This is a genomic window from Sphingopyxis microcysteis (genome assembly GCF_012274265.1).
Taxonomy (GTDB): Bacteria; Pseudomonadota; Alphaproteobacteria; order Sphingomonadales; family Sphingomonadaceae; genus Sphingopyxis; species Sphingopyxis microcysteis.
Genome location: NZ_JAANYY010000003.1, coordinates 1 through 115,343, shown reverse-complemented (window position 1 = coordinate 115,343; position 115,343 = coordinate 1). Strand labels below are relative to the sequence as shown.

Here is a 115,343-nt window from a genome sequence, read left to right as displayed (position 1 = left end):
TATTTCGCATTCGAGTCGAACAAATACCGCCTGCCCGGCATCCTGCAGGACTGGCGCGACCCGGTGCAGCCGAACCAGCCGGTCGCGTGGCAGCAGGGACCGGCGACGCCACCTGCGGGCAAGCGCCCGCCCAACATCATCCTGATCGTCGCCGATGACCTTGGCTATAACGACATCAGCCTGAACGGCGGCGGCGTCGCGGGCGGGATCGTCAAGACGCCGAACATCGACGCCTTGGCGCGCGAGGGGGTGAATTTCACCACCGCCTATGCCGCCAACGCCACCTGCTCGCCCTCGCGCGCCGCGATGATGACGGGGCGCTATCCGACGCGCTTCGGCTTCGAATTTACCGCGGTGCCGGTCCAGTTCGCCGAAAATTTGGCGCATGGCGAAGGCGTCGGGCCGCTAAAGGCGATTTTTCACAAGGATCTGATCGCCCCCGACATCCCCGACTATCCCGATATGGGGGTTCCCGCGAGCGAGGTGACGATTGCCGAAGCGGTGAAGGCGGCGGGGTACCACACGCTGCACATCGGCAAATGGCATCTGGGCGAAGCGCCCGCGTTGCGGCCGGAGGCGCAGGGTTTCGACGAAAGCCTCGCCGTGCTGGCGGGCGGCGCGATGTTCATGCGCGAGGATGATCCCGGGGTCGTCAATGCCAAACTGCCATGGGATCCGATCGACCGCTTCCTGTGGGCCAATCTGCGCCACGCGGTGACCTTCAACAGCAGCAAGCGCTTTTACCCGCGCGGCCATATGACCGACTATTTCGCCGAGGAGGCGATGAAGACGATCGAAGCGAACCGCAATCGACCTTTCTTCCTGTACCTCGCGTTCAACGCGCCGCACACGCCATTGCAGGCGACCAAGGCCGATTATGACCGGTTGTCGCAGATCAAGGATCACAAGACGCGCGTCTATGGCGCCATGATCGCCCAGCTCGATCGGCGGATCGGCGACGTCATGGCCAAGCTGAAGGAACAGGGGATCGATGACGATACGCTCGTCATCTTCACCAGCGACAATGGCGGCGCGTGGTATAACGGGATCGAGCGGCTGAACGCGCCTTTCCGCGGCTGGAAGGCGACCTTTTTCGAAGGCGGCATCCGCACGCCCCTGTTCATGCGCTGGCCGGGCGGCATCGCACCCGGAACACAGCGCGCCGACGTGACCGGCCATCTCGACATCTTTTCGACGATTGCGGCGGCGGCGGGCGCCGCGGTGCCGCGCGACCGGACCATCGACAGCGAGAATATCCTCGCGGGTCCGGCCAGCCGTGCCGCGATGTTCTGGCGGTCGGGCGATTACCGCGCGGTGCGTGCGGGCGACTGGAAATTGCAGGTGACCAAGCGCCCCGAAAAGGCGCGGCTCTACAATCTCGCGACGGATCCGACCGAACAAAAGGATCTCGCCGCGAGCGACCCGCAGCGCGTCGCGGCGCTGCGCGCGCTGATCGAGGCGCAGAACAAGGGCATGGCGAAACCGATCTGGCCGGGCCTGATCGAGGGCCCGGTGCGCATCGACGTGCCGCTGAACGCGCCGTGGCGCGACGGGCAGGACTATATCTACTGGGCCAACTGAGCGGGCTGGCGCGGGCCAAATCGTGAAGGCCAGCGCCGGACTGCAATCCGTCCGTATGGGCTATGCCGACCTTATGCGGGTCGTTTCAACCATGCTCATACTGCTGAAGCGCGGTCGCGCGGTCATAAGGCGTCAGCTCATCGATGCGGCGCTGTTCGACCTTCTCCAACCAATTGGGATCGGCAAGGAGAACGCGGCCAAGCGCGACGAGGTCGAATTCGCCGCGTTCGAACATCGCGACCAGATCCTCCAGGCGCCCGAGCATCGGCGATGAAATGCCCTCGACAAAGTCCTGCATCAGGTCGCGGTCCATCCCGATCGATCCGACGGTGATCACCGGCTTTCCGGTCACTTCCTTGATCCACCCGCCCAGATTCTTGGGATCGCCCGCATATTCGGGCTCCCAGAAGCGGCGCTGCGAAGCGTGGAAGATGTCGACCCCGGCGCGCGCCAGCGGGTCGAGCCAGCGATGCATCTCGTCGGGGTCGCGCGCGAGCTTCACGTCATAATCATAGGTCTTCCACTGCGACACGCGGAAAATGATCGCGAAATCGTCGCCAACCGCGGCGCGGCACGCCGCGATCACCTCGGCGGCGAAGGTGGCGCGGTCGGCGATGTCGGGGCCGCCATAGCGATCGCTGCGCAGGTTGGTCCTGTCCCAGAAAAACTGGTCGAAAATATAGCCATGCGCGCCATGCAGCTCGATCGCATCGCAGCCAATCGCTTTGGCCGCCCGCGCCGATTCGGCAAAGGCGGCGATGGTGTCGGCGATATCGCGGTCGGTCATCGCGCGGCCACCGGGAACGTCGGGACCGGCAAAACCCGACGGGCTGACCAACTCGGCATGTGGTGCGTCGGGATAGTTGAAATCGATGCAGCCACCGACGTGCCACAATTGCGGGACAAACATGCCGCCTTCGGCATGGACGGCATCAACCGCGGCCTGCCAACCCGCAAGTGGTTCGTCGCCCGCGAAAAGCGGCACGGTGTCCGCGGCCACCGTATGGTCGATGGCGACGCCCGTCCCTTCGGTAATGATCGTGCCGATCCCGGCTGCAGCACGGCGGCGGTAATATTCGGCACCGTCGTCGGTCAGCACCCCGCCGGGCGCGAAATAGCGCGACATGGGCGCCATGCAGAAACGGTTCGGTGCCTTCAGCGACTTGCACGTGAAGGGGGCGTGGAGCGGGGCGAGCAGGGCGGCGAGATCATCGAGCGGTGCGGTGGTCATCAGGCAAGCGTCCTCACGAAGTCGAGCAGCGCCTCATTATAGGCGGACGGATTTTCCAGTTGCGGCGAGTGACCGGTGTCCATCGTGAGCAGCGTGCCGTTCGCGGCGCAGTTTGCGGCGAAACCGGCGATCGCCGGATCGGCGATGCTATCCTTGGAGCCGCCGATCGATAGCACGGGAAAGGCGAAGGACGCGAGCAGGTCGCGCTGGTCGAGCGTTGCCAGCCCGGCCAGCGTCTCGCTCGCGCGCGGGCCGGTGGCGAGGAAGCCGCGCTCGACCCAGCCGATCATCGCCTCGCTCGCGCCTTCGCCCGAGGCGCCCTCGGCGAGGGCGCGGAAAAAGCCGGGGCGGTCGGCGGTGATCGCAGCGCCGATGCCGAGCACGTCTTCGGGCAGGCCGCCATGCGGAAAGCCGTCACCCTGCACATAACGCGGCGATGCGCCACAGGTCAGGATCAGGCCTGCGACGCGATCGCCCAGCAATTCGGCCGCGGCGACGGCAACCGCGCCGCCGAGCGACCAGCCGTTGAGCACGACGCGCGATGCGCCGCAGCGCTCGACGATCGCCGCGACATCGCGCGCGATCGCATCGATCGACATGTCGGCAAAGTCGCGATCGGAACGGCCACAGCCGCGGTGATCGACGACCATCGCGCCATGCCCGCCCGCCATCAACGCTTCGACCGCCGATGCCCAATAGTCGCCCGACATGCCCCAGCCGTGGATCAGCACGGTCGGCAATTTGGCCGCGCGGTGATGTTCATAATAGACGCGCCCGCCGTCGTCGGTGTCGAGATAGGCCATAAATGCTCCTATGCGGGGGGCGACAAGGTGACGCCGGGCAGCGGGTTGAAGTGATACATCTTCACCTTGCGGTGCGCGATCTTCCACACCCCGCCACGCCGCTCAAATATGTCGAAATAGCTCGCACTCACCGTTTGCGCCTGTTCGTCGGCAGTCGTGCCGATGCAATCGACATCGCACACGCCGGTCGCGCGGTCATCGCTGTCGAAGGTGATCACAAGATTGGTGGTGAAGTGGCTCGACGCGAGCCAGGCGGGCCAGAGAATATCCTTGGTGACATGCGCGATGCCGTCGCTGCCTTCGAACTTGCCGAAGGGCGGGCCGATGTCCCACACCGCGTCGGGCCACCAGATCGCGCTGAAGCGGTCCCAGTCGCGCTTGTCGAAACCATGGCAATAATCGCTGACCAGATCGTGCATGGCAAAGCGGCTTTCGACACGGTCGAGACGCTGTTCAAGGTCGGTGGCTTCGGTCATCTCGGGCTCCTTGCGCCGCAGCGCATCAGTCAAGGTAGGCGGCAAATTTCGCGCGCGCCGTGGCAAGCCGCGTCGGCACATGATAGCTGGGGAAGGGGCCATCGAACGGGACGACGTCGCGCAGGATGTCCTTGGCGACGCCGACCTTGTGGACCTCGGTCGGGCCGTCGACGATCCCCATTTCGGGGACATATTGCCACATATCCATCAGCGGGGTTTCGTTCGACATGCCGAGCGAGCCGTGAAGATGGAGCGCGCGATAGACGACGTCCTTCAGCACCCCGGGCATCGCTGCCTTGATCGCGCTGATCTCGCGCCGAACGGGTCGGGTATAAGCCTGATCGCGGTCGAGCAGCCAGGCGGCGTAGAGTACGTGCAGCCGGAATTGCAGGATCTGCGTATAGCTGTCGGCGATTTTTTCCTGGACCATCTGCTTGTCGGCCAGCCGTTCGCCCTTGGTGGTGCGGCTAACGACGCGCTCGGTCATATAGTCCATCGCCTTGTTGAGCATGCCGACGGTGCGCATCGCATGATGAATGCGGCCGCCGCCCAAACGTGATTGCGCGACCTTGAATCCCTCGCCGACCGGGCCGAGGCGGCTCGCCTCCGGCACGCGGCAGTCGGTGAAGCGCAGATAGCCGTGGACGCCGCTGCCGATCTCGTCCTTCGGTCCCACCGCGGTGTTGCGCACGATTTCCAACCCCGGCGTGTCGTGCGGGACGATCAGCATGGTCGACCCGTGATGCACCGGAACGTCCGGATCGGTGATGACCATGACGATCAGGAATTCGGCGATGCACGCGTGGCTGGCGAACCATTTTTCGCCGTCGATCACCCATTCGTCGCCGTCGAGCCGCGCCCGGCAGGTGAATTCGCCGGGATCGGCGCCGGCCTGCGGTTCGGTCATCGAATAGCAGGAGACGATTTCGCCATCGAGCAGCGGCTGGAGATATTTCGCCTTCTGCTCTGCCGTGCCGAAGCGGGCAAGGATCTCGGCATTGCCTGTGTCGGGCGCCTGCGTTCCGAACACCACCGGAGCAAACCTGCTTCGTCCGAGGATTTCGTTCATGAGGCCAAGCTTTACCTGGCCGAATCCCGCGCCGCCAAGTTCCGGGCCAAGATGACAGGCCCATAGGCCTCGCTCTTTGACGATTTGCTGGAGCGGACGCATGATCTTGCGCGCCTTGCCAGCCGGATCAAATGGGTCTGCTGGCCCGCGAAATACGAGGTCGAGCGGCTCGACCTCCGCGCGCACGAACGCGGCCATCCAGTCGAGTTGAGCCTGAAATTCGGGGTCGGTCGAAAAATCCCAAGCCATCAGCGGTTCATCCCTTCGCGCGCCGCCACGATCATTGCCCCGCGTACCAGGCGCCATCGACCCACAGTTCGGCACCCGACACATATTTGGCTTCGTCGGAGGCGAGGTACAGGCTGGCGTAGGCGATATCCATCGGGTCGCCGACGACGCCCATCGGGATCGATGCCTTGATGGCGGCGTCCTGTTCGGGGGTGATGTCGCCCAGGATCGGCGTCTTGATCTGGCCGGGGAAGATCGTGTTGACCCGAATACCCTGCTTGGCGAATTCGAGCGCCCCGGCCTTGCCCATAACCCGCACCGCAGCCTTCGAGGCGTGGTAGGAAATCGCGTTCGGACTGCCGATCAGGCCGTAAAGCGAGCTGATGTTGACAATCGCCGCATTGCCCGACGCGAGCAGCGCTGGCGCGGCGGCTTTCATGCCCAGAAAGACCGCGGTCTGGTTGATCGCGATCATGCGGTCCCAGCCTTGCTGTGTTTCGTCGACGATCCCGCCGGGGTGAAAGATGCCGGCGTTGTTGACCAAGGTCGTCAGCTTGCCGAACCGCGCAACGGCATCGGCAACGGCTTTGGCCCAATTTTCGGCATCGCTCACGTCGAGATGGATAAAGGCCGCCGTGCCGCCTTCGCTTTCGATCGCGGCGACGACCGCATGCCCCTTTTCTGCTTGCACGTCGCCGATCAACACCGAAGCGCCTTCGCGCGCATAAAGGATCGCTTGCGCTTCGCCCAGGCCGCTCGCGCCGCCCGAGATCAACGCCGACTTACCGCTCAGCCGGCCTGCCATTCCACACTCTCCCAACTCGTCATTATCGTTGCGAATCTTGTTACACACTTACTAGATGAGAACAAGCAACAATATTCACCCACGAGCTGAATGATATAATTACACTTATAAAACAGATATATATACCTCCAATATCCGATCGGGAAACGCGTCGAGATAAAATTTGCTTGTCGAAAGCAAGCAACTGCGTCAATCTGCTCCCCGGAGCGTGACTCGCGAAATTCGCACACCGCATTCGCGAGAAAATCATACGCCCGTCGATGGGAGAGAAATGATCATGACCGATCGCGTCAAAACCGCGAGCCTGCTCGCTACCGCTGCAATGATAATCTGTCCGGCATCGGCCGCGAGCGCACAGGATGCGAGCGGCGAAGCGTCAGCGGCATCGTCCGGCGGGCTTGAAGAAATCGTCGTCACCGCGCGCAAGCGTGAAGAAAGCATGCAGGACGTGCCTGCTTCGATCAGCGCGCTGTCGGCCGGCGAGCTCGATCGGCGGTTCGATTCCGACGTGCGCGATTTTGCCGACTCATCGCCAAATATTGTGATCGACGATACCCAGCAGGGGCCGGGCGGCGTTGCCGCGGTCTATATTCGCGGCATCGGCGTTGCCGACGTCGAAAAATCGGTCGACCCCGCGGTCGGCGTGGTGTTCGACGATGTCTATATCGGGCAAAGCTCGGGCAGCCTGCTGAAGGCGATCGATATCGACCGGGTCGAGGTTCTCCGCGGACCGCAGGGCACGCTGTTTGGCCGCAATGCCACCGGCGGCGTCATCAATCTCGCCCGCTCGCGACCGACCTATGACCTCACCGGCAAGGCGCGCTTGACCTATGGCCGGTTCGACACCTGGAAAATCGAGGGGGTCGCCAGCACCGGATTGTCCGAGAATGTCGCGGTCAAGGTCAGCGGCGCTTATGAAAAGTCCGACGGCTATATCTTCAACCGCGTCCAGGACCAGCCGGGCCAGCGGTCGAAATTCTATGCGCTGTCCGCAGCGCTGCTTTTTGAGCCGACCGACAATCTCGATATCCAGCTGAGCTATGATCATCAAAAGACCAAGCAGGATCCGCCGCAGCTACTGGCGATCAATCGGCCGACCGATCTGTTCTGCGTCGCGTACGCGCAATGCTCGCCTTCGCCCGGCGTGCCGACGTCGGGCGACCGCTATGTCAGCGTCTCCGACGGACGACTGGAGCGCAATGCGACGTTCAAGCTCGACATGGCGATCGCCAAGGCGACCTACGACGTCGGTTCCGACATGCAGGTCGACTATATTTTCGGCTGGCTGAAAACCGACGAAGAGATCAATCAGGATTTCGACGCAGGCCCGCAAACGCTGTATCACACCGACCGCCCGGCGCGCTGGCGCCAGACGACCAATGAACTGCGGCTGACGAAGGGTGGCAGCGGTCCGCTAACCTTCGTCCTCGGCGCTTATCTTTGGGATTCCCGCTACACGATCAATCTCAAAAACTACATCGGCTTTGCCGGTCCCCCGCTGTTGACCAGTGCGCAAGACGTGACGCAGACCAACAAGTCATGGGCGATTTATGGCGAGGCTGATTATGAGATTTTCGACCGGCTGACGCTGACCGTCGGCGCGCGTTACACGAAGGACAGGAAGTCGAGCATCGTCAACGATCTGCCGGTTTTCATCTATGGCACCACGGTCGAAGCAAACCCGATTGCAACGCTTCCGGGTTCGATCGTCATGGCCGCGCCGGTCAAGGAAAGCTGGAAGAAATTCACCCCGCGCGTTTCGCTGCGTTACGAGCTTTCCGATGAAGCCATGGTCTATGCCCTATGGTCGCGCGGCTATCGCGGTGGCGGATTCAACGGCCGTCCGGCAACCATCGGTGCGGCGACGATTCCCTATGATCCCGAAACGCTCGACAACTACGAAGCCGGTTTCAAGACCGAGTTCGCGGGCGGGCGCGTGCGCCTGAACGGTGCGGCGTTCCTGATGAAATATAAGGATATGCAGCAGGATCTCGACGTCCCTGCGCCGGGAACCTCAACGGGGCGCGAGAACCGCACGATCAATGCGTCTTCGGCAGAATTTAAGGGCGTTGAGCTCGATCTGACCGCGCGCCTGTTCGACGGCTTCACGCTCAGCGGCAACCTCGGCTATCTCGACGCCAAATATAAGGATTTCTTTGGGGACATCTACAGCACCGGCACGCCGGTCGATGCCTCGTTCCTGAAGATCCGCCGCGCGCCAAAATGGACGTGGAGCCTGGGCGGCATCTATGAGGCCGACATCGGCAGCAATGCATCGGCGTGGATTGCCGGCGACGTCCATTATATCGGCGGGCACGAGATCACCTTCCTCAACAACCCGAACCTGCGCAACAATGGGCAGTATCTGGTCGATGCGTCGATCAACGCGCGGTTCAACCAGACCACGGTCAGCCTGTTCGGCAAAAATCTGGCCAATGAAAAGGGCTGGACGATCGGCTACGACGTGCAGGGGGTGTGGAGCTACGCCGCGCCGCGCCCGCGGCGGACGTGGGGCGTTGCCGTGACCCAGGCCTTCTGAGTAGCGCTGGAGATGACGACATGGTCGAAGCCTGAACCACGCCGATGGGTGGTCACCGGCGCATCGCGAGGGCTGGGCCTCGCGATCGCCCGGCTGGCCGCCAGCAAGGGTGATCGCGTCGCCCTGATCGCGCGCGGCGCGGATATCGACGCGCAGGCGAAAGCGGTCGGCGGCGAGGCCATCGGCCTGGTCGCCGACGTGACCGATCCGGCGTCGGTCGCGGCCGCCTGCGCGCAGATTGCCGAGCGTTGGGGCGGTATCGATGTCCTGATCAACAACGCCGGCCTCCATCGCGGCGGGCTGCTTGCTTCGCTGTCGCACGGCGATTGGCAATCGGTGCTGGATACCAACCTGTCCGGCCCGCTCAACTTTGTGCGCGCCGCCCTGCCGCACATGGGCGAAGGTGGGTCGATCGTGAATATCGGGGCCGTCGTCGGGCTGCGCGGTTTTGCCGGCGACGCGGCCTATGGCGCGTCAAAGGCCGGGCTGGCCGGGTTGACACAGGTGCTGGCGGTCGAGCTGGCGCGGAGCGGTATCCGGGTCAATTATGTCATTCCGGGGCTGACCGCGACCGAAATGACCGCGGGCATATCGGCACGCGCCAAAGCCAAGCTTGTCGCGAGTATTCCGCTCGGTCGCGAAGGCACCGCCGAGGAGCTGGCCGATGTCGTCTGGTGGGTGGCGGGGTCGCCCTATATGACCGGCTCGATCATCTCGAACGACGGCGGGCTGCTGTGCAGATTGTGAGCGATCCGGCCGAGCGGTTTGCCCGTTGGCTGGAAGACGAAGCGGGCATAGCGGGGGCACGGATCGTCCGCCCACTGACCGGCGGCAATGCCAATGTCACGAGCCTGGTCGAAACCGCCGACGGCCCGATGGTGCTCCGCTATCCCCCCGCGGATACGGTGTCCGACTTAGCCAGTGCAGGCATTGCGCGCGAATTTCGGTTCATATCGGCGATCGCGGGCAAGGCGCCGGTGGCCGAACCGATCCTGTTCTGCGACGATCTTGCGGTGCTCGGCGCGCCCTTTTCGCTGACCCGTTTTGTCCGCGGAGTGGCGATCACCGACACGCTGCCGTCCGTTTATTCGAACAGCGTCGATACGCTCGATGCGGTCGGCCACGCGCTGATCGACGCGCTCGCCAGCGTTCACGCGATCGCGCCGGTCCCCGCTGAGCTGGGCGATGTCGACAAGGCGCGGACGTTTGTACCGCGCCAGATCGAGCGCTGGCGCACGGTGCGCGCTGTCCATGCGGTCCGCAATCTGCCGCTGATCGAAACACTCGGCGCGTGGCTCGCGGCGAACGTGCCGGAACCAGAAGCGGTGCGGATCGTGCATTGCGACTATCATCTCGACAATGTTTTGATGGACCCCGAAGTGCCAGAGGTCAGGGCGATCCTCGATTGGGAAATGGCGACGCTGGCCGATCCGATGGTCGACGTCGGGCTGGTCACCGCGATGTGGAATCGCGATGAAAGCCTGCCGCTCGGTTTCGCCTTTGTTCAGCGCGTGTCGAATTTGCCCGGCGTGATCGACGGCACGGGGCTGGCGCAACGCTGGGCTCACACGACCGGACTGTCGATCGATCATCTCGGATATTTTCAGGCTTTCGCGCTGTGGCGCCTCGCCGCGATCGTCGAGGGCGCCTATGTGCTGTTTCGCGAAGGGCAGGTCGACGGGGCATATGAGCGCGGGCTGGAGCATGATGTGCCAGCGTTGCTCGATGCAGCGTGGCGAATCGCGGCGGCCGAGGGGATGGCGTGATGGACGCGACGATGATGCACGAGCCGCTGGGGACTGCGGCCATCGTCGCGCACGGCGAACATATCCACGCTACGAGCCGCATCGGCCTGTTCGACGGTGAGCGGGTGACGTGGCGCAGCTATGCCGAGACAGCCGAACGCGCCCGCCGTCTTGCCGCGGCGTTGCAGGCTACGGGCGTCGAAGCGAACACCCGGGTTGCAACGCTCAGCTGGAATGATTTTGCGCATTTCGAGGCCTATCTGGCGGTGCCAGCGATGGGCGCGGTGCTCCACACGCTCAATCTGCGTCTGCATCCCGATCAACTGCGTTACATCATGGCGGACGCCGAAGACGGCTTTCTGATTGCCGATGCTACGCTGCTCGCCGGGCTGGTGCCACAGGTCAATTCGCTGACCGACCTGCGCCACATCATCGTGACGGGCGACACCGAGCAGCTTGCCGGGCTCGAGAAGCCCTGGACGTCCTACGAAGCGTTTATCGCGGGCCACGCGCCGATCGCGCAATTTCCGGACGTCGACGAGACCGCCGCCGCGGCCACATGCTATACCTCGGGGACGACCGGCGATCCCAAAGGTGTCGTCTATTCGCATCGCACAATCTTTCTGCACAGCCTGGCGTCGATGGCCGCCAATGCCTTTGCGCTCAGCGACCGCGATACCATCCTGCTGCTGCCCCCGATGTTCCATGCCAATGCGTGGGGGCTGCCCTATTCGGGCTGGCTCGCGGGCGCCGATTTCGTGCTGCCGGGGCCGCATTTGCAGCCCGAGGCCATTCGCCGGATGATTCGCGCCACCGCGCCGACCTTTACCGCGACGGTCCCGACCATCCTCAACGACCTGCTGCGTGCCGATGCCGCTGACCCGGTGGATATGACCAGCTTTCGCGTCATCGTGGCGGGCGGATCGGCGGTTTCGGAAGGGCTGATCGCCGATGTCGAGCGCTGCTGGAATATCCCGCTGATCCAGGGCTGGGGCATGACCGAAACCAGCCCGTTATGCGTCCTGTCGCATCCCCCCGCCGACGTACCGCCCCAAGATGCGCGCCGGTTGCGCGCGAAAAGCGGGCGTCCCGTCGCCGGGGTCCGGGTGCGGCTGGTCGATGATCAGGACAGGCCGGTCGCCGAAGATGGTCGGAGCGTCGGGCGGTTGCAGCTGCGCGGGGCCTGGATCGCGCGCGGTTACCACCGCGGCGCTGGGGCTGGCGTGCTGACCGACGATGGCTGGCTCGATACCGGCGATGCGGGCACTATCGACGCGCGCGGCTATGTGCAGGTCACCGACCGATTGAAGGATCTGATCAAGTCGGGGGGCGAGTGGATTCCCTCGGCGGAACTGGAGAACCATATCGCCAGCCTGCCCGGCGTCGATCTCGCGGCGGTGATCGGCGTTTCCGATCCGCGCTGGGAGGAGCGGCCGCTGGCGATCGTCACGACGCCTGACGGCCTGCGCCCCGATTTCGCGGCCTTGCGATCGGCGTTACAGGGCGGGATCGCGCGGTTCTGGATTCCCGAATATTGGGCGCACACCGATACGCTGCCATTGACCAGCGTCGGCAAGATTGACAAGCAGGCGCTGCGCGCGGCCGTCGCGACGGGCAAAATGGCTTTTGAAAGGATTGATGAATCTTCATGAACGCACCGTCGTCGATGAAGGGCAAGGCCTCGCTGCGCGAGGTGACACAGGTCCAGCCGGCTCCCGCCAAGGTCCGTGCCAAGCCGCGCGCCGTTCGCCGCACGCAGGCCGAACGCACCGCATTGTCCGACGCCCGGATGTTCGACGCTGCCATGCAGCTGATCGTCGAGCAGGGAACCCACGCAACGACGCTCAAGGAGGTCGGCGAGCGCGCCGGCTATTCGCGCGGACTCGCATCGAGCCGCTTCGGATCGAAAGATGCGCTGTTCGGACAGCTGGTGTTGCACTTCAACACCAGCTGGACGCGCGAACTGGCGAACAAGGTCGGTACCCGCGGCGGCGCCCAAGCCTGCCTTGCCGCCTTGCGCGCGGTCGAGGGATTTTTGTCGAGCCACTCGGGTTACATGCAGGCGATGTATATCCTGTGGTTTGAATCGATCAGTTCGCACAATGATGTGCGCGACCATCTTGCCGCCTATCACGAAATCTATCGCCGCGACGTCGCGCACTGGGTCGAGGAAGGCATCGCCAGCGGCGAGATCGATACGTCGGTCGACGCCGAATGCTATGCGTTCGGCTTCTGCAGCTTTATCTTCGGCACGATCTATCAATGGCTTGTCGCACCCGGCAGCGTCGACCTGCCGAAACAGTTCGAAGCCTTTCGCCGCTCGACCGCGAAAGCCTTTGGAACCACGTACTGAGTCTCTCGGTCAAGTCATAATAAGTCCTGTAAAACCAATGATATGGGGGCAAGTTTTTGCGCTTGATTTTCTATTTGCTAGACGCTAGCAAATAAATTGCGCGATGCCGATAATGGCACTGACATATGGGAGAGTTGGCTTGGCATGGGTTGTCGATCCGCGGCGATTGTGCAGCATAGGGGACCATTTGGTCGCGATGCCGCTGCGGATGCGCGTCGCCCGGCGCAGCCCTCCGTCGCGTATCACTGAAAAATTCGACGGATGACGCGCGCTGATCGCGTTGACGGCGGTTTGATGCGCCCGGTGCTCGACGGTGTTCGCGTGATCGAGCTGGCAGGGATCGGCCCCGCGCCCTTTTGCGGCATGATGCTCGCCGACCACGGCGCCGAGGTGATCCGGATCGACCGGCCCGGGGGCAGCGACCCGCTGGCGCAGGATCAGCGGCGCGATGTCCTGCTGCGCTCGCGGCGCTCGATCACGCTCGACCTGAAGCAGCCGGAGGCGGTAGAGATCGTTGGCAGGCTTGTCGAAACCGCCGATGGCCTCATCGAAGGGTTTCGGCCGGGGGTGGCCGAGCGGCTGGGACTGGGGCCTGACAAATTGCTGCTGCGCAACCCGGCACTGGTATATGGGCGGATGACGGGTTGGGGGCAGCATGGCCCCTTGTCGGACAAGGCGGGCCACGACCTCAATTATATATCGCTCAACGGCTGCCTCGGCGCGCTGGGTTCAGAGGGTGAACCGCCACCGCCGCCGCTGAACCTGATCGGCGATTATGGCGGCGGCGGCATGATGCTGGCGTTCGGGTTCGTCGCGGCGTTGCTCGCGGCGCGCCAGACCGGCGAGGGGCGCGTGATCGATTGCAGCATGGCCGAAGGATCGGCCGCGTTGATGGCGGGCATGTGGTCGCTCACCCACAACGGGATGTGGGATAAGGGCCGCGGCCAGAATCTGCTCGATGGCGGGGCACCGTTCTACGCCTGCTACGCCTGCTCGGATGGCGCCTTTATCGCGATCGGCGCGATCGAGGCGCAATTTTATGCGCGGCTGATTGACGCGCTGGGTTTGTCCAGCGATCCCCTGTTTGCCGCCCAGCACGACCAATCGAAATGGCCCGCGATGAAGGCGCGGCTGGCCGCCATTTTTGGGTCGGCGTCGCGGGCGAGCTGGACCGAGCGATTGCAGCACCGCGATTGTTGCTACACCGAGGTGCTGACGATGGCCGAAGCGCCGTCGCACGCGCACAACCGCGCCCGCGGCAGCTATCTGGAGGTCGGGGGTCTAACGCAACCGCATCCGGCACCGCGCTTCATCGGCACCCAGGTTGCGGCGCCCCAGATGTGGCAGCGTGATTCCGACCGCGCGGAAATCCTTGCCGAGATCGGCGTGGCAGACCCCGATCGGATCGCGGCGACATAAAGCTTTGAGTGAGAATGACGGGCGCTGACCAAGGCGCCGTTGGATACTGGAGAGAGCAATGACGACAATCGCCGATACAAGCGTGGCCCCCGAGCGTCGCGAAGATCAGCCTGCCGTAGATTATGACGCGATCGTCATCGGCGCCGGCTTTGCCGGCCTGGCGCTGATCCATTATCTGCGCGAGGCCGGTATCAGCGTCCGTGTCTTTGACCGCGCATCGGACATCGGCGGCACCTGGACGTGGAACCGCTATCCAGGCGCGGCGACTGACAGCGAAAGCTATTACTACTGCCTGACCTTCTCGCCCGAGTTGTTGCAGCAATGGTCATGGTCCAAACGCTATCCCGGCCGCGAGGAAACCCAGAATTATATGCGGTTCGTCGCGGACAAATGCGACATGTGGCCGCACATCCAGTTCAACACCGAAATCGTCGAGGCGGAGTATCTGGAATCGCGCGGCTGCTGGCAGGTCAAGACCGGCGAGGGCGACGTCTATAGCTGCAAATATTTCATCAGCGGCATGGGGATGATTTCGGAACCGATGATCCCCAAGATCCCCGGTATGGACCGCTTCAAGGGACCGATCTTCCATTCCTTGCGCTGGCCGCATGAAGGGCTGGATTATACTGGCAAGAAGGTCGGCATCATCGGCGCCGGCGCTACCACCGTTCAGATGCTGCCCGTCGTCGCCGAAACCGCCGGCAGCGTGACGGTATTCCAGCGCACGCCAAATTATGTCCTGCCCGCGATGCAGAAAGACATGACCCCTGAGTGGGAGAAAGAGATCAAGGACAATTATCCGGCGATCGTGGCGAAGTGCCGCAATCATGTCTTTGGCATGGCCTTCGACAGCCCGGTCGGGCGCAACGTGCTGGACACCCCGCCCGAGGAACGCCAGCGCATTTTCGAGGAGAATTGGACCGGCAGCTTCCGCTGGGTTTTCGAAACCTTCGACGATTTGCTCGCCAGTCCCGAAGCCAACCGCATCGCGGGCGATTTCATCGCCGCCAAGATGCGTGAGCGGGTCAAGGATCCTGCGCTGGCTGACCTGCTGACCCCCAGCTTCGACGATTATCCGCTGTTCGCCAAGCGTCCGCCGCTCGATCACGGCTATTTCGAAGCTTTCAATCGCGACAATGTGCATCTGGTCGACATCAAGAAGCGCGAGCCGCTGGTCGAGATCACCGACACGGGGGTGCGCACCACACTCAACGATTATGAATTCGACATCATCGTGCTGGCGACGGGCTTCAAGGCCTACACGGGGGCGCTCGAAGCCTTTCCGATCCGCGGTAAGGGCGGTCAGACGCTGCGCGAAAAATGGCAGGTCCAATCGTCGTCGATCATGGGAGTCTGCGTCGCCGGCTTCCCGAACATGTTCATCGTTACCGGTCCGCAGGCGCCGTTCGCCAACCTGCCGACGTCGATCGAGCAGAATGCGATCTGGATATCGCGCTGTATCGCGAAGATGGAACGCGAGGGGCTCGATCTGTTCGAACCGCGCGAGGAGGCCGAGCGCGAATGGACCGCCGCGACCGCCGATATTCACGGCCAGACGTTGATGGCCGAAGGCGACAAGGTCAATTCGTGGATGATGGGCGCCAACCGCGACGACAAGGGCGCGCGCGTGCTGATCTATTTCGGTGGCGCCAACCTTTATTATGACGCGCTGGACCGATCGGCGGCGGACGATTTTCCGGAGCTCGAGTTCAAAAGGCGCGCGTAGGACGGCGGCTTCGCGCCGGCGCAGGGGCGCCGCGTCCTTGTCTCTCTGACAGCCGACTTCTAGGTCGGTCCCCCGCGAATCCCTAGCGCGTCGTCGATCGCGCGTGTCTGCATTGTTTGCAACACGCCCAAAAGTCGACCGGTCGCAGTCGGCGAATCAGCTACGCAAGCGGTACCCGACAGCCAATTCGTTGACGATCAGCCTGGGCTGCGATGGATCGACCTCAAGCTTTTGGCGCAAACCGCGGATCGCGATCCGCAGATATTCGACGCGCTCGGTTTGGGCCGGCCCCCAGACCGATTTCAGCAATTGCACGTGGCTCAGCACGCGGTCTGGTCGGCGTGCAAGTTCGGCCAGAACCGAATATTCCTTCGGCGTCAGATGAATCTCCTCGCCGTCGCGCAGCACCCGGCGATGTTCGAGATCGATCCGCACCCGTCCAACATCGACTACCGCAGCCTGATTGTCCGTTTGTGCGAGGCGCTGGTGACGCAGGGCGGTCCGGATGCGTGCGAGCAGCTCCTCGGTATCGAACGGCTTGGTAACATAGTCGTCGGCGCCAAGGTCGAGTGCCGTCACCTTTTCGGCACTGTCCTCGCGCGCCGAAACGACGATCAGCGTCGCGGTCGAACGCAGCCGGATCGGTTCGATAAGTTCAAGCCCGTCGCGATCGGGCAGGCCCAGGTCGAGCAGCACAACGTCGGGATGTTCGATGTCGAGCAGCGCGAGCGCTTGCCGGGCGTCGGCTGCCTCGACGACATCATGTCCCGCGCGCTGCATCGTCGCTTTCAGCAGCCGTCGGATATGGGCGTCGTCCTCGACGACCAGGATTTTTGCGGCCTGCGACATCGCCGCTTCCTACCGCGCCGGAAAGCGGACGTCGAGCGAGCGATTGAGTTGCAATAGGTGAACGCGGGGCTCGCCCAGAAAGCCGAGCAATGGCTGCTCGATTGATTTCCGTACCAGCGCGCGGATTTCGTTTTCGGTTGCGCCGCGTGCCTTCGCCACCCTTTCCACTTGGAAAAAGGCTGCCTCGGGGCTGATATGGGGGTCCAGCCCCGAGGCAGAGGTCGTCACCAGGTCAGGCGGGACAGGAGAGCCCGGTGTCGTTTCGGAAAGGGTGGCAACGTCGCCCTGAACGCGCTCGGCCAGCGCTTTGCTTGTCGGCCCAAGGTTCGATCCCGACGAGGCGCTGGCATCGTAGCCGTCGCTGCCTGCGGCCGAGGGGCGACCGTGGAAATAGGCGTTGCTCGTGAATTTCTGGCCGATCAGGTTCGAGCCGATGACGCGGTCACCTTCGCGGATCAGGCTGCCGTTCGCCTGCTCCGGAAACAGCGCTTGGCCGATGCCGGTGAGCGCGAGCGGATAGGCGAGCCCCAACAAGGCAGCGAACAAGAGCGTTAGTGTGAGCGCCGGACGCAGCGCGGATTTGAGGTCGGAAAGCATCGTTTTTCCTTCAGGCGAGGTTGAGGCCGGACACGGCGAGGTCGATCAGCTTGATCCCCACAAAGGGCGCGACGAGCCCGCCAAGGCCATAGACCGACAGGTTGCGCGCAAGCAGCGGACCGGCGGGCATCGGGCGGTAGCGCACGCCCTTGAGCGCCAGCGGCACGAGACAGGGGATGATGAGCGCGTTGAAGATGATCGCCGACAGCACCGCGCTTTCGGGCGTGGCGAGTCCCATGACGTTGAGCACGCCAAGGCCGGGATAGAGCGCGACGAAGATCGCCGGGATGATCGCGAAATATTTGGCGACATCGTTGGCGACCGAAAAGGTCGTCAGCGCGCCGCGCGTCATGAGAAGCTGTTTGCCGAGCCCGACGACTTCGATCAGCTTTGTCGGGTCGCTGTCGAGGTCGACCATATTGCCCGCCTCGCGCGCCGCCTGCGTTCCCGTGTTCATCGCGACGCCGACGTCGGCCTGCGCAAGCGCGGGGGCGTCGTTGGTGCCGTCGCCGCACATCGCGACGAGGCGACCCTCGGCCTGTTCGCGGCGGATCAGCGCCAGCTTGTCCTCTGGCGTTGCTTCGGCCAGGAAGTCGTCGACCCCGGCTTCGGCAGCGATCGCCGCGGCGGTCAGCGGATTGTCGCCGGTGATCATAACCGTGCGGATGCCCATTTTCCTGAGCTCGACGAAGCGTTCGCGGACCCCCGACTTGACGACATCCTTAAGGTGGATCGCCCCGAGCAGTCGCCCGTCCCGGATCACCGCCAGCGGCGTGCCGCCGGCGCGCGCGATCTCGTCGGTGATGCGGCGCATCTCCTGCACGGCAGGCAATGCATCCTCGAGAGGATGCGCCTTCAGGATGGAATCGACGGCGCCCTTGTGGATCGTCACCCCGGCGACGGTCACGCCCGACAGCCGGGTCTGCGCGGTAAAGGGGATGATCTCGGACCCGGCGGGCAAGGCTTGAACGCGGATCGCATAGCGCTCGCGCGCCAAGGCAACGATTGAGCGGCCTTCGGGCGTCTCGTCGGCCAGGCTCGCGAGCAAGGCCGCTTCGGCCAGCATGTCGGTTTCGACGCCCGCCAGCGCGCGAAATTCGCTCGCTTGCCGGTCGCCGATCGTGATCGTCCCCGTCTTGTCGAGCAGCAGCACATCGACGTCGCCCGCCGCCTCGACGGCGCGGCCCGACTTCGCGAGGACGTTGAAGCGCACAAGGCGGTCCATTCCCGCGATGCCGATCGCGGACAGCAGCGCGGCAATCGTCGTCGGTATCAGCGTGATCAGCAGCGCCGCGAGCAGCGCCACCGGGATCGCTCCGCCCGCGTAAGAAGCAAAGGCGGGAATCGTCGACACCGCGATCAGAAAGATGATCGTCAGCCCGACGAGCAGGATGGTGAGTGCGATTTCATTCGGCGTCTTGCGCCGCTCGGCGCCTTCGACAAGCGCGATCATGCGATCGAGAAAGCCCTGGCCCGGTTCGGCGGTGACGCGCACCTTGATCTGGTCGGAAATGACGCGGGTGCCCGCGGTCACCGCGCTGCGGTCGCCGCCCGCTTCGCGGATCACGGGCGCGCTCTCGCCGGTGATCGCGGCCTCGTTGACCGAGGCGACGCCTTCGATCACCTCGCCATCGGCGGGGATCAGGTCGCCCGTCTCGACGAGTACGATCTCGCCCTTTTCGAGCTGGGTGGCGGGGACGAGTTCATAGGTGTCGCCGACGCCGAGCATCAGCTTGGCCTTGAGTTCGGCCTTGGTTGCGCGCAGCGACGCAGCCTGCGCGCGCCCGCGCCCTTCGGCGAGTGCTTCGGCAAAGGTGCCGAAAAGCACGGTCAGCCAGAGCCAGAGCGCGAGCTGAACCTGGAAACCCGTCGACAGGCCGGGCTCGCCGAGCGCGAGAAGCAGGGTGAGCAGCGCCGCGACGCTTGCGGTGACGAACATCACCGGATTGCGCGACAGTTCGCGTGGTTTCAGCTTCTTCACCGCATCGCGCATCGCGGGGATGACGAGGGCGGCGCTGAACATCGAATTGGGTGCTGTCATGATCGAATCCGTCAGAAAAGCTGGCCGTTGACCATCGCCAGATGGTCGGCGATCGGGCCAAGGGCGAGGCTCGGAAGGAAGGTGAGGCCGCCAAGGATCAGGATGATCCCGACGAGCAGGCCGATCCAAAGGCCGCCGGTGGTGGGAAAGGAACCGCTCGACGCCGGGACGTGGCGCTTGGCGGCGAGGCTGCCCGCGATGGCGAGCGCTGGAACGATGACGAAAAAGCGCCCCAGCCACATCGCGACGCCGAGCATCCCGTTGTAAAAGGGCGTGCCCGCGGTCAGACCGGCAAAGGCCGAGCCATTGTTCCCGGCGCACGAGGTGAAGGCATAAAGGATCTCGGAAAAGCCGTGCGGTCCCTTGTTGAGCGGCCCGGCGAGTCCCGCGGGCAGCACGCTGGCGATCGCGGTGAAACCAAGGATGACGAGCGGCAGGATCGCGATCGCCAGCACCGCGAGCTTGACCTCGCGCGCCTCGATCTTCTTGCCGACATATTCGGGGGTGCGCCCGACCATCAGCCCGGCAACAAACACTGCGAGGATGGCGAACAGCAGGAAGCCATAGATGCCCGCGCCGACCCCGCCGACGACGACTTCGCCGATCTGCATGTTGAACAGCGGGATCATGCCGCCGAGCGCGGTAAAGCTGTCGTGCATCGCGTTGACCGCGCCGCACGACGCGGCGGTGGTGACGACCGCGAACAGCGCGGAGGCGGCGATGCCGAAACGCACCTCCTTGCCCTCCATATTGCCGCCGAGGGCACCCAGCTGGTGCAGCACCGGGTTGCCCGCGGCTTCCTGCCAATAGGTGACCGCCACGCCGGCGACGAACAGCACGCCCATCGCGGCGAGGATCGCCCATCCCTGGCGCGTGTCGCCGACCGCCCTGCCGAAGCACCAGGTCAGCCCGACGCCGATTGCCAAGATCGACAGCATCTGGACCAGATTGGTGAGCGCAGTCGGGTTTTCGAAGGGATGCGCGCTGTTGGCGTTGAAGAAGCCGCCGCCATTGGTGCCGAGCATCTTGATCGCTTCCTGGCTCGCGACCGGGCCGAGCGCGATCGTCTGTTTGACCCCCTCGAGCGTGGTAGCATCGACCGAGCCCGCCAGCGTTTGCGGCACGCCGCTGGCGATCAGAAAGATCGCATAGACGATACAAATGGGGAGCAGCAGATAGAGGGTGACGCGCGTCATATCGGCCCAGAAATTGCCGATCGTCTTCACCTCGCGCCGCGCAAAACCGCGGAACAAGGCGAAAGCGATCGCGATACCGGTCGCCGCCGAGAGGAAATTCTGGATCGTCAAACCCAGCATCTGCGACAGGTTCGACAGCGTCGCCTCGCCCGAATACCATTGCCAGTTCGTGTTGGTGGTAAAGCTGATCGCGGTGTTGAACGCGCCGTCGGCACCGACCGCCCCGAACCCCTGCGGATTGACCGGCAGCACGCCCTGCAATCGCAGGACCGCATAGGTGAAGATCAGCAGCGCGACGTTGAACAGCAGCATGTGCAGCGCGTAGCGTCGCCAGCCTTGCTCCTCATTGGGGTCGATCCCCGCGAGACGGTAGAAGCCGCGCTCGACCGGACCAAGCACTCGGTGCAGCGGGGTGATGCGCCCTTCATAGAGCGCAAACAGCCACAACCCCATCGGCTTGGCGAGCGCGAGGAGGATGGCGACGAAGAGGAGGATCAAGCCCCAGCCAGCGACGGTCATGTCAGGTTCCGATCAGAAACGCTCGGGCCGCAGCAAGGCAGCGAGCAGATAGACGAGGAGGGCAGCGGCAGTGACGCCGGCGAGGATCAGCGAGCTGTTCATCGCTATGCCCAGTCGCAAAGGCGCGCGTAACCGAGCGTCGCTGCGACCAGCAGGGCGATCAGACCGAGCCACAATATATCGGACATGGATATTCTCCGGCGAGGGACTCCAGCGGGAGCCGGTTGGGATGTGGGCGCCGCTACGCCCCTTCGCCGTAAAGTTTCGCGGGCGAATTCGCCGATCGGCATAAAGTTTCCATAAAGTCCGGGCGTCGCGTGCTTGGCGCTGGCGCTCCCGTTCGGCTAAGCCCGGCACATGCCGACGCCTGCGCCCCCGGAAAAACGACCTTCGCCCGAGGCCTTGCTGCGTCAGGCGCGGCGCGAGGATCGCGGCGAGCTCAAGATTTTCCTCGGCGCGGCGCCGGGGGTCGGCAAAACCTATGCAATGCTGACCGAGGGCGCGGCGCTGAAACGCGACGGGGTCGATGTCGTCGTCGCCGTGGTGGAAACGCACGGCCGCGCTGAAACCCAAGCCTTGCTCGACGGGCAGGAAGTCGTCGCGCCGCGGAAGGTCGAGTATCGCGGCCGGACCCTCACCGAAATGGACCTCGACGCCGTGCTGCGCCGCGCACCCGCGTTGGCATTGGTCGATGAATATGCCCACACCAACGTCGAGGGCAGCCGCCACCCCAAGCGCTGGCAGGACGTCGCCGAACTGCTCGACGCCGGCATCGATGTCTATACGACGCTCAACATCCAGCATGTGGAAAGCCTCAACGACGTCGTCGCCAGCTTCACCCGCGTCCGCGTGCGCGAGACCGTGCCCGACAGCGTCTTCGAGGGCGCCGAGATCAAGCTCGTCGATTTGCCCCCCGACGAGCTGATCGACCGGCTGAAAGACGGCAAGGTCTATGTGCCGCAAGAGGCGTCACGCGCGCTTGCGCACTTCTTTTCCAAACCAAACCTGTCGGCGCTGCGCGAGATGGCGCTGCGGCGCGCGGCGCTCAGCGTCGATCGCCAGATGCTGCACGATCTCGACGCTAGCGGCGTGGCGGGCACCTATGCGGCGGGCGAGCGCATATTGGTGGCGATCAGCGAGCAGCGGGGGGTCGACGCCCTTGTGCGGTCCGCAAAACGGCTGGCCGACGGGCTCAACGCGCCGTGGACCGCGGTGCACATCGAAACCCCGCGCAGCGAAAATTTCGATGAGGAGACCAAACGCCGGATCGCCGCGGCGCTGTCGCTCGCCGCGACGCTCGGCGCGACGATCGCGACGATCCCGTCCGAGCATGTCATCACGGGTTTGCGTGGGCAGATCGAGGCGCAGCGCGCAACGCAGCTGATCATCGGCCGGTCGCAGCGCAGCTGGTGGTTCGAACTGCGTCACGGGTCGGTGGTCGAAACTTTGATACGCGGGTCAAGAGATCTGGCGGTGCATGTCATTCCGTCGCCCGAAACGGCGACAAATAAAGCCGGGTGGAAAGGCTGGCTGCGCGGCTGGGGTCAGCCGACGGCCTATGCAGGCGCGCTCTTTCTGATCGCGGCCACGACATTGCTCGCCAAATTTGCCGAGCCGCTGATCGGGCGCGGCGCGGTCGATCTGCTTTATCTGGTCCCGGTCATCGTGACCGCGACGCTTTATGGTCTGCGGCCTGGCTTGTTTTCCAGCCTTGCTGCGGCATTGGCGTTCAACTTCTTTTTCCTCGACCCGGTCCACACCTTCACCATCTCCGATCCGCAAAGTGTGCTGACGATGCTGTTGCTGACCGGGGTGGCGGCGGTGACCAGCAACCTCGCCGGACGGCTGCGAACCCGCGCCCGCATCGGGGTACGCAGCGCCGAAGAGAATGCGTCGCTCGCCGCTTTTGGTCAGATGCTCGCGCGCGCGTCGGATCGCGAGGCGACCGCGACCGCGACGTGCGATGAAGTGTCGCGGCTATTAGGTGTACGCTGCGTTATGCTCGTAGAAACCGACGGAATTTTGTCCTCGATCGTGGCGCGGCCGCGCGAGGCAACCATTTCGCCGGTCGACCAGGCCGCCGCCGATTGGGCGTGGAGCAGCGGCGAGCCGGCGGGGCGCGGCACGAGCACGCTCGTGGCCTCCGACTGGCAATTTCATCCGCTCAGAACCGGGCTCGGTGTGCTGGCCGTGCTTGGCATCGCGAGCGACGACGGAGCGGATCCGATTGCGCCTGACAAGGCTGCCCTTTTGGCGACACTGATCGGCCAGTCCGCGCTGGCGCATGAACGCCTGCACCTCGAGGACGAAATGCGCAGCCTCTCGGTGCTGGAGGAACGCGACCGATTGCGCGCGGCGTTGCTCTCGTCAATCGGGCACGATCTACGCACGCCGCTTACCGGCGTCACCGCAGCGATCGAGGCAATGGCCGATGAACACCCCGACGCCGCGGCGCTGCCCGTCGCGCGCGCCGAAGTCGCGAGGCTACGACGGTTTCTCGACAATCTTCTCGAACTCGTTCGTCTCGATGCGGGCGGCGTCAAGCTCGACCTGACCCCCGTCGATCTCACCGACGTCGTCGCGGCCGTGGTTCACGATCTCAAGGATTCCCTGCGCGGCCATCATATTGATTTTCAGGTTCCCGCCGGTTTGCCGCTCGTCCGGGTCGATGAACGGCTGCTCCATCATATCCTGCTCAATCTCCTGGCCAACGCCATACAGCATGGCGGAAATTCCGGACCCATCGGCATCATCGGCCGACGAACCGCCGATGCGGTCACCTTGACGATCCGCGATCGGGGCGAGGGGCTGGAGCCGGGAACCGAACGGACGATCTTCGATACGTTTGCGCAGGGTAAAGGCGGGGACCGGCACGGCGGCAGCGGCCTGGGGCTGGCGATCGCAAAGGGATTTTCGGATGCGCTCGGTATCGGAATTGCCGCAGCCAATCATCCCGACGGCGGCGCGGCGTTTACGCTCAGTTTCCCCGACCGATTGATTTCCAAAACAATCGACCCTTCCTGAGCGTTGCTCTGAAGGCCGTCTCGGCCGCAGGAGAAAGATCATGGGAAGATTTGAGTTTGAAATTTGTATCCACCCCCTGCGTGGAATGCTGGAGGAAAAGTTGGAACCAAGCGACCATTGAAGCCCAGACAGATATGGGCATTTCGCTTTCACCTGGATCGAGAGCATCGGCTCCATGATCGGGCGTTTTTCCATCGGGCGATCGACGGCAAACTGAGAGGGTGCAATCTAGAGAAGGTCAGCACCGGCGCCCTTGTTACCGGTGGTGAGTTGAGAACGCGGGCGATGGTGATTCAGCAGAAGACCAATCGGCCAGTTCAATTCGCAATCAGGTAGGATGCATGTGGGAGCCTCCTCGCGTGGCTCGAACGTCGCGGCGGATCGGTTGACGATCACGTGTTCCCGAGCCGCGTCGATCACTCAGCGCATATCAGTACGCGACAATATACACGGCTCGTTGACGAACGGGTCACCGCGGTTGGACGCCCAAGCGAAGACTATGGGACGTATTCGTCGCGTCAAACATCGTGCGCGCCGCGAGCCCGTGAATGCGGCTGTCTCGGATCTGGGCCTGAAAGCTGCTCGTCACAAACCGGCCATGCGCAGGCATCCTGACCACTGTGTAAAGATTGCCCGCGCAATCCCACTTGACCCTGTAGGTACTACAGGGTGCATATGCTTGGCTAACTCGATGCCGATCGAGAGGAATGAAGATGGCTGACATTCGACATAAGACGCTCAACGGGCTCGGATTGCGAGGCCGTCGCGTTCATGATAGGCGGCGAGCCATGTCGGCTTTCCTTGCCCGCCTAATTGTCACCATTTCGCTGCTGTTCGGCAGCGTTGTCGTGCCGGCGATGGCGGGCGCAGAAGCGGGGCATGTGATCGAAATCATCGATGTCGATTGCGACGTCGTTGCTGCACCGTCGGACGCTGACGAACATTCGCCCGACAACCCACCGCCGCTGCATATCGATCATCATCATTGTTCGGCCTGTACCGAGCTGAACGGTCGCCCGCCGATGTCGGACAGGTTGGTTTCGAGTGCCTTGTTCTTCGGCCAACCCGCGACCGTTCTCGCGTCCGACGCGACGGCACCCCCCACTCAGCCTCCCGCCGCCTGATCACTGCTTCGCGCAGGCGTTCGCCTGCGTCGTCACGCATTGATCAGGAGTATTTATGTCTAAATCATTGGGCACCCTGCTGCTTGCAGGGGTGCTGGCCGTCGCGAGCTGTCCGGCCTTCGCCGAGCCTGTCTCGCTGGCCGACGCGCTCGCGCGCGGACAGGATGCGTCGCCGCGCATTGCCAAGGCCAAGGCCGAGCTCAAGGCAGCTGAAGGCCGCGCAATCCAGGCGGGCGTCCGTCCGAACCCAACCCTTTCGGCAGAAGTCGAAAATTTCAGTGGCACCGGACCCTATCGGACCTTCGGGCAGACCGAGACGACGGTTGCAGTCTCGCAGCCGTTCGAATTCGGCGGCAAGCGCCGGGCGCGAAAAGAGGTCGCATCGGCCGAACGCGCCTTTGCGCAAATCGCCCTGCGGAAGGCCGAAGCCGATCTCGCCTATGACATCATCGTGTCGCATGCCGAACTTCGCGCCGCCGAGGATCGCGCGGTGCTGGCGCGGCAAGTGCTGGCCCGCGCGGTGGAACTTGTGCGGATAGCCGAGACGCTTGTCGATGTCGGCCGCGATCCACCGCTGACCAAGCTCCGTGCCGACGCCCTGCTCGCCGAAGCCAGGGCCGAGACTCTGCGCGCCGAGGCCGATCTGCTGTCGGCGCGCCAAAGGCTGGCGCTGTTGATCGGCAGCGAAGACCCCGAGCTTTCGGCAGCGGCCCAAGACATGGCCCCGCCGCCAGCCTTGGCCGTCGATGCGCAAAGTCTCGACGAACGTCTTGCCGCGGCGGAGCGCAATGCGGCCGCGGCGCGCGTGAAGCTGGCTCAGGCGGAAGGCGTCCCCGACATAACTGCGTCGGGGGGTGTCCGGAACTTTCGCGAAAGCCGGGACACGGCGTTCATCGTCGGCGTGTCGATCCCGCTTCCCGTCTTCAATCGCAACCGCGGCAACATCGCCGCGGCGCGGGCCGATGGCGACGCGGCCGAAGCGGACTTGGCACAGGCCCGGCTCGGTATGCGCTTTTTGCGCCGCGATGCCGAACGGATGCTGGCCGCCGCCAACGAACGGGTGGCCGCCTTGTCAGGCGCGAGCCTGTTCCAGGCGAATGAAGCCGCGCGAATAGCAGAGATCGGATATCAGCAAGGTAAATTTACGCTGATCGAACTGATCGACGCGCAGGAAGCGCAGGCCAACGCGAACCTCAAACTCATCGAAGCTGAACGCGATCGTGCCCGCGCGCTTGCCGCGCTGGGCCGTGCGAACGCGCAATAGGAACATCCATCATGCAAATATTCGAACACAGGAATCGCCTGATTGTCGCCGCCGCGGTCGGAGCCTTGATCCTCGGCGGCGGCGGGGTGCTTATCGGCCGGTCGTTGGCCCCGCCAGCGGCTGCACCGGTGGCGGAGCCGGCTGGGCAAGAAGAGGACCATGTCAAAGGCCAGATATTGATGGGCGAAGCCCGGGCCAAAGGCGCGGGGATCCTGACGGAGACGGTCCAGGCCGGTGGCTTGGAATCGGAGATTCTGGCGCAAGGGGTCGTCGCGGCGACGCCGGAGGGCGAGGCCATTCTGACAGCGCGCGCTGACGGTGCGATCATCCGGATCAATCGGCGGTTGGGCGACGCGGTAAGACCCGGCGAAGTCGTCGCGGTCATGGAAAGCCGCGATGCGGCAGCGATCGCGTCGGAGCGCAGTTCGGCGACCGCGCGTCTGGCGCTCGCACGATCGAACTATGCGCGCGAGAAGAAGCTCTTCGACGCGCGCATCACGGCCAGGCAGGATCTGGAAGCCGCGGCTGCGGCGCTCGCTGAGGCTGACGCCGAGGCGCGGCGTGCGCAATCGGCCGCGTCGGCGGCCAAGGTCTCGGGCGACGGGCGCACGCTCGCCGTGACCAGCCTGATTTCGGGACGCATTACCAAATCCGACGCGAAGCTCGGCGCATATGTGCTCGCAGGGACCGAATTGTTTCGCGTCGCCGACCCCAACCGCATCCAGGTCAACGCCGCCGTGCTCGCCGCCGATGCGCGGCGGATCCGGCCGGGCGATACCGCGGTCATCGAACTGCTGGGCGGCGAGAGCGTCAATGCAATCGTCCGTTCGGCGACGCCCAGCCTCGACCCCGACAGCAAGACCGCGACGATCGTGTTAGTGCCGGAAGGCATTGGCGGCCTGACGCCGGGCCAGGGTCTTCGTGCCCGCATAAAGCCGCGGGGCGCAGCCGGGCCGACGCTGATCGCGCTGCCGGAGGAAGCGGTCCAGACCGTCGAGGGGCGCGAGGTCGTGTTCGTGAAGACCGCGAAGGGCTTTCAGACGACAACCGTGGTCACCGGCAAGCGTGGCGGCGGTCGCATCGAAATCATCGACGGCGTGAAACCGGGCGCGATCATCGCGACCAAGGGCGCCTTCCTGCTCAAGGCCGAAATCGGCAAGGGCGAGGCGGAGCATTGAGATGATCGAAAAACTTCTCGATGCGTCGATACGCTTTCGCTGGGGTGTGGTTCTCCTCACCCTTATCGTCTCGGCCTTTGGTATCACCCAGCTTCTCAAGCTGCCGATCGATGCCGTCCCGGACATCGCCAACAAGCAGGTGCAGATCAACACCGTCGAACCCAATCTCGGGCCGCTCGACATCGAGCGCCTTGTCACATTCCCGATCGAAACGGCCATGGCCGGAATCCCAGGCATCCAAACATCGCGCTCGATCTCGCGCAATGGATTCAGTCAGGTCACCGTGATCTTCGAGGATGACACCGACATCTACTTCGCGCGGCAGCAGGTGGCCGAACGGTTGGCGCAGGCCAAGGGCAGCCTGCCCGAAGGCGCCGAGCCGCAAATGGGGCCGGTTTCGACCGGCCTTGGCGAAGTGCTGATGTACACAGTCGATTTTGCGCCGTCCGCAAGCAGGGCCAACCCACGAATTGCCGGAAAGCCGGGTCCTCAGCCCGACGGCTCCTATATGACGCCGAGCGGGGAAGTCCTGGTCGATGACGTTGCGAAGCTCGGATATCTGCGCTCGGTGCAGGACTGGGTGATCCGGCCGCAATTGCGCTCGGTATCGGGGGTCGCGGGGATCGATTCGATCGGCGGCTATGAAAAGCAGTTCGTGGTGCAGCCCGACGCGACGAAGCTGGCAAGTTACGGCATCAGCTTCTCCGAGCTCGCCGACGCGCTCGAGCGCGCCAATATCTCGGTCGGTGCGAATTTCGTCGAGCGCGGCGGCGAGGCGTTCCTCGTGCGCGCCGACGGGCGTATCCGCACGCTCGACGAAATCGCGCGCGCGACGGTAGCCAGCCGCGGCGGTATCCCCGTCGCGGTCCGCGACGTTGCCACCGTCCAGATCGGCGGTGAACTCCGGACCGGCTCGGCGTCGGAAAATGGCAAGGAGCTTGTCGTCGGCACCGTATTGATGCTCGCGAATGGTAATAGCCGGATCGTGGCGTCGGACGCCGCCCAACGGTTGAAGGAGGTCGCAAAGTCGATGCCACCCGGCATCGTGGTCAAGCCCGTGCTCGACCGGTCGGAGCTCGTCGATGCGACGATTGGCACGGTCGAGAAGAATCTGGCCGAAGGGGCGTTGCTCGTCGCGGCGGTCCTGTTCTGGCTGCTCGGAAACTTCCGCGCCGCGGTCATCGCGACGCTCGTGATTCCGATCTCGTTCCTCATCATGGGAACGGGGATGAACATCACCGGCACGTCGGGTAATCTGATGAGCCTCGGCGCGCTCGACTTCGGGCTGATCGTCGACGGGTCGATCATCATCATCGAAAACTGTCTCCGGCGATTGTCCGAGCGGCAGCATCTTGAAGGGCGGCTGCTGTCGCTGAGCGAGCGCCTGCACGAGGTTTTCGAAGCCTCGCGCGAGATGATCCGGCCGACCATCTATGGGCAGGCGATCATCTTCCTGGTGTTCGTGCCGCTGCTCACCTTTACCGGGGTCGAGGGCAAGACCTTCTCGCCGATGGCGATCACCGTGTTGCTGGCGCTGGCGGGCGCGTTCGTCGCCTCGCTCACTTTCGTTCCGGCGATGGTGGCGCTGCTTATTCGCGGCAAGGTCGCGGAGAAGGAGGTCCGCGCCATCGCCTGGGTGAAGGCGCGATACGAGCCGTTGCTGAAGCGTGTCATCGCGCGCCCCTGGCCGTGGATCGGTGCGGGCGGCGGGACCTTCGCCGCCGCGCTGCTGGTGTTCGGCACGCTCGGCAGCGAGTTCATCCCGGTGCTCGGCGAAGGCAATCTCGCGATGCAGGCGCTCCGCATCCCTTCGACCTCGCTGAACAAGTCGCAGGAGATGCAATTGCAGGTCGAAAAGGCAGTGTCGACGTTGCCCGAAGTCGCCTTCATCTATTCGAAAACCGGCACGGCAGAGGTCGCGAGCGATCCGATGCCGCCCAACGCGTCGGACACTTTCATCATCCTCAAGCCGCGGGACGATTGGCCCGATGGTGTCAGCACCAAGGAAGATGTGATCGAACGGGTCGAAAAAAAGCTCGCGCCTCTCGTTGGCAACGCCTTCGAGATTAGTCAGCCGATCCAGTTGCGGTTCAACGAACTGATCGCGGGCGTTCGCGGCGACATCGCGATCAAGCTCTACGGCGACGATCTCGACGAAATGGGCCGCGCAGCGCAGCAGGTTGCGGCGATCCTCAGCACCGTTCCCGGCGCTGCCGACATCAAGGTCGAACAAACCGCGGGCTTCCCCGTCCTCGACGTCCAGTTCGATCGCGACGCCATCGCGCGCTACGGCCTGACCCTGCAGGATGTCAGCGATACGGTGGCGGCAGCGCTCGGCGGCCGCGCGGCAGGGATCGTCTTCGAAGGCGATCGGCGATACGACATCGTCGTCCGCCTCGACCGGGCCACGCGCGACGACCTCGATGCGGTAGGGGCGCTGCCGGTGCTGCTACCCGGCGAAGGCGGTGCGCGCGCTTCGGTCCCGCTCAGCGAGCTGGCGAAGTTCGGCTTTTCTGAAGGCCTGAACCAGGTGAGCCGCGAAGACGGCAAGCGCCGCGTCGTCGTCCAGGCGAATGTTCGCGGCAATGATCTGGGTTCCTTCGTTGCCGAGGCACAGGAGAAGGTGAACGCCGAGGTCAAATTGCCGACCGGAAGCTTCATCGAATGGGGCGGGCAGTTCGAAAATCTGCAAGCTGCATCGGCCCGGCTTTCGATCGTCATTCCGGTGATCTTCACGGCGATCTTTGGCATATTGTTCATGGCGCTCGGCGGCGTAAGGCAAGCGATCGCCGTCTATTCTGCCATCCCGCTGGCGCTGGCGGGCGGGGTCTTCGCGCTGCTGCTGACGGGCCTGCCCTTCTCGGTATCGGCCGCGGTGGGCTTCATCGTGCTTTCAGGCGTGACGGTGCTCAACGGACTCGTCGTGATGGCGAGCATCAACCAGCGTATCAACGAAGGAAGGGCGGTCGATGTCGCGATCGGCGAGGGCGTTATGGAGCGGGTGCGCGCGGTGCTGATGACGGGTATCGTCCCGGCGATCGGCTTCGTACCGATGGCACTTGCGACGGGAACAGGGGCGGAGGTACAAAAGCCGCTCGCGATCGTCGTCATTGGCGGCCTGATCACCTCGACCTTGCTGACCTTGTTCGTGATGCCTGCAATCAGCCATCTGCTGCTGCGCGGTCGGCACAACAGGCATGTGGCCGGCGACTACGCCGACGTCACTGCGATCGGTGAACGGGTCTTTGTCTGCGACGACGATACGAAGCCGACAACCTAGCGTCGTGGCGCCGCGGGCATGGCAGGTCCGTGCCCGCCGCGCCTACCGGAACCGAAGATAATACTGTCGAGTTGGAGGGTGTTAGCGGTTCGAGATTCTTGCCGCCGCTTTCAATGCCATCCTCCTGTTCGTTGTAGCAGGTTTTGTCTTCGTGAAAGGCATCGGTCGCTTCTTCGATCCGCGCCCTGTCGAATCCGTCGGCATGCTGGTCGCGGCGGGGCTCGGCCTTGCCATCAACCTGATCTCGATGCGGATCCTCGCCGACGGCAAGGATGCGAGCTTCAACGTCAAAGGCGCCTATCTGAAAGTCTGGGCCGACATGCTTGGCTCGCCTGGCGTCATCGGCGCGGCGGTCGCAATCCATTTTGCCGGCTATTTCTGGATCGATCCGATGGTCGCCATTGCCATTGGACTATGGGTGCTGCCGCGTACCTGGCTGCTTCTTCGCGACACGATCCGCATCCTTCTGCAAGGCGTACCTTGAGGAGTTGATCTTCCGGCCATTCGGTCCGCGTTGCTAAAGGTGGACGGCGTCAGCGACGTTCATGAACTGCACCTGTGGTCGATCGCCGGGGACGATGCGAGCCTGACGGCGCACATTGCCCAATCCGACAACATCGACATGAACGCGACACGCCGCACCGCAATCGAAATGCTCGAGGCGAGGTTCAGCATCGGCCGCGCGACTATCCAGACGGAATCTGAGCCTTGCGGTGGTGAGGTCAATATTCACACATAGTCGACGGCAGTAAGCGGTGGAACGGCAGCTTACTGCTCTGATTTCCAAAAAGCCGACTGACCGCAACCGGCCAATGCGTTCTATGTGACTGCGGATGAGAAATAGGCCTGCACTTCGTTCCGGAATTCCTGCGTCAGGCGCGAGGGGCGCGATACATTTGACACCGCGAAAGCATATTCGTGCATGATCGGTGGGGCGAACGGACGGGTCACTAGCGATCCATGAAGATAAGGCTTCACCAGAAGTTCGTTCAAGATCGCCATCCCGTTTCCACGCGCCGCGAGCGCACAGGCCGAACCATGTGTATGCGTCTCGATCGCGACCGAGGGCCGGAGCCCGAAGGCGGCGAAAGCTGTGTCGACCTGCGTCCGCCAATGACGCCCGGCGCCAAGCAGGATCAGTGGATGCTGCGCGATGTCGGCGGGCGTGATCGTATCGATCCCGGCCAGCGGATGATCCTGTCGCATGACGCACACAGACCCGCTCGACACGATCTGCTCGATCGCGAGATCGCTCTCATCGGTCGGCAGCTTGACGAAGCCGCAGTCGACATAGCGCATTGCGATCATCGTCCGCGCGGTCTCTACGCTGCGCGAATCGATGCTGAACTCAACCCCCGGTAAACGCTCGCGAAAGCGCGAGACGATCTCGGGCAAGACGCCCTCGGCAAAGCTCGGCGGCGCGACGATCCGAACCGTTCCCGCCGAATAGCCCGCGATATCACGGACGAGGCTGTTGAACCGGTCGATACTTGCGAGCGTCAGCTCGACCTCCTGGATCAGCTTCGTGCCGTCGGCGGTCGGCACCAGCTTGCCGCGATCACGGTAGAAAAGATCGAAACCGACCTGTGCCTCGAGCTGGGCGATCAGACGGCTAACCGCAGGCTGTGAGAGCGACAATTGCTTGCCCGCCGCAGTCGCCGATCCGGTGCGCATGATCTCGGCGAAGACGCGGAGCGCCCGAAAACTGACGTCCTTGTCGGGTTCCACCCCGGCCGGTGCGATCGGTTTGCGCACGGTCAGACGATCTCGATCGGCACGACCGGCAACAGGATATGCGAAGGCTGGTCAGCGCCGAGGTGGATGCTGGTTTCCGCCGTCACCGGCGTAAGACCCTCGATCCGCCAGTCGGTGTTCGGATTGATGTCGAAATGCGGGAAATTGCTGCCGGCGATTTCGATGCGGATGCGGTGGTCCTTCGCGAAGCGATTGCTCATTGGGAATGACGCGATCTGCACGCGATAGACCTTTCCTGCTTCCATGGGCCCGGGTTCCTCGAACGAATTGCGGAACCGCATTCTGAGCAACCCATGCGCGATGTTGAGCGCATAGCCTTCCGGATAGTCGGCGCTGGCTGGATAAACATCAATGATTTTGAACATGACGTCGGTGTCGGCGGCGGTCGAACTGACGAACAGATCGGCGACCGCCTGACCGGTCAGCTCGACGTCGGTATCGAGCGGCGGCGTTTCGAAGATCAGAATATCGGGCCGGTCGGCGAGTGCGCGTCCGGGCTCGCGCGATCCGAAGAAGCCGGGGCCTTCGCGCTGGTCGAAGCCGCCGGCCTCCATCACCGGCGCGCCCGAGGCGATCGCGCCCCCGATCGTCGGCACCGGATTGTGCGGGTCGTGCACGAAGCTGCGTGCGCCGTCGGTACCTGCTGGCCCTTTGGTCAGGCTTCCATCTGGGTGCAGGTGGAAAGGCGTCATGTGCATATCGGGAAGCGGCCAGTTTGCGGCACTCCGCCACGCGCCACCGTGGTCGAGCCGCCCGCTCGGCAGCCGTCGTCCCGAGCCGCCGCCCATGGTGAAGAGATAGACGGGTTCGGGCAGGGGATCGGGTCCGACTCCCTTCAGATGCCGGTCAAACCAGCTCTGGCGGAGCGCGACATAGTCGCCGAACAGATGGTCGAGCGTCGATTGCGGCCCGAAATCGGCATCGCCCGAATAAGTCAGCGAGCGCTTGCCGTGCGTCCACGGCCCCATGATCAGTTTTATCGGGCTCTGCTTGCGCGCCGACAGGTCGGCGAAATTCTCGATCGCGGTCAGCGCATAGGGATCGTACCAGCTCGACATATGCACCATCGGGACGTCGGAGAAAGCGTCGTACCAGCCGCGCGCATACAGGCCGCGCTGTTTCCAGAAATCGGTGAAGCGGTCCTCGCGCCATTGTTCGAGGATGAAATCCTCATATTCGGGAGCTGCGCTGATCGGCGAATGGCCGGGGCGCCATTTCTCGACGCCGATCCATTCGCCGATGTCGGCCGCTTCGAGCGCGGCGCGACGCGCGGGATCGGCGGCCGTTTCGGGCGCTAGCAGTGCATGCTTCAGCGCCCAAGTGAGTTGCTTGAGCTCATAGGCGCCGCCTTGACGGATGCCGCTGTGATAGGCGCTCGAAAAGCCGCCCGAATCGAGAAACATTGCCGCGAGACCGGGTGGGTCGAGCGTCGCGAGCGCAGCCTGCACATGCGCGCCATAGGACAGGCCGAGCGTGCCGATGCGGCCGTTGCACCATGGTTGTGCCATGATCCAGGCGATGGTGTCGGCGCCATCTTCGGCCTCCGACATATATTTGCGGAACACGCCTTCGGAGCCGTAACGGCCTCGACAATCCTGCACGACGAAGGCGTAACCTTGCGCGGCAAAAAGGCGAGCGATCTCGGGCTTCGACTTCGGTACAGGCTCTGCGACCGAAAAATCGGCGTGATTGGTGCCCTCCTTGTCGTAAGGGGTGCGTTCGAGCAGCACGGGCAGCGCGGTCGCATCGGCCGGAAGGTAGATGTCGGTTGCCAGACGCACCCCGTCGCGCATCGGGACCATCGCATTGCGGACGATCCGGATATCCACGGTTTCGATCATCGCGCGGGCATCGCATAGGTCGCAGGCGCGCCCGGACCGACGGGCAGCTCGAAGCCGGTCCACAAGCCGACGAGGCAGAGGCCCGTCAGCCCGATCGCGATCGAGAAGGGCAGCATCAGCGCGATCAGCGACCCGACGCCGAAATCATGCCGCCAGCGCTGCGCGAGGACGAGGACGAGGACGAAGTTCGACGCGACAGGGGTTACGATGTTGAAGATCGAATCGCCCATCCGATACGCCGCGGTCGTCAATTCGGGCGATATGCCGAGCAGCATCAGCATCGGCACGACGATCGGCGCCATGGCGCTCCACTTTGCCGACGCCGACCCGATGACGAGATCGAAGACCGACGACATGAGCAGCAGCAGGATCAGCAACAGCGGCGTCGCGAGTTGCTGTGCGCGCAGCCAGTCGGCGCCGTTGATCGCCATGACGGGGCCGAGGTTCGACCAGGCGAACATCGCGATGAAATGCGCGGCGAAGAAGGAGATGACGAGGAAGGGTGTCACCGTCGCGAGCCCCTCAGTCATCATCTTCACGACGTCGCGGTGCGAACCGATCGTGCCGACCGCGGCGCCATAGACCCAGCCGCAGATGAGGAAGAGCAGCATGAAACCCGCGACGAGTGAGGCGTAGAAGGGTTCGAGCCGCGCGGGCCCGGCGGCTGTGTTGTCGACGAGCGGCGTGTAGCCAGGCCATAGCGCGAAGGCCGCGAAAAGCAGCGCGATCGCCAGCGCGGCGAGCCCCGCACGGCGCAGGCCTTTGCGCTGGGCGCCCGGGTCGGCCTCATCCTCGATCTCACCCTCGGGCGGCGAGCCGGTCCACGCGCCGAGACGCGGCTCGACGATGCGGTCGTTCACGAACCATGTGACCGGGATCAGGATCAGCCCCAGCGCGGCGGTAAAATACCAGTTGCCGAGCGGGTTGAGCATATGGTCGGGGACGAGCAGCGTGGTCGCCGACTTGGTGATGCCCAGCATCAGCACGTCGAACTGGCCCGGCAGCAGATTGGCGGCGAAGGCTCCGGAGATCCCGGCATAGGCGATCGCGATCCCCGACAGCGGGTGGCGCCCGGCGGCGGCAAAGATGATTGCCGACAGGGGTATCAGCACGACATAGGCGGCGTCGGCCGCCTGATGCGACAGCAGGCCGATCAGGAAGATCGCGGGGCTGAGGAAGCGGTTCGGGACGCCGCGCATCGCGCGGTTCATCAGCGCGGTGAACAGCCCCGACCGCTCGGCGACCGCGGCGCCGAGCATGACGACGAGGATCAGCCCCAACGGCGGGAAATTCGCCATCGTATCGGGCATCTCGGTGAGCAGCTTGCCGATATTCTCTGCCGAGAGCAGGCTCTTCGCAGTCAGGACCTCACCGCTCACCGGATTGATCGCGCTCCACCCGAGCAGCGCTGCGGCGACCGACGCCGCGACCAGCAGCGCGATCAGGCCGAGGAAGATAAACACCGGGTCGGGCAGGGCGTTGCCCCAGCGCTCGACACGGTCGAGCCATTTCTGCGTCTTGCCTGGCATATTTGCCGCCCCGCGTCCCAATGGCCGCGCCGCTCTCGGCGCGGCCGATCCGATCACATCTTTACCGAGAAGCTGGCGTAAACGAAGCGTCCACGCGCGTCGTAAGTGTAGATGTCATAGTTGATAGGGGCATTGGCGTAGGAAGCGGGCGGGGCCTTGTCGAACAGATTGTTGATGCCGAGGCTGAAGCGCGCCGCGTCGTCGTCGATGCTGAAGCCGATTTCGAAGTCGGTGTAGATCATCGAGCGCGTCCGGGCGTTCTTGACGGTGTTCACGACATCGGTGGTCGGGCCGATATAGCGCGCTCGCAGCGTCGCATCGACGGTGTCGCCGGTCCAGCCGAGCGAGGCCTGCCCCTTCCAGCGCGGATAGGTCGAACGCGGCGCATCGCCGCGGCCTGCGCGCTCGTCGACGATCGGATCGCCGCCCGCGGGATTGGGTGCCGTCGTCTTGAACGAGTTCAGATAGGAAGTGTCGACCACTGCCGAGATGCGACCGATATCGGTGTTGAAGTCATAGCGCAGTGTCGCGTCGACCCCGTCGGTCGTGATCGAGTTGAGGTTTTGCGCCCCCTGAAGAAGTTCGAGGATCGCACCGGTCCCGGCATCGCGGCTGACGAGGTCGCAGAACACACCGCCGCGCACCGCGCACAGCTGCATGATCTGCGTCGGCGTCTGGGCGGCGATCGCGTTCTTGATCTTGATCTTGTAATAATCGACCGTCAGCGACAACCCGCGAATTCCGCTCGGCGAAATGGCGACGCCGGCGCTGAAAGTATCAGCGGTCTCGGGCTTGAGGCCGGGGTTGCCGCTGATCACGCCGGGGATCAGGCCGTTGAGGTTGAAATTGGCCTGGTTGTAACCCGTTGGCACGCCGGCGCAGCCCGGCAGTCCCGGATTGGCCGAAGCGCCGCCGTTGCAAGGGTCGGCCCCCTGGAAGCTCGTCTGGCGCGCGCCCTGATAAAGCTCGAGGATCGACGGCGCGCGGAAGCCTTGCGAATAGGTGCCGCGGAACAGGATGTCCTCGATCGGGCGATAGCCGAGGCCCGCCTTCAGCGTTACCTTGTTGCCGACGGTGGAATAGTCCGAGTAGCGGCCGGCCAGGCTGAGCTCGAGGCTTTCGGCAAATGGCTGGTCGCGGAATATCGGGACGTTGAGTTCGGCATAGGCCTCGTGAAGATCATAGCTGCCGGCCGTCGGCGTGCGCGTCTGTCCGGTCGTTTTTGTATAGAGACCGGGGTTTAGATAGATCGGCGGCGCATTGACGATCGGGTCGGGCGCGTCGAAGCCGCGGTTCTGGCGATATTCATAGCCAAGCGCGAGGGCGACCGGGCCCGCGGGCAGATCGAACAGATTACCCGTGACGTTGAACGCCGCGTTGTAGAGCTCGGTGCGGTTATATTCGCGCGTCGTGAAGCGGATGTACGCAGCCTGAGCCTCGGTCATCGGCGCGAACAGGTTGATCGGCACGCAGCCCGCGATCGCCGCGCAGGTTGCAGGCGAACCGAGGCCGAGGAACAGATTGTCGTAATTGATCCCGTTCTCGGCGACCGTATCGATGCTGTTCCTCGAATAAGAACCGAAGACGTCCCAGCGCCATTCGCCGCCGCCGATCATGAAACTGCCGTCGACGCCGACCGAGAAGCGGAGCGTCTCGACGTCCTGGATGTTGTTGCGGTTGCCGACGTCGCCCATCACCTTGCGGATGCGCCAGGCGCTGTTCGCAGCGAAGCCCAGCGCATTTGCCCCCGGGACGCCGTTGGCGGTGCCGAACGGGTTGAAGGCCTGATTGTTCGGGATTGCGAAACCGCGCACCGTTCCGGCCGTGCCGCCGATGTCGAGGAGGACGGGAGAGAAGAGCTGGTTCGACGTGCGTCGGTTGTAGACGCCCTCGATCTTGATCGTAGCGTCGTCGGTGAGCTCGTAATCGAGGCGGCCATAGAAGCCGTAGCGCTCCGACGGGCCGGTCGAATAGATGCCCTGCGCCTGCGTGTTGTAGAAATCGCCCGGCAGCGCACCGACGTGGAAGGCGTTGTCCGCCGTATTGCCGGTGCCGATCGTCGCGCCATTGTTGAGCACGATCGGGTTCGTCGAATTGGCGAAGCCCGCGGGCGTCCCGAAATAGGCGTTGCCCGCGAGCCCGGGCAGGATGAACAGCCCGTTGGGATTGGTGCCGACCGCGGTCTGCGGGACGAGCGTCAGCGTCGTCAGCTTGCGCGCGTCGGTGCGGATCGGTCGCGACCTGAAATAGCTTCCCGACAGGATGACCGACGCGCGGTCCCACGTCTTGCCGACGGTCAGCTTGCCGCCAAGTTCGGCCCCGTCGCCATGGCTGGTGATCCCGGCGCGGACCGATCCGCGCAGCCCGTCGAAGGGCTGCACCGTCTTGATGTTGACGACGCCCGCAATCGCGTCGGCGCCGTAGATGGCCGATGCGCCGTCCTTCAGGATTTCGATGCCGTCGATCATGCCCTGCGGAATCGTGTTGAGGTCGACGAAGTCGCGGAAGCCGCGCTGGCCGACACCGTCGACCCAGCGATGCCCGTCGACGAGCACAAGGACGCGGTTGCCGCTGCCCTCGCCGCCGCCGAGATAGCGCAGGTTGATCGAGCTCGCGCCATAGGACGTGCCCTGCGTCCCGTTCGAATTGAGGCTGACCCCCGCCGAGGGGAGCTTCTGGAGCAGGTCGCCGATCGACGAGGTGCCCGACTTGGTGATATCCTCCGACGTGACCGTCAGGATCGGTCCGACCGAGTCTGCATCCTTGCGCCCGATGCGCGAGCCGGTGACGATGATGTCGCCGCCGGTGTCGGCATCCGATACCGCATCTTCCTCCGCTTCCTGCGCCTGTGCCAGCGAAGGCCAGGCGAGCGCGCCGAGGCTGATGCCGACGGCGGCGGCAAGCTTTGCGGGCCGGATGCGCCGGGCGAAACGAGCGGATGCGATGGTCATGATGTTCCCCCAGGATGTGATTCGCTCATTGGCTTAGGGCGAAGCGTCGCGGCGAAAAATATTATGACAGCTCTACATATGCTCATAACGAAAGTGCATGATGTTGCCCCGCATCGGGCGCCGTTGGTATGGCACGCTTCAGACGGAGGGGATGATGATGCCAGCCTGCTTGACGGTCCCGACACGGCGGCACTTGCTTGGCGCCGGAATTTCAATCGCCTTCCTGCCGGTTGTGGCGGGCGCCGGAAAGCGGCCGCTGCGGATCAGCCTGCTCGGGCAATCGCTGATCAAGACCGATCTGCGCGCGACCGGCTGGAAGGGGCTGGCCGAGTTCCGGCGTGTGCTGAAAGGACGCGATGTCGTCTTCACCGATCTGGAAACGGTGATCGCGGGACCGCTGGCGGGCAAGTCGACGCGGCCGGCGGGCAGCGAGGTGCTGCACGTCGGTGACCCGTCGGTCATCGACTGCCTGCAGGCGATCGGCGTCAACATCGTCGCCACGTCGAACAACCATGCGTGGGACCTCGACACGGGCGGCATATTGTCGACGATCGATGCGCTTCGCACGCGCCAGCTCGCCTTCGCGGGGACCGGAAGCGACCTTGCGGCAGCAAGCGCGCCGGGGTTCCTCAGGGGACGTGGGACCGTAGCGCTGGTCGCCGCCGCTGCTGGCGCGATCCGCGAGGGCGCCGCGGCGACTGGGTCGCGGCCGGGGGTCAACGAACTGCGGCGGGCGGCCGACGGCGCGCTGCTGCCGCTCGATGTGGAGCGCTATCTGGCGGCGATCCGCCTCGCGGCCGCCGGCGGCGCGACCGTCATCGCCTATCTTCACAGCCATTACTGGGAACCGCGCAAGTCGGACACGCCGGGCTGGCAGCGCGAGCTCGCGCGGCAGGCGATCGACGTCGGCGCCGCAACCTTCGTCGCGCACGGCGTTCCCGAGCTTCAGGGTATCGAATATTATCGCGGCGCCCCGCTGTTCCACGGACTTTCATCCTTCATCTTCCAGTCCGAAAAGGCTGACGATGCTTATGGCCCCGAAGCATGGCAGTCGGCGATTGCCGAACTGGACATCATCGACGATGTGGTCGAGACCCGACTGATCCCCGTACAACTGGACGCCGGTGGGCTCCACCATGAGGGGCGGCGGGTCAGGGGGAGTCCCCGACTCGCGACTGGCTCTTCGGTCGACGAGGTTGTCGAGCGTCTTAGCCGCCTGAGCATGGCACTCGGATCGTCAGTCCGTTTCGAAACCGCCAAGCAGCGACGTCAGGGCGTCACATCCGTCGGCATTTCGCCGAATTTGCCCCCAAGCTGACGGTCCGCAAGCGGCCACTGCCAGCCTCTCTGCATATCTGGACTTCTGATCAGCACATGAAACGGTCCGTGCGGCGGGCGGCGTGGCGCTTATAATGCAACGATGACTATCGTCGATGCATTGACCGAAATGATCTCGATCGAAGGTGGGGATATTCGCGGATCTGACGACGGCTCGGTTCGTCGCTATCTTGGCATTCCCTACGCCGCTCCGCCCGCACGTTTTGAACTGCCTTGCATGCCCCGGCCTTGGAACGGCGTTCGCGACATGGACGATCCCGGACCAGCGGCGCCGCATCGGATCAAGGCCTTTCCCGCGATCGACCCGTCGCCGCTGATCGGCCATGGTAGCGATGGCAGCGATGACGATTATCTTCGCCTCAACGTCTGGGCGCCGCGCGACGCAAGCGCCGCGCCGGTCATGGTCTTCATCCATGGCGGCGGTTTTGTGGTCGGCAGCAAGGATGCAGCGGTCCATGACGGCACTGCCTTTGCTGCGTCGGGCGTGGTGTGCGTTGCGATCAACTATCGCATGGGGATCGACGGATTCCTGCCTGTCCCGGGTGCGCCGACCAATCTGGGGCTACGCGACATGCTGTTCGCATTGGGTTGGGTGCAGCGCAATATCGCGGCATTTGGTGGCGATCCGAGCAATGTGACGGTGTTCGGGGAGAGCGCGGGCGCAATGGCGATCGCCGACCTTGTGACGTCGCCGCTTGCGGAAGGGCTGTTCGCCCGCGCGATCATCCAGAGCGGCCATGGCGCAATGGTGCGCGAGATCGATGTGGCGCAGCGATTGGTTCGCAAGCTTGCAAAGCTGCTGCGTATCGCGCCCGACGCCGACGGGTTTCGCAGCGTGTCGCACGCTGCGGCCATGGACGCGATCGACAAGATCGCGAAACCCTGGGCGATCGATCTGCGCGACAAGGAGGGGCGCGAACCTGTGTACGGCATCAGCCGGTTCATTCCGGTCTATGGCGACGACGTGCTGCCCGAGAAGCCGATCGAAGCGCTGCGCAAGGGAGCCGGACGCGATGTTGAAATCGTGATCGGCACCAATGCCGAGGAAATGAACCTGTATTTCGTGCCCACCGGGGTGCGCCGGAAGATCGGCGGCCTGCTCGCGCGCTGGCTGCTCGGACGATCGCATCCGCAAGCGAAGGCGGCGCTGCTGGCTTATGGCTACAAGCAGAAAGGCGTGCGGCCGGGCGAGGCGATGACCGATGCAATGAACGACCTGGTGTTTCGCTGGCCTGCGCGGCAATATGCGGCGGCGCATCAGGGCAGGACGTGGCTGTACGAGTTCGACTGGCGGTCGCCTGCGTGCGATGGTGAGCTTGGCGCGTGTCACGGAATCGAGCTGCCCTTCGTCTTCAAGACGTTGCCGAGCGTTACCGGACCGCAGGGACTGGCGGGAATGGTTCCGCCGCAAGCGCTTGCCGACGAGGTGCATGATTTGTGGGCGGGCTTTGCGCGCACAGGAGCAATGCCCTGGTCTGAATTCGACGACGCTCGCATGGTGTATCAGATGACACGCGGGGAGGCGGTCCATGAACCGGTGTTGCCTGCTGCCGCCTTCGTACCGGAATAACCCGTGTATCTGGACAAACTGCGGCTGGACGGGCGCACGGCCTTCGTAACGGGCGGGGCGCAGGGCATTGGGCTGGCTACTGCCGAGGCGCTGGCCGAAGCGGGCGCGGAGGTGACGATCGCCGACCGCGACGCCGCGGCGCTTGAGTGCGCGGTCGCCAGTCTTGCGGCGAAGGGATATGCGGTTTTCGGTGAGGTGCTTGACGTGACCGACAGCGCCGCAGTCGACGCCGCCGCCGCCGCGATGCTCGCCCGCGACAGGCGGATCGACATCCTGATCAACAATGCCGGGATCGCGCGCAGCGAGACCGCCGCCGAGGATGTCGCCGACGAACATTGGCTGAATGTGATCGATGTGAATCTGAACGGCAGCTTCTGGTCCGCCCGGGCGTTCGGGCGCCATATGCTGGCAGCAGGGCGGGGGAGCATCGTCAATGTGGGGTCGATGTCGGGCTTCATCGTCAACCGGCCGCAGCCGCAAAGCTATTACAACGCATCGAAGGCGGCTGTACATCAGCTGACCAAAAGCCTGGCCGCCGAATGGGCTGGCCGCGGTGTGCGGGTGAATGCCGTCGCGCCGACCTATATCGCGACGCCGCTCAACGCCTTTGCCGATCAGGAGGGCGAGATGTATCGCCGCTGGATCGACGGCACCCCGATGGCGCGGCTGGGCGAGCCGGAGGAGGTCGCTGCGGTGATCCTGTTCCTGGCGTCGGATATGGCGAGCTTGATGACCGGAAGCATCGTGCTGGCCGACGGCGGATATAGTTGCTGGTAGCGGACGCCAACAACATCGTCATTGCGAGCGAAGCGAAGCAATCCAGAGCGGTTTACGCCAACCCTGGATTGCTTCGCTTCGCTCGCAATGACGGGATGGGATATCCGCATCCGGCAAACCCCGTCTGCCGATCGGCACAATCGGAAACCTTTCATATAGGTCGAAAAGCTGTCAGATAGGTTTCAAGGGGTGGCCGAGACCGCCGTATTTGGGGATGTCTGATGACCAAGCTGAGATTTTCCGCTTCCGCCGCCGTGTTGGCGGCCCTTCTCGTGGCGACGCCAGCCTATGCACAGGATACGGCCGAGCCTGCTGCGAGCGATGAAAGTGACGAGGGCATCATCGTCGTCACCGCGCGCAAGCGTGACGAGACGCTGTCCGACGTGCCGATCGCGGTGACCGCAATCGACGGCGATACGTTGACCGCGCGGGGGATCAATTCGGTGCGCGAAGCCGCGGTGCTGTCGCCCGGTCTCAACATCAACAGCGACGGCAGCGGCCGCGCCTTTGTCGCGATCCGCGGCGTTGGCGTGACGCTGGTGCAGTCGGTGCAGCCGGGCGTCGGCCTGTTCATCGACGGCATTTACCAGCCGAACACCGCTTATCTCAACAACCCGCTCCTCGACGTCGAGCGCATCGAAGTGCTGCGCGGGCCGCAAGGAACGCTTTACGGCAAGAACACATTGGGCGGCGCGATCAACGTCATCACCCGTGCGCCCAGCGACGTGTTCGAGGCGCGCGCCAATGCCAGCTATGCTGGTCCCGACAACAGTTGGCTGGTGTCGGGCGCTGTGAGTGGGCCGATCGCGGGCGACGCGCTGGGGTTCCGTATCGCGGCGTCGCACCGCCAGCAAGACGGCTTCCTGACCAATACAATCCTCAACGCGGACGCCAATCGCTTCAACACTGATTCGATCAATGCGACGCTCCGCCTGGCGCCGTCGGACGGCTTCTCGCTGACGATCAAGGGCTATTATGACTGGGTCGACGGGGTCAACATCCCCTATTCGCGCGTCAGCGGCCCGACCGATTACCGCCGCGACGTCCGGTTCAACACGCTCAATCGTATCTCGTACAAATATCGGGGGATCAACGCCCGCGCCGAAGCCGATCTGGGCGGGGGATCGAAGCTGAGCGTTATCGGCGCTTATGACATGCGCAATTCCTTTGCACCGGATAGCGATGGCGATTTCGGTCCCGACAACACGGTGCGCTCGGTCGGCCGCGACAGCCTGCGCACAATGACCCTGGAAACGCGGCTCGACAGCGAATGGAACGACGAGATTTCGACCCTTGTCGGCCTGTTCACGAGTAACGAGCAAACGCGCGTCAACAACACCGACACGATCAATCTGGTCCATCCCCTGCTGGGACCGGTCAATATCGTGCGCAACACGACCGCCAAAAATGTCGCCGACACCTACGCCGCCTTTGGCACCCTGTTCTGGAAACCGAACGCGGATTGGGAAGTGGCGCTCGGGCTGCGTTATGACCGCGAAAACCGCGTGTCGCGCGGTGCGGTAAACAGCGTGACGACCACCATATTGGGGGCAGCGCCGTCGGGCGGGATCGTGCCGACCGCCAGGCTGAAGTCGAGCGAGTGGCAGCCCAAGCTAACCGTCACGCGCAAATGGACGCCCGACCTGATGACCTATGTGTCTGTTGCGCGCGGCTATCGCGGCGGCGGGTTCAACGCTCCGACTGCGCCGACGCGGACCTATAATGGCGATTCAGCTTGGACCTATGAAGCCGGCGCAAAATACGCGGCGCCTGGCCTGATGCTGTCGGGTGCGGTATTCTACAATGATTACAAGAATTACATCGGCCTCAACTCGATCGCCCCGGCGGCGGGCGGAGGACTTGTCACCGTCGACCTCAATACCGGCGATGTCGAAAGCTATGGTCTTGAGCTCGAGGCAATGGTGCGCCCGGTGCCCGCATGGACGGTGCGCGGCGGCTTTACATACATGCACGCCCGGATCACCGACGACAGTGCCTATTTCAATACCACGGGTCGGCGCCTGTCGTCGGACCGCCTGACCTTCCAGCCCGACTGGCTGGCCAATATCTCGACCGATTACCGGATCGAGATGGGCGGCGACAGCGACGTGGTGCTGAGCGCCGGACTGTTTGGCAAAGGAAAGCGGCTGGCGGCGACGCTGAACGAGACGACGCCGACGATCCTCGACAGCTATTGGCTGACCAACGCGTCGATCGCCTATCGCACCGGCCCGGTCGAGATCGCGTTGTTCGCGAACAACATCTTCAACACCGAATATTTCGAAAGCTATATCGAACGAACGACGCTGGCGCTCGCGGGCCTGCCTGCCTCCGACCTTGGCATCACGGGCGACCGCCGCCGATACGGCGTGCGCGCCAGCCTGAAGTTCTGACCATGGCGGGGACGGCGCATTCGGGGGAACGCAGGCCGCTCCCCGCCAGCCTGGTGGGGGCGCTGGAGGAACGGTTTGGGGACCGTTTCCAGCGGAGCGAAGCGGTGCTCGGGCAGCATGGATCGAGCGAGTCCCATTTCGCTCCCGTGCTGCCCGACGCCGTCGTCTTTGCCCATTCGACCGAGGATGTCGTCGCGCTCGTCAAGCTCTGCGCGGCGTCGGACATTCCGATCGTGCCATTCGGCGCCGGGACATCGATCGAGGGCAATGCGCTGGCGATCAACGGCGGCATCTCGCTCGACATGAGTCTGATGGACAAAATCGTCGCGGTGAATGCCGAAGATTTCGATTGCGTCGTCCAGCCGGGCGTGCGCCGCGAAGAACTCAACGTCCATTTGCGCGATCAGGGGCTGTTCTTTCCGATCGATCCCGGCGCCAATGCGACAATTGGCGGGATGGCGTCGACGCGGGCGTCGGGTACCAATGCCGTGCGTTATGGCACGATGAAGGATGCGGTGCTCGCCCTCGAAGTGGTGACGCCGCAAGGGACGGTGATCCGCACGGCGCGCCGCGCGCGCAAGTCGGCGGCGGGTTATGATCTGACCCGACTCTATGTCGGGTCCGAAGGGACGCTCGGCATCATCACCGAGGTCACGCTGCGGTTGCACCCGGTACCCGACACGATCTCGGCCGCGGTATGCAGCTTCGATACGTTGGGCGGCGCGGTCGATACGGTGGTGCAGTCGATCCAGTGCGCGGTGCCGCTGGCGCGGGTCGAGATTCTCGACGCCAAACAGATGATCGCGGTCAATCGCTGGTCCAAGCTTGACTATCCCGAGGCGCCGACGCTGTTTTTCGAGTTTCACGGTAGTGCCGTGAACGTCGCCGAACAGGTCGAGACGGTGAAGGCGCTCGCCGAAGCCAATGGCGGCAGCGCCTTCAATTGGTCGAACCTGCCCGAGGAACGGACGAAACTGTGGCGCGCCCGTCACGAGGCCTATTATGCCGCAGTCAATATGCGCGCCGGCGCGATCGGCTGGGCAACCGATGTGTGTGTCCCGATCAGCCGCCTGGCCGAATGCATCGCCGAAACGCACGTCGATCTGGAAGCGGCGTCGGTCCCGGCCACGATCCTTGGCCATGTCGGCGACGGCAATTTCCACGTCATTTTCTCGATCGACCCGAACGCGCCCGACGAGATGGCGGAGGTCGAGGCGATCAACGCCCGTATCGTCGAACGCGCGCTGGCGATGAACGGGACGTGCACCGGTGAACATGGCATCGGCATCGGCAAGCAGGACTGGCTCGTCGCGGAACTGGGCGGTGCGGTCGAGCAGATGCGGATGATCAAGCGCGCGCTCGATCCACAAAATTTGCTCAACCCCGGCAAGATCTTCGCGCTGTGATGGCGACGCAGGCCGAACCGCTCGCAGCGCCCACGTCGCGGCTGACGGCGCCGGCGACGCTCGTCCCGCTGCTGTTGCTCGCGCTGGTGACGACGATGGGCTTCACGGCCCTGGGCAGCTTCGGTACGATCCAGGAAAGCGCCAAGGCGGAGCTGGGGCTCACCGATGATGCGCTGGCGCTGATTCAGGGTTTGGGTGCCGCGGTGCCGATGGTCCTGTTCTCGATCCCGATCGGTATCCTCGTCGACCGGCGCAACCGGGTGCGGCTGACGATCGGGCTGGCGCTGCTGTGGACTCTCGGAACCTTGCTCACCGCCTTTGCGCCGAGTGCAGGGTGGCTCACCGCGGCGCGGATGCTGGTCGGCATCGGCTCGACCGGCTCGCTGACTGCGGCACTGTCGCTGTGCGCCGATTTTTGCGCCCCCGACCAGCGCGGCCGCGCGATGCTGATCGTCAACCTGGGCAAGGCGCTGGGCGTTGCGCTGGGTTTTGCGCTGACCGGCTGGCTGTTCGGTCTGCTCACCGATTTTTCGGCTGTCGGCTGGCTGGCCGAACTTGCGCCGTGGCGCGGCACGCATGTGTTGCTCGCCGCGATCAGCACGCTGTGCCTGCTGCCGTTGCTGCTGCTGCGCGAGCCCGCACGCCGCGAGGTCGAGGCGAGCCCCGATGCACCGTTTCGGATTGTCGCCGCCGAACTATGGGCACGCCGGTCTTTCCTCGGCCCGCTATTCGCAGGACAGGTCGCAGTGGTGATGGCCGATGTTGCCGCAACGGTATGGGTCGCGCCGGTGCTGTCGCGCGATTTCGGGCTCCAGCCGCAGCAATTTGCTGGATGGGTCGGCGCCTTGATGTTCGGCACCGGCGTTGCAGGCGCGGTGCTTGGCGGCTTGTCGGCGGATATGGGCCAGAAGAGCCAGCGGCGCGGCGGCATTTTGCTGGGCGCGGTCATCGCGGCGGGGATCGGCGTACCTGCCGCGCTGTTCCCGCTGATGCCCAGCGTCGCCGGGCTGGCGGTTGCGCTTGGTATCATGTCGATGTGCGGCGCGGTGACCGGGCTGGTCGTGTCAGTTGCGCTGACCGTGCTGCTGCCCAACGAACTGCGCGGGCTGTGCATCGGTGCCTTCATCGCAATCGCGGGCTTGATCGGCTTCGGCCTGGCGCCGTGGATCGTGACGCAGGTGAGCGGGTTGATGGGCGGCGAGTCAATGCTGGCCGAAGCATTGGCGCTGGTCGGGGTGATCGTCAGCGCGCTGTCATTTTTCGCCTTCTTGCTTGCGATGCGGCGCGCGCCAGAACCTGTCAGATAGGTATTGCCAAAGCTGTAAGACAGGTATATAGCGGACGGCGAGGGAGTTTTGCTTATGCCAAGCAAGCACAGCGTTATCGTATCGCCCGAAATGACCGCCTTCGTCGGCCCCGGCACATGCGACCGACTGTTATTGCCACCCGATGCTTTGCTGATCGGCTTTGGCGATATCGGCGAACCGGTGGTGAGCACGCTGGCGTTTCGCGCGCTGGAAAGCGAAGACCATATGCTGGTGTTCGCAGTGTCGCGCGGCGCTTGTCGACGCCTGTTCGGCAATCTCCCCGATCCCGGCCAGCGTTGGTACCTGCCGTCGGATTTGCGCGCCCTCGGTCAATCGATCGTCACCCCGGAATGCGATGCGGCAGCGGCGGATACGCTGCGGCTGGCGCGCAGCATCGAAATGCTGTGCCAGCTGTTTGCAGCGCTGCGGGCGGGCAAGCTGGTGGCGGTCGACGGGCAGCCGGGATTGAGCGAAAGCGACATTGCGCGGATCGCAGCGGCGAAGCGGATCGTCGATACCCGCTGGCACGAAAAGCTGACGATCGACAACATCGCGCGCAGCTGCGGGATCAATCGTGACAAGCTGACCCGCGGTTTTCGCGAGCTCTACCATTGCAGCGTCGGCGAGGCGCTGAGCGAACGGCGGTTGCGGCAGGCGCGGACCTTGCTGGCGGCGAGCGACCTGCCGGTGGCGAGCATCGGCTATCGCTGCGGCTACCTCAACAATGCCAGCTTCACGCGGGCTTTCTCGCGACGGTTCGGCATGGCGCCGACCGCGATGCGGCGACAGGGGGTCGCGGCATGAGCGGAATGATCGAACTTGGTCGCGGCTCGCTGGTCGATCGCGCGGTCGAGGCGGTGCGCGACTATATCCGCGCGCACGACCTGAAAGTCGGCGACACTCTGCCGGGTGAGGGGAGCTTCGCGACGCAGCTCGGCGTCAGTCGTCCGGTGATGCGCGAGGCGTTCGGGGCGCTCACCGCACTGCGCCTTGTGGACGTCGGCAACGGTCGCAAACCGCGCGTGGCCGCGATCGACGGGTCGGTGATGGCGGCGTCGATGGGGCATGCGGTGAACACCGCGCAAGTGTCGCTCGCCGACGTGTGGGAAGTGCGCCGGACGCTCGAGCTTCGCACCGCCGAGATGGCGGCTGTCAATCGCAGCGAGGAGCAGGCTCGCGCCATTCTGAGCGCCGCGCACGCGCTGTCGGTCGAGCATGACGAGGCGGCGCGGACCGCGGCCGACACGCGTTTTCACCAGACGATCGCGGCGGCGAGCGGCAATCCGCTATTTCTTCAAATCGTTCGCTCGTTCGAACAGCTTATGGCGGCCGCTATCCCGCGCGCCTGGGCCGGGCGCACCACGCGCGAGGAACGCGACGAAACGCTGGCGCTGCACCGCGAGGTGGCGGAGGCGATCGCGGCGCGCGATCCCGCGCGCGCGCGCGCCGCGATGGAGAGTCATTTCAACAATTCGATCGGCGAAATGCTCAAGGACCAGTTCTGAGCTGATGTTGGCGGGGGTCGAACTCGGCGGCACCAAGTGCATCTGCATCCTAGGTACCGGACCCGACGACGTGCGGGCGCAAGTCGAGGTTCCGACCACTAGTCCCCGCGCCACCCTCGCGACGATTGCCGATATTCTGGGCGGGTGGGACTTCGGGGCGCTCGGCATCGCCAGCTTCGGACCGCTGGATCTGGACCATCGCTCGGCCACGTTCGGGAGCATCGTTTCGACCCCCAAAGCGGGGTGGAGCGCAACCGATCTGACGGTGCTGGCCCGAGGAGGGCCGATGACGATTGACACCGACGTCAATGGCGCCGCGCTCGCCGAGGGGTTTTGGGGCGCGGCTCAGGATCTTGAAAGCTGGGCGTATATAACGGTCGGCACCGGGGTTGGCGTCGGTTCGATTTCTGATCGGCATATATTGCGCGGTGCAAGGCACGGCGAGGCGGGGCATCAGCGCGTACCGAAATTGGCAGGCGATTCGTTCGCAGGCACCTGCATCTATCACGGCGATTGCGTCGAAGGTTTGGCGAGCGGCCCGGCAATCAGTGCTCGGGCTGGCAAACCCGGCCAAGACATTGCATCCGACGACAAGATTTGGGACCATGTTGCGCACGCGCTTGCGATGCTGTGTCACAATCTCGTGCTCACGACGCTTCCGCAGCGCATTTTCGTCGGTGGAGGTGTCGTTGCAGCTCAACCGCAGCTACTCGGTTTGGTCCGCCAGCGCCTTCGCGACAGTATGGCCGGATATGGCATGCCCGCTGACGTCGACGACTTGATCGCTGCTCCCGGCTTGGGAAAAGCCGCCGGTCCTCTCGGATCGCTCGCGCTTGCTTCCACATGCGTGAAGTAGCGCGTTAATTCGCGATCAGGTCGGCGTCGATCAATTGTGTCCAATTTCTTGAACGTCGGATTGGAAGTCGACAGTCTGCTGATGGCCATCTCTGATTGGCAGTGCGGTATGCAAGCTCGCTCTACCTCGTGATTACTGCCCCCGACATGGGCGCGAGCTTTGCGAGAAATCGGTTCTGCGCAGCAAAGGAGACATTCTCCTCTCGCATCGCACGCTGCAAATTTTCGACGAGGGCATTCATATCTCGCGTCCGCACGCCGAGATCCTTGTGCGAAGCGGTCATGTCGCGCCCCGTGTAGGTGCAGCCCGCATTGAGAATATAGCAGAACTGCTCGAACAAGGTCCGTTTCAGTCGAACCATGTCGTGTGACGCGAAGATCGCGGCGATGCGCGGGTCGGCTTCCGACAGTTCGACCGTCCGGTTGGCGATCCGGCGGATGCCTGCCTGACCGCCGAAGGCGTCGGCCATCGCCTCGCCGTCGAACGGCTTCGCTCCCGCATTGCCGTCGCCCTGGACATAGGGATCAACCGGCAGCTCGCCGGTAACAGGATCGCGCATTTTTTCTTCGACGCCGAATTCCTTGTCCCAGTCCACCGGCGGCTCGGCGACGGATTGCGTCAGTAGTGCGGCGGCAAGGATAAGCATTGGGCGGTCCTCAAAAGGCGAGCTGGGCGGACAGAAATCCGCCACGCTGGTTGTCGAACGTCGCGATCGAACCCAGGTCGACATAGGCGGCGGTGACGGTCAGATTCTTGGTCACAGCATAGGCGGCGAACAGATCCCACCAATCATCCTCGCGCGCGACGGCGAGATTGTCTGGCTTGGTGCGATATTCGGCGCCGATGACCGCGCGGCGCGACAGCTGATAAGCAACCGATCCCTCGAACTGGAGCGAGTAACTATTTTCCCCTGCGCTGCCGAAGCCGAGGAGCCCGCCTTGGTTGGCCTTGGTCAGCCGCGCCGTCGTATTGACGAGGACGCTGTGCGAGAGGAACAATTTTGTTGCCGATAGCGTGAAGGCTGTGCCTTGGCCGTTGGCAGCACCCACCGCGAGGGCGACGGGCGTATCGCTGCTTCGCTTGTGCTCGACGCCCGCTGCGATCTGCGGAACAAGCGGATTGCCATAGACGACATCGCCCGCGATCCGGAGCTTTGCGGCGAACACATCCTGGCTGAGCATATAGCCCTCGCCGAGCCCGAGCGCGGTTCCCACATCGCGCGTATCGAAGTTCTGGCGCGCATAGCTAAGTTCGACGCGATCAAAGAGCCCGACCGACAGCCCAAAACTCGTCCACCCATAGTCGGGGAGTTCGATGATCGTGCCGTGCGCCGACAAGCCGACGCCGACATCGGTTTCGCGACCGCTGATCGTCGCCCATGTCGCAAGGCCGCCGCCGCTGGTACCCTCGATCGTCGCGACACCGTTCGTCAGCAACAATTTTCCACCGTCGAGTAGCGCGCTTTCCTGCGCCGCGGCTGGCGACGCCAGGACGCACGAAAAAGCAAGTCCGGCCAGCAGGCCGTGTATGGGAAGAGGTTGGTCCATAATGGAGACATCACATCAATCGGCTAAGATTGTGTTAACCATGAGCCCCAAATTTTGACGCAAAATTAAATAACTAGCCCTAGTTCGGCGCAAATGAAGGGACCAATCATCCTTGCTGCGTTGCTCGGCCCGGGCATATGGATTGCCGCTGCATGGGCTGCGACGCCTGCATCGATGCAGGTCCAGGTCGTTGACGAGCGTGGTGTCCCGGTGCGTGACGCGGTCATCGAACTCGAGCCCAGCGGCGGTTGGCGCGGCGGAGCGATCCGCTTTCCGGGGCGTGCCGCCATGGCGCAGAAGAACGTCACCTTCACGCCCGGTACACTCATTGTCGCCAAGGGCGGCAGTGTCGCTTTTCCCAACCTTGATACCGTCCGGCACAGCGTCTTCAGCTTTTCCAAAGCAGCGCGGTTCGAGATCGACCTCTATGGGCGCGATCAGTCGCGGTCGCAGGCGTTCCCGGTCGTCGGCACCGTCGCGCTCGGATGCAATATCCACGATCAGATGCGAGGATATATACGCGTGGTCGACACGCCTTATGCGGCCAAAACCGACCAGAACGGTCTTGTCCGCTTGTCGGGTATGGCGGCGGGCTCCTATCAGCTGACCATTTGGCACCCACGTGCCCGGACACCCGGGGGAGAGGTCAAGCGCGCCGTCGTTGTGGGCGCCGGAGCGGCCAGCCAGAAGATCGCGTTACGGCTGCGATGACGTTATCGCTTTCCATTCCGGCGCGCTTTCGTTTTCGATCACTGAAGCTTCGTATCGCGGTCGCCTATGCGACGCTGTTTGCGCTCGTGCTCGCGGCAGTCGTGCTTCTGGCGGGCAATGGGATTGCGCGTTTCGGCGAGAATAGCGCGTCGCGTGATCTGGCCGCGAACGCCCGGGTCTTTGACGAGATCATTGCCTTGCGGGCCCAGCAAATGCGGGGATCGACCGATATCCTGTCGCGCGACTTCGGGTTTCGAGAAGCTGTGGCAACGCATGACGACGCGACCATCGAAAGCGCACTGCTCAGCCTGCGGCAGCGTTCGCGCAGCGCCGCGGCCTTCGTCGTTGGCCTCGACGGCAGCATCGTCGGTTCGTCGGATGCGGCATTGCCTGCCGTCGAAGATTTATGGAACGCGCTCGATGCGGGGCAGGAGCGCGGGGTAATTCGGCTTGGCGAAAAACTTGCCCTGGCCGCCGCTTCGCCTGTGGAGACGCCGGATACAATCGGCTGGCTCGTCATGGCCCAGCCGCTCGATGCCGCCGAGATGAAGCGGCTGAGCCGCCTTGCTGCGGTCGACATCGATGCCCGCGTGCTGCCCGCGTCGCGTCTCCCAACTGCGCTTGGCAACGCAACTCTCGGGAATGTTGTCGAAACCAACGATGGCGATCGAATCTTGCATCATGTAACGGCGCTCCCCGCCTTGCAGCAGGGTCTCCGGCCGCGGCTTCTTCTCAACCACTCACTCAGCGAGGCGCTGGCCGAATATTCCGGCCTTCAATGGCTGCTTGCGGCGCTCGCGGCCGCCGGCCTGTCGCTGGTCGTCGTGCTGAGCTGGCGTGTTGCCCGGACCATCACCAGCCCTCTGCGCGCCCTTGACGCCGCGACGCGGCGGCTTGGAGAAGGCAAGGACGCGAAGGTCGAAATTACGTCGGAGGACGAGATCGGAAGGCTCGGTGCGAGCTTCAATACTATGGTTGACGCGATCGCGGAGCGCGAACGGCAGATCACGCACGTTGCGCTCCACGATGGACTAACCAATCTGCCCAATCGCAAATTGTTTGTCGAACAGCTGGACCATGCCTTGCTGCGCCGCCGCGACGATATGCAATTGATGGTCGTGTACGTCGATCTCGACGATTTCAAGGTCGTCAACGATACGCTCGGACACCCCGCCGGAGATGCGCTGCTTCGCAACGTGGCCGCGCATCTTCAGGATGTGCTTGGCGATGCGATTGTCGCGCGACTGGGAGGCGACGAGTTCGCGATTCTGCTCAGTGATCTGCCAGCGACCGAGAATCTGGCGGCTCTGGCCGATCGGCTCCAGGATTGCTTTGATCGCTCGATCGTGATCGACGGTCAGCAGGCAGATGCCTCGGCGAGCCTCGGCATCGCGGTTGCGCCTGCTGATGGGGTCGATGGGATCACCTTGATGAAGAATGCCGACCTTGCGCTTTACCGCGCCAAGCGTGACGGCAAGTCGACATATCAATTCTTCGAACGCTCCCTCGACGAGCAGGCGCGTTATCGGCGACAGATGGAGCTCGACCTCCGCCTAGCCATCCGCGACGGCGGTTTCGAACTCCACTTCCAGCCACTCTACAGCCTCCAGGAGGAGCGGCTCAAGGCGTTCGAGGCGCTCATTCGATGGCCGCACCCGGAGCGCGGGATGATCAGTCCCGCCGAATTCATTCCGCTTGCGGAAGAAACGGGTCTCATCGTTCAGATCGGTGAGTGGGTCGTTCGCGAAGCTTGCCGCCAGGCAGCTTCCTGGCCGGGCGATCTCGCGGTGGCGGTCAATATCTCGCCCAAGCAGTTCCTCAGTCCAAATCTGGCGACGGTCGTCTTGTCGGCGCTCGCAACTTCGGGGCTTCCCGCGACCCGCCTCGAACTCGAAATCACAGAGAGTATTTTTATTTCCAACGTGGAACGTACGCTCGATGCGCTCCACGGCCTGCGCAAGCTCGGTGTGCGGATTGCGCTCGACGATTTCGGAACAGGCTATTCTTCGCTGAGCTATTTGCGATCCTTCCCGTTCGACAAGCTGAAAATCGACCAGAGCTTCGTTCGCGACCTAACGGCTGGCGGCAACGCGAATGCCGTCATTCGCGCGATCACCACTCTGGCCGATGCCCTTGGGATGGAAACATTGGCCGAAGGCGTCGAGGATGAGGCGCAGGCGGAGATCCTCCGGCAGGAAGGATGTCGTCAGATTCAAGGCTATCTGCTCAGCAGACCGATCAATGCACGCGCGGTCCATGAGTTCATCGACGAGATGCAAAACATGGCCGAGGTCGAACGAATGCGCGCGTGAGCGTTGCTATGAGTGGCAGGCTGCAGTCACCAAAATGCCCGGCAGAGATCGGGCTTTCTTTTTGCCATTTTGATGTCGAGTTTTCTGGGTCTCTGACTGCAATGCGGATCGAGCGGGACGCAAACCGCGCAGAACGGCGCGCCCTTGCGGGGCGGTCCCAGATCACTGCCGATTTCTGACGTCCCACAGGACTGTATGGTGCGGTCGAGAAGACTCGAACTTCCACGGCCTTTCGGCCACAACGACCTCAACGTTGCGCGTCTACCAGTTCCGCCACGACCGCACATCATGAAGGGGCCGAACGGGTCCGGCTCCGGGTAGGAGCGGGCGCCTAGCAAAGCTTGCGGGACGATGCAAGCGAGCTTCGCTGCATTTATTTTTGCGGGTGCGAAGGCGCGGGGCGGCGCGGCGCCCGCGCCCGGACCCGGCGTGTCACCAACCCGACTCAAAAGAGTCACGCATCTGTCACGGCTCTGGCGTCAGACCGTCATCGAATCACCCTAGTGGCGGCGTCACCGGGGGCGAAGCATCGTTCACCGGTGATTTTTCATCAGGGGCGCGGCTCGACCAACTTCGGGGGCGCACACCGGGAACGGAGATTTTCATGGCGGCTTTCGCACGCGTTCGTTTGGTCATGCTCAGCGGCGTGGCTTGTTCAATTCTGGCCGCCTGCGGCGCCGACGGCGTCGCTTCGCCGGGTGAAGGCGTGATCGTCATTCCCGCCCCGGCACCGGCCCCGACGCCCACCCCGACGCCCACCCCGACCCCGACGGGGGTTACCCCCGCCGCGAACTGCCCGACCATCGCCGGTCCCGACCAGCTGGCGAACCTCGGCACCATCACCGGTCCCGGCGGCGAATGGCGCAATTGCGGTTTCCCGACGCGCTTCACCGCGACGACCGCGATCCCTAAGGTTCCCGGCGTGCTCTATTCGCTGCCTGGCCGCGTCGATGTCGGCACCGACCAGGGCGCAACCAGCACCAACAATGTCGTCACGCTGACGATCGATCCGGGCGTCACCGTGTTCGGGGCGACCGGCGTGTCGTTCCTCGCGGTCAACCGCGGCAACCGCATCGACGCGGTCGGCACCCCGACCCAGCCGATCATCTTCACCGGCCGCGGCAATGTCGTCGGTTCGGCGAACGACCAGACCTCGCAGCTGTGGGGCGGCATCGTGCTGCTCGGCCGCGCGCCGATCACCGACTGCCTTGCCCCCGGCGCGACCCCCGGCACCGCGGCGTGCGAGCGCGACACCGAAGGCACGTCGAACGCGCTGTACGGCGGCGCGCAGCCGGGCGACAATTCGGGCCGCCTGTCCTATGTCCAGATCCGCTATTCGGGCTTCATCCTGTCGGCAGCGAGCGAACTGCAGGGGCTGACCCCGTCGGGCGTCGGCAACAACACCCAGATCGACCATGTCCAGATCCACAACAGCTCGGACGACGGGATCGAAGTGTTCGGCGGCCGCGTCAACATGAAGCATCTGGTCGTGACCGGCGCCGAGGATGACGGGCTCGACACCGACGTCGGTTACCAGGGCAACATCCAGTACGTCATCGGCGTGCAGCGCGAAGGCGGTGCGGTCGGCGATTCGATGATGGAAATCGACTCGAACGGCAATGAAGACACCTCGCCGCGCCAGCGCGTGAACCTGTCGAACTTCACCTATATCCACCGCAACAATGCCGCGGGCAACGGCGTGTCGATTCTGATCCGTGGCGGCGCCGACTATACCTTCGCCAACGGCCTGATCGTGGCGCCGGGCTTCCGCTGCCTTGGCATGAACAGCGCGACCACCGTGCAGGCTGCGGGCGCCGCGGCCGACGAACAGGGACCGCCGGTGTTCCGTTCGGTGTCGATGCAGTGCAACGCCTCGCCGTTCCGCGGCACCAGCGGCGTGACCGACGCGCAGGTCCAGGCGATCTTCGACGGCGGCACGAACAACCGGTCGAACTATGTCCCGACGCTGACCAACCTGTTCGTCAATGGCGCGACCGAAACCGGCTTCACGCCGTTCAATGCCAAGACGCTCAACGCCTTCTTCGACACCACCGCCTATGTCGGCGCCGTCCGCGACGCCAACGACACCTGGTACCAGGGTTGGACGTGTAACTCGTCGACGGCGAATTTCGGCACCGCCAGCGGCAGCTGCAGCGCCATCCCGACGACCTGATCGCTCGCGATCCATTGGGGAGCGGGCACGCCTGACGGGCTGGCCCGCTCCCTTCCTGCATATTCCTTGGGGACTTTCACCATGACCAAGCGGCCGATCTTCGCCAGCCTGCTTCTTCTCAGCTCCGCGCTCGTTGCGCCCGCTGCGCTCGCGCAGGACGCCAGCGCCGAACCCGCCGCCGATACGCCGACCGCCGCCGACGAGCCGGTCGCCGACGAAGCTGCGGCGCAGGACGAGGATGGCGACATTTCGATCCCTGGCGGCGCCGACCAGGAAATCGTCGTCACCGGCCGCTACACCCCCAATATCGTCCGCGCGACCCCCGAAGTCGTGTCGGTGCTGTCGTCGGCCGACATCGCGCGTACCGGCGAGGGCGATATTTCGGGCTCGCTCCAGCGCGTCACCGGCCTGTCGGTCGTCGGCAGCGGCTTCGTCTATGTCCGCGGCCTTGGCGACCGCTATTCGCTCGCGCTTCTGAACGGTTCGCCGCTGCCCAGCCCCGAACCGCTGAAGCGTGTCGTTCCGCTCGACATCTTCCCCTCGAACGTCATCGATTCGACGCTGGTCCAGAAAAGCTATTCGGCGAACTTCCCCGGCGAATTCGGCGGCGGCGTGATCAACCTCACCACCAAATCGACCCCGCGCGAACCCTTTCTGACCTTCAGCGGCGGCATCGGCTGGGACAGCGAGACGACGAACGAGCTCGGCTATACCTATTATGGCAGCGATACCGACTGGACCGGTTTCGACGACGGCACTCGCGACGTGCCGCCGCTGCTGAAAGCCGCCTTTGCCAGCGGCAAGCCGATCCTCGAGGGCGCCGATTACAGCCAGGACGATCTGGAAGCGATCCAGATGGAGCTGGTCAACGCCGAAACGACGCTGCTGCAACAAAATAACCATATCCCGGTCAATTGGTCGGCGGGGATCACCGGCGGCACGACGATCTCCTTTGCCGATGGCGAGTTGGGGATCATCGCGACCGCGGGGATCAGCAACAAATGGCGCACCCGCGACACGTTGCAGCAGACCTCGCTCAACCTCGACCTCGCGGGCGATCCGCAGACCAGCTACAACCGCGTCATCACCGACAATCGCATCGTCGTGAACGGCCTGATCGGCTTCGGGCTCGAACTCGGCGATCACAAGCTGCGGTGGACCAACCTTTATATACGCGACACGTTGAAGCAGGCGCGGCTGGGGCTCGGGACCGACGCGAACCAGGTCGGCCGCGACATCATGAAGCAGGACACCGCCTGGTACGAACGCCAGCTGATCAATACCCAGCTGGTGGGCGAATTCCAGTTCGACGCGCTGAAACTCGACCTGCGCGGCGCCTATGCCAATTCGCAGCGCGAAGCGCCCTATGAGCGCGGCTTTACCTATGTCCGCACCAATCTGCCGACGACGCAGGATCCGACCGGTGACAAGTTCGTCAACGATCTCGGCGGCAACCGCGGCGATGCGACGATCGCATTTTCGGACCTCAACGAAAATCTGTGGTCGGGCGGCGTCGATCTGTCGTACGAGCTGGCACCGCAGATCACCGCGACGGTCGGCTACGCCTATACCGACACCAGCCGCACCGCGGTGCGCCGGGCGTTCCAGTTCCGCGCCCCGGGGCTGCCGGTCGCGGTGACGCAGCTCCGCCCCGACTATCTGTTGTCCGACGCGACGATCCAGCTTTACGACATCACCCTGCTCGAAACCTCGGCGCAGGACGGCACCGCCGCCTTTGACGCCGGGCTGACGACGCACGCCGGCTATGCCCAGCTGCAGGCCGAACTTGTGTCGGGGATGAACGTCAATGTCGGCATCCGGTACGAAGATGCCAAACAGACCGTCGTGCCGATCGACCTGTTCGGGTCGGGCGGCAGCGCGATCGCGCAGACCAACCTGAACAACAGCTATTGGCTGCCCGCGGTCACGCTGACCTGGGAAGTCGCGCCCGATATGCAGGTGCGCATGAACGCATCGAACACCATCGCCCGGCCGCAGTTCCGCGAGCTGATCGCGCAAATCTATCAGGATCCTGAATCGAACCGCCAGTTCCGCGGCAACCCGTCGCTCAGCGACAGCGAGCTGTGGAACGCCGAGCTGCGTTACGAATGGTATTTCGCCAAGGATCAGCGGCTGACCGCGGCGGGCTTCTTCAAAAAGATCGAAAACCCGATCGAAGCCTATACCTCGCTCAGCACCGATTCGGTCGCGAACACCAGCTTTGCCAATGCCCCCAAGGCATTGCTCTATGGCGGCGAGATCGAGGTGCAGAAATATTTCGCGCTCGACACGCTGTCGGATGCGGCCTTCTGGGCCAGTCGCCGGCTGGTGCTGATCGGCAACTACACCTTTACGAAGTCGGAGATTCAGGTCGGCGCGGGCGACACCACCGTCATCAACGGCGTGGTGCAGGATGCCCGCAACTTCTTCTTCGACGGATCGCCGTTGACCGGCCAGTCGGACCATCTGATCAACTTCCAGATCGGGCTCGAAGATCAGGACAAATTGTCGCAGCAGACGATCCTGGTCACCTACGCCAGCCCGCGCGTCACCAGCCGCGGTCCGTCGGGGCAGCCCGACATCCGCGAAAAGCCCGGCATCTCGGTCGATTTCGTCGCGCGGCAGGGGCTGAGCCTGCTGAACAAGGAGATCGAACTGAAGTTCGAGGCGCGCAATCTGACCGGGCGCAAATATCAGGAAGTGCAGGAAAGTGGCGACAACCGCATCTTCCTTAACCGCTATAAACTCGGGCGGACTTTCTCGCTCAGCGCTTCGCTGAAGTTCTGACGGGTGTATTGGCCCCTCCCCTTCAGGGGAGGGGCAACGAAGACTTGGCAGCTTGCTGCCTAGTCGTAGTGGGGTGGGGGCCCGCGGCCTTGCGCAAGGTCGCTGGCCCCCACCCGCTGCGACTAGCGAACAAGTTCGCAAGTCTCGCTGCCCTCCCCTGAAGGGGAGGGCGTTCATGCGTCGATCTCGCCGCACCGGACTCGCCCGTCCGTCAAAAAACTGTAATCTCCCGGTCAACTGATTGTCACCAACCGCCCCTAGGCGATTCGTGAGACCGCTTTTCAGTTGGGGGACAGGGAAGAATAATGGCGACGCTGATGTCCGGATCGGCTGTTCGGTTGCCCCGTGCGCTGCCTTCCTGGCTGCGCGCAGGCAAGCGCTCGCCGCGCGAGATCGGGCCGATGCTGCTTGTCGGCCTGCTCGGCGGGCTGCTCGTCTGGCAACTCGTCCGCCTGCTCTGGACCGTCATCACCCCCTTGTCGCCGCTCGGTGCGTGGCAACCGCAGGCGGCGGTCATCGCCTCGCCCGCCGAACGGCGGGCGCTGTTCACCAGCCTCGATCCCTTTTTCCGCAGCAACGCTCAGGGTGCGGCCACCGCGACCGTGACGTCGGCGGGGCTGACGCTGTTCGGGATCAACCTCAACGAGGCGACGGGCGGCGGCTCGGCGATCATCGCGGGCGAGGATGGCGTGCAGACAAGCTATGCCGTCGGCGACGAGATTGCGCCGGGATTGAAGCTCGCCGGTATCGCCTTCGATCATGTCCTGCTCGATCGCGGCGGAGCCCGCGAAAGCCTGTTCCTCGACCAGAGCGGCGAGGCGCCGGTCGCCAATCCGGCCACGCCGCTCCCCGCCCCGACGCCCGAAATCGGGTCTGTCGCCGCCACCGGCACCAGTGCCAGCGGTGAAATGTCACCCGAAAGTCTGAAGGCCGGGGTCGGCTTTGCGCCGCGCGCCGAAAACGGCCGCGTCACCGGGCTGGTCGTTCAGCCGCAGGGCGACGGCGCAGTGTTCCGCGCCGCGGGGCTGCGCCCGGGCGATGTCATCCGCTCGGTCAACGGCCGTCCGATCGGGTCGGCCAGCGATGCCGCGTCGCTCGCCAACCAGATCGCGCCCGGTGCGCGCATCTCGCTCGAAGTCGAACGCGGCGCCAGCGTCGTTCCCGTCGCCATCTTTCTTTCGAAATAGGTTTTATGCGTTTCAAACTGTCCCTGATGCTCGCCGCCGCGCTCGTATCCGCCGCTCCGGTACCGGCATCCGCCCAATATACGCTCAACGTCCGCGACGCCGATATCCGCGCCTTTATCCAGGACGCGGCGCGGATCACCGGGCGCACCTTCGTCATCGACGGGCGCGTCAACGGCAAGGTGTCGGTCGTCACCGACCGCCCGCTGTCGCGCAGCGAATATTTCGAGATTTTCCTGTCGACCCTGCGCTCGAACGGGCTCGTTGCCGTCCCCGGACCCAATGGCAGCTACCGCGTCCAGCCGATCGACGGCGCCGCGGCGCAGCCGGGCCGCATCGGCAGCGGCGGCGCGGCGCAGAACCAGTTCGTCACCGAAATCATCCGTCTCCGGCATATCGACGCGGTCGCGGCGGTCGAAACCCTCCGCCCGCTGGTCAGCGCGCAGGGCTCGCTGACTGCGAACCGCAACGCCAACAGCCTCGTCGTCGCCGACTTCGCCGACAATATCCGCCGCATCCGCGCGCTCGCCGCCAGCATCGATCGCGACAGCTCGACCAGCCAGATCGTAACGCTCAAAAACGCCGGGGCGCGCGAAATTGCGGCGGCGCTGACCGCGCTCGTTCCCGCGGCGGGCGAGGGCGCGCGCGCGCCGCTCGCGATCGTCCCGATCGACAGCAGCAATGCCATCGCGCTTCGCGGCGATCAGGCGCTCGTCGCGCGCTTCGTGTCGATGGCGAACGACCTCGACGCCAAGGCGGCGGGCGGTACCGAGCTTCGCGTCTATTGGCTCGAACATGCCAATGCCGAAACGCTGCTGCCGACGCTGCAACAGCTGATCGGCGGCGGCAGCGATCCGGCGCAAAAAGCAGGCCTGCCGCCCGCGTCCACATCCTCATCCGGCGACGGCAGCGCCCCCGTCGCCGCGGCACCGGCGCAGCCAGCATCGGTCGGGGGAGGCGGCAGCGGCAGCATTTCGACCCGCGGCCCGGCGATCGTCACGCGCTACGAAGGCGCCAACGCGATCATCGTCGCGGCGAACAGCGAAGTGCAGCGCATGCTCGGCGAGCTGATCCGCCAGCTCGATGCGCGGCGCCAGCAGGTGCTGGTCGAGGCGATCGTCGTCGAAATCGGCGACGATGCGGCGAAGCGCCTCGGCGTCCAGTTCCTGCTCGGCGGCAAGAATATCCCGTTCGTCGCGACCAGCTACAGCAATGCGTCGCCCAATATCCTGACGCTCGGCGGCGCCTATGCCGCGAACCAGCTGTCGCAGGAAACGACGACGGTCAACGGCAACACGACGGTCACGCAAACGAACAGCTCGCTCGGCAACAGCCTGCAGGAGGCCGCTGCAGCGTCGCTGTTGCAGGCGACCGGCGGCTTCGCGGGTTTCGCGGGCGACATCGGCAAGAACACGATCTTTGGCGCGATCATCAACGCGGTGAAATCGGACACGACGTCGAACCTGCTCGCAACCCCGCACATCGTCACGCTCGACAATCAGGCGGCGAAATTCCTCGTCGGGCAGGACGTCCCGATCACCACCGGCGAAAAGCTCGGCACCAATTTCGAAAACGCCTTCCGCACCGTCCAGCGCGAAGAGGTCGGGATCAAGCTGGAGGTGACGCCGCAGGTCAACGGCGCGGGCGAGGTGAAGATGTTCCTGCGCCAGGAAGTGTCGAGCGTCGCCGGGCCGGTGTCGTCGCGCAACAGCGACCTCATCCTCAACAAGCGCGCGTTCGAAACCGTGCTCACCGTCGACGATGGCGAAATCCTCGCGATCGGCGGGCTGCTCAACGATGACGAGCGCAAGACGATCGAACGCATCCCGCTTTTGAGTGACATTCCGCTGCTTGGCGAATTGTTCAAATCGCGCAGCCGCACCCGGTCGAAGACCAACCTCATGGTTTTCATCCGCCCGACGATCCTGCGCAATCGCGAGGATAATGCTGCACTGACCGCGCGCCGTTACGGCTATATCCGCGACTTCCAGCTCCAGCGGAACCCGGACGAGGAGCCCGCGATCGATACGTTGGTGCGCGACTATCTGGGCGCCGTTCCGCCGGTCCCGACCGAGGCGACCGCCGCCGACATCACCGTCGGCCCGGTCAACCTGCCCGAACTGCGCGGTCCCGATGGCCGCGTCATCTCGACCGACGTGCCGCCGTCGGTTTCGCAGGCGCCCGCGCCGCCGCCCGGAGACTATCCGTGACCGACATCGAACCGGCGGCGCCTCCCCCGGCGCCGGTTGATATTCCCTACGGCTTCGCGCGCAGCCATGGCGTCGTGATTGCGCCGGATGGCGAGGGCCGCTGGCTCGCAACGCTGCGCGAAGGCAGCGATCCGGCGGTGCTGATCGAGGTCAAGCGCTATCTCGCGCAGCCGCTGCGCGTCGCGACCGCGGGCGCCGCCGATTTCGACCGGCTGCTCTCCGACCATTATGCCGTCGACAGCTCGGCGGCGGCGATGGCGGGGTCGCTCGATGGCAGCGACCTCGAACTCGGCATCCCCAGCGCCGAGGATCTGCTCGACAGCGCCGACGACGCCCCCGCAATCCGCCTGATCAACGCGATCATCGCCGAAGCGGTGCGCCAAGGCGTCAGCGACATTCATATCGAGCCCTATGAAAGCGGCCTCGTCGTCCGCATGCGCACCGACGGCGTGCTGCGCGAACATCTGCGCATGCCGCCGCATGTCGCCCCCGTCGTCGTCAGCCGTATCAAGGTGATGGCGCGGCTCGACATCGCCGAACGCCGCGTGCCGCAGGACGGCCGTATCGGGCTGACGCTCGCGGGCAAGGCGGTCGACGTCCGCGTCTCGACGCTCCCCAGCCGCGCGGGCGAGCGCGTCGTGATGCGTATCCTCGACAAGGATGCGGCGGGGATCGACTTCGACGTCCTCGGCCTGTCGGGCGCCGCCGACCAGATCTTGCGCGAAGCGCTCGCCGAACCCAATGGAATCATCCTCGTCACCGGCCCGACCGGCTCGGGCAAGACGACGACGCTCTACGCGGCGCTCAAGCAGCTCAACGACGGCCAGCGCAATATCCTGACCGTCGAAGACCCGGTCGAATATGCCGTCGACGGCGTCGGCCAGACGCAGGTGAACGCCAAGGTCGGGCTCGATTTCGCCGCGGGCCTCCGCGCGATCCTGCGCCAGGATCCCGATGTCGTGATGGTCGGCGAAATCCGCGACCGCGAAACCGCCGACATCGCGGTGCAGGCCTCGCTCACCGGCCACCTCGTCCTCTCGACCGTCCACACCAATGACGCCGTCGGCGCAATAACGCGCCTTAAAGACTTGAAAGTAGAACCTTTTCTTCTCGCCTCGACGCTCCGCGCGGTGATCGCGCAGCGCCTTGTGCGCAAACTTTGCGACAATTGCCGCGAACCGGTTCAGGCCGACAACAGCATGGCCGCGATCCTCGGGCTCGACATCGGCACGGTGATCTGGCGCCCCAAGGGCTGCGACCAGTGCGGCAGCACCGGCTTCAAGGGCCGCATCGGCGTGTTCGAGGCGATCAAGGTCGACGAGACGGTGCGCCGCTACATCTACAACGGCGGCGACGAGGCGATGATCGCCAAGCACGCCTTCCTGAAAGCGCCGACGCTGGCGTCATCGGCGCGCGCGATGGTCGCCAAGGGGCTGACCACCGCCGAGGAAGCGATCCGCATCGCGCGGCGCGAGGAAATCGATGCCTGATTATCGCTATGTGGCGATCGACAGCCAGGGCCGCGAGCGCAAGGGGCGGCTGACCGCCGCCAATGACGATGCAGCCCGCGCCGACCTCGTTCGCCGCAAATTTCATATCGTCGAAGTCGCGGCGGCGGGCGCGAAACCGGCGGCGGGGCGTTCGCTCTTTGCCTTTCGTCGCACGCGATTGTCGTCGAAGGAACTCGCGCTCTTCACGCGCCAGCTCGCGACGCTCGCCGAAGTCGCGCCGCTCGAGGAAGCGCTGCGCACGCTGACGCGGCAGAGCGAGGCGGAAAAGGCGCGTGCGGTGATCGGCGACGTCCACGCCGGACTGCTCGAAGGCCGGCGCCTCGCCGATGCTATGGCGCGCCAGCCGTCCAGCTTTCCACCGCTTTATCGCGCGATGGTCGCGGCGGGGGAAACGACGGGCAGCCTGACGACGATCCTCGCGCGCCTCGCCGATCTGCTCGAACGGCAGGCCGAGGTCCGCGGCAAGCTGATCGCCGCACTCGCTTACCCGATCGTGCTCGCGGTGGTCGCGATCGGGGTCGTCGCGGCGCTGATGATCTTCGTCGTCCCGCGCGTCGTCGAACAATTCACCGACACCGGCCAGCAACTGCCGTTCCTGACGCGCGCGGTGATCGCAATTTCCAGCTTTGCCGCGAACTGGTGGTGGCTGATCGCGCTGCTCCTTGTCGCAGGCAGTTTCGGCTGGGCGGCAGCGATGCGGCGGCCCGCGTTCAAGGCGCGGGTCGATGCGCGGCTGCTGCGCCTGCCGCTCCTCGGCCGCTTGCTCCGCGATCTTTATGCTGCGCGCTTTGCCCGCACCCTGGCGACGATGGTGTCGAGCCGCCTGCCGCTCGTCGAGGGGCTGCGCCTGACGCTCCCGACGATCCGCAATGCTGCGCTCGCAGGCGCGACCGCGGCGATCGTCGATCAGGTCCGCGCGGGCGGCAGCCTGTCGGCGGCACTCCGCGACGCCGGGGTCTTTCCGCCGCTTCTCGTCTATATGACCGCCAGCGGCGAAAGCGCCGGACGGCTCGAGCAGATGCTCGAACGCGCGGCCGATTATCTGGAGCGTGAATTCGACCGCTTTACCGCGGCATCGATGGCATTACTCGAACCTGTCATAATAGTCCTTATGGGGTCGTGCGTCGCCCTCATCATCCTCGCCATCCTGCTTCCGATCCTTCAGTTGCAGAACCTTGCCGGAATATAATAAATGTCGCTGATGCAGCTTTTGATCCGCCTGATGCTCGATACCTCCTTTTCCGGCGAAGGCCGCGCACCGGTCCGCCGTCGCCGCAAGAAGGACGAGCGCGGCTTTACGCTCACCGAACTGATGGTCGTGATCTTCATCATCGGGCTGCTCGCGACCGTCGTGATGATCAACGTCCTGCCCAGTCAGGACCGGGCGATGGTGACCAAGGCGAAGGCGGATATTGCGACGCTGGAAAGCGCGCTCGAACAATATCGGCTCGACAATCTGACCTACCCCGCCTCGACTGACGGGCTGAATGCGCTGTCGACCCCGCCGCCCTCGCTCGCACAGCCCGAACGCTATCGCCGCGGCGGCTATATCAAGAAGCTGCCCGCCGATCCGTGGGGGCGCCCCTATAATTATCAGGCGCCGGGGCCGAACGGGAAGGCGTTCGACGTCTGGTCGCTCGGCGCCGACGGCGCGCCCGGCGGGACCGACGACAATGCGGATATTCGCGCCGACAGCTGAGACGCGTCCGCGTCCCCACGCCAACGGCTTTACCCTTGTCGAACTGATGGTCGTGCTCGCGATCATGGCGCTCGCCGCGACCGCGGTCGTGCTCACGCTTCCGGGCGAGGAACGCAGCGTGCGCAGCGAAGCCGACCGGCTCGCCGCGCGCCTCGCCGCCGCGCGCGATGTCGCGGTGATCGAAGGGCGCAGCGTCGCGGTCAATTTCGCGCCGTCGGGCTATGGCTTCGAACGGCGGATTGCCGGTGAATGGCAGGCGCTGCCCGGACGCGCCTTCGAACAGCGCAACTGGCCGGGCGATGTCCGGTTTTCGGCGGGTGATGGCCGCGGCGCGGCGCGCATATTGTTCGACCGAGTCGGTATCAGTCCGACCCCGCAGGCGGTCGTGCTGACCGGCGGCGATGCGCGCGAGATCGTTCGCGTCTCGGCGACGGGGGAGGTCAGCCGTGGCCAGTGAACGCGGCCAGACCCGCGACAGCGGCTTCACCCTGCTCGAAATGCTCGTTGCGCTTAGCGTCATCAGCATCGCCGCGCTCGCTTTGGTCCGGCTCGACGCCTATGCGGTGCGCACCGCGGGCGACCTTGATGAAAGCACGATGGCGGGTATCGTCGCGCAAAATCGCGCCGTCGAACTGTGGACCGACCCCGCGCCGCCGACGATCGGCAACAGCGCGATCGGGGTGGCCAATGCGGGGCGCAACTGGCGCGTCGAACAGCGCGTCGCGCGAACCGCCGACGACAGCCTGCTGCGCATCGACCTCACCGTCCGCCCCGAAAGCGGGCGCGGGCAGGCGGTGCTGACGATCATCCGGCCGTCGCGATGAGATTGCGCGCCGTCCCCCTATTTCCGTTCGCCCTGAGCCTGTCGAAGGGCCGTTCGTTCTCTGCGAGGTCGAGAAGGAAGGACGGTGCTTCGACAAGCTCAGCACGAACGGAGGTGGGGGCATATCCGAATGGCTTCACCCTCGTCGAAATGCTCGTCGCGCTGTCGATCTTTGCCGCGATCGCGGCGATGGGCGTCGGGCTCTTGCGCAGCAGCGTCGACACGCAGGATGCGGTCCAGGAACGGCTGAAGGCGATGGGCGGGGTCAACCGGCTCCGCGCCGTGATGGCAAACGATCTCGCGCAAGCGGTGCAGCGCGCGACGCGTGGTCCGGCGGGCGAGGCGGTGCCGGCCTTCATTGGTTCGTCCACCGGCTTTGCCTTTGTCCATGGCGGTGCCGGGTCACTCGATGGATCGCCGCGGCCTACGGTCGAGCGCGTTGCCTATGCGCTGGTGGGCGGCGAGTGGCGCCGCGCAACGCAGCCGAGGCTCGACGGCACGGCGCTCGGCGAGGGCGACCGGTTGATCGGCGATGTCGCTGGCGTGACCGTGCGATACCGCGACGAGCGCGGCAATTGGGGCGACAGCTGGACGTCCGAGCCCGGCGACCGTTTGCCGCGCGCGGTCGAGGTGCGCGTGGCGCGCCGCGGGCGCGAGGCGCTGACGATGCTGTTCCTGACCGCGCCAACGCTACCGCCGCCGCCCGTCGCCGAAAGCGCGGCGCCATGATGCGCCGCGCGCCCGGCGAGCGCGGCGCCGCGCTGCTCACCGTCTTGCTGCTGGTCGCGGTGATGGCGGTCATCGCGGCGACCGCGCTCGATCGCCTGACGCTCGCGACGCGGATCGCGGGCAGCGCGGCGACGGTCGATCAGGGCCGCGCCTACAGCTTCGCCGCCGAACAGATTGCGCTGCGCCGCGTCGCCGATCTGGTCGGGCGCGATCCGGCCAAGCTGACGCTGGCGGGCGATTGGCTGGGGCGCGATTTCGTCCTGCCGCTGCCCGGCGGCGAGGGGCGGGCAAAGCTGGCCGATGCCAATAATTGCTTCAACCTCAACAGCCTCGTCGCTGAAACCGCGCCGGGACGCTTCAGCCAGCGGGCGGGGTCGATGCGCCAGTTCGGCGAGCTGATGACGTTGCTCGGGATCGATGCGGGGCAGGCACAGGCGATCGCCGGTGCGGCGGCCGACTGGATCGACAGTGATAGCAACGAAGGCCCGCTCGGCGCCGAAGACAACGCCTATCGCGCGATGCCGGGGGTCTATCTGCCCGCAAACCGCAAGATGGCCGATGTCAGCGAGCTGCGCGCGGTGCGCGGGGTCAGCCCGAAAATCTATGCGCAGCTGAAACGCTGGATCTGCGTCTTGCCTGCGACCGAGCCGGTGCGGCTCAACGTCAACACGCTGGCGCCCGAGCAGGCGCCGCTGATCGCGATGCTGCTACCCGGCGAAATCACGCTTGGCGACGCGCGGGCGGCGCTGGCGGCGCGTCCCGCGGGCGGCTATGGCAGCAGCGTGCGATTCTGGGAGGCGGCGCCGTTCGAAGGGTTCGACCCGCCGACCGACGTTGCCGAGCAGGCCGGGGTAACCAGTCGCTGGTTGAGCCTGACGACGAATGTGACGATGGGGGACGGGTTTTTGACGGCAGTTTCGCTCATCGACGCGAATGGCGGTGCGCCGTCGGCCGGGCTCGCACCGCCGACGGTCGTGCGGCGCGATTGGGGTGAAGCCGACTGATATGAGCGCGACGCTGGTTCTTTGGCTGCCCCCGGTGGCGGCGCTGGGCGATGGAGACGCGCCCGATCCCGCGTGGCTGCGGATCGACGATGGCGTGATCGTCGATTCGGGGCAGGACGACGGCTGGGTCGATGCGTGGGAAAAGCCGCAGAGCGATGATGCCGACGACCGGCTGATAGCGCTGGCCCCTGCGTGCGATGTGCCGCTTCGCTGGATGGCCTATCCCGAAGCCGCGCCCGCGCAGGCGATGGCGGCGGCGCGGATCGACGCCTTGAAAGCCAGTCTGGGCGATGCGGCGTTGCTGCACGTCGTCGCGGGACAGCCGGTTGAGGCGGGTCAGGCCGCGCCGGTCGCGGTGACGACGCATGCGGCGATGACCGCGTGGACCGACTGGCTGGCCTCGCGCCGCCTGTCGCCCGCGGCGATCATTCCCGCCGCCGCCGCGGTGCCGCCGCCCGAACCCGACGGCCTGTGGTCGGCCGAGGTCGGCCGCGAACAGATCATCCGTTCCACCGACCGCGCCTATGTTTCCGACCCCGAACTCGATCCGCTGATCGCGGGCGGTCACGCAATCGCGCCGCTCGATGCCGAACGGATGCGCGACGCGCTGCTCCTGACACTCGCGGCGCCCCCGCTCGACCTGCTGAGCGGCGCTTGGAAGCCGCGGCGCAGCTGGTCGTTCGACCCGGCGTTGGTGCGGCTGGCCAAGCGGCTGGCGATCGCGCTGCTCGTCGTCAGCCTGCTGGTCCCGATCATCCATGCGTTTCGCTTGTCGCGCGACAGCAGCCGCGCGGATGACGCGGTCGTCGCGATGGCCAAAAAGGCGGGCGTCACCGCGCCCGACGCGACAGCGGCGGAGGCCGAACTCGACCGGCGTCTTGCGGCGGCGGGTGGCGGCCCGCTGGCCTTTTCGGTCCCCGCTTCCGCACTCTACGACGCGATGCGCGATGCGCCGGGGGTTACGCTCAAGACGCTGTCGCACCGCACCGACGGGACGCTGACGACGACGCTCGCCGCACCGCGCGTCGAGGACATTAATCCGGTGCTGCTCGCGCTGCAGGCGCGCGGCTATCGCGTCACCGCGCAGCCGATGGCGGGCAGCGACGGCCAGCAGATGGCGAATATCACGATCCGGGCGGTGCCATGACCGAACGACTCCAAAATTGGTGGATCGGGTTGTCGCAGCGCGAACGCTGGCTGGTCGGGATCGCGGGCGTGCTGGCGTTCGGCGTCCTCATCTGGGGTCTTGGCCGGCCGGCGGTTGCGGCGTTCGTCGATCTGGAAACCCGACATCGCGCCGCGATCGAACGTGAAGGTCGCGTCGCCGCCAAGGTGCAATTGCTGGCACAGCGCCCGGCGACATCGGTGGCGACGGCGGTCGGTGCCGTCACGATCGACCAATATCTCGCGCAATCGGCGGGCGAGATCGGGCTGACGCTCGACCGTAACGAGGCGCGCGGACAAGGGCAGGCGACAATCGCAATCGCCACAGCGCGCGCGCCGGTCTTGACCGACTGGCTCGCGTCGCTTGAGGGGCAGGGGTTTGTCATCGACCAGCTGACGATCACCCCCGCCGCCGACGGCACCGTCGGACTGACGGCCGAACTTCGGAAGGGTGGCCAATGAGCGTAGGGCAACGCTGGGGCGTCGCGGTGCTATTGCTGGCGCTCGTCCTGATCGTCGCCACCTTTCCGATGCGGCTCGCGCTCGCATGGTCGGGCGCCACTGACGCCGGGGTGACTGCGCGCGAGGTGCGCGGGTCGGTGTGGGCGGGCGAGCTGGTCGACGCGCGCCTGGGCGCGTTGCCGCTGGGCACCGTGCAGGCCAGCCTGTCGCCGCTGGCGCTGCTTGGCGGCGATACCGAACTTGTCTTTTCGCGCGCCGACCAGCGGCTCGGCGCGCTCGCGGGGCGGCTGCACGGCAGCAACCCGCGCGGGGTATCCGACGTCAACGGGACGACGACAATGTCGGGTGGGCTTGGAATGATCCCCGTGGACACCATCCGGTTCGAAGGCGCAACATTGCGGTTCGACGCGCGCGGCCGGTGCACCAGCGCCAGCGGACGCATTCAGCTGGCGGTCAGCGCGCCGATCGCGGGGCTCGACCTGTCGCGCGGGCTGGCGGGCCCGCTCAGCTGTGCGAACGGCCGTGCGCAAGCGGCACTGGCCAGCCAGTCGGGGATGGAACGGCTGACCTTGTCATTCGACGGCAGCGGCGCTTATCGCGCCCGGTTGGCGATCAACGTCGATCGCGATCCGGCGATGGCGGCGGCGCTGGCGACGCTGGGCTTCAAGGCCGGTTCGGGCGGTTTCGTACTGGCGACGACGGGTCGCTTCTGACGTGACGGCCCTCGATGCCTTGCCCTTTGGCATGGGCGTCGGGTTCGCCGTGCTGATCGGGCTGGTCCTCGGCAGTTTTGTCGCGACATTGGTGCTGCGCTGGCCTGTGGGGCGTTCGGTGCTGGGGCGCTCGCAATGCGACGGGTGCGGGCGGCCGCTTGGCATCGCAGAGCTTGTGCCGCCGCTTTCGGCAATCCTGGCACGCGGACGTTGTCAGAAGTGCCGCGCAGCGATCGATCCTTTCCACTGGCGAGTGGAATTGGGGTCGGCGCTGATCGGCGGAATTGCGCTGATGATCATGCCGGGGACGTCCGGCTGGCTGTGGGCGCTGTTCGGCTGGCTGCTGCTGCCGCTCGCGCTCCTCGATGCCCGCCACTTCTGGCTTCCCGATCGGTTGAGCGCTTTGCTGGCGGTGGTGGGGTTGCTGCTGGCGGGCCCGCTGCTCGATGCGTCGTTGCTCGACCGCTGGATCGGTGCGCTCGTCGGCGGAGCGGTGCTCGCGCTGATCGCCTGGGCCTATCGCCGCGCGCGCGGTGGGGACGGCATGGGCGGCGGCGATCCCAAGCTGGTGGCGGCCATCGGCTGCTGGATCGGCTGGCAGGCGCTGCCGCTGATGCTGCTGCTCGCCAGCCTGTGCGGCATCATCTGGGCGCTGATCGTCCAACGAAAGGGGGACCAGCCGCTGGTTCAGCGACGGGTCCCCTTCGGTGTCTTTGCTTGCGCCGCCGCTTTCGCGACGGTGCCGCTATGGCCGCTGATCAGCGCCCGATGACGACGGTCACCGCGCGGCGGTTCTTCGCATAGGCTTCTTCGGTCGAGCCGAGTTCGGCGGGGCGTTCCTTGCCATAGCTGATGACGCTGATCCGCGAGGGATCGATGCCCAGCGAGGCGAGATAGTTTTTCGCTGCATTGGCACGGCGTTCGCCGAGCGCGATATTATAGTCGCGGGTACCGCGTTCGTCGGCATGGCCCTCCAGCGTGACGCGCACCGCGGGGTTGCGCTGCAACCACTGCGCCTGCGTCTGCAACGTCGCCATGTCCTCGCTGTCGACATTATATTGGTCAAAGCCAAAGAAAATGCGGTCGCCTTCCAAGCCGACGCTCGCCAGGAAATCTTCCTGCGACCCCGGAATCACGCCGGTGCCCGTATCGGTTCCGGTATCGGTGGCGGTGCCTTCGGGGACAGGGGGCAGCGTATCGGGCGCTTTTTTTGCGCAGGCGCCAACGGCAAGCATGGTGATCGCCGCTATCATTGCGGTGCTCTTGCGTATCGTCATGTCGTCTGTCCTTTTGTTGTTGCTCGAAAAATCTCGTTTCGGCCCATTTTGCCGCCATTTTATGCCATTATGGGAACCCGGATGGCCGATTTTGGTTCCGCTTTGCTTACGGCAGCACCGGCCCCCAGCTGGGATCCGATCCGTCCTGCGGGGTGGGCAGGCGGCGCAGATTGACGCCGGTCAAGTCGACCTGCCACAGGCTTGACTTGCCTTCGCGCCCCGGGGTGGTGCGGAAAAACTGGATGACGCGGCCGTTCGGCGACCAGGTCGGCGCCTCGTCCTGCCAGCTGTTGGTCAGCATCCGGACGCTGCCGCCCGACGGGGTCATCACCCCGATGCGGAATTCGCCGCCGCCCATGCGGGTAAAGGCGATCAGGTCGCCGCGCGGCGACCATTCGGGGGTCGCGGCGCGTCCGCCGCCAAAGCTGATCCGCTGCTGGTTCGACCCGTCGATGTTCATTGTATAGACTTGCTGGCTGCCCGACCGGTCGCTTTCGAACACGATCTTGCGTCCGTCGGGCGAGAAGCTGCCGCCGACATCGATCCCCGGGGTACTGGTCAGCCGTACCGGGGTGCCGCCGTTCGCCGAGATGCGATAAATGTCGGTGTTGCCGCCGACCGCCATCGAATAGAGGATCTGGGTGCCGTCGGGCGACCAGCGCGGCGCAAAGGTCGCGTTGCCGCTTTCGGTGACCAGCTTCTGCGATCCGCTGGCGACGTCGTAGATAAAGACGCGGACGCGGTTGTTCAGATAGGAAACATAGACGATCTTTTTGTAATCGGGCGAGAATCGGGGCGAAATGGCGAGCGCCTGCCCGTTGGTGATGAAGCGGTGGTTGCCGCCGTCGCTGTCCATGATCGCCAGCCGCTTGATGCGGTTCCCCTTGGGGCCGCTCTCGGCGATATAGGCGACGCGGCTGTCGAAAAAGGGCGCCTCGCCCGACAGGCGCGAATAGATGGCATCGGCGCACTTATGCGCGGCGCGGCGCCAGTCGCCGGGCTGGATTTCGAACCCTTTGCGCACCAGCTCGCTGCCGAGCGCGGTGTCGTAGAGGTAACAGCCGACGATCAAGCTGCCGTTCGAACCGGCATCGACGAAGCCGTGGACGACATTTTCGGCGTTGCGCGCCTGCCAGTCGGCAAAGCGCGGCGCCTGCACCTCGGCGCGCGTGATCGCGCGGACGCCGCTGGGGCCAAAGGGATCGTAGAGGCCGCTGCGTTCAAGGTCGGCGGCGATCACTTCGGCGATCTGGCGGCCTAGGCTGTCGGTGCGCAGCCCCGCGACGGTCTGCACCGATGAGGTGGCGAGCGCCGGGATAGCGATGACGGTGCGGTCCTGCGACAGCGTGCCTTCGATCGTTTCGCGCGGTTCGGTGGGCGTCACCGCTGGCGGGGTGGGGGCGGTCTGCGCAAGCACCGGGGCGGTGGTCATGAGCAGCGCGAGCGAGAGGCCGATCGGGCGAAGGAACATGTCTCTTACCTCTTGATGAAATCGAGCGTGTAATTCTGCCAGAAGCTGTAATTATCCTCGGGCAGATCGAAAGGTGCGGCAAGTTCGACTGCGCGTTTGGCGCACTCCTGGTGCCGCTGAATCTGGAATTTGTTGCTGTCGTTTTCGCCCGACGTCGTGACGCTGGTGAACCCGGCGAGGGCGCCCGACTGGGTCAGGCGGAATTTGACGACGGTCTTGAGCTGATCGACATCGACGCCGGAGATGCGGCACCCGTTCCAGCGCGGCGCGACGGCCGACTTGATGCTGACGTCGATCGAGCGGCGCACCTCGGCCGCTGTCGCAGCGGCAGGCGCGCCCTTGCTCGCCGGGGTCTTGGGCTGCGATTTCGAGAGCCCTTCGGCGATTCCGTCAAGGCGCCCGGTCGGGCGCGCGGGGCGATCTTTGGCCGGGGGCGCCTTGGGCGCGGCCTTGGGCTGCGCCTTCGCGGCGGCGGGCGGGGTTTGCTTGGGCTGCGCCTTCGGCCGCGCGACCTGTTTCGGAGTCGGGGCGGGCGTCGGGCGGACGATCGGTTCGGGCAGCGGCGGCGCGGGCGTCGGTTCGGGCGCCGCGATGTCGGTCATATCCTCTTCGCCCAGCCGCGCCGCGGGCGGGGTTTCGCTGATCACCGGCGCGGTCGATTGCACCGCAGTTTCGGCAATCAGGTCGACCTCCATCGGCGGATTGTCGAATCGGCGCTCGCCCGCGGTCCACTGGACGGAAAGAAGGCCGATGATCACGACATGCGCCGCCACCGCGATGGCAAAGCCGCGTCCTTCCTTTCCCCCCAATGCCCGTGCTGCGGCCATGATGCGACCCTATTGCCCCGTTTCTGAACCGTCGGTGACCGCGGCCTCGGCGGTCGGTGCGGCTTCGGCAGCACCCTCCGCGCCCGTAGTCACCAGCGAAATGCGCGTCAGTCCGGCGCGATTGAGTTCGCCCATCACGCGCATCACGCGGCCATAATCGAGCCCCTTGTCGGCGCGCAGCATGATCTGGCGCGGCTTGTCCTCGCCCTGGCGCTCGCGCGCGATGGCGTCGAGACGAGCGGGAAGTTCGGCCTCGGGCACCACCTCTTCACCGATATAGAGCGTGTCGTCGGCGTTGATCGACAGCTGGACCGGCTCCTGCTCCTCGGTCTCGATCGGCTTGGCGCGGCTTTCGGGCAGGTCGATCGGCACCGCCGAGGCCAGCAGCGGCGCGGTGATCATGAAGATGATCAGCAGCACCAGCATGACATCGACGAGCGGGGTGACGTTGATGTCGGCGATCGGGGCGCGGCGGCCGCCGCGACCGCGCCGCCCGCCGACACCGCCCGAGGGACCGGTCATGCCCATCAGGCGTCGACCTCCAGCTCGCGGCTGAAGGTCGCGTGCAGCCCGTCGGCAAAGCGACCGAGGCGCGATTCAAGGCGGTTCAGCCGCTGCGAGAAACTGTTGTACGCGATCACCGCCGGGATCGCCGCGAACAGGCCGATCGCGGTCGCGAACAGCGCCTCGGCGATGCCCGGCGCGACGACCGCCAGGCTGCTGTTGTTGCTGGCGGCAATCGCGGTGAAGCTGCGCATGATGCCCCACACGGTGCCGAACAGCCCGACGAAGGGCGCGACCGAGCCGATGGTTGCCAGCGTCCCGATCTTGTCGGCCAGCCGGTCGACTTCGCCCGCGATTGCCGAGTTCATCGCAATGCCCAGCCGTTCGCGCGTGCCGTCGCGGTCGATGGTCTTGCCCTTGGTCGAGCGGCGCCATTCGCTGATCCCGGCGCTCAGCACCTTGGCGCTCGGCAGATCCTCGCCGCTGTTCTTGTCATAAAATTTGTCGATATTTTCGGCACGCCAGAAATCGCGCTCGAAATTTTCCGACGCCCGCATCAGCTTCCCGACCCCGCGCCCCTGGGTGAAGATCACCGCCCAGACATAGATCGACGCGAGCAGCAGCCCGATCATCACCGCCTTCACAATGATATCGGCCTGCAGGAACAGCGCGACCGGGGAAAGGGTCGCCGCGTCGGCGGCCAGCGAGATATTGTCTAGCAAGGGATTTTCTCTCCATTCATGATGGCGGTAAAGCGGTCGGCCCATCCCGCGGGCTGGCGGCGCGGCCGACCCTCGGGCGACAGGAAGGCGGCGGTGACTTGCCCGTCGGTCAATGTCTCGCCGCTTAACGTATCAGTTCCGCGAAGGATGCGCTGTGCGATAATGACGCTGGCGCCGCGCACCGCTTCGACGGTGCTGACCACCAGCAGGTCGTCGTCGAGCTTTGCGGGGCGGCGATATTTGATCGCGAGGTCGGTGACCGCCCAGCTGCCGTCGCCCGCGTCCATCGCGGCGCGCTGGTCGATGCCCGCGATCCGCAGCATGTCCGACCGCGCGCGCTCCATATAGCGCAGGTAATTGGCGTGATAGACGATGCCGCTGAGGTCGGTATCCTCGAAATAGACGCGCGCCCGGTAATGATGCTCGGCCCCGACGAAGGCGCCGGGGACAAAAGGAGGCGGGGTGTTTACCATGGCCTTGATCGATAGCCGCCCTTCGACTCGTCGCAAACCCCTAACCAACGGTTCGTCGCAGATGGGGGCCATTTGGTGGGAGATGATGGCGGAAATCCGCGCCATTCTTCTGAGGCTCGCGCCCCTGCGAAGGCAGGGGCCCATCACCGGTCGTTGCGGACTACCCCGCCGTTCGTGCAAGGGCGCGACATCCGGTGATGGGCCCCTGCCTGCGCAGGGGCACGGTCACTTACCGTTATCGAACAATCCGTCCTGCGACCCCGCCGGCGGATTGAGCCCCAGATGCTTCCACGCGCTGGCGTTCAGCATGCGCCCGCGCGCGGTGCGCGCGATCAGGCCGACTTGCAACAGATAGGGTTCGATCACATCCTCGATCGTGTCGCGCGGTTCGGACAGCCCCGCCGCCATCGTCTCGACCCCGACCGGCCCGCCGCGATAGATGTCGGCGATCATTGTGAGGTAGCGGCGGTCCATCGCGTCGAGCCCAAGCGCATCGACTTCGAGCCGGTTGAGCGCGGCGTCGGCGGCCTTGGCATCGACGATCGCATGCCCCGCGACCGTTGCGAAATCGCGCACCCGCCGCAGCAGCCGCCCCGCGATGCGCGGCGTCCCGCGCGAGCGCTTGGCGATCTCCAGCGCGCCATCGGGGGCGATCGGCAGCGCCAGCAGCCGCGCGGCACGCGTGATGACCTGTTCCAGCTCGCCATGCGTGTAGAAATTGAGCCGCACCGGAATACCGAAACGGTCGCGGAGCGGCGTTGTGAGCAGGCCTTGTCTGGTCGTCGCGCCGACCAGCGTAAATTTGGGCAGGTCGATCCGCACCGACCGCGCAGACGGACCTTCACCGATCATGATGTCGAGCGCGCGGTCCTCCATCGCGGGATAGAGGATTTCCTCGACCGCGGGCGACAGGCGGTGGATTTCGTCGATGAACAGGACGTCGCCGTCCTCGAGATTGGTGAGCAGCGCGGCAAGGTCACCTGCCTTCGCGATCACCGGGCCGCTGGTCGAACGGAACCCGACGCCGAGTTCGCGCGCGACGATCTGCGCCAGCGTCGTCTTGCCGAGCCCCGGCGGGCCATAGAACAGCACATGGTCCAGCGCGTCAGACCGCGATTTGGCGGCTTCGATAAAGATGCGCAGATTCTCGCGCGCCGCCGCCTGCCCGACGAATTCGGCGAGCGTCTTGGGCCGCAGCGCGGCGTCGGCATCCTCGGGGGTGCGATTGGGGGTGGTGAGGTCGGTCAAGTCAGCATCCCAGTTGCGCCGCCAAATCGGTCAGGCTGTCGGCGCGATACTCCCAATCCTGCGCCGCGTCGGCGTCGGGGGCGCGGGCGCCGCCATATTCCATCGGCCGGTCGATATAGGCGGCCATCAGCCCGCAGCCACGCGCCGCCGCAAGGTCGCTGTGATGCGAAGCGACAAGGCAGAGCTCCTGCGGCGCGAGCCCCAGCGCGTCGGCGGTCGCCAGATAGGCGGCGGGTTGCGGCTTGTACGCGCGGGCATATTCGGCGCCGAGGATCGCGTCCCACACCAGCCCCGCGCGGCGCGCCATATCGACCATCAACGCGACATTGCCGTTCGACAGGGTGACAGCGGGGAAGGCCGTGCGCAGCCGCGCGATCCCGGCGACGCTATCGGGCCAGGGATCGAGCCGGTGCCATGCGTCGGTCCAGTCGCCGAGCAGCGCCGGGTCGAGCGACGCGGGGTCGATGTCCAGATCGCGCAGCACCGCTTCGAGCATTTCGCGGTGCAGGATGTCGAGCTTGACGAACCCCCGCTGCCCGCCGCTGACCGCCGCCATCGCGGGCAGGTAGCGGCGCCGCCACTGATCGGCAAAATCATGCGGGTCGATGTCGGCACGGTCGATCCGGGCAAGGAAGATCGCGGACTCGCGGGCGATGCTGCTGCGCCAGTCGACGACGGTGCCGAAGACGTCGAAGGCGAGGGCTTTGGGGCGGTGGCAGGCGTCAGGCTCAGTCATGATGCTCTATTGCCTCGCCGCTGATCGAAACCCAAGGCTCCTTGCGGTCCTCGTACACCGAATAATCGGGAACGAAGCCGTGGCCGGGTTCGAAATTGCCGAGCGGGATGGCGAAAGCGTCGTGATGGGGCCGCGCGCGGTACCAGACGCCCGATCCGCAGGTGACGCAGAAAAAGAAGTCGGCAGTGTGACCGCTGTCGCCAGTATATTGCCACATCCGCGCATTTGTCTCGCCCTCGATGCGGACCTGCTCGGCAGGAAAACGGACCTGCGCAGCAAAGGCACTGCCGCTCCGCGCCTTACACTCGCGGCAATGGCACACCGACACGCGGATGGGTTCGCCGGTGCAGGCGATGCGGATATGGCCGCAGCGGCAGGATGCGTGGCGGGTGGGGGTGGTCACTTTGCCGCCTTCTTAAGCGCCACGCGCACCAGCGCATCAAGGCTCGCTCCCGCGCCCAGTTCCTCGCTCGCTGCCGCAACTGCAGCGCTGGCTTCGCCGGGTTTGAAGCCGAGGCCGGTGAGGGCGGTGACGGCGTCGGCGAGGGGGCCGCTGGTGGTGCCCCTGGCCGGACTCGAACCGGCGATCCCGCCAAGCGCGCCCGCCTTGTCCTTGAGTTCATGCGCGATCCGCTGCGCCAGCTTCGGCCCGACTCCGTTCGCGCGCGCGATCATCGCGCTGTCGCCGCTCGCCAGCGCGCGTTGCAAATCGCCGATTTCGAGCGCCGAGAGGATCGCGAGCGCGACCTTGGCGCCGACCCCCTGCACGCTCGTCAGCAGGCGGAACCAGTCGCGTTCCTCGGCCTTGGCAAAGCCGAGCAGGCGCAGGAAATCCTCGCCGACGAGCATTTCAGTGTGGATGGTGACGTCGCCGCCGATGGCGCCGAGCGCATCGAGCGTGCGCGCCGATGCCTCGACCAGATAACCGACGCCGCCGACGTCGATCACCGCATGGCCTGCGCCGCTCGAATCCAGCCGCCCCGTTAGTTTCGCGATCATGGTCCGTGCCTAGCGCGGCGGGAATGAAAAGGGAACAAAATTGGTTCGCACGAAGACACAAAGACACAAAGAGGGCAGTTCGGGCCGATAGGCCCTTTTCTCCTTCAGCCTCTTTGTCTGCCGCAACGATAGGGGAGAAAAGCCGCTTCGCGGCAAATGCGACCTCTTCGTGTCTTTGTGTCTTCGTGCGAAACTCTTAAACACGCGGCCGGTGGTTCGCGTGGCAGATTGCCACCGCCAGCGCATCCGCCGCGTCCGGTCCCGCGACCTTCGCGCCCGGGAGCAGCACGCGCAGCATCGCCTGCACCTGTTCCTTCGCGGCGCCACCGGTGCCGACGATCGCTTTTTTGACGAGGCGCGGGGCATATTCGGCCACGGCCAGCCCACCGCGCGCGCAGCCGAGCAGGACGACGCCGCGCGCGTGCGCGAGTTTCAAGGTCGATTGCGGATTGTCGTTGACGAACACTTCCTCGACCGCGGCGTGGGTCGGGGCGTGGTCGGCGATGACCGCCGCCAGCACCGTGTCGAGATGGGCGAGGCGGTCGGGCAGGGGCGCCTTGGCGTCGGTCTTGATCTGGCCGTTCGCGATGTGGCTGATCCGGCTGCCCTCGACGCGGATGATGCCCCAGCCGGTGCAGCTGAGCGAGGGGTCGAGGCCGAGGATGATCATATCTTTAGCCCCTCCCCTTCAGGGGAGGGGTTGGGGTGGGGGCTGTCGAGGTTGCGCGAGGCCGATGGCCCCCACCCCCGACCCCTCCCCTGAAGGGGAGGGGAGAAATGGTTCACCCCAATTTCTCCATCACCGCATCGGGAATCTCGTAATTGCCCCACACGGTCTGCACATCGTCGTCGTCATCGAGCGTGTCGATCAGCTTGAACAGCGTCTGCGCGATGGCTTCGTCGGCGACTTCGCTCTTCAGCGTCGGGCGCCACGCCAGCTTCACGCCCTCAGCCTCGCCCAGCTTCGCTTCGAGCGCCTTGGCGACTTCGTGCAGGCTGTCGACGCTGGTCCAGATGTCGTGGCCGTCCTCGGACGATTCGACGTCGTCGGCGCCAGCGTCGAGCGCGGCTTCGAACACCGTGTCTGCGTCGCCGGCGCTCGCGGCATAGTTGATCAGGCCCAGCCGGTCGAAGCCGTGGCTGACGCTGCCCGACGTCCCGAGGTTGCCGCCATTCTTGCTGAACGCGGTGCGGACGTTGGTCGCTGTGCGGTTGCGGTTGTCGGTCAGCGCCTCGACGATCAGCGACACGCCGCCGGGGCCATAGCCTTCGTAGCGGATTTCTTCATAGTTATCGCCGTCGTTGCCCGCGGCCTTGTCGATCGCGCGCTGGATATTGTCCTTCGGCATCGACTGCGCCTTGGCGGCATTGACCGCCGCGCGCAGGCGCGCGTTCGCGTCGGGGTCGGGCAGGCCCATCTTCGCCGCCACGGTGATTTCGCGGCTGAGCTTCGAAAACAGGCTGCTGCGCTTTTTGTCCTGCGCACCCTTGCGGTGCATGATGTTCTTGAATTTACTATGGCCGGCCAAGCCACCCTCCATCGGTCAATTTGAAAGCTGGCGCCGCCCTACAGCGGCGGCCCCCAAGAGACAACTGCGTCAGATGACGACCGCGGTTCCCGACGCACTGACCATCAGCATCGACCCGTTCTGGCCAAGCACTTCATAATCAAGGTCGACGCCGACCACCGCATTGCCGCCGAGGCGGGCCGCTTCGGCTTCCATCTCGGCGATCGCTTCCTTGCGGGCGCGGGCGAGGACGTCCTCATATTTGCCCGACCGGCCGCCGACGATGTCGGTGATGCTGGCAAACAGGTCGCGGAACAGGTTGGCACCGACGATCACTTCACCGGTGACGATGCCCAGATATTCGCGGGCCGGCCGGCCTTCGATCGTATTGGTGGTGGTGCTGAACATAAACTGCTTTTCCTCGCACTGGCTGATTGTATCTAAAGCCGTATAACGAAAGAAATCGACATGGGGAGGACACATTGTCGAAAGTTTCGGAACCGGCGTTGCCGGGCCTGATTGGCGAGCTGTTTCTTGATGTTGATGACGCGATGTCCCGGCAAACTCAGGCGGATACCCCTGTGAACCGGCGCGGGTTGGTGCGCACACTCATTGCTGCTGTCGAAGGGCTCGCATGGCTGTATCGAGAGGATGTGATGGCAGCCGCCGAAACGATGGGACTGATTTCGGAAAATGAGCGCCGCGCCCTTTCTGAAACGACCTATTTTGTAAGTGAGGACGGAAAGATTTCTGAGCAGCGCCGGTTCATATCGACCACGGCGATGGTCCGTTTGACTGCTCGACTTGCTGCCAAATGCGCATTGGGTGACCAGCCCAATTTTGGTGTCGAAGGCTGGGCGAACTTGAAACAAACGATTCAGCTGAGGAACCGGATAACGCACCCGAAAGCCGTGACCGATTTGACAGTTTCGGCTGAAGACATCACCCGCGCAAGATCGGCGTTCTTCTGGTTTTCCGAGCTCATGGTGAGCGAGATGGCACGAACGAACGATACGCTCCGCGATTATTCAAAGCGTTTAGGGGACGTTATCCGATTGCTGGAGGTCGGCGACGAAGCTGCACTGACACTTTACCGCCGACTTCAGGAAGGTGATTAGGCGAGGCCCAAAGCGGCTTTGTAGACGTCCAGAACGGCTTCCATTTCCATTCGATCATCTCTGGACATTTTCCGCAGCTTGATGACCTGGCGCATGATCTTGGTGTCGTAACCCTGCGATTTCGCTTCGTTATAGGTGTCGCGAATGTCGTCGGCGACGCCTTTTTTTTCTTCTTCCATCCGTTCGATGCGCTCGATGAAAAGGCGCAGTTGTTCGTCGGATACGGTGGCTTCGCTCATTTTGGGCTCCGGTGATTGGGATGATGCGGCGCGAGAATCGCGGCTGCCGCGTCCCTAATCGTCCCGCTGCGTTTTCGCCATGCTTTCTTGGACCCGATCGCTCATTCGGGCGGAAACGGCTGGCGCTTGCCGCCATCCTTGTGGACCACGCCGCGCCGCATCACGAAATCGACCTTTTCCAGCGCGGTGACATCGGCCAGCGGGTCGCCGCTGACGGCGATGATGTCGGCATCGCGCCCCGCCACGATCGCCCCGATCGGCCGGTCGAGTTCGGCGGCATTGTCGATGGTCGCGGCTTTGATCGCCTGCGCCGGGGTCATCCCCGCCTTGACCATCAACGCGAACTCCTTGGCATTGTCGCCGTGCGGCGCGACGCCCGAATCGGTGCCGAACAGGATGCGGACATTGCCGCGGATCGCGCGCGCCATGCTGGCGGCGTGCGATGCGGCGGCCTCTTCGGCCTTCGCAAGTTGCGGTCCCGGTGCGTCGCCGCGGCGCGCCTGTGCCAGCGCGGCGATCGGCGCCACGGCGGTCGGGACCAGCGCCGCGTTCGACGCCTTGAACAGCTTGACCGTTTCATCGTCGATGAAGCTGCCATGCTCGATCGAATCGACCCCGGCGCGCAGCGCGGCGTCGATGCCTTCCTTGCCATGCGCATGGGCGGTCACCTTGCGGCCAAAGCTGTGCGCGGTGTCGACCACCGATTTCATTTCGGCGTCGGACATCTGCTTGCCCAGCCCGCCCGCGACGTTCGATCGCACCCCTCCGGTCGCGGCGAATTTGATCACCTCGGCGCCGAGGGAAATCTGCGCGCGTACCGCGCTGGCACAGCCGTCGGGGCCGTCGCAGATATTGGTCCGCTCGGCCGCGACCGCGTGGGTCAGGGTGCGGTTCAGCCCGTTGACCCCGCCATGGCCGCCGGTCACCGAAATCATCGTTCCGGCGGGAATGACGGTCGGGCCGACGATCACGCCATTGTTGATCGCGTCGCGCAGCGTCGTCGTGGTGCGGCCATCGCCGCCCAGATCGCGCACGGTGGTAAAGCCGGCTTCGAGCGTCTTGCGCGCATTGCCCTGCGCGATCACGAATATATCCTCGACGTCGCGGCCCGAGCTTTCGAGGCGGCTGCGCAGCAGATTGTCGTCGCTGGAGATATGGACGTGCATGTCGATCAGGCCGGGGAGGACAAAGGCGTTCTTCAGGTCGACGACACGCGCATCGCCCTCGGGCGTCGCAAAGCCGTCGCGCACTTCGGCGATCTTCCCGTCGCGGACGACGATCGTCGATGGCCCGCGCGGCTCGCGGCCCGGCTGGTCGAGCAGGCGCCCGGCGTGGATATAGGTGGTGGCGGACGGCTGAGCGGCCAGCGGTGTGCTTGCGATCAGTCCTGCCGCGATCGTCGCCGCGGCCCATGTCATACGCATCCCGATTATCTCCCTGTTGGCTCTCCGCCTTGTCGTCCGATCATGTCGCGAAAGCCGGGGCGTCGCAAGCTCAGTCGCGCGGATTCCTTGCCATGCTCGCCTCCATCCGTGCGAGCTGTTCGGGGGTAGCGGCGGTGTGGTGCAGCGCTTTCCAATCGGCGGTCGGCATGCCGTGGACAATCGCGCGGCCGCTTTCCTTGTCCATGCCGCCCGCCTCGGCGATCCAGTCGCCGAGGCAATTGCGGCAGAAACCGGCGAGCCCCATCAGGTCGATGTTCGCGGCGTCGTGGCGGTGCTGGAGCAGGCGAGCGAGGCGGCGGAAGGCGGCCGCCGCCACCGCATCGTCCAGCGCGTCGAGCGCATCGTTCGGGGCGGCCTGGTCGTCGCTGCAGGACATGGCGGATTTCCTTCTGCTGGGGGCATGAATAGCTATACGCGGCTTGCCTTGCCGGGGGCAGTGAGACTAGGCAAGCGGTGTCTATCTGTTCGGACAAAACCATGGTCCTGAGCCTGTCGAAGGGCGCTTATCGTGGATAGGCGCCCTTCGACAGGCTCAGGGCTACGGCGATGATCGAAACCATATCGGAGCATCTGTGGTCCAGAGTTTTACCCCCCGCCAGCGCAAGGTGCGCATCCTGGCGACCCTTGGTCCCGTGAGCGCCAATCCCGAGATGATTGCGGCGCTGCACCGCGCCGGCGCCGACGCCTTTCGCGTCAATATGAGCCATGGCGACCATGCGGGTCACGCCAAGGTGATTGCGGCCATCCGCGCGCTGGAAAAGGAAACCGGGCGGCCGACGACGATCCTGGTCGACCTGCAAGGACCGAAGCTGCGCGTCGGGACGTTCAAGGACGGCCCCGCCGAGTTGGTGAAGGGCGCGGCATTCGCGCTCGACATCGACAAGGCGCCGGGCGACGCGACGCGCGTCCACCTGCCGCACCCCGAATTGTTCGCGGCGCTGGAAGCGGGCACCCGGCTGCTCATCGACGACGGCAAGCTGGTGCTGCGGGTGCAGAGCGTGTCGCCGTCGCGGATCGACACGGTGGTCGAGGTCGGCGGCAAGATTTCGGACCGCAAGGGGGTCAATGTCCCCGACGTCGTCGTTCCGCTCGCGGCGCTGACCGAAAAGGACCGCAAGGATCTGACCTTTGCGCTGGAGCAGCATGTCGACTGGGTCGCGCTGTCGTTCGTCCAGCGGCCCGAGGATGTCGCTGAGGCGCGGCGTCTGATCGGCGGCAAGGCAGCACTGCTCGTGAAGTTCGAAAAGCCGTCGGGGGTGCAGCGGATCGAGGAAATCCTCGAGCTCGCCGACGCGGCGATGGTCGCGCGCGGTGACCTCGGCGTCGAGCTTCCTCCCGAGGCGGTGCCGCCGCTGCAAAAGCGCATCGTCGCCACTGCGCGGCGGATGGGCAAGCCGGTGGTCGTCGCGACGCAGATGCTCGAATCGATGATCGTCTCGCCCTCGCCGACGCGCGCCGAAGTCAGCGATGTTGCCACCGCGGTGTACGACGGCGCCGACGCGATCATGCTGTCGGCCGAGACCGCGGCGGGCGCCTGGCCGGTGGAAGCTGTCACCATGATGGATTCGATCGCGCGCTCGGTCGAAAGCGACCCTGACTATTTTCGCCGCCTGCACTTTACCGAAACGCTGCCGGACGCGACCACCGCCGACGCGCTGGCGGAGGCCGCCGGCGGCATCATCGGCACGATTGCCGCCGATGCGATCATCTGCTTCACCGCATCGGGATCGACTGCGCGGCGGGTGGCGCGCGAACGGCCCAACGCGCCGCTGTTGGTCCTCACGCCCAAAAAGGAAGCGGCGCGTCGGCTCGGGCTGCTCTGGGGCGCGCATGCGGTGCCAACCAAGGACATCGGCAGTTTCGAAGAGATGATCGCCAAGGGTAAGCGCATGGCGCTGCGCCACGGCATCGGCAAGGCGGGCGCGAAGCTGGTCATGATGGCGGGGGTCCCGTTCGGCACGCCGGGGTCGACCAACGTGCTGCACGTGGCGACGCTGACCGGCGACGAGCTGCGCGGGTATAGCTGATCGGGCTTTGCACCGCCCGGCTTCTAAGTCCTTCCGTCATCCCGGCGGAGGCCGGGATCTCACCCTCGCGTTTTAACGAACCGGCGAGATCCCGGCCTTCGCCGGGATGACGAACAGGGGCGGGCTTATGATCGGTGGCGATCACCAAGCTGCCCACCTCTGATTCAAATCGGCACAATCCTTACCGCCCGATTCAGATAATTTTCGAGGTGATTCAGATCGGCACGACTAAAAATGGTAAACGGACTTTGCACCATTGACGCCGCGCGGCATAGTTGGTGGGTGGTGAGCGTCGGACCCGCGTCGGGGGGGATTCCGCATCGCATATCTGGAGGTTCATCCGCGTGTCCGCACCGTTCCGTTTTCCGCGCTTTTTCGTCACCAGCCCGGCGCCTTGCCCCTATCTGGCGGGCAAGACCGAACGCAAGGTGTTTACCGAACTCAGCGGCAATACGGCGAACGAGCTGAACGACGCGCTGGGCCGCATCGGATTCCGGCGCAGCCAGTCAGTGGCCTATCGCCCGAGCTGCGCCGATTGCGCGGCCTGCGTGTCGGTGCGCGTCTGCGCCGCCGAATTCACCCCCAGCAATTCGCAGAAGCGCACGATCCGCCGCAACGGCGACCTGGTCGCGACCGCGTGCAAGCCGTGGGCGACCGAGGAACAATATGCGTTGCTGCGCTCTTATCTCGGCTCGCGCCACCCCAATGGCGGCATGGCCGACATGGATGAGCAGGATTTCGCCGACATGGTCGAGCAGACCCCGGTCGACAGCTATATGATCGAGTATCGCGAGCCGACCACCGACGGCAGCAAGGGCCGCCTGATCGGCTGTTGCCTGACCGACCGGCAGGGCGACGGATTGTCGATGATCTACAGCTTCTTTGACGCCGCGCACCCGCTGCGTGAAGGGCTGGGCACCTATATCATCGCCGACCATGTCCAGCGCGCGGCGCGGGCGGGCCTGCCCTACGTCTACCTCGGTTACTGGATCGAAGGATCGGCGCGCATGGCGTACAAGGCGCGTTTCCGCCCGATCGAGCGGCTTGGCCCCGACGGCTGGTCGCGCTTCGAGCCCGCCGCGCCGAGCGGCATTGCGGCGATGTTCGAACTCGCCTGACTTGGCGCCGCCCATCGCGGTGTACTGGTTGTGATCACGGTCATAGGATCGGCGTGACACGCCGCCTACGCCGGTCGCATGGATGGCAAGCCCACATCATATCGCGCTGGCTTTTCACACTATTTTGCCGTGCCCGGTGCCAATGACCCGGGACAACGCGGCCGATGACCGGTGATCGCACAAGGATTAGGCATTTGGCTGGCGAAGTTTCGCTTGTCCCTTTGCATTGGAAATCAACGACATGAAATTTCGTCCCATTTTCTCGATCGCAACGGCGCTCGCGACGCTGATCCTGTTGCCCGATGCGGCGCAGGCGCAATCGGCCGAACAACATGCGAGGGACATGAACGACATCGCTGCAACCCCGCCGCAGGAGTCAGGCGAAGACCATGCGGGCGACGAGCCGGGTTACGACTTGCCTTCGCTGCCCACGGAGCCTGGCTTCATGGCGGCGGCCTATCATGCCGACACGGGGTCGACATGGGTCTCGGTCGGCCACAGGACGCTCAATCTGGCGCGGCAGCGGGTGCTCGAGCGCTGCAAGGCTGCGACCGGAAACGAATGCGACGTCGCGGCGGCGATTGGCGGCACGGGACAGGTCTATCTCGCGCAGGATGGCATGGGCCAGTCGTGGATCAGGGCGGCGGTGAATGACGAGATGCTGGCGAACCCGGATGTGTCGACACGTCATTGCCTGACCAACTCGTTCGGCTGCGATCTGGTCGCCGTCTATGACAGCGGCGCGATCTTTCTGAACGAGGATCCGGGGCTCGATCAGTCGAAGGATTATTTTCCCAAGGGAAAGCTGAACTGGAACCGCTGGGCGATGGTTGCGCGGCCCATTGATCCGGCGGCTATCGGCAAAAGCTGGCTGATCAGCGGGAAGGAAAATTCGGTCGCGACGCGCAAGGAGATTCTCGACCGCTGCCAGGCGGATTCGGGACAGCGCTGCGCGATATCGGCCTATGCGGTGAACGGCAAGAAAGTGACCGACGCCGGCTGGGCCGACACCAACGGCCTGCTCGTTCATTTCGTGGACGGGCGCGGGCAAAACCGCTGGACCGCGGCGTTGGCGGCGGCCCCGAAAAAGAAGAAGAAGAGGTCACCGCTGGGTGATCCGCCCCCGACCCTTGCCGATCCGGTGACGGTCAAGGAGCGTATCGCCCGTATCTGTCCGCCCTCGTCGTGCCGGGTCATCGCCACCTATGACGCCGCGACGCCACGTGTGGTCGTGATTGCCGACGAGGGGTGACGATGCCATGTTCCCGCCCGCCATCCGCTGCCTTGCCCTGCTATTTCGGAGACGCCCGATGTCACGCCCCCCGCTGATCAAATCCCTGCTGTCAGGTGCGGCGGCGATGCTCGCGCTGTCGGTTGGCGGGCCTGCCGCGGCCTGTTCCGACCTGCCCAATATCTGCGCCGCGAATGCCGAGCATCACCGGCAGATGATGGATATTGCGGCGACACCGCAGCAGGGCGAACCAGACGACGGCGGCGCGCGCTATGCAGAGCCGCCGGCGGACCCGATGCGCGACCGGATGAGCGTCGCCACGGGGATGATCGCGCTGATGCAGCAGAATGTCGACAATATGGCGCGGCGGGCCGAAATCATGAAAGACCCGCGCTACGCCCGCTACGAAAATGGTGGTTGGGACTTTTTTCAGGATCATGCCAAACCGGCGCCGGGCGAATATTGTGCCGCCTTTTACTGGAAAAAGGACGGGTTGGTCCGTGTTTCTGGTCCAGGGGGCGACTATGAGGGGGCGCTGCTCACCTTTTGGAGCGACGACATCCCGCAGCCGGTCGGAGTCGAAAAGATCAAGGTGACGCTGGTCCAGTCGGACGGCAGCCCGCCGCAGACGGTCGAGGCATATAATTACCGTTTGCCCGGGGAAGCCTATGGGGCGATCGCGCTGGCGGTGCCGTCGGTCGAAGCGCTGCTCGACAATATGCTCGATACCCACGGCTTCGAATTGCAAATCAAGGGTAAATCGGTTGCCAAGGTTGACTGGACGGGCGGACACGCGGCGCGTGACCGGTTGAAACAATGCGTCGCGCGGCGCGCGCGTGGTTGATTTGCCCCCGGCCATCGCCGCCCGCCGCCGCCGGACAGCCGCGAACGGTTGACCTTTCCCCGCTTTCAAGGGCATAGCTTTGCGTCCAGGACATAAGTCCGGGTCGCATCCGTTATGTATTCGCCGGGGGGCTGGCGAGAGGGGGGTAGGATGCCCGTGCGCGCGTTCGTCAGCATCACGGCCAGCGACAGGGACACCGGCCTTGGCCGCGCGGTGACGAGCGCATGAGCGAGCCCGTGAAGGTTGCGATCATCGGGTCGGGTCCTGCGGGGCTTAGCGCCGCATCGCGCGCGGCGCAGCTGGGGCTCAGCCACATATTGCTCGAAAAGACCGACCATCTGTCGGACACGATCTTCAAATATCAGAAGGGCAAGCGGGTGCTGGCGACGCCCGAACGGCTCGACCTGCGCTCCGATTGCCGCTTTGCCGAGGGGGCGCGCGAATATATCCTTGGCAATTGGGACGAGGATGCCGCGAACAACAAGGTGAATGTGGCGTATCACGCCGAGGTCGCAGAAGTGACGGGCGCAAAGGGCGCGTTCGCGATCAAGACCACCAAGGGCGACGTCTTTCACGCTGAAAATATCGTGCTGGCGATCGGCACGCAGGGTAACCCGAACCGGATGCGCTGCGAAGGCGCCGACCTGCCGCACATCATCTATCAGGTCGACGATCCCGAGGATTTCAAGGACAAGCATATCACCGTCGTCGGGTCGGGCGACGCGGGGATCGAGAACGCGCTGGGGGTGGCCGAGGAGGCGCTGGAAAACACCGTCACCATCCTGAACCGGTCGAAGGATTTTGCGCGCGCCAAGGCGAAGAATGTCGCCGACATGATGGAGGCGGGCGAGAATGGCTTCATGTCGATCCGCACCGAGACGCAGCCGAAGAAGGTCGAGCCGGGCTGGTTGACGCTGGAAACCCCGAATGGCGAGGAAAAGATCGAATGCGACGTGATCGTCGCGCGGCTGGGGTCGGTCGCGCCGCGCGGCTTTGTCGAATCGATGGGGATCGAGTTCACCGGCCCCGACCGCGAAGCCTTTCCAAAATTGTCGCCGACGTTCGAAACGACCGTGCCGGGTCTTTACGTCATCGGCGCGCTCGCGGGCTATCCGCTGATCAAGCATTGTATGAACCAGGGTTATGACGTCGTCGAGTTCATCAACGGCAACAGCGCGCTGACCCCGGCGGACGAAAAGGATCTGGCGGCGATCTTTGCCGATCTGCCGCAGAAAAAGTCGGTCAGCGAATGGCTGGAATATCTGCGCACCCGCATCCGCATATTTGCCGATGTGTCGCCGCTGCAGATGCGCGAATTCATGCTCGATTCGAAGGTCGCCTTTTACCGCAGGGGCGACGTCGTGTTCGAAAAGGGCGAGCCGGGCTCGTCGCTGTTCGCGATCGCCGACGGCCATGCGGTGGTCGAGGTCGGTCCCGACATCACTGTGCCGATCGAGCAGGGGTCGATCTTTGGCGAGGTCGGGCTGATTTCGGGCCGCAAGCGTGGCGCGACGATCCGCGCGGGTGAGGATGCGATCTTTGTCGAGGTTTCGCGCACTGCGGCGCTGAAACTGATGGCGGCAGTGCCGGGCGCCAAGCGCGTGATCAACCGCATCTCGCTCGAGCGGCAATTGCTCCAGATTTTCAAGGGCGGGTTGACCGTCGAGGATCTGGGACCGGTCGTCGATACGGCGGAGGTCGAACGGGTGCCCGCAGGCAAGGTCGTGCTGACCGAGGGCGAGCAGGGCGATGATGTCTATGTGATCCGCTCGGGATCGATGGTCGTCGAAAAGGACATCGGCGGCAAGCCGATCTTCCTCCGTTACCTGCCCGCGGGCAGCTTCTTCGGCGAAATGGGGGTGCTGAGCGGGCAACCCAGAAATGCCACGGTCAAGGCCGCGGTCGGCGCCGAACTGATCAAGCTGACCGGTGAGAGTTTCCGCAAGATGCTGAGCGCGCGGCCGCAGGTGCGCGCCGCGACCGAGGCCGCGGTCGCCGAGCGCGCGGCGATGAACGACTTCATCGAATCGCGCAAGGCGAGCTATTCGAGCGCGGTCGACCTTTATTCGGACACCGCGACCTTCATCATGAAGGAGGGGCTGGGCGAGGCGACCGACGCGCTGCTGATCGACGAAAATCTGTGCGTCGGCTGCGACAATTGCGAAAAGGCGTGCGCCGACAGCCATGAAGGGCTGTCGCGGCTCGACCGCGAGGCGGGCAAGACTTTTGCGCATTTGCATGTGCCCACCAGTTGCCGCCACTGCGAGCATCCGCATTGCATGGCCGACTGTCCGCCGAACGTGATCCACCGCGGCCCTGATGGCGAGGTGTTCATGGAGCCGGGCTGCATCGGCTGCGGCAATTGTATGCGCAACTGCCCCTATGGCGTGATCCGCATGGAGGCGGCGCCGCCGCAAAAGCCCAGCTTGCTCCGCTGGCTGCTCACCGGTTTTGGCCCCGGCCCCGGCGAACCGTCGCCCAAATGGACGAAGAAGCAATTGGGCGAAGAGAAGCCCAAGAAAATCGCGGTCAAATGCGACATGTGCAAGGGTATCGCGGGCGGTCCGGCGTGCGTTCGCGCCTGTCCGACCGGCGCCGCGATCCGCGTGTCGCCCGAAGAATTCCTGTCGATCGCGCGGCTCGACGAGGCGACCGACTGATGGCCTCGCTGTTTCAACGCCGCCGCCACAAGGCGACCCAGACCGAGCGGGTGCGCGAGCGCAAGCATGAGGGGTTCCTGCGTTATGCGGGATTTCGCTGGGCCAAGATTTCCGGCGGCCTCTGCCTGCTGATCATCATCTCCTACGCGCTGGTCGACGTCACGCCGCGGCACAATGGCGGCAGCTGGTATGGCTACACGCTGGGCACGATCGGCGCGGGGTTGATCCTGTGGCTGACCGCGCTCGGCTATCGCAAGCGCAAGATGACGAGCGATTACTGGTCGCTGAAGGCGTGGACGTCGGCGCATGTCTACCTTGGGCTGAGCCTGATCGTCATCGGCACCTGGCACACCGGGTTCCAGCTCGGCTGGAACGTCCATACGCTCGCCTGGGCGCTGATGATGCTGGTCATCCTGTCGGGGCTGTACGGGGTGATCGTCTATGCGACCTTGCCGGCTGCGCTGTCGAACAATCGCGACGAAATGACGCAGATGCAGATGCTGGAGGCGATCCGCGCCTTTGACCGGCAACTGCACAGCGCCGCGCAGCCGCTGACCCCCGCCGACACCGCGCCGGTGCTGGCAGCGCTCGATGAGGATCCGTTCGCGGGCGGCATCGGCGCGAGGCTGAGCGGGCGCTATCCGAACTGCGCGACCGCGGCGGCGTTGCGCACGCTGGCGGCGTCGCAGAGCAGCGACGCGGCGGCGCGCGAGAAGGTGACCGGCCTGCTGAAGCAGAAGGTTGCGGCGCTGGCACGCCTGCGCGCGCATCTGCGGCTCCGCGCACTGCTCGAAATCTGGCTCTATGTGCATGTGCCGCTGACCTTCGCGCTGATCGCGGCGCTGTCGGCGCATATCATCAGCGTCTTTTTCTACTGGTGAGGCGGGGATCATGAGCTTCATCCTGCGCCGCGTTTCGACGACCAAGACGGGCAAGCAGATCGTCCGCGATCAGCCGCTGCCGGGCGATGCGATCACGCTGGGCCGCGACGGTTCGAACATCATCCACGTCGCCGACCTGGCGGTGAATCCGCAGCATGCGACGATCAGCAGCACCGATGGGCGCCATGTTCGCGTCGCGGCAAGCGAGGGGCTGGGGTTCGACCTCAACGGCCGCAGCGAAACCGTCGCCGACATCGACAGCGCCGCGGGCGGCGAGCTGCGGTTCGGCGGCCACCGGCTGACGATCGCGCGCGAGGATGACAAGATCATCCTGCTGGTCGAACGCATCGACGAGCTGTCGCAATCGTCGAAGGACGTCGACGAAGCAAAGGCCTTCTCGCTGCAGGGCGTGATGCTCGGCAAGCGCGTCGGCGCGTGGGCGTTCGCCGTGCTGATGCTGGCGGCGTTCCTGATCGGACCGATCTGGGCCTGGTACAGCTATAAAAATGTTGATGAACGCCCCGAGGGTTTCCACGCCGACAGCAGCTGGTCGTCCGGACCGCTGTCGAGCGCGCACGCCAGCCTGAAGGACGATTGCCAGTCGTGCCATGTCGAACCGTTCGTGGCGGTCACCGACACCGCGTGCGTGAGCTGCCACACCGGCGAGCATAAGGCGATGAGCACCGCGCACGCGGGCGCACCGACCGCGATGCTGCTCGCGGCGCGCGCACCCGATGGCGGGTTCGACAAATTGCTGGCCAATGTCGGCGAGGTGTTCAACCGGCCGCAGGGGCGCTGCGTCGATTGCCACACCGAACATGAGGGCGCCGGGCCGATGCCCGCGACGCCGCAGAAATTCTGCGCCGACTGCCACGACGGGATGCAGGGGCGACTGAAGGCCGCGGGACATCCGACGCTACTGGCCGATGCTGCCGACTTTGGAACCGGCCACCCCGAGTTTCGTCCGCTCGTCCGCGCTGCGCCCGGCGCGAAGCTGGCACGCGCGGCGCCGGGCAAGGGAACGGTCGACTATAACGGTCTCAAATTCCCGCACGACATGCATTTGCAGGCGACCGGCGGCGTCGCGCGCATGGCGGCGAGTTTCCGCGGGCGCTATGATTTCGGGCAAAAGCTGGAATGCGAAAATTGCCACCGCGTCGAGGCCGACGGGGTGCGCGTCAAGCCGGTCGAGATGGAACGCGACTGCGCGATGTGTCACAGCTTGGCGTTCGAGACCGTGGGTGGGGTGACGCGCACGCTGCGCCATGGCGAGCCCGATCAGGTCGTGGCCGACCTCACCGCCTATTACCGTTCGACCCCGCCCGCGCGCCCGCTGCAACTCGGCGGAATGCAGCGCCGCCGCCCCGGCGCCTATGCCGAGGGGCAGGTGTACAACATCTATTTCAACGAGGTCGCGGTGCGGCCGAGCCGCGCGCAGGACGCGGTGCGCGCCGTGTTTTCAAAGGGCGGCGCCTGTTATGATTGCCACACGATCTTTGCGCCCGCCGCAGGGAAAAACTGGCGCGTCGCCGCGGTGAACCAGACCGCGCGCTATCTGCAAAAGGGCTGGTTCGACCATGACGCGCACCGCGAGACCGATTGCGCCGATTGCCACACCGCGGCGCCCGCGTCGAAAACGTCGACTGACCTGCTCGTCCCGGGCCTCCGCCAATGCCGCGACTGCCATGTCGGCGAAAGTGGCGCGCGGCTGGTGAAGGTCGAAACCGCGACCGAATCGCCCTGCGCGATGTGCCACGAATATCATTCGGACGGCGGCCAGCCGTGGGCGCCGAAGCGTCAGCGGAAGGTAAATAGCGCGGCAATCACAAATAAACCCCTGCGTGCTACCTATGGTGTGAGCTTGATCACAGGCGCCGAGGGGCGGGGACTTTACAAAGTGACATGGCGCACACCTGCTTTGCACGGGGCAAGTCGGGGCGGATAGGTTCAGGACCGGGGCCAGGATGGGCCGGAGCAGGGGGCGGATGTGCTGATCGCGCAGATCACCGATATCCATTTGGGGTTCGATCCGGACAATCCGGCCGAATATAATCGCAAACGGCTCGACGAGGTGCTCGACGTGCTGATCGACGGGCCGAACCGTCCCGATCTGCTCCTCGCCACCGGCGACGTCACCGATCGCGGCGACGAGGACAGCTATCGCCGTCTGGCCAACGCCTTTTCGCGCTGTCCCTTTCCGGTGTGGGTCAGCGTCGGCAATCACGACCTGCGCGACAATTTCCATGCGCGCTTTCCGGGGCTCGACGATGGCAATGGCTTTGTCCAATATGCGATCGAGCTGCCCGAACTGCGACTGGTCACGATCGATACGCTGGAAGAAGGGCGCCATGGCGGCGCTTTTTGTGCGACACGCGCGGCGTGGCTGGACGCCGAGCTAGCGAAGGATCCCGCAAAGCCGACCTATATCGTGATGCATCACCCGCCGATCGAAAGCGGCATCGAGTGGATGAACACCCATCCCGACGAGCCATGGGTCGCGACCTTTACCGACGTGGTGCGCAAGCACAGCCAGGTGCGCGGGTTGATCTGCGGCCATTTGCATCGCAGCGTGACCGTGGCGTGGGAGGGACGCACCGTCGCCATCTGTTCATCGACCGCGCCGCAAGTCTCGCTCGACCTGCGCCCGATCGATGCCGACCGGCCCGACGACCGCCCGATGATCGTCGCCGAAGACCCCGCCTATGCGCTGCACCGCTGGAACGGGCGCGAGCTGGTGAGTTTCTATGATTTCGCCGGGGCGCACACGATGCTGGCGAAATATGATGCGAATTTGCAGCCGCTGGTGCGTGAATTGAAGGCCGAGCGGCCGGGATAAACACCGGTATCAAAATCATCCGTCATCCCGGCGAAGGCCGGGATCTCGCCGGTGCTTCGGAACGCGAGGGTGAGATCCCGGCCTTCGCCGGGATGACGAGACAAAAGTGTCAGTAGCCGAGCGAGAGATCCACCCGCGGCTCGACCGCCTCGCCCTTGTGCCAGCGCGCCAGATTTTCCAGAAACCGCTGCGCTGACCGCACGAACATTTTGTCCTGCGCGCGGCCCGACAGGTGCATGGTGATGTGCGCATTGTCGAGGCTCCACAGCGGGTCGTCGGCGGGTAGCGGTTCGGGGGTGGTGACGTCGAGGAAGGCGGCCGCGATCTGCCTGCTGTCGAGCGCGGCGACGAGCGCGTCCTGATCGACGACGCTGCCGCGCGCGATGTTGATCAGCGTCGCGCTCGGCTTCATCGCCGCGAGTTCGCTGGCGCCGATCATGCCGTCGGTTTCGGGGGTCGCCGGGACCGCGAGGATCACCCAGTCGAAATCGCCAAGCTGCGCGCGCCATTGATCGGGGGTGAGCGTGTTCGGTCCGGGCGAGCGCCGCACCACCGTCACGTCGACCGCAAAGGCCTTCAATCGCTCCTCGATCAGCTTGCCGATTGCGCCATAGCCGAGGAGCAGCGCCTTCGACCCGTAAAGCTCGACCTTGCCCGGCGAATCGATCAGCCACTCGCGGCGCTCCTGCGCGCGAACGACTTCGCGATAGCCTTTGGCGATGGTGAGCATCCCCATCACCACATATTCGGCGATGGTGATCGCGTTGATCCCCGCGCCATTGGTGACGACGGTCCCGCGCTGCTGCAGCAGGTCGAGCGGCATGCCGTCGACCCCGGCGTAGATCGAGTTCAGCCATTTGAGGTTGGTTGCGGCGGTGATGACCGCGGCCATGTCCTTTTTGTCATACATGTCGAACCAGCCGATTTCGGCATCTGGCGCGAGGGCAAGCGCTTCGTCCTTGGACGCGAAGAAGCGCGGTTCGACCCAGTCGGGCAGGCGGTTTTCGACGAGCGGGCGGATGAGTCCGGACAGGACGGTGACGGTCTTGGTCATGAAATTCCTATTGCTGAAATGCGTGCCACCCCGCCCAGGCGAGCGGGACAAGGCCGATCAGATCGACGAGCGCGATGGTGCCAAGCTGCGCGGGGCGGCCGTAGGATTGATAGAGAAAAAGGAAGCTGAGCATGCTGATCGCCGCGAGCAGGGTCGCGATCTTGCGTCCGCCCGGATCAAAAGCCGCCCATACGCAGGCGACGAGCACCGCAAAGAACAGTGCCGCGCGGTGGTGCATCAGCAGGAAGATCGGGCTGTCGGGCTGAACGCCGTAGAGCCGCGTGATCAGCGCCGGGCGGAACAGCGCGAGTGCGGGGATCAGGTGGACGAGGCCGAGGAGCAGCCAGCAGATCAGTTGCGACATGCAACGAAGTTAGCAGCCCGCGGCGCCGGGGCAAGTCCTTAAAGCGCGATCATTCCCGTTCGCATCGTCATCCCGGCCTTCGCCAGGATGACGAGAGGGGAGCATTCTGTTCGGATTGAACCGTAGCCCTGAGCTTGTCGAAGGGCGCCTATCGCCGAGAGGCGCCCTTCGACAAGCTCAAGGCTACGGTGATTGGTGATCCCGACTTTCCAAGCCGGACTCGGGAAGGTGGTTTTTCGACCCAACCCAATGATGCTCAATTGGCGTCGAGCCGCCAATCCCAGCCAAGCGGGTCGCCATCCATCACCTCGACCCCCGCGGCGGTAAGCTCGTCGCGGAGTTTGTCCGAAGTCGCGAAGTCCTTGGCCGCGCGCGCTTCCTTGCGGCGGGTGAGCATGATTTCGATTTCGTCTTCGGTGATGGTGGCCGATTTGGGGCGGATGCGCAGGTCGGTGCGTGTCAGGCTGCCTAGATCGAATCCCAGAACCGAATCCATCTGACCGAGAACCGTCAGCCGTTTCCGGATGTCGATCTTTTTCGCCAACAACAAATCTTCAAAAGCAGTCAAAGCGATCGGAGTATTTAGATCATTCGAGATTGCGCCATCGAACTGGTCCATGTGCGTGGACAAGATAGTTTCGAGAGATGTCGGCTGCCAATCCGAAGGGACCGATTCCTTCAGTCGCTGATAGCCAATCACCAGTCGCTTCAACCGTGTCAGCGCGGCCCCCAAACCTTCCCACGAAAACTCCAGCTCGCTGCGATAATGCGCCTGCAGGCACATCAGGCGGTAGGCGAGGGGGTGGTAGCCCTTGTCGATCAGCAATTGCAGGCGCAGGAATTCGCCCGCGCTCTTGCTCATCTTGCCCGAGCGTTCGATCAGGAAATTATTGTGCATCCAGATGCGCGCCCCGCTCGCGTCCGAGCAACTGTGCGCCTGGTTCTGGGCGATTTCGTTCGGGTGGTGGATTTCGCGGTGGTCGATGCCGCCGGTGTGGATGTCGAACGGAAAGCCGAGCAGCGCTTCGGACATCACCGAACATTCGAGGTGCCAGCCCGGCGCGCCGCGGCCCCAGGGACTGTCCCATTCCATCTGGCGCGTTTCGCCCGCGGGGGTCTTGCGCCAGATCGCAAAGTCGGCGGCGTGGCGCTTGCCCTCGACCTCCTCGATGCGGCCCTCGCCCTCGTCGGTTTTCGCGCGCGCCAGCGCGCCATAGTCGGCGACCGTCGAGGTGTCGAAATAGAGGCCGCCCTCAAGCTCGTAGCAATGCTTGTCGGCGATCGCCTTCGCAAATTCGATCATCTGCGGCACATAATCGGTCGCGATCGACCAGTGCGCAGGCTGGCGGATATTGAGCGCCTTCACGTCGGCCCAATAGGCCTCGGTATAGTGGCGCGCGATGTCCCAGATCGACTGCGCTTTCTCCGCCGCCATCTTTTCCATCTTGTCCTCGCCCGCATCGGCGTCGTCGGTCAGGTGGCCGACGTCGGTGATGTTGATGACGTGGGTGAGCTTATAGCCCTTGAACGACAGGGTGCGGCCCAGCGTGTCGGCAAAGACATAGGCGCGCATATTGCCGATATGCGGGTAATTATAGACCGTCGGGCCGCAGCTATAGACGCGCGCCTCCGGCGGGTTCGCCGGATCACCGGGAACGCCGGGGTGGACGGGAACAAAGGGTTCCAGCTGGCGCGTCAGGCTGTTGAACAGCATCAGCGGCTGCGAGGCAGGGGCGTCGGTCATGCTCGCGCCCATGCCTCGCGCAATGGGGAGGCGTCAACTCTTGCGTCGCCCCCGCGCAGGCGGGGGCCGCGAGCGGCCACTATAATTCGCCGTTGAGTAGGCCGCCGGCGGCCCCCGCCTGCGCGGGGGCGACGTTCAGGGCTGTTCGGTCGGCGTCCACAGATCATCGTTGCCCGCCCCCGTCACCGGATCGTCGAGCAGCGGCTCGCCGCTCAGCGGATCGAGGTCGCGCATCGTGATCAGCGGTACCGGCAGGCTCTGGCCGTTGCCATCCTCATCGACGGCGTCGGCCTCTTCTTCGATGACATCCTGGACCGGGAAGTTGCTTTGTACGTCGATGAAGGCGCAGGCGCTGACATTGGCAATCAGGCAGCCGTTGAAGGTCGAGCGCGGATCGAAGCTGCCCGCGACGGGCGCAACCCCGCCGATGGTCAGCAGCGGGATGGTGTCGAGTCCGGTCACCTGGCCATTGGGCCCGATGTGGACGCCGTTTATGACGATCCGCGACGGACCGCTGGTGACGATGTTGAGCCCGCCTGCGCCAAAGCTGAGCCCGCGGCGGGCGGCAAAATCGGTGCCGCTGCCGCTGTTCTGGACATAGAAACCGCCGACGACTTCGCCGCGGATCCCGCGTGCGAACAGCGCGCCTTCGTCGATCAGCACGCCGTCGTTCTGCGCCAGACGCGCTTCGATCGCGTTGGTCGTTGTCGCGGCGCCGACGTCGTTGATCGCGGCGGTCGTCGCGACGATGATGTCGTCGGACACCATGTTGAGCTGACCGGCGGCGTTGGCGCCATTGACCAGTCGCACCGTGCCCTGTCCGAGGATGACTTCGAGCGCGTCGCCAGCAAAGAGGTTGAGCGCGTTCGCGTCGGTCAGGCCGGTCAGCTGGACATTGCCGATCACCCGCATCTTGCCCGGGGTGCGAATGGTCAGGGCGCCATTGGCACCGAGGTTCGACCCGGCGGCACCCCCGGCAAGGGTGAAGCTATCGACGATGATGTCGGGCGGCGAAGCGCTGCCCACCGACGTGTTGTTCGCCGCCTGCACTTCGGGCGCGAATACCTCGATATTCGTACCGAACAGCCGGGTAAGCTCGTTCGCGTCGAGATGGAAGCCGTTGCGGGTGCCGGTGCCGCCGACGAACGTCTGGCTGAACACATCGTTGTTTTCGATCGACAGCGTATCGGTGCTGCCCGCGGTACCGACCCGTGCGCCGCTGGCGATGATGATGTCGTTCGATTGCAGCGAGATGTTCCGGGCGGTCAGCAATGTGTTGACGGTGATGTCGCCCTGCGTCGTCACATCGGCACGGTTCGCGGTGAGCTGGTCGATGATGATGTCATCGCCGCTCTCCGCGCTCAGCGCGGCGCGTCCGGCAACGACGCCCGAAGTGACGGTCAATGTGCCGGAACTGGTGCGCACCACCGCATCGCCGACATCGGCAGTCAGGCTGGCGAAGACAATATTGCCACCGGTGCGAAGGTTGATGCTGTCGCCGCTTGCGGTCACCGGACCGGTCGAGATCAGTCCGTCGGAGGTCACGGCGCCGTTGCTTGCGTTGAGCAGGGTCGCGCCGCCGGCCTGGATATTGCTGGAATTGACGCCGTTCGTTCCGTCGAGGGTCAGCTGTCCGGTCCCGGTGGTCTGGGCGCGGGTGATGTCGATGCGGGCGCCGGTCAGCGTCAGATCGCCCCCGGCGCGCACCCGGCCCCCGATGATGTCACCCGCGGTGGTGACGGTCAGATTCGCTCCGGCGTCGAGGGTGCTGACAAAGGAGCCGCCGGGGCTGGCCAGCGTTTCGAGATTGGCGGCCGTAGCGGTGACGGCAATGTCGCGCCCCGCGGCGACGGTGCCGGTCGCGCTGAAGATGCCGGTCGACGTGACCAGAACGTCGGTAAAGGCATTGAGCCCCGCCAGCGTCGTGTCGCCGCCCTGCGTGCGAATGTCGCTGCTGCCGCCGGTCGCGCCAAGGCCAAGCGTCGTCGCGCCGTTGATCGCGATCGCTCCGGGTGCCGTCGCGATAATGTCGTCGCCTGCCGACAGCGCCGATGCGCTGATCGCCCCGCCGGCCGACAGCCGGACATCGGAGCCATCGGTTGCCGACACCCCTTCGCCCGAATTGATCGTGAAGCCGCTGCCCGCAACAAATCCCAACATGGCGGTATCGGCGCCGGCGCCCGTCGCGCTGACCCCGGTTGCCGAGAGATCGCCGACCGTGCGCACATCGACGTCATCACCCGCAGTGATCCCCGTGAGCGTTGCGGTCGTGCCTGCGAGGACGAGCATATCCTCGCCCGCATTGGCGCCCGCGATCGTCGCCGATCCGGCTGCGGTGACCCCAAACATACGCGCGGCGGCGCTGTTCGCCAGCACGACATTGCCCGCCGCCTCGACAAAGACATTGCCTTGGGTCGGAATCCCGCTGGGATCGGGGAAGCCGCCATTGGCGGTCGCGGAAGCATCGACATTCGCGTTGGAATTCAACCGAATGTCGCCGCCAGCGACATAGGTTCCGGTGAGGTTGCCGTCGGCAAAGATCGAAATCGTCCCGGCGGCGTCCGCCTGATTGACCGCGACCGGTCCGCCGAGGCCGAAGGCAAAGAAGTTTGCGCCGCCGGTCACGGCGCCGGTCAGCGCAATGCTGTCGCCGATCAGGTTGATGTCGCTGCCCGCGGCGATGTTCGCGCCGGTAATGGCGTTGGTTGCGGTCAGGTTGACCGTGCTGCCCGCATCGATCGCGGCAAAGGCGATGCTGTCGCCGCTGACACTGGTGGCCTGACCCGACGCCAGCGTGCCGGTTGTCGTCACCGCACCCGATGCTGTCAGGCCGAGATTGTCGAACGCTGCGATATTGCCGCCGCCGATGGTACCCGCCGATGCGGTGAGGGTGATATTCGACAGGTCGGGGGGCGACGAATTGGCCTGGAAGAAGCTGGGGCCGGACGGGCTGAAAGGTCCGTAGCTGAGCGTTCGATCATCGGGCCCGGTGCCGGTCGTCGCGAGGCCGTTGGCGGTAATCCCGCCCGGTGCCGTGACTGTCAGGTCGTCGCCCGCCGTAATGTTGGCCAGCGTTGCGGTGGTACCCGCCAGCACCAGCACGTCTTCGCCGACATTGGCGCCGTTGACCGATGCCGACCCGCCCGCGCGGACCCCGAACATGCCGGTGGCGCTGTTATTGGTCAGCACGACGTCACCGCCCGCATCGACATAGACGCTCGCGGCGATCGGCGTGCCGCTGCTGGAGCTTTCGAACCCGGTCGCGTTCGCCGATGCACTGATATTGGCGTCCGACGTCAGTCGGATGCTGTTCGGCGTGTTGTAGGTGCCGGTAATGTCGCCGGTGGCCGACACCGATATGAAGTCGCCCATATTGGCAAGCGCGATGGCCACTGGTCCGGCGCTGCCATTGGCAAACAGGGCGCCGCCGCCCGCTATTTCGCCGCTGATGGCGATGCGGGTTGCGTTGAGGTCGACGCTGCCGCCTGCATCGATCGATCCGCCGCTGATCCCTTCGGCGCCGGGGGCGTTGCCGGTCGCGGTCAGGAAGACCGAGGACCCGGCATCGATATTGTTGAACAGGATCGACTGGCCGCTGACCTGGACGAAGCCGCCCGCGGTCGAATTACCCAGATCGACGGCGCCCGGCGAGGTCACGAAGATATCGCCGCCGGTGATGATCGAATTGAGCCCGGTTCGGAAGCTGGCGCCGCTGGCGGTGAAATCATTGACCGCTTCGGCATGCTCGACCGACGCCGCGCCTGCCGCGGTGACGACGATGTTGTTGCCGTCGAGCCGGTCGACCCCGATGCCGCCAAGGGTCGAGGTCAGCGACAAGGTTCCGTCCGCGCCCAGCAAGCTGCCCGGCGCGCCGCTGATGCTGCCGGCGGTTGCCGACAGGCTGCCGCTCGCGCCGATTGTGCGCGCGGTTCCTTCGCGCCCATCGTGCCGGATGTCGATCTGGTCGGCGGCGGTGATCAGCAGGTTGCCATCCACCGCGACGCTGCCGTTCGACTGGCCATAGGTGCCGAACGAGCTGTCGGTGGTCAGCGTCATGTCGCCGGTGGTGGCGATCGTGCCGCCCGTTACGGCAAAGAAGATCCCAGCCGGGGCTTCGTCGGTGTCGTTGTTGGTCGGCGGTGCTGTCCCGAGCGCGTCGGCGGTCAGGCTGGCGAACGTGATTTCGCCGTTGCTCCGGACCTCGATCCGGCCCGCGGCGTCGCCGTTCGCGGCGATCGTGGTCGCCCCCAGATCGACCACGCCTATGCCGGACGACGTGGCCGAGGCGTCGACGACGGCGCGGCCCCCCGTTGTCCCGACCGATCCGCCCGCGATGCCATTCCCGGCGCTTCCCGTGCCGCCAGCGCCGCCGATTCCCGACAGGCCGCTGACGTTGATGTCGACCGCCGCGCCGTTCGATGTGATGGTGCCGCCATTGGCCGACAGGCGCACGGTGCCGCCAGTGCCGCCGCCACCGCTGCCGCCGTCGCCGCCAACCCGCATCCCGCCGAAGCCGTTGAATGCGCCGCTGCCGCCGTTGCCGCCGGTTCCCGCGCTGCTGAGCGCGATGATGCCGCTGGTTTCAGGGGTGATCGCGACGGTCGAACCGTTGCTGGCCGCAATCTCAAGCGTCCCGCCGGTGGCATCGCCGCCGCGGCCACCCGCAGCACCGACAAGTTCTTCGGAGAAGAAGCTGCTGTTGGCGCCGCCGCCATTACCGCCGGTCGCCGCGGTGACGAAATTGGCCTGCGAGACGCTGATATTCGCATTGGCACCATCGGCTTCGATACGCCCGATGCCGCCCGCCGCGTTGCCGCCGTCGCCGCCGGCGCCGTCATCACCAAAGCCGCCATTGCCGCCGATCGCCGACGCATCGACGGTCAGCGCCAGCGCACCCGCATCGAAATCGGAAACGATGACTTGGGCCAGACCGCCCGCCCCGGCGCCGCCATTGCCGCCGACGGTGCCAAAGCCGCCGACGCCGCCCGATCCGCGCGCAGTGCTGGCGACCGTGCCGGTGGCAGTAAAATCGGTCGCAAAATCGATCGTCGCCGTGCCGCCCTGGCTATTGCCGCCATTGCCGCCGACGCCGATTCCGGTGACCGAACCCGAGCTGCTCGACGCAAAGACGTTGCCGCCCGCGCCGCCGATGCTGCCGGCGTCGGCGATCAGATCCCCGGTGGTCAGCGTTCCCGACACGATATTGATCGTCGCGGTGCCGCCGACGCTATCGCCCGCGTTGCCGCCATCGCCGGCGACGCCATTGAACGCGAAATAGCTGCCGCCTTCGCCGCCCTCGCCATTGGCATAGGCCGCGAGCGTGGCGGTATTGATCACCGCCGTACCGTCGATATTGACGATTGCGGTCCCGCCCTGTCCTGTGCCCCCGGCGCCGGTCGGGGTCGGGTTGGTCGGATCGTCGTCATCGCCATTGGCGCCGTTGCCGCCCTCGCCGTTGGCGGAGACAGAGACATTGCCGCCGTTCAGCGTGCCGCCGAGCAGATTGAGCGTTGCGGTGCCGCCGACCCCGTTGCCCGAAACGACAGGATCAAAGCCGCCACGACCCGATGCCGAAACCGACAGCGTGCCGACCGTCATCGTGCCGCCCGTTTGCGTCAAAGTCGCCGTTCCCCCGCGTCCGGTTCCGGCGACGTTGCCGCCAAAGCCGTTGGCGCTGACGGTCAGTTGGTTGGCGATAAAGGTGCCGCTTTGCATATCAAAGGTCGCGGTGCCGCCGACGGCACCTGCCGCGCCATTGCCCGCCGTGATGCCTTCGGAAAAGCTTTGGGTGGCACCGTTTGCTTCAAAGAAAATGTCATCGAAAGTCATGCTGCCTGCACCGGTGGCGCTGTTGCGCACCCGGACCAGAACGGTCCCGCCGATCCCCGATTCGACCGGCGAAGCGCCGACGACCGAATTGCCACCGGACACGCCGGTTGCAGAGAAGTTCGCAAAATTGGCCATTGTTATGGCGCCGCCGTCGGCAATCACCTGGATCGTGCCGCCGGTGGTGGCGACGTCGCTGGGCGCGCTGCCGCTGGATGCCGATGCGTAAAATTCGTTGAAGCCGCCGGTGTTCGTCGCGATGATCGTACCATTGTTGGTTGCCAGCAGGTCGATCGTACCCCCGGTCACCGCGCCTCCGCTGGTTTCGGCATTGGGCCGCTGTGCGGTCGTGTCGACAAAGATTGACCCTGCGCTGATCGTGCCGCCATCGGCAGTCAGATCGACGTTGCCGCCCCGCGCGATGCCGGCGGTGAAAACACCCGACGACACAAAATTGCCGCCAACGGCATTGATGTCCACATTGCCATCGGTTGAAAGCAGGCCGCCAGTGGCCGCGCGCACGATCACATCGCCGCCCGTGCCGCTGCCGATGTTGTTCGCGACCCCGGTCACGCCGCTGACGTTGATCGACGTGTTGCCATCGTTGATGATGCCGCTGGCGTTCGCGACCGCTATCGTGACGGAGCCGCCGACGGCGTCGCCCGATGAAGACGTCAGATTGCTGGGTGTGGTCGCGCCGCCACTGCGTGCTGCCGCGCTGAGGAGCAGGTCGCTCATATTGACCGCGATGCCGCCATCGACCGTCAAGCTGACGTTGCCGCCGCTGCCGTCGGCGCCGGACGCGCCCTCGATCCCGCTGCTGTCGCCGCCGCTGCCGCTCGCCGACATGTTGACTGCGCCCAGATCGACGGTCGTCGCGGCCGGGGCATTGATGTCGATCGCCGCCGTGCCGCCAGCGCCTGCGCCACCGTTTTGGGTCGAAATGGTAGTCCCCGACTGCGAAATGCCGCTGCCCCCAAAGCCATCGGCGCTGACCCCGGTCCCCAGCGCATTGAGCGACGTTCCGGCGCCGGTCACCCCGATCCGCGCGGTGCCGCCGGTGCCGCGGCCCGACTGGATGTTGCCGGTCTGCCCGATGCCCGTCGCTGCGACATTCACAAACCCGTTGATCGCGAGCGCGCCGCCGTTTTCGACGGTCAGTGTTGCGTTGCCGCCGGTGCCGTCGCCGCTGTTGTCGACCGCCGTGCCTACGCCGCTCGAATCAAAGGTGACACCGCCGCCGATCCCGGTCGATTGGACATTCAGGCCGTTGGCGGTGAGGGTGCTGCCCGCGCCCGAAATCAGGACGGTCGCATCGCCGCCCGTCCCGTCGCCGCCGTCGCCGCCGGTCCCGATACCCGCTGCGCCGATCGACGCGACGGTGATGAAGCCCGCGGTGACCGAGCCGCCGAGGACCGACAAGGTCGCATTGCCGCCCTGCCGCGATCCGTCGGTTTGCAGCTGGCCCAGCGACTGGAGCGCCAAGGCGCCGTCGACTTCGATCGCCTGGTTGGCCCCGGCGGTCAGCGTCGCACCCGCGTCGCCGCCGAAATCGGCATCGCCGCGTACGATAATCTTGCCGGTTTGCGGGGTCGGCGGGGTGCTGGCCGGGATCAGATTGTCGGGCCGACCGGCAAAGGTGCCGCTGGCGCGCGCCACGACGCTGCTGTTGAACAATGTATCGCCGACGGTGATGTTCGCCGCGACGCCGTTCACCGGCGTATCGTTCACTTCGCCATTGGTGACATTATACCCCGCCGACAGGCGCACCGCGCCGTTGGGATCGACCTGCGCCGATACCGCGTCATAGCCGATCTGGCCCGACACCAGCATCGTGACCGCCAGATTTTTGGGGATCGCGACCATATAGACGCGGCTGTCGTTCGGGTTGCTGTCCAGATGCCCGGGGCCGCCGGTGGTGCCGGTGTGGGTGATGACGTTGCCGCCCTCTGCGCCGACCTGCACATTGATGTCGAACAGCCCGCCGTTGATGCGGATATCGGCCTGCTCGGCCGCGACATAGCCGACCGATCCGTCGACGCGGACGACGCCTGCCTGGACGACGCGCGGCGCCACCAGCGCGACATAGCTGCTGCCGGGACTGAGCGCGGTATTGGCGTTGATCGCGCCGTTCACGGTGATCACCGAAGTGCTGCCCGCCGCGCCGCGGAACCGGATTTCGCCCGCCGGGCCGAGCAGGCCGTCGGTGGTCAGGATGTCGTTCGCCGTCAGCACCAGGCTGCCAACATTGATCACGCCGCTCGCGCCGATCAGAATGCCGCCGGCGTTATAGAACCAGATATTGCCGCCGCGCCCGCCCGAGGTGGCAAAGTCGATACTGTTGACGGTGCCGTTGATCGCGATCTGGTCGGAGATCGGCAGGCCTGCGCCGGAAATGAAACGGTTGAGGACGATATATTGGCCGGTACCGGTGAAGTTGAGCGAATTGCCGGCGGGCAGAAAGTCGATCACCCCGCTGACGGGTGCATTCGACGGCGTCCAGTTGATGATGGTCTGGGCGCCCGTCGTGTCGACGGTGGTTGGTCCCGGTCCCGGCGGCGAGATTGTTGGCGTGCTGAGCCCCGGACCGGTGACGGCTTGCCCGGTACCCGCGACCTGCGCGAGCGCCGGTCCACCATAGGCCAGCGCCGCGAGCCCGGCCACGATCGCACAGCTTTCGAGGAGGCGGCGCTTGCCGTTGCGGGTCGGTGCGGGATTGGCCGTGGCACGCATGTCTGTAGTCCTCGATGTCGTCGTCATGGGTCAGCGCGCCTTCACGCCAAATTGGGTGGTCAGCGACACCAGCAGCCGCGGGTCGGGCTTTTTGACCAGGAATCCGCCGCGGTTCAGCGGCGCCGCGACCGTCACGTCGAGCCGCGCGACATCGCCATAGGCGACGCGCACCCCGCCGCCCGCGGAATAGAGTTTCTGCGGATTGAGGCCGTTGAATGCGGTATCCTTGTTCCACACCCAGGCGGCGTCGAAAAAGGCGAAGGGCTGCACCGCGAACGCCTTGGTATTGGCGGGGACGAACGACCCGTAGCGCGCCTCGAGCGCGACGCCGATGCCGCTGTCGCCGATGATCGTGCCGGGATCGAACCCACGCCCGACGGTGAAATTGCCGCCCGAAAACTCCTCATAAGCGAGTAGCGGATCGTTCGACCATTGCGCGCGCGGGGCGGTCGAAAGGGTGAATAATTTGTGCGGTCGCCATTCGGCGAGCGCATTGGCGCGCAGCAGAAACGCGTCGGGTTTGCCCTCGACGCGGGTCAGTGGTACCGCGCCGGGCAGGAAACAGGTTGCCCCGCCGGGACCGCAATCGTCGCTCGCGCCAAGGAAGCTGGCGCCCTGCCGCGCTTCGATCGACGTCGAAAGCGCCCAGCGCGGTTCGCTGGGACTGAAGCCGCCGCGACCCGCCACCGACGACGGGTCGATCCAACTTGCGTCGGCGCGCAGGTTAAAGACGCGCAGCCGGTCGCGGTTGATCGGCACCCCGCCAAGCCCGATGTCCTGATCGATCAGGTCGAGCCCGCCGCCGACGGTCAAGCGCCGCGCCTGCGTCAGCGTGACGGGATAGGAGGCAAACAGGCTGACGACCTGGGTTTTCGACTTGATCGGGAACGCCGTGATGTCGGGGCGCGTCCAGGCGTAAGTGTAGCTGGCGCCCAGCCGTAAGCCTTCACCGCCGACGCGGAACTCGTGCGCCAGCTGGACAACCTGCTGCTCGTCGAAATCGGGGGTCGAATAGAAGCTGGCAGTCGTCAGATCGCCCATGCCGGTCAGCCCGGCCAGGCGGACGCGCGCCACCCCGCCCCAGCGCCCGACGTCGCGCGAACCGAAATTCTGCACGTTGAAATCGAACAGCACCGGTGTGCGCGCCACGGTGACTTCGCCGACGACCTCGCCCGGGGCGCCGCCCGGACGGAGCGTCAGCCGCGCATCCATGCCCGGGATATCGCGCGCCAGCAGCAGATAGCGCTCGGCATCGATGATGTTGAACACCGGCTGATCGTCGAGGCGCGACAGATAGCGTTGTAGCAGCGGTTCGTTGGCACCGGCGTCGCCGCGCACCTCGATCCGCGACATCCGCGCCGCCAGAATATCGAGCTGTACGACGCCATCGTCGATCGTTTGCGGGGGCACGCGGACCGCAGCGAGATAACCTTGCGACCGTAGCATCGTCGCGGCGCGGTCGCGGATGTCGCACACGACCGAAATCGGCAGATCCTGCCCGACCTTATCCGACCAGCTGGACGCCAGCATGGCATCGTCGATGCCCGCCACACTGGAAAATTCGACCCCGCGCAGCGTGATGCGGACATTGGCGAATTCGGGGTTGGCAAGCGGGCAGGGCGCGCGCTCGATGCCGTCGTCGGCGGTCACCACCTGTTCGTTGGGCGGGGTCAGCGGCGCAAGGGTCGGCTGCTGGATTTCCTCGCGCGTCGGGATCTGCGGGGTGACCTGCGCCAGTGTCGCGGCGGGCATCGCGGCCGCGACCAGTCCGGCCGAACCGATCAGCGTTCGCCGCAGCCCCGCCCGTTTCGGCCGCCCGCGCGCAATATATCCCACATCCCCCTTGGTCATCACCACCCCTTAAGTACGAACGCGACCGCGAAATCGCGGTGCGGAAATTCATATGGCTCTGCCGCAAAGCCGGGCAGCGCGAATTGTTCGACCCAAGGAAAGGTTCTGCCGGTTGTAGCGGCAGATTTTCGCCCGTTTTGTATCAGATGGCTCGACCGGGTTCAATGCCCGGCCAAATCCGTTTGCCTCAACCTGCTTCAGATTCCGACATCGCGTCGACCAGCCGATTGAGCTGCGGTGTGCAGCCCTTTGCCATCAGCATATCGACCGATCCTTCGACCGTGTCGGGCGCGTTTTCGAGCGCGGTAAAGCGCACCGTCACCGGCGCCGCGAGGCCGCCACCCGACAGCCGGTAATCGACGCCATATTGCACCGGCAGCACATCGGTCGGCCATTTGCGGAAATTGGCGCCATCGACGATCGCGACGGTCGATTTTTTACCCGCGCTTTCGATTTCCAGCGCGGTGTCGCCCTCCATGTTGGGACGCCACAGCATCAACGTGGCCGGGTTGGCGACGCAGAAGGTGCCGCCTTCGCGATAGTCGAGCAGCCACAGGTTCGGCGCCCGCGCCTCGACCGGTGCAGTGTCGCCGGGGCCACGGGAAAATCCGCCGCGCGACCGCATCGTCGGCCCCTTGGCCAGCATCCGCGTCACGGTCCCGCTCATCGATTGGCTGGTCTGGATCGTAGCGCTGGCGCCAAAGGTGCCGGGGCCGGACAGGGTGCGGGTCTTGCCCGCCTGCATCAATACAACCTTGTCGCCCGCAACGAGGGTCAGCTTGTCGGCCGATTTCAGCTTGGCGCCCGTCGGATATTTGCTCGCCGACGGGCCGGTCGAACGGACGACCATCGATTGCGCGGCAGCGCTGCCGACCACCGCAACCGCCATGATCGCCGCGGCGGCGGAGAGGGCAAGGCGGCCCTTTGGCAGATCAGGAAAGGACATAGCTTTCTCCATTCTTCGTATTGTTCAGACGTTCTATCAGAAACATTATGGCTGGATCCTGACCGAATTCGGCCTGTGCTGCTGTGGCACAGGTCACATAGGCATTTTCGTCGCCCGCGGTGTGCGTGGCAACAAGCGCCGCGATGCGCGCGCGCTGTTCGGGGGCAAGGTCGGGGCGCGGGGTCAGCACATCGACGGGCTGAGCACGACCGCGCAGCGTCACCCGCCCCATCGGTATCAGATCGTCGCGATCCGATCGCGCCGCGGCTTCGGCGGAGATCAGGACACCCGTCTTCAGGCTCTTGTTCGCAGCTTCAAGCCGTGCCGCAGTGTTCATGCTGTCGCCGAGCGCGGTATATTGGATACGCCCTTCGCCGCCGAAATTGCCGACGATCGCGTCGCCGACGTGCAGCCCGACGCGCGTCATGCCGATCGGCGGCACATCTTCGGCGGCCAGGTCGACGCGATATTTCTCGCCCGCCTGATACATTGCGAACGCGGCAGCGGCGGCCTTTGGCCCGTCGTCGGGACGGCTGAGCGGTGCGCCCCAGAAGGCGACGACGGCGTCGCCGACGAACTTGTCGATCGTGCCGCCATGTTCCAGCACGATGTCGGACAGGCGATCGAGATATTCGTTCAGCAACCGCGCGACGGTTTCCGGGGTGACCGCATGGCTGAGTTTCGTGAAGCCCTCGAGGTCGGTGAACACGCAGAAGATATTGCGCCGTTCGCCGTGCAGCGACAGTTGGTCGGGATCGCGCATGATCTGCGCGGCGACGTCGGCGGGCAGATATTTGCCGAGCGCCGACTGGGCAAAGGCGCGCTGGCGCGACCCGATCGTGCGCGCGGCCGTGCCGACCGCCGCATAGCCGAACAGCCAACCGATCGCCCAGCCAAAGGTCGGCAGGGTCGTCGTATCAACCCCGCGTCCCTGCAACCAGAAGGGGAAGGCGACAAAAAACGCCATCTGCCCGAAAAAGGCGAGCGCGACCCAGCGCGCGCGCAGGTCGATCAGGCTGGTCAGCCCGCCCGCCAGCACGATCAGGATCGCCAGGATCCACAGCGCCGGAACCGACAGGGGCCGTGACCACGCATTGTCGAGCTGCTGCGCCAGCATGTGCGCGTGAACTTCCAGCCCGATCATCGTTTCGTGTTGGCCGGTGATCGGATCGGTAAAGCGGCTGAGCGGGGTGTTGAACTGGTCGTTGTCGATGATGTCGCCGCCGATCAGGACGTAACGGTCTTTCACCAGCTCGGCGAACCCGGCGCGCATGTCGGCGTCCATCGGCATCGCAAAGGTGTCGATCGGGATATTGGCGAAAACGGGCTCCTCCTGTCCCGCGGCGGCGCGCGCGGGAACCAGGAAACGAATATTGCCCTGGAAATTCGCAAAGGCCGGATCGACCGGCGCCATGGCGTTGGACATGAGCGGCGGCAGGTTTTTGGGCCGGTCGGGCCAGGTGCGGATCACGCTGTCGTCGTCGGTCCGAAACAGCACGCTGGTCGGTTTGGTCTTGTCGGTCGCGACCGCAGCGATGAAGGCTTCGAGAAACTTCTGCTGTTCGTAAAAGATCGTGTTCGGATTACTCGCCTGCTCGGCATAGGCGAGCCAGGTCGGGGTGGTCATGGCGCGCAACTGCGTCTTCAGCACCTCGTCGTCGGGCCGGGGCGAATCGAACGCGATATCGATGCCGATCGCTTTTGCCCCCATCTGGTCGATATTGCCGAGCGCATTGGCAAGGAGGGTGCGGTCGAGCGGTGACCGGATGCCGGTGTTGAACAGGGTTTCATCATTATAGGTGATCAGGACGATGCGTTTGTCCTGTTCGACATGCGGCGCCATCAGTGTCGCGCGCGCGTCGTACAGCGCCCGCTCGGCGGCATCGATCAACGGCATCTGCCAGCTGAAGCGCGCGATCAGGATCGCGACGAGCAGGAAGACGATCGTTGCCGCCATGCGCGACGGGCCAAGCTGCATGACCAGACGCCGCACCTGCTTGCGCAGCGGCACAGCGGGGCGCTGGTCATCGGGCGCGACCGGGTTGTCCGCGGTGAGGCTGGCTTCGGGCAAGGGCATGGGTTCAGCGGGCAGCGCGGCCGATACCTTCCTGCGCGGGCGCGGCGGCAGTGGCCGTGGTCCCGTGCAGCAACGGCTGGCCGCCGTCACCGATGATCGCAAAGCCCGCCCAATAATAAGGATGCGACGTCTGCTGATCGTCCATCAGCCGCAGCTGCGTGCCCCACATGGCGTCGGCGACGCTGGTACCCTGACCCGATCCGAACAGACCGCCGATCAGGCGCTTCGTTGCGTCGAAATCGTCGGGGGCCGGCCAATGGCTGGCGATCACCGACCGCCCGCCGGCGCCGATGAAGCTGCGTACCAGTCCGTCGAGCGCGTTGCCGCCGCCTGACAGCCCCGCTTCGCGGGTGGCCGCGACCGATGCCGCGCCCGCGGTGTCGCACGCCGACAGGATGACCAGGTCGGCATTGATCTTGAGGTCGAAAATTTCCTGAAAGGTCAGCAGCCCGTCCGAATCACCGTCGCCGAACGAGGTGACGAGTGCGGGGCGCGCCGGGCAGGCGGGGCGCGGCGCGGTGACGAGGCCGTGGGTCGCGAAATGGATGATCCGATAGTCATCGAGGTCGGTGCGCGTCTTGACCGCGCTGTCGGTGAAGGCGCCGCCGGTCAGCAGCGTCCCCGCGTTGCCGCCCATGGCGTTGCGCGCAGTGACGAGCTCGTCGGCGGAAATCGGCCGCGCCCATTGCGCGATGTCCCACTGGCAGTCGCTGTCGATCGCGCTGCCCGCCGCGCCGCGGGTACCAAGCGACGGCAGGGTGGTGCCGTCGACCGGCAAATTCTGGCCCAGCCCGAAATATTGGTTGGCGGCCTTCGACGGCGCCGCCTGCCGTGCGTTGCGGAAAGCGAGGGTCGATACTGCGGTGCTCGGCCGCGAGGTGCGCCCAAGCCACGCGACCTGGCGCATGTCGAACGGATCGGCATCGGGATCGAGCAGTCGCTGTTCGTAAGCGGCCAGCCCCGTATCGGCGGTGATCAGCAGATTGATCGGCAGTCGCAGCATCGCGCCATCGGGTTCAAAGATCAGATGGGCAACGCTGGGCAGCTTGGCGGCGACCGGGCCGAACAGCTGGCCATAGAGCTTGTACGCGGTTGCCGCATCGAACGGATAGGTCACGCGGCGGCCATTCTCGACGATCGAGATCGTCGAGCGGATCGCGTCGACCGCGGTGTCGAGCCCTGCCGCGCTGATGTCGGATTTCCAGAGCTGGGCACCACCGGGTTCGATCAGCATCGCATAGACGGAATCGCCGACCACCAGCATTTTGAGATAGGCTTCGTCGGCGCGCAGCACCTGTTGCAGTTCGACAAGGTCGAGCTTGCCCGGCGCGACGACGCGATATTGCGGGAAGGCGCTCAGCGCGACGATCGTTTCGGCCTGCTGGAACGACAGGTTGTCGATCTGGGTCTTGAGGTCGGCGCGCAGCGCATTGATTTCGGGCGAAACCGGCAATTGGCCGAGCCGGGCATCCTCGATCCGGGCGCGCTCGATGTCGCGGTTCAGCGTCGTTGCCTGACGGAACAGCCGCGCGCCATCGTCGCTGCCGCTGGACAGTTCGCGCGCCAGCACCGCCTGGGTGTCGGCGACGCCGGGACGGACCTGCAACTGGCTGGCGACGAAAAAGTCGCCGACCGCGGTGGCATCGGTGGCAGCGCGGCTGGCGAGCAACCGGTAATAGGGTGCCATCATGTTGGCCATGCCGGTGGTCGAGCGCTGCGATCCGGCAAGCGCGGCAACAACGTCGCGATAGATACCGAGCGCCTTGTCGTCCTGCTCGTGGCGGGTCAGGAAAGCGGCGTAGCGCGCGCGGGCAGAGGCAAGCGCGTTGGTTTCGGGATATTCGACCGCCAGCGCGTTCACCGATTCCAGAAAGCGCGCATCGGCGGCGGCAATGTCGCCGAGCGCCTCTTCGGCCAGCGCCAGCTCGCCCAGCATTTGCGAGCGCAGCCGGACGATCGAGGTGACCCGGCCTTCGCGCACCGCGAGCGCGTCGGTCAGCCCCTTGAGCTGCGCCGTCTTGGCCGCGGCGCCATTGCCACGCAGCCGCTCGACGGTGCCAAGCAGGTGCACCGCTTGCGCGTCGATGATCTGGGCACGCTCGATCGGGGTCAGCCGTTCGCGGTCCGATGCCTGCTGGACGGCGCGGGCGTTGCTGCCGCTGTTCACCCCGGCGACGATCGCCGGGGTCAGCGTGACGCTGGCGCCATCGACCGTGACGGCGCTGGTCAATGGCGCGATCGGTTGCTGCAACAGTTCGGCCGCGCTGTCGTAATTGCGCTGGTTCAGCGCATGAATGGCGCGGAAATTGCGGCGCAGGCGGAGCTGGACGGGATCGCTGGTTGGCACCGCCTCGGCTTCGGCGAACAGCCGTTCCGCCTCGCCAAATTCGCCGAGGTTCGATCGTTGCAGCGCGCGGTTCAGGGTGAATTCGGTCGGGTCGATGTCGGCGGCGGCCTCGTCCCCCTGTGCGCGGCGCGACAGGGTTTCGAAAAATTCGGCGGCTTCGGCATAATCGCCGCTGTGGTTGCGCCGATATCCCTCGGCCAAGGCCTTGTCGACGTCGATGGCGCCGGCCAGCGTGCGCGCGAAACCGTCGTTGGCGCCGACCGATGTCGTTGCAACCTTGATCACGCCGGGGACGACCCTGCGCTGACGGACCGATTCGAGCGCGAGATTCAGTGCGTCGGCATAGGCGGCAAAGCCTTCGACCGTGTATGCGGTGTTTCCGTCCGTTTCGACCCGCGTTTGCCACGCGACGCTGCTGTCCCTGACCGTGCAGGTGCCGTCGGCGGCGCAGATGACGCTGTCGGCGCGGCCGCGTTCGATCCGGGCGAGCGCCTGGTCGGGGCTGGCGCGCAGCATGCGGACATATCCCACCGGCTGACTGGCGTCGCGGCACAGGATCACCCAGGCACGATCGAACATGCCGCCGATGACGTTGTCGCGCACCGTCGCTTGGACGGCGCACAGCGAGCCGCCTTGGTCGCCGATCGAAAAACTGTCGCGTAAAGTTGGGTCGGTGACCTGCGCCTGAGCGGTTCCGGACGACGCGACACAGAGCGCGGTCAGAATCGGCAAGCAAAATAGACGTCGCACGGTCATCACCAATTCCCCAAACACAAGGTCAGAGGCGCCATGCCGACGCGATCGTGGCTAGGGTCAGGACCCATTGATTTGCGGTAGCGATTATGATTCAGGCGACCGTGAAGGAGCCTGAATTTGAGCGATTTATTCTGGCTGACGGACGAGCAAATGGCCCGCCTTCAGCCCTATTTTCCG

The 115,343-nt window shown here is 65.1% G+C and carries 90 protein-coding genes and 1 tRNA gene (1 of these 91 running past the window's edge); 50 read left to right on the top strand and 41 right to left on the bottom strand.

The genetic code is table 11. From position 1 onward, the window contains the following. Positions 1 to 1,581: the 3' portion of a sulfatase-like hydrolase/transferase gene (locus G9408_RS08220; protein ID WP_168453574.1), read on the top strand. The gene continues 54 nt to the left of window position 1, outside the view; only the last 1,581 of its 1,635 coding nucleotides appear in the window; its start codon lies off the left edge, out of view; it ends in the stop codon at positions 1,579 to 1,581. 85 nt (positions 1,582 to 1,666) lie between these two features. On the opposite strand, the gene G9408_RS08215 is transcribed toward G9408_RS08220, so the two are convergent. From G9408_RS08215 to G9408_RS08195, 5 genes are read right to left on the bottom strand one after another with little or no spacing between them, the layout of a single operon-like run. Beyond that, entirely contained in the window at positions 1,667 to 2,812 is a 1,146-nt protein-coding gene (locus G9408_RS08215) for an oxidoreductase (RefSeq protein ID WP_168453573.1), read from the bottom strand. Next, on the bottom strand, positions 2,812 to 3,615 hold the full coding sequence (locus tag G9408_RS08210; protein ID WP_168453572.1) for an alpha/beta fold hydrolase: 804 nt from the start codon (positions 3,613 to 3,615) through the stop codon (positions 2,812 to 2,814). Before G9408_RS08210 ends, G9408_RS08215 begins: the two co-directional genes overlap by 1 nt. 8 nt (positions 3,616 to 3,623) lie before the next feature. Beyond that, positions 3,624 to 4,091 carry a nuclear transport factor 2 family protein gene (locus G9408_RS08205; protein ID WP_168453571.1) on the bottom strand — a complete coding sequence of 156 codons (468 nt, stop codon included), beginning with the start codon at positions 4,089 to 4,091 and terminating at the stop codon, positions 3,624 to 3,626. Between the two features lie 25 nt (positions 4,092 to 4,116). Next, entirely contained in the window at positions 4,117 to 5,409 is a 1,293-nt protein-coding gene (locus tag G9408_RS08200) for an acyl-CoA dehydrogenase family protein (RefSeq protein ID WP_168453570.1), read from the bottom strand. Between the two features lie 31 nt (positions 5,410 to 5,440). Beyond that, the gene (locus tag G9408_RS08195; protein ID WP_168453569.1) at positions 5,441 to 6,193 is read right to left on the bottom strand and encodes an SDR family NAD(P)-dependent oxidoreductase; all 753 of its coding nucleotides are present in this window, start codon (positions 6,191 to 6,193) and stop codon (positions 5,441 to 5,443) included. 277 nt (positions 6,194 to 6,470) lie between these two features. On the opposite strand from G9408_RS08195, the gene G9408_RS08190 reads away from it, so the two are divergent. From G9408_RS08190 to G9408_RS08160, 7 genes are all read left to right on the top strand, one after another. Beyond that, positions 6,471 to 8,732 carry a TonB-dependent receptor gene (locus G9408_RS08190; protein WP_168453568.1) on the top strand — a complete coding sequence of 754 codons (2,262 nt, stop codon included), beginning with the start codon at positions 6,471 to 6,473 and terminating at the stop codon, positions 8,730 to 8,732. Positions 8,733 to 8,744: 12 nt separating this feature from the next. Then, complete coding sequence (locus tag G9408_RS08185; protein WP_168453567.1) at positions 8,745 to 9,479, top strand: SDR family NAD(P)-dependent oxidoreductase; 735 nt, start codon at positions 8,745 to 8,747, stop codon at positions 9,477 to 9,479. Further along, the gene (locus tag G9408_RS08180; RefSeq protein ID WP_168453566.1) at positions 9,467 to 10,498 is read left to right on the top strand and encodes a phosphotransferase family protein; all 1,032 of its coding nucleotides are present in this window, start codon (positions 9,467 to 9,469) and stop codon (positions 10,496 to 10,498) included. Before G9408_RS08185 ends, G9408_RS08180 begins: the two co-directional genes overlap by 13 nt. After that, the gene (locus G9408_RS08175; RefSeq protein ID WP_168454069.1) at positions 10,498 to 12,129 is read left to right on the top strand and encodes a long-chain-fatty-acid--CoA ligase; all 1,632 of its coding nucleotides are present in this window, start codon (positions 10,498 to 10,500) and stop codon (positions 12,127 to 12,129) included. Before G9408_RS08180 ends, G9408_RS08175 begins: the two co-directional genes overlap by 1 nt. Beyond that, positions 12,126 to 12,830: a TetR/AcrR family transcriptional regulator gene (locus tag G9408_RS08170; RefSeq protein ID WP_210423292.1), complete on the top strand. Its 705-nt coding sequence runs from the start codon at positions 12,126 to 12,128 to the stop codon at positions 12,828 to 12,830. Before G9408_RS08175 ends, G9408_RS08170 begins: the two co-directional genes overlap by 4 nt. A gap of 261 nt (positions 12,831 to 13,091) precedes the next feature. Next, a complete protein-coding gene (locus G9408_RS08165; protein WP_235957628.1) occupies positions 13,092 to 14,249 on the top strand; it encodes a CaiB/BaiF CoA transferase family protein in 1,158 nt (385 codons plus the stop codon). A 58-nt stretch (positions 14,250 to 14,307) separates the two neighbouring features. Continuing rightward, the gene (locus tag G9408_RS08160) at positions 14,308 to 15,975 is read left to right on the top strand and encodes a flavin-containing monooxygenase (RefSeq protein ID WP_168453565.1); all 1,668 of its coding nucleotides are present in this window, start codon (positions 14,308 to 14,310) and stop codon (positions 15,973 to 15,975) included. A gap of 156 nt (positions 15,976 to 16,131) precedes the next feature. Here G9408_RS08160 and G9408_RS08155 read toward each other — a convergent pair whose 3' ends face one another. Genes G9408_RS08155 through kdpF form a run of 5 tightly spaced genes read right to left on the bottom strand, consistent with a single transcriptional unit; the run spans position 16,132 to position 21,279 of the window. Further along, the gene (locus tag G9408_RS08155; protein ID WP_168453564.1) at positions 16,132 to 16,824 is read right to left on the bottom strand and encodes a response regulator; all 693 of its coding nucleotides are present in this window, start codon (positions 16,822 to 16,824) and stop codon (positions 16,132 to 16,134) included. 9 nt (positions 16,825 to 16,833) lie between these two features. Continuing rightward, positions 16,834 to 17,421 carry a potassium-transporting ATPase subunit KdpC gene (kdpC, locus tag G9408_RS08150; RefSeq protein WP_168453563.1) on the bottom strand — a complete coding sequence of 196 codons (588 nt, stop codon included), beginning with the start codon at positions 17,419 to 17,421 and terminating at the stop codon, positions 16,834 to 16,836. A 10-nt stretch (positions 17,422 to 17,431) separates the two neighbouring features. After that, positions 17,432 to 19,462: a potassium-transporting ATPase subunit KdpB gene (gene kdpB / locus G9408_RS08145; protein WP_168453562.1), complete on the bottom strand. Its 2,031-nt coding sequence runs from the start codon at positions 19,460 to 19,462 to the stop codon at positions 17,432 to 17,434. Between the two features lie 11 nt (positions 19,463 to 19,473). Further along, the gene (gene kdpA / locus G9408_RS08140) at positions 19,474 to 21,177 is read right to left on the bottom strand and encodes a potassium-transporting ATPase subunit KdpA (protein WP_168453561.1); all 1,704 of its coding nucleotides are present in this window, start codon (positions 21,175 to 21,177) and stop codon (positions 19,474 to 19,476) included. Positions 21,178 to 21,189: 12 nt separating this feature from the next. Then, positions 21,190 to 21,279 (bottom strand): K(+)-transporting ATPase subunit F, encoded by a 90-nt coding sequence (gene kdpF / locus G9408_RS08135; protein WP_168453560.1) that lies wholly within the window; start codon positions 21,277 to 21,279, stop codon positions 21,190 to 21,192. A 255-nt stretch (positions 21,280 to 21,534) separates the two neighbouring features. Between kdpF and G9408_RS08130 the strand changes: the two genes are divergently transcribed. From G9408_RS08130 to G9408_RS16465, 7 genes are all read left to right on the top strand, one after another. Beyond that, complete coding sequence (locus tag G9408_RS08130) at positions 21,535 to 24,201, top strand: sensor histidine kinase (RefSeq protein ID WP_168453559.1); 2,667 nt, start codon at positions 21,535 to 21,537, stop codon at positions 24,199 to 24,201. Positions 24,202 to 24,989: 788 nt separating this feature from the next. Further along, a complete protein-coding gene (locus G9408_RS08125; RefSeq protein ID WP_168453558.1) occupies positions 24,990 to 25,325 on the top strand; it encodes a hypothetical protein in 336 nt (111 codons plus the stop codon). Positions 25,326 to 25,380: 55 nt separating this feature from the next. After that, positions 25,381 to 26,589: a TolC family protein gene (locus G9408_RS08120; protein ID WP_168453557.1), complete on the top strand. Its 1,209-nt coding sequence runs from the start codon at positions 25,381 to 25,383 to the stop codon at positions 26,587 to 26,589. Positions 26,590 to 26,600: 11 nt separating this feature from the next. Continuing rightward, positions 26,601 to 27,767, top strand: a complete 1,167-nt coding sequence (locus G9408_RS08115) for an efflux RND transporter periplasmic adaptor subunit (protein WP_168453556.1) — start codon at positions 26,601 to 26,603, stop codon at positions 27,765 to 27,767. Position 27,768: 1 nt separating this feature from the next. Beyond that, positions 27,769 to 31,047, top strand: a complete 3,279-nt coding sequence (locus G9408_RS08110; RefSeq protein ID WP_168453555.1) for an efflux RND transporter permease subunit — start codon at positions 27,769 to 27,771, stop codon at positions 31,045 to 31,047. 94 nt (positions 31,048 to 31,141) lie between these two features. Continuing rightward, positions 31,142 to 31,531 carry a cation diffusion facilitator family transporter gene (locus G9408_RS16470; RefSeq protein WP_328804445.1) on the top strand — a complete coding sequence of 130 codons (390 nt, stop codon included), beginning with the start codon at positions 31,142 to 31,144 and terminating at the stop codon, positions 31,529 to 31,531. Between the two features lie 18 nt (positions 31,532 to 31,549). Further along, positions 31,550 to 31,786 carry a cation transporter dimerization domain-containing protein gene (locus G9408_RS16465; RefSeq protein ID WP_456242927.1) on the top strand — a complete coding sequence of 79 codons (237 nt, stop codon included), beginning with the start codon at positions 31,550 to 31,552 and terminating at the stop codon, positions 31,784 to 31,786. 80 nt (positions 31,787 to 31,866) lie between these two features. Here G9408_RS16465 and G9408_RS08100 read toward each other — a convergent pair whose 3' ends face one another. From G9408_RS08100 to G9408_RS08085, 4 genes are read right to left on the bottom strand one after another with little or no spacing between them, the layout of a single operon-like run. Beyond that, positions 31,867 to 32,802: a LysR family transcriptional regulator gene (locus G9408_RS08100; protein ID WP_210423290.1), complete on the bottom strand. Its 936-nt coding sequence runs from the start codon at positions 32,800 to 32,802 to the stop codon at positions 31,867 to 31,869. Between the two features lie 2 nt (positions 32,803 to 32,804). Further along, positions 32,805 to 34,643 carry a CocE/NonD family hydrolase gene (locus G9408_RS08095; protein WP_168453554.1) on the bottom strand — a complete coding sequence of 613 codons (1,839 nt, stop codon included), beginning with the start codon at positions 34,641 to 34,643 and terminating at the stop codon, positions 32,805 to 32,807. Continuing rightward, the gene (locus tag G9408_RS08090) at positions 34,640 to 36,172 is read right to left on the bottom strand and encodes an AbgT family transporter (protein ID WP_168453553.1); all 1,533 of its coding nucleotides are present in this window, start codon (positions 36,170 to 36,172) and stop codon (positions 34,640 to 34,642) included. The genes G9408_RS08095 and G9408_RS08090 overlap by 4 nt, the downstream gene beginning before the upstream one ends. 53 nt (positions 36,173 to 36,225) lie before the next feature. Then, complete coding sequence (locus G9408_RS08085) at positions 36,226 to 39,123, bottom strand: TonB-dependent receptor (RefSeq protein ID WP_168453552.1); 2,898 nt, start codon at positions 39,121 to 39,123, stop codon at positions 36,226 to 36,228. A 97-nt stretch (positions 39,124 to 39,220) separates the two neighbouring features. On the opposite strand from G9408_RS08085, the gene G9408_RS08080 reads away from it, so the two are divergent. The 9 genes from G9408_RS08080 to G9408_RS08040 all read left to right on the top strand — a co-directional run bounded on the left by G9408_RS08080 (position 39,221) and on the right by G9408_RS08040 (position 50,275). Further along, on the top strand, positions 39,221 to 40,441 hold the full coding sequence (locus G9408_RS08080) for a CapA family protein (protein WP_168453551.1): 1,221 nt from the start codon (positions 39,221 to 39,223) through the stop codon (positions 40,439 to 40,441). Positions 40,442 to 40,543: 102 nt separating this feature from the next. Continuing rightward, on the top strand, positions 40,544 to 42,031 hold the full coding sequence (locus G9408_RS08075; protein WP_168453550.1) for a carboxylesterase/lipase family protein: 1,488 nt from the start codon (positions 40,544 to 40,546) through the stop codon (positions 42,029 to 42,031). A 3-nt stretch (positions 42,032 to 42,034) separates the two neighbouring features. Further along, positions 42,035 to 42,808: an SDR family NAD(P)-dependent oxidoreductase gene (locus G9408_RS08070; RefSeq protein WP_168453549.1), complete on the top strand. Its 774-nt coding sequence runs from the start codon at positions 42,035 to 42,037 to the stop codon at positions 42,806 to 42,808. A gap of 221 nt (positions 42,809 to 43,029) precedes the next feature. Then, positions 43,030 to 45,201 carry a TonB-dependent receptor gene (locus G9408_RS08065; RefSeq protein WP_168453548.1) on the top strand — a complete coding sequence of 724 codons (2,172 nt, stop codon included), beginning with the start codon at positions 43,030 to 43,032 and terminating at the stop codon, positions 45,199 to 45,201. 2 nt (positions 45,202 to 45,203) lie between these two features. Then, positions 45,204 to 46,607 (top strand): FAD-binding oxidoreductase, encoded by a 1,404-nt coding sequence (locus G9408_RS08060; RefSeq protein ID WP_168453547.1) that lies wholly within the window; start codon positions 45,204 to 45,206, stop codon positions 46,605 to 46,607. Beyond that, the gene (locus G9408_RS08055; RefSeq protein ID WP_168454065.1) at positions 46,607 to 47,914 is read left to right on the top strand and encodes an MFS transporter; all 1,308 of its coding nucleotides are present in this window, start codon (positions 46,607 to 46,609) and stop codon (positions 47,912 to 47,914) included. The genes G9408_RS08060 and G9408_RS08055 overlap by 1 nt, the downstream gene beginning before the upstream one ends. A 54-nt stretch (positions 47,915 to 47,968) precedes the next feature. Next, positions 47,969 to 48,718 (top strand): helix-turn-helix domain-containing protein, encoded by a 750-nt coding sequence (locus G9408_RS08050; RefSeq protein ID WP_168453546.1) that lies wholly within the window; start codon positions 47,969 to 47,971, stop codon positions 48,716 to 48,718. Continuing rightward, positions 48,715 to 49,419: a FadR/GntR family transcriptional regulator gene (locus tag G9408_RS08045; protein ID WP_235957627.1), complete on the top strand. Its 705-nt coding sequence runs from the start codon at positions 48,715 to 48,717 to the stop codon at positions 49,417 to 49,419. The genes G9408_RS08050 and G9408_RS08045 overlap by 4 nt, the downstream gene beginning before the upstream one ends. A gap of 4 nt (positions 49,420 to 49,423) precedes the next feature. Then, the gene (locus G9408_RS08040; RefSeq protein WP_168453545.1) at positions 49,424 to 50,275 is read left to right on the top strand and encodes an ROK family protein; all 852 of its coding nucleotides are present in this window, start codon (positions 49,424 to 49,426) and stop codon (positions 50,273 to 50,275) included. A gap of 121 nt (positions 50,276 to 50,396) precedes the next feature. Here G9408_RS08040 and G9408_RS08035 read toward each other — a convergent pair whose 3' ends face one another. After that, complete coding sequence (locus G9408_RS08035) at positions 50,397 to 50,921, bottom strand: group I truncated hemoglobin (protein WP_168453544.1); 525 nt, start codon at positions 50,919 to 50,921, stop codon at positions 50,397 to 50,399. A 10-nt stretch (positions 50,922 to 50,931) separates the two neighbouring features. Beyond that, positions 50,932 to 51,822: a DUF3034 family protein gene (locus G9408_RS08030; protein WP_168453543.1), complete on the bottom strand. Its 891-nt coding sequence runs from the start codon at positions 51,820 to 51,822 to the stop codon at positions 50,932 to 50,934. A gap of 93 nt (positions 51,823 to 51,915) precedes the next feature. Here G9408_RS08030 and G9408_RS08025 point away from each other — a divergent pair, with 93 nt between their 5' ends. Both G9408_RS08025 and G9408_RS08020 read left to right on the top strand, forming a co-directional pair. Continuing rightward, the gene (locus G9408_RS08025; protein ID WP_168453542.1) at positions 51,916 to 52,533 is read left to right on the top strand and encodes a cupredoxin domain-containing protein; all 618 of its coding nucleotides are present in this window, start codon (positions 51,916 to 51,918) and stop codon (positions 52,531 to 52,533) included. Next, a complete protein-coding gene (locus G9408_RS08020) occupies positions 52,530 to 54,845 on the top strand; it encodes a putative bifunctional diguanylate cyclase/phosphodiesterase (protein ID WP_168453541.1) in 2,316 nt (771 codons plus the stop codon). Before G9408_RS08025 ends, G9408_RS08020 begins: the two co-directional genes overlap by 4 nt. A gap of 196 nt (positions 54,846 to 55,041) precedes the next feature. On the opposite strand, the gene G9408_RS08015 is transcribed toward G9408_RS08020, so the two are convergent. Continuing rightward, positions 55,042 to 55,128 (bottom strand) — tRNA-Leu (locus G9408_RS08015). 321 nt (positions 55,129 to 55,449) lie between these two features. Between G9408_RS08015 and G9408_RS08010 the strand changes: the two genes are divergently transcribed. From G9408_RS08010 to G9408_RS07940, 15 genes are all read left to right on the top strand, one after another. Continuing rightward, positions 55,450 to 57,018 carry a hypothetical protein gene (locus G9408_RS08010; RefSeq protein ID WP_120215524.1) on the top strand — a complete coding sequence of 523 codons (1,569 nt, stop codon included), beginning with the start codon at positions 55,450 to 55,452 and terminating at the stop codon, positions 57,016 to 57,018. 81 nt (positions 57,019 to 57,099) lie between these two features. Then, positions 57,100 to 59,805 (top strand): TonB-dependent receptor domain-containing protein, encoded by a 2,706-nt coding sequence (locus G9408_RS08005; protein WP_168453540.1) that lies wholly within the window; start codon positions 57,100 to 57,102, stop codon positions 59,803 to 59,805. Positions 59,806 to 60,110: 305 nt separating this feature from the next. Further along, the gene (locus G9408_RS08000) at positions 60,111 to 60,992 is read left to right on the top strand and encodes a type II secretion system protein N (protein WP_168453539.1); all 882 of its coding nucleotides are present in this window, start codon (positions 60,111 to 60,113) and stop codon (positions 60,990 to 60,992) included. A gap of 5 nt (positions 60,993 to 60,997) precedes the next feature. Beyond that, entirely contained in the window at positions 60,998 to 63,199 is a 2,202-nt protein-coding gene (gene gspD / locus G9408_RS07995) for a type II secretion system secretin GspD (protein WP_168453538.1), read from the top strand. Beyond that, positions 63,196 to 64,689 (top strand): GspE/PulE family protein, encoded by a 1,494-nt coding sequence (locus G9408_RS07990; RefSeq protein ID WP_168453537.1) that lies wholly within the window; start codon positions 63,196 to 63,198, stop codon positions 64,687 to 64,689. The genes gspD and G9408_RS07990 overlap by 4 nt, the downstream gene beginning before the upstream one ends. Continuing rightward, on the top strand, positions 64,682 to 65,899 hold the full coding sequence (gene gspF, locus G9408_RS07985) for a type II secretion system inner membrane protein GspF (RefSeq protein WP_168453536.1): 1,218 nt from the start codon (positions 64,682 to 64,684) through the stop codon (positions 65,897 to 65,899). Before G9408_RS07990 ends, gspF begins: the two co-directional genes overlap by 8 nt. Positions 65,900 to 65,902: 3 nt before the next feature. Next, positions 65,903 to 66,409 carry a type II secretion system major pseudopilin GspG gene (gene gspG, locus G9408_RS07980; RefSeq protein ID WP_168453535.1) on the top strand — a complete coding sequence of 169 codons (507 nt, stop codon included), beginning with the start codon at positions 65,903 to 65,905 and terminating at the stop codon, positions 66,407 to 66,409. Continuing rightward, the gene (locus G9408_RS07975) at positions 66,384 to 66,866 is read left to right on the top strand and encodes a GspH/FimT family pseudopilin (protein WP_168453534.1); all 483 of its coding nucleotides are present in this window, start codon (positions 66,384 to 66,386) and stop codon (positions 66,864 to 66,866) included. Before gspG ends, G9408_RS07975 begins: the two co-directional genes overlap by 26 nt. After that, complete coding sequence (gspI, locus tag G9408_RS07970; protein WP_328804418.1) at positions 66,856 to 67,233, top strand: type II secretion system minor pseudopilin GspI; 378 nt, start codon at positions 66,856 to 66,858, stop codon at positions 67,231 to 67,233. Before G9408_RS07975 ends, gspI begins: the two co-directional genes overlap by 11 nt. A gap of 113 nt (positions 67,234 to 67,346) precedes the next feature. After that, on the top strand, positions 67,347 to 67,961 hold the full coding sequence (gene gspJ / locus G9408_RS07965; protein WP_328804417.1) for a type II secretion system minor pseudopilin GspJ: 615 nt from the start codon (positions 67,347 to 67,349) through the stop codon (positions 67,959 to 67,961). Next, positions 67,958 to 68,965 (top strand): type II secretion system minor pseudopilin GspK, encoded by a 1,008-nt coding sequence (gspK, locus tag G9408_RS07960; protein ID WP_235957626.1) that lies wholly within the window; start codon positions 67,958 to 67,960, stop codon positions 68,963 to 68,965. Before gspJ ends, gspK begins: the two co-directional genes overlap by 4 nt. A 1-nt stretch (position 68,966) precedes the next feature. Continuing rightward, positions 68,967 to 70,112 (top strand): type II secretion system protein GspL, encoded by a 1,146-nt coding sequence (gspL, locus tag G9408_RS07955; RefSeq protein WP_168453531.1) that lies wholly within the window; start codon positions 68,967 to 68,969, stop codon positions 70,110 to 70,112. Then, positions 70,109 to 70,591: a type II secretion system protein GspM gene (gene gspM / locus G9408_RS07950; RefSeq protein ID WP_168453530.1), complete on the top strand. Its 483-nt coding sequence runs from the start codon at positions 70,109 to 70,111 to the stop codon at positions 70,589 to 70,591. Before gspL ends, gspM begins: the two co-directional genes overlap by 4 nt. After that, a complete protein-coding gene (gspN, locus tag G9408_RS07945; RefSeq protein WP_168453529.1) occupies positions 70,588 to 71,304 on the top strand; it encodes a type II secretion system protein N in 717 nt (238 codons plus the stop codon). The genes gspM and gspN overlap by 4 nt, the downstream gene beginning before the upstream one ends. Before the next feature lies 1 nt (position 71,305). After that, positions 71,306 to 72,076 (top strand): prepilin peptidase, encoded by a 771-nt coding sequence (locus G9408_RS07940; RefSeq protein ID WP_328804416.1) that lies wholly within the window; start codon positions 71,306 to 71,308, stop codon positions 72,074 to 72,076. On the opposite strand, the gene pal is transcribed toward G9408_RS07940, so the two are convergent. The 13 genes from pal to G9408_RS07875 form a co-directional block, all read right to left on the bottom strand. After that, complete coding sequence (pal, locus tag G9408_RS07935) at positions 72,063 to 72,581, bottom strand: peptidoglycan-associated lipoprotein Pal (protein ID WP_210423289.1); 519 nt, start codon at positions 72,579 to 72,581, stop codon at positions 72,063 to 72,065. The genes G9408_RS07940 and pal overlap by 14 nt on opposite strands. Before the next feature lie 106 nt (positions 72,582 to 72,687). Further along, positions 72,688 to 74,052 carry a Tol-Pal system beta propeller repeat protein TolB gene (gene tolB / locus G9408_RS07930; protein ID WP_210423288.1) on the bottom strand — a complete coding sequence of 455 codons (1,365 nt, stop codon included), beginning with the start codon at positions 74,050 to 74,052 and terminating at the stop codon, positions 72,688 to 72,690. A 5-nt stretch (positions 74,053 to 74,057) separates the two neighbouring features. Then, a complete protein-coding gene (locus G9408_RS07925; RefSeq protein ID WP_168453528.1) occupies positions 74,058 to 74,879 on the bottom strand; it encodes a hypothetical protein in 822 nt (273 codons plus the stop codon). A gap of 9 nt (positions 74,880 to 74,888) precedes the next feature. After that, complete coding sequence (gene tolR, locus G9408_RS07920) at positions 74,889 to 75,407, bottom strand: protein TolR (protein WP_168453527.1); 519 nt, start codon at positions 75,405 to 75,407, stop codon at positions 74,889 to 74,891. Continuing rightward, entirely contained in the window at positions 75,407 to 76,105 is a 699-nt protein-coding gene (gene tolQ, locus G9408_RS07915) for a protein TolQ (RefSeq protein WP_168453526.1), read from the bottom strand. Before tolQ ends, tolR begins: the two co-directional genes overlap by 1 nt. Next, positions 76,099 to 76,578: a YbgC/FadM family acyl-CoA thioesterase gene (locus tag G9408_RS07910; protein WP_168453525.1), complete on the bottom strand. Its 480-nt coding sequence runs from the start codon at positions 76,576 to 76,578 to the stop codon at positions 76,099 to 76,101. The genes tolQ and G9408_RS07910 overlap by 7 nt, the downstream gene beginning before the upstream one ends. A 225-nt stretch (positions 76,579 to 76,803) precedes the next feature. Continuing rightward, complete coding sequence (gene ruvB / locus G9408_RS07905) at positions 76,804 to 77,826, bottom strand: Holliday junction branch migration DNA helicase RuvB (RefSeq protein WP_168453524.1); 1,023 nt, start codon at positions 77,824 to 77,826, stop codon at positions 76,804 to 76,806. Position 77,827: 1 nt separating this feature from the next. Continuing rightward, complete coding sequence (locus G9408_RS07900) at positions 77,828 to 78,562, bottom strand: haloacid dehalogenase type II (protein WP_168453523.1); 735 nt, start codon at positions 78,560 to 78,562, stop codon at positions 77,828 to 77,830. Beyond that, positions 78,555 to 78,965 carry a GFA family protein gene (locus G9408_RS07895; RefSeq protein ID WP_168453522.1) on the bottom strand — a complete coding sequence of 137 codons (411 nt, stop codon included), beginning with the start codon at positions 78,963 to 78,965 and terminating at the stop codon, positions 78,555 to 78,557. Before G9408_RS07895 ends, G9408_RS07900 begins: the two co-directional genes overlap by 8 nt. Continuing rightward, entirely contained in the window at positions 78,962 to 79,561 is a 600-nt protein-coding gene (gene ruvA, locus G9408_RS07890; protein ID WP_168453521.1) for a Holliday junction branch migration protein RuvA, read from the bottom strand. The genes G9408_RS07895 and ruvA overlap by 4 nt, the downstream gene beginning before the upstream one ends. 196 nt (positions 79,562 to 79,757) lie before the next feature. Then, positions 79,758 to 80,231 carry a crossover junction endodeoxyribonuclease RuvC gene (gene ruvC / locus G9408_RS07885; RefSeq protein ID WP_168453520.1) on the bottom strand — a complete coding sequence of 158 codons (474 nt, stop codon included), beginning with the start codon at positions 80,229 to 80,231 and terminating at the stop codon, positions 79,758 to 79,760. 112 nt (positions 80,232 to 80,343) lie between these two features. Then, positions 80,344 to 81,090: a YebC/PmpR family DNA-binding transcriptional regulator gene (locus G9408_RS07880; protein WP_137870317.1), complete on the bottom strand. Its 747-nt coding sequence runs from the start codon at positions 81,088 to 81,090 to the stop codon at positions 80,344 to 80,346. Positions 81,091 to 81,159: 69 nt separating this feature from the next. Continuing rightward, a complete protein-coding gene (locus tag G9408_RS07875) occupies positions 81,160 to 81,477 on the bottom strand; it encodes a heavy metal-binding domain-containing protein (RefSeq protein ID WP_168453519.1) in 318 nt (105 codons plus the stop codon). Positions 81,478 to 81,551: 74 nt separating this feature from the next. Between G9408_RS07875 and G9408_RS07870 the strand changes: the two genes are divergently transcribed. Further along, on the top strand, positions 81,552 to 82,187 hold the full coding sequence (locus G9408_RS07870; RefSeq protein ID WP_168453518.1) for a hypothetical protein: 636 nt from the start codon (positions 81,552 to 81,554) through the stop codon (positions 82,185 to 82,187). Here the strand turns inward: G9408_RS07870 and G9408_RS07865 are convergent. The 3 genes from G9408_RS07865 to G9408_RS07855 all read right to left on the bottom strand — a co-directional run bounded on the left by G9408_RS07865 (position 82,184) and on the right by G9408_RS07855 (position 84,247). Continuing rightward, positions 82,184 to 82,426, bottom strand: a complete 243-nt coding sequence (locus G9408_RS07865; RefSeq protein WP_168453517.1) for a DUF2312 domain-containing protein — start codon at positions 82,424 to 82,426, stop codon at positions 82,184 to 82,186. The genes G9408_RS07870 and G9408_RS07865 overlap by 4 nt on opposite strands. A 101-nt stretch (positions 82,427 to 82,527) precedes the next feature. Beyond that, the gene (locus G9408_RS07860; protein WP_168453516.1) at positions 82,528 to 83,850 is read right to left on the bottom strand and encodes a metal-dependent hydrolase family protein; all 1,323 of its coding nucleotides are present in this window, start codon (positions 83,848 to 83,850) and stop codon (positions 82,528 to 82,530) included. Between the two features lie 70 nt (positions 83,851 to 83,920). Further along, positions 83,921 to 84,247, bottom strand: coding sequence for a DUF1244 domain-containing protein (locus G9408_RS07855; protein WP_168453515.1), 327 nt, complete (start codon positions 84,245 to 84,247; stop codon positions 83,921 to 83,923). Positions 84,248 to 84,443: 196 nt separating this feature from the next. Between G9408_RS07855 and pyk the strand changes: the two genes are divergently transcribed. The 8 genes from pyk (at position 84,444) to G9408_RS07815 (ending at position 95,468) form a co-directional block, all read left to right on the top strand. Further along, positions 84,444 to 85,898: a pyruvate kinase gene (gene pyk / locus G9408_RS07850; protein ID WP_168453514.1), complete on the top strand. Its 1,455-nt coding sequence runs from the start codon at positions 84,444 to 84,446 to the stop codon at positions 85,896 to 85,898. Between the two features lie 344 nt (positions 85,899 to 86,242). After that, a complete protein-coding gene (locus tag G9408_RS07845) occupies positions 86,243 to 87,016 on the top strand; it encodes an arginyltransferase (protein WP_168453513.1) in 774 nt (257 codons plus the stop codon). Positions 87,017 to 87,257: 241 nt separating this feature from the next. After that, positions 87,258 to 88,268 carry a DUF4189 domain-containing protein gene (locus G9408_RS07840; protein ID WP_168453512.1) on the top strand — a complete coding sequence of 337 codons (1,011 nt, stop codon included), beginning with the start codon at positions 87,258 to 87,260 and terminating at the stop codon, positions 88,266 to 88,268. Positions 88,269 to 88,326: 58 nt separating this feature from the next. Further along, positions 88,327 to 89,091 (top strand): hypothetical protein, encoded by a 765-nt coding sequence (locus G9408_RS07835; protein WP_168453511.1) that lies wholly within the window; start codon positions 88,327 to 88,329, stop codon positions 89,089 to 89,091. 224 nt (positions 89,092 to 89,315) lie between these two features. Continuing rightward, a complete protein-coding gene (locus G9408_RS07830; protein ID WP_168453510.1) occupies positions 89,316 to 91,751 on the top strand; it encodes an NAD(P)-binding domain-containing protein in 2,436 nt (811 codons plus the stop codon). Next, entirely contained in the window at positions 91,751 to 92,632 is an 882-nt protein-coding gene (locus tag G9408_RS07825) for a hypothetical protein (protein ID WP_235957625.1), read from the top strand. The genes G9408_RS07830 and G9408_RS07825 overlap by 1 nt, the downstream gene beginning before the upstream one ends. A 10-nt stretch (positions 92,633 to 92,642) precedes the next feature. Then, the gene (locus G9408_RS07820; protein WP_168453509.1) at positions 92,643 to 94,577 is read left to right on the top strand and encodes a cytochrome c3 family protein; all 1,935 of its coding nucleotides are present in this window, start codon (positions 92,643 to 92,645) and stop codon (positions 94,575 to 94,577) included. 42 nt (positions 94,578 to 94,619) lie between these two features. Beyond that, positions 94,620 to 95,468, top strand: a complete 849-nt coding sequence (locus G9408_RS07815; protein ID WP_168453508.1) for a phosphodiesterase — start codon at positions 94,620 to 94,622, stop codon at positions 95,466 to 95,468. 109 nt (positions 95,469 to 95,577) lie between these two features. Here the strand turns inward: G9408_RS07815 and G9408_RS07810 are convergent, their stop codons facing one another. From G9408_RS07810 to G9408_RS07775, 8 genes are all read right to left on the bottom strand, one after another. Beyond that, positions 95,578 to 96,522: a D-2-hydroxyacid dehydrogenase gene (locus G9408_RS07810; protein WP_168453507.1), complete on the bottom strand. Its 945-nt coding sequence runs from the start codon at positions 96,520 to 96,522 to the stop codon at positions 95,578 to 95,580. A gap of 7 nt (positions 96,523 to 96,529) precedes the next feature. Then, complete coding sequence (locus tag G9408_RS07805) at positions 96,530 to 96,886, bottom strand: phosphopantetheine adenylyltransferase (protein ID WP_168453506.1); 357 nt, start codon at positions 96,884 to 96,886, stop codon at positions 96,530 to 96,532. 256 nt (positions 96,887 to 97,142) lie between these two features. Beyond that, positions 97,143 to 98,630 carry a cysteine--tRNA ligase gene (gene cysS, locus G9408_RS07800; RefSeq protein WP_168453505.1) on the bottom strand — a complete coding sequence of 496 codons (1,488 nt, stop codon included), beginning with the start codon at positions 98,628 to 98,630 and terminating at the stop codon, positions 97,143 to 97,145. A 135-nt stretch (positions 98,631 to 98,765) separates the two neighbouring features. Next, on the bottom strand, positions 98,766 to 107,189 hold the full coding sequence (locus G9408_RS07795) for a hypothetical protein (RefSeq protein ID WP_168453504.1): 8,424 nt from the start codon (positions 107,187 to 107,189) through the stop codon (positions 98,766 to 98,768). 30 nt (positions 107,190 to 107,219) lie between these two features. Next, positions 107,220 to 109,040 (bottom strand): ShlB/FhaC/HecB family hemolysin secretion/activation protein, encoded by a 1,821-nt coding sequence (locus G9408_RS07790; protein ID WP_168453503.1) that lies wholly within the window; start codon positions 109,038 to 109,040, stop codon positions 107,220 to 107,222. A 187-nt stretch (positions 109,041 to 109,227) separates the two neighbouring features. Then, a complete protein-coding gene (locus G9408_RS07785) occupies positions 109,228 to 109,986 on the bottom strand; it encodes a hypothetical protein (protein WP_168453502.1) in 759 nt (252 codons plus the stop codon). Continuing rightward, positions 109,973 to 111,964 (bottom strand): CHASE2 domain-containing protein, encoded by a 1,992-nt coding sequence (locus G9408_RS07780; RefSeq protein WP_408021873.1) that lies wholly within the window; start codon positions 111,962 to 111,964, stop codon positions 109,973 to 109,975. The genes G9408_RS07785 and G9408_RS07780 overlap by 14 nt, the downstream gene beginning before the upstream one ends. Before the next feature lie 103 nt (positions 111,965 to 112,067). After that, positions 112,068 to 115,166, bottom strand: a complete 3,099-nt coding sequence (locus G9408_RS07775) for a CHAT domain-containing protein (protein WP_168453500.1) — start codon at positions 115,164 to 115,166, stop codon at positions 112,068 to 112,070. Positions 115,167 to 115,343: the final 177 nt, after the last annotated feature.

What these genes read in the sequence shown, in the direction of transcription:
- G9408_RS08215 (WP_168453573.1), bottom strand. Translation starts at nt 2,812, where the DNA reads ATGACCACCGCACCGCTCGATGATCTCGCCGCCCTGCTCGCCCCGCTC.
- G9408_RS08210 (WP_168453572.1), bottom strand. Translation starts at nt 3,615, where the DNA reads ATGGCCTATCTCGACACCGACGACGGCGGGCGCGTCTATTATGAACAT.
- G9408_RS08205 (WP_168453571.1), bottom strand. Translation starts at nt 4,091, where the DNA reads ATGACCGAAGCCACCGACCTTGAACAGCGTCTCGACCGTGTCGAAAGC.
- G9408_RS08200 (WP_168453570.1), bottom strand. Translation starts at nt 5,409, where the DNA reads ATGGCTTGGGATTTTTCGACCGACCCCGAATTTCAGGCTCAACTCGAC.
- G9408_RS08195 (WP_168453569.1), bottom strand. Translation starts at nt 6,193, where the DNA reads ATGGCAGGCCGGCTGAGCGGTAAGTCGGCGTTGATCTCGGGCGGCGCG.
- G9408_RS08190 (WP_168453568.1), top strand. Translation starts at nt 6,471, where the DNA reads ATGACCGATCGCGTCAAAACCGCGAGCCTGCTCGCTACCGCTGCAATG.
- G9408_RS08185 (WP_168453567.1), top strand. Translation starts at nt 8,745, where the DNA reads ATGACGACATGGTCGAAGCCTGAACCACGCCGATGGGTGGTCACCGGC.
- G9408_RS08175 (WP_168454069.1), top strand. Translation starts at nt 10,498, where the DNA reads ATGGACGCGACGATGATGCACGAGCCGCTGGGGACTGCGGCCATCGTC.
- G9408_RS08170 (WP_210423292.1), top strand. Translation starts at nt 12,126, where the DNA reads ATGAACGCACCGTCGTCGATGAAGGGCAAGGCCTCGCTGCGCGAGGTG.
- G9408_RS08165 (WP_235957628.1), top strand. Translation starts at nt 13,092, where the DNA reads ATGACGCGCGCTGATCGCGTTGACGGCGGTTTGATGCGCCCGGTGCTC.
- G9408_RS08160 (WP_168453565.1), top strand. Translation starts at nt 14,308, where the DNA reads ATGACGACAATCGCCGATACAAGCGTGGCCCCCGAGCGTCGCGAAGAT.
- G9408_RS08155 (WP_168453564.1), bottom strand. Translation starts at nt 16,824, where the DNA reads ATGTCGCAGGCCGCAAAAATCCTGGTCGTCGAGGACGACGCCCATATC.
- kdpC (WP_168453563.1), bottom strand. Translation starts at nt 17,421, where the DNA reads ATGCTTTCCGACCTCAAATCCGCGCTGCGTCCGGCGCTCACACTAACG.
- kdpB (WP_168453562.1), bottom strand. Translation starts at nt 19,462, where the DNA reads ATGACAGCACCCAATTCGATGTTCAGCGCCGCCCTCGTCATCCCCGCG.
- kdpA (WP_168453561.1), bottom strand. Translation starts at nt 21,177, where the DNA reads ATGACCGTCGCTGGCTGGGGCTTGATCCTCCTCTTCGTCGCCATCCTC.
- kdpF (WP_168453560.1), bottom strand. Translation starts at nt 21,279, where the DNA reads ATGAACAGCTCGCTGATCCTCGCCGGCGTCACTGCCGCTGCCCTCCTC.
- G9408_RS08130 (WP_168453559.1), top strand. Translation starts at nt 21,535, where the DNA reads ATGCCGACGCCTGCGCCCCCGGAAAAACGACCTTCGCCCGAGGCCTTG.
- G9408_RS08125 (WP_168453558.1), top strand. Translation starts at nt 24,990, where the DNA reads ATGTCGGCTTTCCTTGCCCGCCTAATTGTCACCATTTCGCTGCTGTTC.
- G9408_RS08120 (WP_168453557.1), top strand. Translation starts at nt 25,381, where the DNA reads ATGTCTAAATCATTGGGCACCCTGCTGCTTGCAGGGGTGCTGGCCGTC.
- G9408_RS08115 (WP_168453556.1), top strand. Translation starts at nt 26,601, where the DNA reads ATGCAAATATTCGAACACAGGAATCGCCTGATTGTCGCCGCCGCGGTC.
- G9408_RS08110 (WP_168453555.1), top strand. Translation starts at nt 27,769, where the DNA reads ATGATCGAAAAACTTCTCGATGCGTCGATACGCTTTCGCTGGGGTGTG.
- G9408_RS08095 (WP_168453554.1), bottom strand. Translation starts at nt 34,643, where the DNA reads ATGATCGAAACCGTGGATATCCGGATCGTCCGCAATGCGATGGTCCCG.
- G9408_RS08090 (WP_168453553.1), bottom strand. Translation starts at nt 36,172, where the DNA reads ATGCCAGGCAAGACGCAGAAATGGCTCGACCGTGTCGAGCGCTGGGGC.
- G9408_RS08085 (WP_168453552.1), bottom strand. Translation starts at nt 39,123, where the DNA reads ATGACCATCGCATCCGCTCGTTTCGCCCGGCGCATCCGGCCCGCAAAG.
- G9408_RS08080 (WP_168453551.1), top strand. Translation starts at nt 39,221, where the DNA reads ATGATGTTGCCCCGCATCGGGCGCCGTTGGTATGGCACGCTTCAGACG.
- G9408_RS08075 (WP_168453550.1), top strand. Translation starts at nt 40,544, where the DNA reads ATGACTATCGTCGATGCATTGACCGAAATGATCTCGATCGAAGGTGGG.
- G9408_RS08065 (WP_168453548.1), top strand. Translation starts at nt 43,030, where the DNA reads ATGACCAAGCTGAGATTTTCCGCTTCCGCCGCCGTGTTGGCGGCCCTT.
- G9408_RS08060 (WP_168453547.1), top strand. Translation starts at nt 45,204, where the DNA reads ATGGCGGGGACGGCGCATTCGGGGGAACGCAGGCCGCTCCCCGCCAGC.
- G9408_RS08055 (WP_168454065.1), top strand. Translation starts at nt 46,607, where the DNA reads ATGGCGACGCAGGCCGAACCGCTCGCAGCGCCCACGTCGCGGCTGACG.
- G9408_RS08050 (WP_168453546.1), top strand. Translation starts at nt 47,969, where the DNA reads ATGCCAAGCAAGCACAGCGTTATCGTATCGCCCGAAATGACCGCCTTC.
- G9408_RS08045 (WP_235957627.1), top strand. Translation starts at nt 48,715, where the DNA reads ATGAGCGGAATGATCGAACTTGGTCGCGGCTCGCTGGTCGATCGCGCG.
- G9408_RS08040 (WP_168453545.1), top strand. Translation starts at nt 49,424, where the DNA reads ATGTTGGCGGGGGTCGAACTCGGCGGCACCAAGTGCATCTGCATCCTA.
- G9408_RS08035 (WP_168453544.1), bottom strand. Translation starts at nt 50,921, where the DNA reads ATGCTTATCCTTGCCGCCGCACTACTGACGCAATCCGTCGCCGAGCCG.
- G9408_RS08030 (WP_168453543.1), bottom strand. Translation starts at nt 51,822, where the DNA reads ATGGACCAACCTCTTCCCATACACGGCCTGCTGGCCGGACTTGCTTTT.
- G9408_RS08025 (WP_168453542.1), top strand. Translation starts at nt 51,916, where the DNA reads ATGAAGGGACCAATCATCCTTGCTGCGTTGCTCGGCCCGGGCATATGG.
- G9408_RS08020 (WP_168453541.1), top strand. Translation starts at nt 52,530, where the DNA reads ATGACGTTATCGCTTTCCATTCCGGCGCGCTTTCGTTTTCGATCACTG.
- G9408_RS08010 (WP_120215524.1), top strand. Translation starts at nt 55,450, where the DNA reads ATGGCGGCTTTCGCACGCGTTCGTTTGGTCATGCTCAGCGGCGTGGCT.
- G9408_RS08005 (WP_168453540.1), top strand. Translation starts at nt 57,100, where the DNA reads ATGACCAAGCGGCCGATCTTCGCCAGCCTGCTTCTTCTCAGCTCCGCG.
- G9408_RS08000 (WP_168453539.1), top strand. Translation starts at nt 60,111, where the DNA reads ATGGCGACGCTGATGTCCGGATCGGCTGTTCGGTTGCCCCGTGCGCTG.
- gspD (WP_168453538.1), top strand. Translation starts at nt 60,998, where the DNA reads ATGCGTTTCAAACTGTCCCTGATGCTCGCCGCCGCGCTCGTATCCGCC.
- gspF (WP_168453536.1), top strand. Translation starts at nt 64,682, where the DNA reads ATGCCTGATTATCGCTATGTGGCGATCGACAGCCAGGGCCGCGAGCGC.
- gspG (WP_168453535.1), top strand. Translation starts at nt 65,903, where the DNA reads ATGTCGCTGATGCAGCTTTTGATCCGCCTGATGCTCGATACCTCCTTT.
- G9408_RS07975 (WP_168453534.1), top strand. Translation starts at nt 66,384, where the DNA reads ATGCGGATATTCGCGCCGACAGCTGAGACGCGTCCGCGTCCCCACGCC.
- gspK (WP_235957626.1), top strand. Translation starts at nt 67,958, where the DNA reads ATGATGCGCCGCGCGCCCGGCGAGCGCGGCGCCGCGCTGCTCACCGTC.
- gspL (WP_168453531.1), top strand. Translation starts at nt 68,967, where the DNA reads ATGAGCGCGACGCTGGTTCTTTGGCTGCCCCCGGTGGCGGCGCTGGGC.
- gspM (WP_168453530.1), top strand. Translation starts at nt 70,109, where the DNA reads ATGACCGAACGACTCCAAAATTGGTGGATCGGGTTGTCGCAGCGCGAA.
- gspN (WP_168453529.1), top strand. Translation starts at nt 70,588, where the DNA reads ATGAGCGTAGGGCAACGCTGGGGCGTCGCGGTGCTATTGCTGGCGCTC.
- pal (WP_210423289.1), bottom strand. Translation starts at nt 72,581, where the DNA reads ATGACGATACGCAAGAGCACCGCAATGATAGCGGCGATCACCATGCTT.
- tolB (WP_210423288.1), bottom strand. Translation starts at nt 74,052, where the DNA reads ATGTTCCTTCGCCCGATCGGCCTCTCGCTCGCGCTGCTCATGACCACC.
- G9408_RS07925 (WP_168453528.1), bottom strand. Translation starts at nt 74,879, where the DNA reads ATGGCCGCAGCACGGGCATTGGGGGGAAAGGAAGGACGCGGCTTTGCC.
- tolR (WP_168453527.1), bottom strand. Translation starts at nt 75,407, where the DNA reads ATGGGCATGACCGGTCCCTCGGGCGGTGTCGGCGGGCGGCGCGGTCGC.
- G9408_RS07910 (WP_168453525.1), bottom strand. Translation starts at nt 76,578, where the DNA reads ATGGTAAACACCCCGCCTCCTTTTGTCCCCGGCGCCTTCGTCGGGGCC.
- G9408_RS07900 (WP_168453523.1), bottom strand. Translation starts at nt 78,562, where the DNA reads ATGACTGAGCCTGACGCCTGCCACCGCCCCAAAGCCCTCGCCTTCGAC.
- ruvA (WP_168453521.1), bottom strand. Translation starts at nt 79,561, where the DNA reads ATGATCGCGAAACTAACGGGGCGGCTGGATTCGAGCGGCGCAGGCCAT.
- ruvC (WP_168453520.1), bottom strand. Translation starts at nt 80,231, where the DNA reads ATGATCATCCTCGGCCTCGACCCCTCGCTCAGCTGCACCGGCTGGGGC.
- G9408_RS07875 (WP_168453519.1), bottom strand. Translation starts at nt 81,477, where the DNA reads ATGTTCAGCACCACCACCAATACGATCGAAGGCCGGCCGGCCCGCGAA.
- G9408_RS07865 (WP_168453517.1), bottom strand. Translation starts at nt 82,426, where the DNA reads ATGAGCGAAGCCACCGTATCCGACGAACAACTGCGCCTTTTCATCGAG.
- G9408_RS07860 (WP_168453516.1), bottom strand. Translation starts at nt 83,850, where the DNA reads ATGCGTATGACATGGGCCGCGGCGACGATCGCGGCAGGACTGATCGCA.
- G9408_RS07855 (WP_168453515.1), bottom strand. Translation starts at nt 84,247, where the DNA reads ATGTCCTGCAGCGACGACCAGGCCGCCCCGAACGATGCGCTCGACGCG.
- G9408_RS07840 (WP_168453512.1), top strand. Translation starts at nt 87,258, where the DNA reads ATGAAATTTCGTCCCATTTTCTCGATCGCAACGGCGCTCGCGACGCTG.
- G9408_RS07835 (WP_168453511.1), top strand. Translation starts at nt 88,327, where the DNA reads ATGTCACGCCCCCCGCTGATCAAATCCCTGCTGTCAGGTGCGGCGGCG.
- G9408_RS07830 (WP_168453510.1), top strand. Translation starts at nt 89,316, where the DNA reads ATGAGCGAGCCCGTGAAGGTTGCGATCATCGGGTCGGGTCCTGCGGGG.
- G9408_RS07825 (WP_235957625.1), top strand. Translation starts at nt 91,751, where the DNA reads ATGGCCTCGCTGTTTCAACGCCGCCGCCACAAGGCGACCCAGACCGAG.
- G9408_RS07820 (WP_168453509.1), top strand. Translation starts at nt 92,643, where the DNA reads ATGAGCTTCATCCTGCGCCGCGTTTCGACGACCAAGACGGGCAAGCAG.
- G9408_RS07810 (WP_168453507.1), bottom strand. Translation starts at nt 96,522, where the DNA reads ATGACCAAGACCGTCACCGTCCTGTCCGGACTCATCCGCCCGCTCGTC.
- G9408_RS07805 (WP_168453506.1), bottom strand. Translation starts at nt 96,886, where the DNA reads ATGTCGCAACTGATCTGCTGGCTGCTCCTCGGCCTCGTCCACCTGATC.
- cysS (WP_168453505.1), bottom strand. Translation starts at nt 98,630, where the DNA reads ATGACCGACGCCCCTGCCTCGCAGCCGCTGATGCTGTTCAACAGCCTG.
- G9408_RS07795 (WP_168453504.1), bottom strand. Translation starts at nt 107,189, where the DNA reads ATGCGTGCCACGGCCAATCCCGCACCGACCCGCAACGGCAAGCGCCGC.
- G9408_RS07790 (WP_168453503.1), bottom strand. Translation starts at nt 109,040, where the DNA reads ATGACCAAGGGGGATGTGGGATATATTGCGCGCGGGCGGCCGAAACGG.
- G9408_RS07785 (WP_168453502.1), bottom strand. Translation starts at nt 109,986, where the DNA reads ATGTCCTTTCCTGATCTGCCAAAGGGCCGCCTTGCCCTCTCCGCCGCC.
- G9408_RS07780 (WP_408021873.1), bottom strand. Translation starts at nt 111,964, where the DNA reads ATGCAGCTTGGCCCGTCGCGCATGGCGGCAACGATCGTCTTCCTGCTC.
- G9408_RS07775 (WP_168453500.1), bottom strand. Translation starts at nt 115,166, where the DNA reads ATGACCGTGCGACGTCTATTTTGCTTGCCGATTCTGACCGCGCTCTGT.